Origin of the sequence: Microbacterium sp. (assembly GCF_044340635.1) — a bacterium.
In the GTDB taxonomy this organism is placed as follows: Bacteria; Actinomycetota; Actinomycetes; order Actinomycetales; family Microbacteriaceae; genus Microbacterium.
This window is the reverse complement of the sequence record NZ_JBIITF010000001.1, coordinates 226,786-337,828: the sequence shown is the minus strand read 5'-3', so window position 1 is coordinate 337,828 and position 111,043 is coordinate 226,786. Positions and strand designations below refer to the sequence as shown.

Genomic DNA, 111,043 nt, shown 5'->3' with positions numbered 1-111,043 from the left:
TACGGCGGAGCGCTTCCGGCGTCGCCCGCTGTCGCCGACTACGCGACTCGGCAGAACGTTGCGACAGGGAGCAAGCAGCGCGTCGCCCGTTTTGCCGCGAGCCTGATCGAGCAGGGCAGCACCGTCATCGTCGACGGAGGAACGACGGCGCTCGCCACCGTCCGCGCGTTGAGTCCCACCCTCGAGTGCACCATCATCACGCATAGCCCGACGATCGCCGCCGCCCTGCTCGATCACGCCGCCGACGTCATCATCCTGGGCGGGCGCTTGTTCAAACACTCCGCCGTCGCGAGCGGCGCGGCAGCGGTGGAGGCGGCGCAGTCGATCAGCGCGGACCGGTTCCTGCTCGGCGTGACGGGCATCCACGAGATGGCAGAGCTGACGACGGGCGATGCCGACGAGGCGGCGATGAAGCGCGCGCTCGCCGCGCGGGCCGGTGAGACGTTCGTGCTCGGCAGCTCCGAGAAGATCGGTGCTGTATCGCGTTACCGGGTCCTGCCGCTCGACGAGGTCGCCGGGGTCATCGTCGACGGCGCGGATGCGGCATCCGCGCCGTCGCTGGATGCGCTCTCGGATCGCGGTGTGCGCCTGCTGCCCGCCGTGTGAGAGCGTCCTCTGCGACGCTCCGCGAGCTCAGTCGCGATCGGCGTTCTGACGGCGGCGGAGCTGGAAGAGCTCGCCGGTTCGGACGATCCGCAGGAGCGTGACGAGCAGGAGTCCCCCGGCCAGGTTCAGGCCGAGGACGGGCAGGAACCACAGCAGCCAGTCGAGGTATGTGAGCGGGGCGCCGCTGATGATCGCACCGAAGGCGAACAGCGAGTCGAGGATCGAGTGGAACAGCTGGAACCCCGCGAGCACGAACCCACCCGCGATCGCGGCGGCGATCTTCGCGGGCTCGGATTCCGTCCCGGTCTGCATGCGGGTCATGAGGGTGATCACGGCACCGCCGAGGATCGCGAGCGCGACGAATTGCGGCGTGAAGGGCGCATCGATGAAGTGCAGCGCCGTCTCGGCGAGGATGTCGTGCCAGTCCGGGAACGCCGTCACCACGATCGCCATGATGAGCCAGCCGCCGATGAGGTTCGCGACGAGCGTGCCTCCCCAGAGTTTCGCCAGCTGGAGCGCCGTTCCCTCCCGCGCGACCAGGGCGGCGATCGGCATCAGGAAGTTCTCGGTGAAGAGTTCGCTGTGCGCCAACAGCAGCGCGATGAGTCCGATGCTGAACCCCAGCCCGGCGAGCAGATGGTCGCCCGTCTCGTACAGGATGCCGAGGTAGACGAGCACGCCGATGCCCACCTCGACGCCGCCCAGAAACCCCGTCACGAGCGTCGCGCGGAGGGTTCGATGCAGCCGCTCCGCTCCCTCGCCGACGATCTCTTCGAACTCGACCTCGATCTCTTCCTCGACGGCCTCGTCGTTAGGGCCGTCGCGGCGCCGCTGTTCGGCCCGGGCTTCGCGCGAATCCATCATCGTGCCATCCTCGCAGTCATCCGAGCCCAGCGGCTCGTCGGGCCGAGGCAACTGATACCGTCCCGGCATGGGCGACGTCGTGAGCATCGAGCTCGTCCTCGACGCCGAGACGGAGGCGCAGGTCCGCGCCGACTGGGATCGCTTGGCGCGGGCGGGGCACTCGAGTCTCGCCGCGCACACGGCGCCCAGCAACCGCCCGCACATCACGCTGCTCGTGCGCCCGTCGCTGCCGCCCCACGACTTCGCCGAGGCGCTCTCGCTGCTGCCCTTCTCCGTCACGCTGGGCGCGCCCCTCCTTTTTCCGCACGGAGATCGCACCGTGCTGGCGCGGTCCGTGGTGCTGGATGACGCTTTGCTCGCCGCCTACGACGCGGTTCGGGGGTCGGTCCCCCCGGGCGATGATGCCCCGCACACCGAGCCGGAGTCGTGGACCCCGCACGTCACTCTCGCGCGTCGGCTCCGGCTCGCGTCGCTCGATGACGCCTTGGCCCTGCTGGGTCCGGAGCGTTCCGGATCTGCGGTCGCGTTGCGGCGATGGGATTCGAGTACGCGCACCGTGACGTCCCTGGGGTGAGAGCTACCGCACGCGGCGGATCGTCAGGGCACCCGGCACGGTGACGACGTCGCCGAGGTCCTCGCCCCGCGCGAACCGACCCCACACCGCCCGGACGCGACGACCGGATGCATCGATGTCGGACCACGGGGTGCCCGTCACGAGATCCGCCGTGCGCCAGGCATGCGCGTCTCCGAAGAGCAGGGGCAGATCGACCGTGTGTGCCGAGCCCCACCCGCTGCCCGGCGCCGACCACGTGATCACGTAGTGGTGCGCCGAGCCACCGGCCCGCGCATGGCGGCGAGCGAACCGGCGGCTGTCCCGGCCGTAGACGAGGCGCGTCGCCACGCCGACGATGGCCCGGCCGACGAGCGCGCCGAGCACGGGCATCCGCAGCAGTGGCTGCAGCCGGGGCAGCCGCGGGAGGAAGAGCGCCGCTTCTTCGGCGGTGTGTCCGATCAGGATGTCGACCTCGGGCGCGACCGCGTCCCAGGCCGCATCGAGGTCCTCCTCGGCGGGGAGGGGCGCGTGTCCGTACTGGGTCCCGAACGCCATGCCGCCCTTCACCCCGAACGCCGACGCCGCCTTGTCGACCACCGGCTGCAGCTCGAGGATGTCGGAGGCCGAGGCATCCGGTGCCACCTCCCCGAGCGCCGTGTTCATGGCGTCGTTCATGGCGGCGCGACCACGCGAGAGCCCGAGCGGTGCGCTCTGGATGATGGCCCGACCGATCAGCCCGGCCGCTCCCGGCGTCGCCAGCAGGTGCGCCACGGCATCCCCTCCCGCCGACTGCCCGAACGCGGTGACACGCTGCGGATCTCCACCGAACGCGACGATGTTGCGCTGCACCCACCGGAAGGCCGCGAGCTGGTCGAGCAGACCGAGGTTCGCGGGGCGCCCCGGCACTCCCCCGAGATAGCCGAAGAGTCCCAAGCGGTAGGTGACGGTCACCACGATCACGTGTTGTTCCGCGACGAGCGCGGCGGGGTCCATGATCGGCAGGTCCCCGGCGCCCGAGACGTACGAGCCGCCGTGGATCCACACCATCACCGGCAGGTCGTCGCCCGGGGCGGTGCCGGCGGGCAGGGTGATCGACAGGTGCTGGCAGTCCTCGTCGAGACGCCTCTGGTCGAGCGTGCTGCCGAGGACGCGGTCGAGGAACGGCATCGCCCGCTGCGGACAGGCGGGTGACCACCGGGTCGCCGAAAGCGTCTCGCTCCAGTCCCGTGTCGCGACCGGCTCGGCGAATCGGACGGCCGTCGCGTACGGGATGCCCGTCGCCCGTACCACCGGACCGTCGACCCAGCCCCGTACCGGCCCGCACGGCGGGGTGAAGACCGGACCGGATGTCACAGCCAGCGCTTCTTGCGGAACACGACGTAGAGGGTGATGCTCGTCGCCGCCATGAGGCCGAGCGCCATCGGGTAGCCGTAGGTCCAGTGCAGCTCGGGCATGTCGTCGAAGTTCATGCCGTAGACCGTGCCGACGAGTGTCGGGCCGAAGAGGATCGCCGCCCATCCGGAGATCTTCTTGACCTGTTCGTTCTGTACGAGCGCTGTCTCGGTGTGACGCTCGCTCACCAGCGTGGAATTGACGGTGAGGGCGTTGTCGAGCAGCGAGCGGAAGGTTGCCAGACGATCGTTCGTCGACAGCGCGTGGTCGTGCACGTCGCGGAGCGACCGCTGCAACTCGATGTCGACGTGGTACTTGTCGGCGCCCTTGAGGAGCGCGTCGAGCATTTCGGTCAAGGGTTGCGTTGCACGCTGGAAGCTGATGACCTCGCGCGAGAGTTCGTAGATGCGTTGGGACAGCGAGACACTGCCGCCGCCGAACAGCGTGTCCTCGATCTCGTCGATGTCGTTCTCGACACCGGCGACGACCGGTCGGTATTCATCGACGACCTCATCGAGGATCGCGTAGAGCACCGCCTCGGGTCCGAGGGCCAGCAGGTCGGGCTGAGACTCGAGCCGGTGCCGTACCCGGGCAAGATCCGGGGACTCGGCGTGCCGGATCGTCACGACGAAGTCCGGTCCGACGAAGATGTGCAGCTCGCCGAATTCGACCGTTTCGGTCGCGTCCAGGTAGCGCGCGGGTCGCAGAACGGCGAACAGGATGTCGCCGTAGCGCTCCAACTTGGCGCGCTGATGCCCGGTCAACGCATCTTCGACGGCCAGGGGGTGGAGCGAGAACTCCTCTGCGACCTGACGGATCTCGTCCTGGGTCGGTCGGAAGAGCCCGATCCACGCCATCCCCCCGCAGGCGCGCATGTACTCGAAGGTTTCGCGGAGGCTCGCCGGATTGTCCACCCGGTGACCGGCCACATAGACGGCGTTGTCGACGATCGGCATGGTCAGAGACCCGGCAGTCCGTCGATGCTGACGGCGTTCTTCTCGGCGCGGTACGCGACCATACCGTCCGGACCCTTCTTCTCGGCGTGCAGCCGGATCAGGTCGCGCTCGTCGCGCACCTCCATGACGGGTACTCCCCAGCCGCACGAGTCGCCGATGCGCGTGACGTCGACCGCGATGACGGCCCGGGTGCTCGGATTCTCGGGATGTCGGGAGACGACCTCGTCGAAGCCCGCGTCGCCGGGCAGCAGTACGGTGCCGGTACCGTGCAGTCGGACGATCCGGGGCCGCCCGTCGAACGACGTGAACATGACGCAGATGCGGCCGTTCTCGCGCAGGTGCGCGATGGTTTCGACTCCGCTGCCGGTGTAGTCGACCCATCCGACACGGTTCGGTCCGAGCACCGAGAAGGTGTCGTGGCCTCTGGGCGAGACGTTGACATGTCCGTCCTCGGCAAGGGGTGCTGTCGACACGAACCAGATGGGCTGCGCCTCCATCCACTCCGCGAGTTTCGGATCGATCGCGTCGAAGACTTTGCCCATGGACCTCACGATATAGCCGCCCGGTGAACACTTCGGCCGCCGCTCTGGCCGATCGTCGCCGGGGGTTCTAGGCTCACACGATGACCGGATTGGTGCCGTACCTGAAGTTCGATGGCCGTGCGCGTGAGGCGCTCACGTTCTACCGCGACGTCTTCGGCGGCGAAATCGAGATTCACACGTACGCCGACCTCGGCAATGAGCAGGGATTGCCGGATGGTGTGGCCCACGGCATCTTGACCGGCCCTGTTGCGCTGTTCGCGTCGGACGTCGCGGGTGATGAGGCATCGTTCGACACCGCCGGGTTGATGTTCGCGCTGCTCGGCACGGCCGACCCTGCGACCCTCGAGGCGTGGTTCGCCGCGCTCGCCGAGGGGGGCACGGTGAGCGATCCGTTGCAGGAGCGCCCCTGGGGTGCGCACGACGGGCAGGCCACAGACCGATTCGGGGTGCCCTGGCTGATCGGCTACGAGGACTGACGCACCCGCCATGACGAACACGCCCGTGCGGTTCGCGAACGCCCACGTGCTGATCACCGGCGGTGGGAGCGGCATCGGACGCCTGATGGCGCGTGGGGCCGCCGGTCGGGGCGCTCGCGTCACCATCTGGGACGTGTCGGAGGAGCGCGGTCGGGCCGTCCGTGACGAGATCCGCTCGAGCGGTGGACGTGCCGAGGCGGTCGCCCTCGACATCACCGACCGTGCCGCGGTCGACCGTGCCGCGGTGCAGACCGGTGCCGTCGACATCCTCGTGAACAACGCCGGCGTCGTGACGGGCAAGCGACTCCTGGATGCCGACCCCGAGGCCATCCGGCGGACCTTCGAGGTCAATACCCTCAGTCTCTACTGGATGACGCGGGCCTTTCTCGGGGGCATGATCGCGCGTGACCGCGGCACGGTCGTCACCATCGCGAGCGCGGCGGGCCTCGTCGGTGTCGCGCGGCAGACCGACTACTCCGCCAGCAAGTTCGCGGCGTTCGGGTTCACCGAGTCGCTGCGCGCCGAACTCGCGGCCGACCGGAGTCGCGTCGGAACACTCGTCGTCTGCCCGTACTACATCAACACGGGCATGTTCGCGGGCGTCACAACGAAGTACCCGTGGCTGTTGCCGATCCTCGACGAACAGGACGTCGCTACCCGCATCCTCGACGCGGTCGAGCGCGGAAAGCGCCAGCTCGTCCTGCCCCGGTTGGTCCGGTTGATCCCGGGTGTGCGGATGCTTCCGGTCCCGGCCTTCGACGCCGTGTTGAACACGCTCGGCATCAACAAGACCATGGACCACTTCCGCGGTCGCGCCGGCTCACGCTGAGCGGATCTGCGTTCGTGGGTCGGAGATCCGGGCGGCGTCGGAGCATGCGTGCCCAATTACGCGGCAGTTCCGACGTGCCCTATCAGCGCCCGGAGGCGCTCGTCACCGCTTCGCGGCCGCGAGAAGATCCGGATGGTGGATCTCGGCCACGTCGGGGTGGGCCCGCAGCCGCGACTTCAACTGGTTCTCGCCGTAGGAGCCGTGGATGACGTTCGTCGGATCCTGCTCGATTCCCCGGGCGGCGGCGCCGTACTCGGGCGCCATGTCCAGCCGAGGGACCACCGCGTCGAGACGCGGGTTGAAGAAGAACGGAACGGAGATGCGCTCGGACCCCTCGGCGGGAGCGATGACGCGGTGCACGGTCGCGCGCAGGTAGCCGTCGGTGGCCCACTCGAGCAGTTCGCCGATGTTGACGATCAGTGCTCCGGCCTGGGGTGGCACGTCGTGCCACTCCCCCTGGTACTCGACCTGCAGGCCGCCCGCATCGGGCTCGATCCACAGGAGCGTGAGCACGCCGGCGTCCTTGTGGCGGCCAACACCCTGACGAGAGCTCGCGTTCTCGGGCACTCCGGGGTAGCGGGCGACCTTGATGTGGATCGACGGCTTGTCCGCGAAGATGTCGAGGAGCTGTGCGGGATCGGCGCCCAGCGCCTCTGCCCACGCGGCGAGCAGCCGCCGACCGATCTGTTCGAGGCGCTCACGCCACTCTTCGATCACGGGGCGGAGTTCGGGAAGCGCGCTCGGCCACTGATTCGGGCCGTCGAGGCGCAGGTAGGCGGGGTCGTCGGGTCCGAGTTCCGGAGCCTCGCGGCCGGGACCGATGTCGATCTGTTCGCGCCAGTCGACCTTGCCTTGCGTGAGTTCGCCGCCGACCCGCGCGTAGCCGCGGAAGTACGGCGACTTGAGGTTCTCGATCTCGAGCTTCTGCTCATCGGGCAACGCGAAGAACGCGCGGGACGTCGACAGCAGGCGTGCCTGTAGATCGTCGGGGATGCCGTGGCCGACGAGCGTGAAGAAGCCCACCTCGTGCGTCGCGCGGCGCAGTTCGTCACGGAATTGCTCGGCCGCCGCGGGTCCCTGGTCGAGCAGCGAGAGGTCGAGAACGGGAATCGGCGTGGCACTCATGCATACGACGCTAATTGGCTGCGGACGGGCCGCGGCGAATTGTTTCAGAGAGTGACGTGCGAGCGGCACGTGTAGACGTCCGGTGCGTCGATCCGCGCTGCCCCACCCCGTTTACCGCTCGGCGGCGGTAGCGTCGAGGAATGGCCCTCGCATCCCGTACGTCCAGCCGTTCGCCGCGACCCGCTATCGATCTGACCGTCGTCGCCAGCACCTGGCTCACGCCGCAGCTGGTGCGCCTGACGCTCGGCGGAGCCGGGTTCGCGCACTTCGAGGATCGGCCCGAGACCGATAAGTACGTCAAGCTCATGTTCACCGACGCCGACGCGCTCATCGTCACGCGCACCTACACGGTGCGTCGGGTGAACCACGAGGCGCAGACGCTCGACATCGATTTCGTCGTGCACGGGGACGAAGGCCTGGCCGGACCGTGGGCCGCTGAAGCGGCCCAGGGGGCGTCACTGCGGCTGATGGGCCCGGGCGGCGGATACACGCCGAACGCCGAGGCGTCCTGGTACCTGTATCTGGGCGATCTCTCCGCTGTGCCGGCCATTGGCGCCGCGCTCGAGGCGCTGCCCGCCGACGCCGTCGGGGTCGCCTACATCGAGGTCGATTCGGACGATACCTCTCTCGCTCTCGAAGCGCCCGCGGGTGTGGAGGTGCACTGGGTCGTCAATACGGACCACGCCACGGAGGCACTCGCCGACCGCGTTCGTGCCATGCCGTGGCGCCAGGGGACGGTCGACGTCTTCGCCCATGGGGAGCGGGAATCGATGAAAGCCCTCCGCCGGGCGCTGTTCGAGGATCGCGGGCTCGATCGCGGCCAGGTCTCGCTCTCGGGCTACTGGGCGCGCGGCCGGACTGAAGAACGCTTCCAGGCCGAGAAGCGTCAGCCGATCGGGCAGATCCTCTAGCCGCGCGCCCACCGCACGTTCGGCTGGGGCTCAGACGCCGACGCGGGCGAATGCGTCCTGGCTGATGCCCTCATCGAGCACGACCCTCGCCCACTCGCGGGCGCTGTGCAGCGAGTGATCGCGGAAGTTGCCGCACTCGATCGCCGAGACACCGGGGATGTCGGCCTCGACGGCCTCGTCCGCGATGAAGCTCAAGGCTCCGGTCAGAGCGGCCACGACATCCGGAATCTCGGGTTCGCCCCACATCAGCAGGTGGAAGCCCGTGCGGCAGCCGAACGGCGAGATGTCGATCACGCCGTCGATACGGTCGCGCAGGAGCCCCGCGAGCATGTGCTCGAGCGTGTGCAGGCCCGCCGTGGGGATCTCACCCGCGTTGGGCTGGACGAGACGAACATCGAAGTTGGTGATCGTTCCGCCGCCCGGCCCGTGCTCGACGCCGATCCGGCGGACGTACGGGGCGAGCACGGCGGTGTGGTCCAGGGTGAAGCTCTCGATCTCGGCCATCAGTTCCTCCTAGCGAACGCCGCGAGGCGCTCGATCAATTGACGAAGCGTGTTCTCATCGTGCACGAGTCCGATGCGGATGTGCCCGCGTCCCCGGGCGCCGAAGCCATCACCGGGTGCGACGGCGACTCGTTCCTCTTCCCGCAGACGCCGGGCGAAGTCGACCGCGTCCTGATCTCCGGGCAGGCGGACCCACACGAAGAAGGTGCCCTCGGGAGCCGCGACATCCCATCCGATCGCGCGCAGACCATCCACCACGACGTCGCGTCGGCGCTGATACAGCGTGACGAGGTCCTCAGCGGCGGATTGATCACCGTCGAGCGCGACGGCGGCGGCCTCTTGCGTGGCCCCGAACATGGTGCTGAACGCGTGCGACTGGTACCGCTTCATGGCGGCGATGACCGAGGCGTTGCCGGCGGCGAATCCGACGCGCCATCCGGCCATGCTGTACGTCTTCGACAGGGTCTGCACCTCGACCGTGACGTCGAAGTCACGGTCGACGGAGAGTGCCGATAGTGGGCGGTTGCCGTCGAACCCGAGCGACGAGTACGCGAAGTCGTGGACGAACGCGGCGCCCGTCCTCTTCGCGAACCCGACGGCCGCGTCGAGGGTGGCGCGCGAGGCGAGCGCCCCGGTCGGGTTGTTCGGGTAGTTGAGCACCAGAACGCTGGCCGCCGAGACATGCGCCAGTGCGTCGAAGTCCGGCTGGTAGCGCGGGGGTTCGAGTGGCAGGGGAACGACGGATGCCCCGGCCAGGTCGGCCGCGGAGGTGTAGATCGGATAGCCCGGGTCGGGCAGCACGACGTTCGTGCCCGGATCCGCGATCGCGAGGACCGCCGCCATGAAGCCCTCGTGCGAGCCGTGGAAGATCGCGACCTCGGTCTCGGGGTCGACCTCGACGCCGTGGTCCTCGCGATATCGGAGTGAGATCGCTTCGCGGATGCTCGGTCGCCCGGCGTAAGACGGGTAACGATGGTTGCGGGGATCGGCCACCTCGCGCTGCATTGCGGCGATGATGTGTTCCGGCGTCGGCTGGTCGGGATTGCCCTTCGAGACGTCGATCACCGCGGGTCCGGGCTCGGCCGCGAGGCGTGCGATCTCGCGGTCCATCCCTCCCCAGAAGTTGACCGGGAGGGCTGCGACGCGGGCGGCAGGGGCGAATTCGCGCATGCCTATCGCCTCCTGTATCGCCGCGCGACGCCCGTGCCGAGCATCTGGATACCTTGCACCAGGATGATCAGGGTCACGCACGTGATGACCATCGCGAAACCGTCGTAGCGCTGGTAGCCGTACGACAGGGCGAGGTCGCCGATACCGCCGGCGCCGACGGTTCCGGCCATTGCCGTCGCATCCACGAGCCCGACGCTCGCGATCGTCAGGGCGAGGATGAGCGAGCTGCGCGCCTCGGGCAGCAGGAAGCGCCAGAAGATCTGGAACGGCGACGCACCCATCGCCCGTGCGGCCTCGATGACGCCCTGCGGGACCTCGAGCAGCGAGTTCTCGACGAGCCGGCCGATGTACGGCGCGATCATGACGGTCAGGGGCACGATCGCGGCCCAGACGCCGATGCTCGTGCCGACGAGCAGCCGCGTGAACGGCAGGATCGCGACGAGCAGGATGATGAACGGCAACGAGCGGATCAGGTTGACGACGATCCCGAGGATCAGATTGACGGGACGGTTCGGCAGCACTCCCCCGGGACGCGTCAGGGCCAGCACCGTGCCGATCGCGATGCCGAGCACCGATCCGAGGGCGAGTGCGACGCCCAGCATCTGCAGGGTCTCACCGAGAGCCGTCAGGAAGATCTCGGGGGTGATCAGCGTCCATTTGTCGTCGTTCATCACACGACCTCCTCGACGTGCGCAACGCGGGCCTCGAGGAACGCGTGCGCCGCGGCGACCTGCTCGGGCGTGCCGGTGACCTTCAGGATCATCTGCCCGACGGTGTGGTCGCGGATCTCGGTCATATCGGCGTGCAGCATGTTGATCGAGACGCCGATGCCGGTGATCAGGTCCGAGACGAGGGGTTGGGTGACCTGGTCGTCCACGAGCAGCAGTCGCCAGAGACCGTCGCCGCCCAGGTGTTCGACCACGCGTTGCGGGATCCCCTGTGGGATGACGGTGGTGACGAAGTCTCGCGTGATGTCGGCCTTCGGGTGCAGGAACGTCTCGAGCACGGTGCCCTGCTCGACGACCTCGCCCGCGGCCATGACGGCGACCTCTTCGGCGAGGTCCTTGATGACATCCATCTCGTGCGTGACGACGAGGATCGTCGTGCCGTACTCGCGGTTGATGCTCCGCAGCAGCTCGATGATCTGACCCGTCGTGGTCGGGTCGAGGGCGCTCGTGGCCTCGTCCGACAGCAGGATCTTGGGGTTTCGCACGAGTGCTCGCGCGATTCCTACACGCTGCTTCTGTCCGCCCGACAGCTCGCCCGCGTGATTGTCGGCCTTTTCGCCGAGGCCCACGAACTCGAGAACCTCGTCGGCACGGGCCCGGGCGGCGGTTTTGCCGACGCCGTCGAGACGGAGGGGCAGGGCGACGTTGTCCCGAACTTTGACGGTCTCGAGCAGGTTGAACTGTTGGAAGATCATGCCGGTGCGCTTCTGAGCCGTGCGCAGGCGAGCCCCCTGCAGGGACCCGACATCGATGCCGTCGACGACGACGCGACCGGATGTCGGATGCTCGAGGCCGTTCACCAGGCGGATCAGTGTCGACTTGCCCGCACCGCTGTACCCGATGACGCCGTAGATCGTGCCCGGCGCGACCTCGAGCGAGACGCCGCGAAGGGCCGCGGTGTCCGCGGCCCTTCCGGTGAACGTCTTCGAGACATCCTCGAAGACGATCCTTCCCTCTGCGGGAGTGCTCAACTGAACCAGGCCGGCAGGTTGTACCCGTCGTACTGCGAGTTCGACTCGATGTACTCGATGAACTCGGGCGATTCATAGGCCGCCTTGATGGCGAGTGCCCAGTCCGACTCGAGGTCGTCTGCGCGCACGGTCACGACGTTCGAGAACTCGATGGGCTGGTCCTCGAGCGCGAGCGCGTCGTTGTAGTCCAGGTCACCGGCGACGATGAAGTTGCCCTGGATCGTGGCGTAGTCCACGTCCTGCAGCGCCGGCACCTGCTGTGCGTTCTCGATCGGGGTGATGTCGAGGTTCTTCGGGTTCGACGTGATGATCGACAGGTCCGCCGTGTTCGGGTCGTCGACGTCCTCGAAGTCGATCCAGCCGATGTCGCGCAGGATCAGCAGGCCGCGGTAGAGGTTCGCGGGCGAGTTCGGCACCGTGACGGTCGCGCCGTCCTGCACGTCCTCGATCGACGTCGACTTGCCGCCGAACAGCGCCATGCGGGGCGTCGGAATCTGCACGAGCGCGGCGTTGTCGATGCCCTCCTGAGCGTTCACGAAATCCATGTACACGGGGTGCTGCATGATGTTCGCGTCGATCTCGCCGGTCGAGACGGCGACGTTCACGACGATGCCGTCGGTGAAGTCCACGTACTCGACGCTGTAGCCCTCGTCCTCGAGGATCGGCAGGATGCCGCCCTCGAACATCTCCTGGTACGGGCCGGGGTTGAACCCGATCTTGACTTCGGTCTTGTCGGCCGCCGGCGCGCCGGACTCGGACGTCGTCGCTCCCCCGCTGCACGCGGCCGTCGTCAGGACCAGTGCCGCGGTGGCGGCGCCGAGCAGGGCGGTACGGATGAGCTTCATGGTCGTCCTTTGCTGTGGGTTCGGGACGCCTCGATCCCAGGGTTCCTGGGACACCGGCGCGCTGAAACCGTAACCGGGAGAGCGTCCCGGCGCGGATTCGCGTCGTCACACTTGGCAACACAGCGGACGGAATCCGTTGCGGGCGATCCTCCGGCCCTGGATACCCTCGGGTGATGGACGCCCGATTCCGCTTTTCGACCGACCCGGAAGACATCGATCGCGAACTCGTGCACCGCTGGTTGAGCGAACAGGCGTACTGGGCGCTCGGGCGTGCGCGCTCCGTGCAGGAAGCCGCGATCGACGCGTCCCGGAACTACGCCGTGGTCGACGACGAGTCCGCGGCGCAGGTGGCGTACGCGCGCGTCGTGACAGACGGGGCGACTTTCGCGTGGTTGTGCGATGTGTTCGTCGCCCCGGGCGTGCGTGGGCTCGGCGTCGGTGTCGGTCTGATCGAGGGGGTCGTCGCGGACCTGGAGCCGCTCGGCCTGCGCCGCATGGCACTGTCGACGGCCGACGCTCACGGCCTGTACGAGAAGTTCGGCTTCGGTGCGCTCGAGCGCCCCGAGCAGTGGATGGTGCGATTGCAGGGCTGACGGTCGACCGCGACGGAGAGGCTCAGGCCACGAGTCGAGAGAATGCCGCGGCACGCTCGACCTGGTCACGCGTGGGCGTGATGCCCGTGTACCGCTCGAACTGCCGCGCCGCCTGCAGCGCAACGACCTCGGCACCCGTGATGACCCCGAGGTTTCGTCGCCGCGCCGCGCGGATCAGCGGCGTCTCGGAGGGGAACGCCACGACGTCGAAGACGGCGCTTGCGGCCGCGATGTGCTCGTCGGAGAACGACTGAGCGGAAGCATCCGCGCCGTCCATCCCGAGCGGGGTGACATTGACGAGCATCGCGTGACCTGGCTCGGGATCCGTTGCGACCCAGCGGTACCCGTACTTGTCGGCCAGTGCACGACCGGCGGCCTCGTTGCGTGCGAGCACCGTCAGGTCGTCGAAACCCGCGCCGCGGAACGCCGCGACGACGGCCTTGGCCATGCCACCCGAGCCCCGCACGACGACCGACTGCGCCCGGTCGACTGCATGCTCGGCGAGCAGGGCTTCGACGGCCTCGTAGTCGGTGTTCGACGCGGTGAGCGTGCCCGCGTCGTTCACGATCGTGTTCACCGATTCGATCGCCTCGGCGGAGGCCTCCATAGCGTCGACCAGCGGGATTACGGCCTCCTTGAAGGGCATCGACACGGAACAGCCGCGGATGCCGAGGGCGCGCACTCCCCCGATCGCGCCCGCGATGTCGTCGGTCGTGAAGGCCTTGTAGATGAAGTTCAGGCCGAGCTCGTCGTAGAGGAAGTTGTGGAAGCGGGTCCCCAGGTTGGACGGGCGCGCCGCCAGCGAGATGCACAACGTCATGTCTTTGTTCAGGATCGGCATGGGTTCATTCTGCCGCCGACCCCGCGGAGAGCCGTCGGCTCGGTCGAGATGGGCTCCATCGGTGGATGTGGTCCACCGACACGGCCCGACTCGACCGAGTCGTGCATCCGGGCGCCGCGGCAGGCCCCGGGTAGCGCCGGGGACCCGCTCCCCGCGACGATCTAGACTGGAAGCATCCCCGTTTCGAAACCAGGTTCCACCGTGTCCACCGCCACTCCCGCGCCATCCGCAGCTGCGCCGCGCTTCGCGCTTCGGCACGTGCAGCTCGCGCGCGCCGGAATCGCGGCGATCGCTGCGATCATGGTGACCTTCTCGTCCGACCACTCCGCGGCCGTCGGGCTCTCGGTCTTCAGCGGTTTCGCAATCGTCACGGGCCTGATCGAGCTGGTGTCGGCCTGGCTGACCTACCCGGCCGGTCGCCGCGCCGCGCCCCTCGCGCTCGGCGCGCTGTCGGTCGTCGCGGGGATGCTCGCCGGGATCTTGGTCTGGCGTTCCACGACGTTCTTCTTCGCCCTTGTCATCTCGTGGGCGCTGGTCACGGGCCTGATCGAGGCTATCGGGGCGCTGCGCGAGCGCCGCTCCCCCGCCCTACGGGCCGAGGCGCGGGATTCGCTGGTCACTGGTGCCCTCACGGTGCTCCTCGGTCTCGGGCTGCTGCTGGTGCCCGCACAATACGTTCTGACGTACAGCATCGAGAATCCGACCACTCAGGCGAATGACGAATTCACGCTGACCGGGATCATCATCGCGGTCGGGATCTTCGGCGGCTACGCGGCGATCATCGCGGTCTTCCTCGGAATCGCGGGCTTCTCGCCCCGCCGAGACGTCGTCGACGGAGGATCCCTCGACGCGGATGTCACGGGCACAGCCACGCCGGATGCCCGCACTGCGCCGGCTCGGCGCGAGGAGGAGACGGCATGACCGATCGACCCACCCGCCGCGAGCTCATGCGCCCCGTCCAGCTGCTCGGCATCGCGTTTGTCTGCGCTGTTTTCGCCGGGGTTGTGACCTTCGTTTCGACCGGCGGCTTTCAGCCCAGCGTGGGTGCGCTCGCGCTGCCGCTCACCGCCATCATCGGCGGTGTGACGTTCATCGTCGTGCTTCTCGGGCTCTCGCTGCTGCTGCTCGCGGTCGACCCGGCGCAGGTCGAGAAGCCCATCGACCGCGCCGTGCTCCTCGACGATGAGCCGAACGATCCGCCGCGTTCCTGACGCGTCGTGCCGGCTCAGACCTCGCGGTCGATGAGCTCCATCGCCAAGCCCGTATACGTCGCCGGCGTGAGGGCGAGCAGCCGTGCCCGCGCTTCCTCGCCGATGTCGAGCCCGCGCACGAACTCGGCCAGATCGGCGGCGTTCACGCGACGGCCCCGAGTCAGTTCCTTCAGCAGCGCGTAGGGGTCGGAGATCGTCGAGCGACCCGCGACGACCTCGGCACGCACGACCGTCTGAATGGCCTCGCCGAGCACCTCCCAGTTGGCGTCGAGGTCGGTCGAGAGCAGGTCCTGCGCGAGCGCGATCTCGTCGAGACCACGGCGCAGGTTGTCGAGCGCAAGCAGCGAGTGGCCGAACGCGACGCCGATGTTGCGCTGCGTCGACGAATCCGTGAGGTCGCGTTGCAGGCGGCTCGTCACGAGCGTCTGCGAGAGCGAGGCGAACAGTGCGCCCGCGATCTCGAGGTTCGCCTCGGCGTTCTCGAACCGGATCGGGTTGATCTTGTGCGGCATGGTCGACGAACCCGTGGCACCCGCAATCGGGATCTGCGTGAAGTAGCCGAGCGAGATGTACGTCCAGACATCCGTCGCCAGATTGTGCAGGATGCCGCCGGCGTGGCGCGCGCGGTCGTACAGCTCGACCTGCCAGTCGTGCGACTCGATCTGGGTCGTGAGCGGGTTGAAGCCGATGCCGAGCGACTCGACGAACTCGCGCGCGACGAGCGGCCAGTCGACGTCGGGGCCGGCTGCGAGGTGGGCGGCCCACGTGCCGGTCGCCCCCGAGAACTTACCGAGGTATTCGGATGCCTCGATCGTCCGCTCGACCCGTGCCAGGCGTGAGGCGAACACGGCGATCTCTTTGCCCATCGTCGTGGGCGTAGCGGGCTGTCCGTGCGTGCGCGAGAGCATGGGGGCCGCGCGGTGCTCGACCGCCAGTTCGTCGAGGCGTTCGCGTACCGCGGAAAGGGCCGGCAGCCAGACGCGCTCGACGGCGCGCTGCACCGTGAGGGCGTAGGCGAGCGAGTTGACGTCCTCGCTCGTCGCGGCGAAGTGCGTCAGCTCGGCGATGCGGTCGAGTCCGAGCGTCGCCAGCCGGTCGCGCACGAGGTATTCCACGGCCTTCACGTCGTGACGGGTGATCGCCTCGCGCTCGGCGAGCCAGGCGATCTCGTCCGCGCCGAAGGATCGGTACAGCTCGCGCAGAGCATCGCGCTCGGTGTCGGCCAGCGGAGAGGTGCCGAAGAGTGACCGGTCGGTGAGTGCCAGCAGCCACTCGACCTCGACCTCGACCCGCGCGCGGTTCAGGCCCGCCTCGGACAGATACTCCGCGAGGGGCGCGACGACGCCTCGGTACCGGCCGTCGAGGGGACTCAAGGGCTGGGGGGGAAGGGACGTCACGGGGATGCTCCGAACGGGAAGGCGGCGGCGCGCGATCCCGGGCGAAGGGCGGGTTCGAGCTGGCGGAAGAGCGACCTGGTCGCCTCCTCGATCATACCGAGCACGTCATCGAACATTTCGGTGGCCGCGTAGTACGGGTCCGGAACATCCAGCGTCGTGGGGTTGGGGAGGAACCCGAGCAGCAGGGCGACCTTGTCGGCATCCTCTTCCGTGCGTGCCCATCCGCGCAGGATCCGCTCGTGGCTCCGGTCGAGCGCCACCACGAGGTCGTTGACGTCGAACGTGTCGGCCGTGAACTGGCGGGCTCGATGGCGGCTGCCGTCGTATCCTCGGCGCTGCAGGGCCGCGAGCGTCCGCTCGTCGCCCTGCTCGCCCACATGCCAGTCGCCCGTGCCTGCGCTGCTCGAGGCGACGCGTGCGCCATGACCCGAGGCATCCGCGAGCTGCCGGAAGACGACCTCGGCCATCGGCGAGCGACAGATGTTTCCCGTGCAGACGAACACGACGCGGAAGGGCGCTGAGGCGTCCAGGTTCCGCGTCATCCGCCCATTCTGCCCGTCCACCCCTCTCGGCGCACTCTTCGCCTCTCCTCCCCAGGGGCCGGAGGGCGCCCGGAATCCCCCATTCGAGCGCCACGTACGGGAGTGGGACCCCGGCACGGCCACGCTGAACCGGTGCCCGCTGCCGCTTTCTCCCGCTCGCCGCCGCCCGACCGCGAGTACGACGCCTCGGATGCGTGGCTGGTCGACCTGGTGACGGCGGCGCTCACGCTCGTCCGGGCCGTCGCCGCGGAGTCGGAGTCGGTCGCTGCCGCGCTGCTCGCGCTCGAAGCAAGCGTGTCGTGGGAGGGCCCGGCGGCTCGAGACTTCCGTCGCCGGGCCGGTGGTCTCTCCGCCGACGGGACGGCCAGCTCGGCTGCGCTGGATGCGCTTGTCGCCGACATCCGCGCCCTGCGCAACCGGGTGTGGACGCTGACGGAGGAGGCGCCCCGTGCCTGATGACCTCGACATCCGCTCGAGCGGTGCCGCCGCGATCGACACCTCCAGTTTGCGTAGCGCCGCCGACGCGGGGCGGGCGCTGGCCAACCGGCTGCGCTGCATGGACGCATCACTCGACATCGCCGCGGGATTCATCGCGTCGGTGCCGGGACTGCGTGCGGCCCGCGAGGTGCAGTACGAACTGGCGCGTGAGGCGCGTCGGGTCGACCAACTGGCGGAGGACTGCGAGCGGCTCGCGGCCGCGCTCGACCAGTCGGCCGACCTGTACGAACTGGTCGAGGTCCATGCCGCGTGGCGCCTCTCGCAACACGGCGAAGCCGAGCTCGCGGCCCTCGAATCCCGGGCGGGCGTGCTGGGTGCGCGGCTGTGGGGCGTATCCGGCTCGGCCGCGGCGTTCGACATGCTGGTGCGAACGGGTGCGTTCGGGGACGGCGACAGCGGCGGCGCGCTCCGGATGCAGGCGGCCCTGGGTGCCGGTCTGGTCGGCGGAGCGTGGGCAGCGCCTTTCGGGTTCGCGCTCGTCGCCGGCGTGCAGCTCGCCGCAGCGCGAGCCAGCGACATCCGCGCGAACGCCATGCGGGTGCCCGCCGCATCCGCTCCCCCGTCGCCCGCCATCAGTGCGGGGGTCACCACCACGCCCCTGCGCCGGATGGCGGCCGCTCCTGTCGCGGGATTCGCCGACGCCGGAAAGCGCCTCTCCGGCCCCGAGGGAACGCGCATCCGCGTCGAGCGATACACCATGCCGAGAGGCGGACGCGAGTGGGTCGTCTACGTCACCGGCACCCAGAGCGTCGCGTTCGATGGTCCCGAGCCGTTCGACATGCGATCGAACCTCGCGCTCTACGCAGGCCAGGATGCCGCGGCCAGCGCCGCCGTTCGCGCCGCGCTGGCCGATGCCGGAGTGCGCCCCGGGGAGCCGGTGCACGCCGTCGCCCATTCGCAGGGCGCGATGGCGGCGGGACTCCTCGCGCGGGAGAGTGAATACGACGTCCGCACGCTCGTGACCTTCGGCGCCCCGACCACGGATCCCCTTCCACCGGACGTCACGGCCGTCACGATCCGCCATACCGACGATCCTGTGGCCGCGCTCGCCGGTTCGTCGCCGGCCGCCGACCGCGGCGCGCCGGGCGGTTTCGTGGCCGAACGAATGGCGGACCCGCTCCCGGGCCTGCACGACGTCACGATGCCCGCGCACGCCCTCAGCTCCTACGTCGCAACAGGCGCCCTGCTGGATGCGTCGGCCGACCCGCGCGTCCGGGGAATCGACGCGCTGTGGGACCGGCTGGGCCGAGCGGACGCCGTTCAGGCCACGGATTACGGCGCGCGACGCGTCAGTCGCGCCGACGCTGGCGCTGGCGCTGGGGGCGCAGGATGATGCCGAAGATCCCGTTGATCACGGCGATGATCAGGGCGGCCAGAACGCCCCACCAGAAGTCGCCGACGGTCAGGCCGAACCCGAACCAGGACGTGACCCAGGCCGTCAGCCACAGGAGGAATCCGTTGATGATCAGGGAAATGAGACCGAGGGTCAGGATGTAGAGCGGCAAAGCGATGATCTTGACCACCGTGCCGATCACGGTGTTCACGACCGCGAAGATTGCGGCGACGAGCAACAGCGTCAGCACGAGCTGGAGCGTCTCCCCCGGGGCGAAGGGGGTGACCCTCACCTGCAGATCCGGAATCAGTGTCACGACCCAGATCGCGAACGCATTGATGACGACACGGACGATGAATCGCATGACCCCGAGTCTCCCACGGCGGGCATCCGCGCGTCTCCCCCACCCTCCTCGTAGACTCGACCGGGTGACCGACTCCCCCGCCGCTCCCGTGCGACTCCGCCCCGAAATCGCTGCGCTGCCTGCGTATCGACAGGGCAAGCAGGCGGATGGCTCGGCCCACAAGCTCTCCAGCAACGAGAATCCCTTCGGCCCCCTTCCGGGGGTGCTCGAGGCCATTGCCGCAGCCTCCGGCATCAACCGGTACCCGGACGCGACAGCCGGTCGACTCCGAGCCGCGCTCGCCGCACGTTTCGGGGTGGCGGAGGACCGCGTGCACGCAGCCGCGGGAAGCGTGGCGATCCTCGCGCAGCTGATCGCCGCTGCCGCCGGTCCCGGCGACGAGGTGCTCTATGCCTGGCGGTCGTTCGAGGCCTACCCCTCCCTCGTCACGGTCGCGGGCGCGACGAGCATCACCGTGCCGCTGACGGCCGACGGGCGCCACGACCTCCCGGCGATGGCGGCGGCGGTCACCGAGCGGACCCGGGTCGTGATCGTCTGCACGCCCAACAACCCCACCGGGCCGACCGTGCGCCGCGACGAGTTCGACGCGTTCCTCGCCGCGCTCCCCCGCGACCTGCTGGTGCTGCTCGACGAGGCGTACGCCGAGTTCGTCACCGACCCGGACGCGGTGAACGGTCTGGGCGTCACCGGATACCTGGACCAGCCTCAGGTGGTGGTGCTCCGCACCTTCTCCAAGGCCTACGGTCTGGCGGGACTGCGGATCGGGTACGCGGTGGGCGATGCCTCCATCCTCTCCGCCGCGCGCAGCACGGCCATCCCCCTGTCCGTCACGGCACAGGCGGAGGCGGCCGCCCTGGCCAGCCTCGAGGCCGAGCCGGTTCTGCGCGGTCGTGTCGCAGAGCTCGTGGAGCGGCGCGATCGCCTCGCCGGGGGCTTGCGGGCCCTCGGTTGGCGTGTGCCCGAGGCGCAGGGCAACTTCGTCTGGCTGGCGACCGGGCCGGAGACGGCTCGGACGGCCGAGGTATTCGAGGAGGCCGGCTTGATCGTACGACCGTTCGCGGGCGAAGGCGTGCGCATCTCCGTCGGCGAAGAGGAATCTGTCGAGAAGGTCCTACGCGTCGCGGCATCCGTTGTGCAGAACCTCCCGGAGGACCATCCGGCACGGACGTTAGCGTAGGGCAGGTGGATCCGCTCGAAGCACCCGACGTCGTGCGCGTACTCGCCGCAGACGGAACGTTCGCCCCGACCGCGTCGGCCGAGCCCTACCTGGCCCTGATCGATTCCCTCTCCGAGGATGATCTGCAGGGCTTCTATCGCGACATGGTGGTCATCCGCGCCTTCGACCGCGAGGCGACCAACTTGCAGCGTCAGGGCCAGCTCGCTCTGTGGCCGCCGAGCTTCGGCCAGGAGGCGGCGCAGGTGGGATCCGCTCGCGCGACCCGTCCGCAGGATCACGTCTTCCCGTCGTACCGCGAGCACGCCGTGTGCATGATCCGCGGGGTCGACCTGGTCGACATCATCAGCGTCATGCGTGGACACTCTCATGGCGGATGGAACCCGAGGGATCCCCGCAACGGCAACACGAACATCTACACGCTCGTGCTCGGTTCCCAGACCCTGCATGCCACGGGCGTGGCGATGGGGCTGGGGCTGGACGGCCTGAGCGGCTCGGGCGACCCGGAGCGCGACAAGGCCGTCATCGTGTACTACGGCGACGGCGCATCGAGTCAGGGCGACGTGCACGAGGCGATGGTCTTCGCCGCGAGCTATGCGACACCCGAGGTCTTCTTCCTGCAGAACAACCGCTGGGCCATCTCGGTGCCCGTCGCGACGCAGTCCCGCACGCCGCTGGTCAACCGCGGCCAGGGCTACGGGATGCCGAGCATCCAGATCGACGGGAACGACGTACTCGCGAGCTATGCCGTCACGCGTATCGCGCTCGACGAAGCGCGCTCGGGTCTGGGCCCCCGCGCGATCGAGGCGATGACGTACCGGATGGGCGCGCACACGACCAGCGATGACCCGACGAAGTACCGCACGGGTGACGAAGAATCCACGTGGGCCGGACGCGACCCCATCATGCGCATGCGGGCATATCTCGAGGGGCGCGGGGCATCCGACGCCTTCTTCTCCGACGTCGAGGAGCAGGCCCACGCGCTCGCCGAAGATACGCGCTTGCGGACGCCGACGCTTCCGCTGCCGACGGTGGCGTCGATCTTCGAACACGTATACACCGAGCCGCATCCGCTGATGCAGGAGCAGCTCGCCTGGGTCCAGCAGTACGAAGCCTCGTTCGAGGAGGGTGACGCGTGAACGCGCCCCAGAACATGCCGCTCAGCAAGGCCCTCAACGCCGGGCTGCGCAAAGCGATGGAGCGCAGCGACCGCGTGCTCATGATGGGCGAGGACATCGGGCCGCTGGGCGGCGTCTTCCGCATCACCGAGGGGCTCCACGCAGAATTCGGCGCGAACCGCGTGATCGACACCCCGCTGGCCGAGTCCGGAATCGTCGGCACCGCGATCGGTCTCGCCATGGGCGGATTCCGGCCGGTGTGCGAGATCCAGTTCGACGGATTCGTCTACCCGGCCTTCGATCAGATCACGTCGCAGCTCGCGAAGATCACGAACCGCATGCAGGGCGCGCTGAGCATGCCCGTCGTGATCCGCATCCCCTACGGCGGACACATCGGCGCGATCGAGCACCACCAGGAGAGCCCCGAGGCGTACTTCACGCACACCGCCGGCCTGCGGGTTGTCAGTCCATCGACACCGAACGACGCCTACTGGATGATTCAGGACGCGATCTTCTCCGATGACCCCGTCATCTTCCTTGAGCCGAAGAGCAAGTACTGGCAGAAGGGCGAGGTCGACCTGACTTCTCCCCCCGTGGGCCTGCACGAGAGCCGCCTCGTTCGACGGGGAACGGATGTGACCCTCGTCGGCCACGGCGCGATGGTCACGACGCTCCTTCAGGCCGCTGCTCTCGCCGAGGCCGAGGGGGTCAGCTGCGAGGTCATCGACCTGCGCTCGCTCTCCCCCGTCGACTACGGGCCGATCCTCGATTCCGTTCGCTCAACCGGCCGTATGGTCTACGCGCAGGAGGCGCCGGGCTTCACGAGCCTCGGGAGCGAAATCGCGGCGACGGTCACCGAGCGCGCGTTCTACTCCCTCGAGGCGCCGGTACTGCGCGTGTCGGGCTTCGACGCGCCGTTCCCCCCGGCGAAGCTCGAGGGCACATACCTCCCCGACGCCGACCGCGTCCTCGAGGCCGTCGACCGGGCCCTGGCATACTGAGCCCTGGTTCCCGCGGAAAGGACCCCGCATGAGCACGCAGACGTTTCTCCTCCCCGATGTCGGTGAGGGCTTAACCGAGGCCGAGATCGTGAGCTGGCGGGTCGCGCCGGGTGATGAGGTGAAGGTCAACGACGTCCTGGTCGAGATCGAGACCGCGAAGTCTCTCGTCGAGCTGCCTTCTCCGTTCGCCGGCACCGTGGGTGAGCTGCTCGCGGGGGAGGGCGACACCGTCAACGTCGGAGCGCCGATCATCACGATCGGCGAGGCGGGCGCCGATGCACCACCGCCGAGCACCGCGCCTACCGAGGTCGGAGAGGCCACGGGCGGCGCCGTGCTGGTGGGGTACGGAACGGGCGGAGCGGTGACATCGCGCCGGCGCAAGACGGCGGAGCGTCCGGTGGCGGCATCCGTCGGTGCCGTGGCGAAGCCGCCCATCCGCAAGTTGGCTCGCGACCTCGGGGTCAACCTGAGCGACGTGGCCGCCAGCGGAGACGCGGGCGAGGTGACGCGTGAGGATGTCGTTCGCCACGCGTCGCAGGCGAGCGTCTTCCGCAATATCGAGACTCCCGAGTGGGGAGCGGTGCGGGAAGAGACGATCCCGGTTCCCGAAGCGGCGCCCGCGGTGAGCAGCCCGAAGGCAGCCCCGATGGACTCCCGCGAGGAGTCCATCCCGGTCCGCGGGGTTCGCAAGGCCACCGCCACGGCGATGACGAGCAGCGCATACACCGCGCCGCATGTATCGGTTTGGGTGGACGTGGACGCATCGCGCACGATGGAGCTCGTCAAGCGCCTCAAGACCTCGCCCGATTTCGCGGACGTCAAGGTCTCGCCCCTGTTGATCATGGCTCGCGCGGTCATCTGGGCGGTTCGCCGCACTCCCATGGTGAATGCGGCATGGGTTGACACCGAGGAGGGCGCACAGATCCGTCTGCGCCACTACGTGAATCTGGGTATTGCCGCTGCGACTCCGCGTGGCCTGCTCGTTCCCAACGTCAAGGACGCGCAAGAACTGAATATGCGTGAACTGGCACGTGCGCTCGAGAAGCTGACGTTGACCGCGCGCGAGGGGAAGACGACGCCCGAAGATCAGCGCGGCGGAACCGTCACGATCACGAACATCGGGGTGTTCGGCGTTGATGCCGGTACGCCCATCATCAATCCGGGCGAGGTCGGAATCGTTGCGCTCGGCGCGATCCGCCAGAAGCCGTGGGTCGTCGACGGCGAGGTTCGGCCCCGCTGGGTGACGACGGTGTCGGGGTCGTTCGATCACCGGGTGGTGGACGGCGACGGCGTATCGCGCTTCATCGCCGACATCGCTTCGGTGCTCGAAGAACCCGCGCTGCTGCTCGACTGACCGGCTCCGTCCCGCCCACCCATCTCCCGCGCGCGCCCGGCGCCGCTCGTGTGCGTCGAATGAACGCCATCTCCCGCGTGCGCCCGGCGCCGCTCGTGTGCGTCGAATGAACGACGTGCGCGCGAGTGCACGGCTTCGGTGTGGTGCATAGGGCGTGCACTCGCACCGAAGCCGCGCACTCGGCGGCGACGGGGGGATCACGGAGGTCGCGCTTAAGTTGAGAATGATTATCATGCGGGTTAGGCTCGAGGGGTGAACTCGAACCGTCGCCTGCTGCCCATCGTCGCCCTTTTCGCCGTTTCTGCGCTCGCCCTCGCGGGGTGCGCGGGTACGAGCCCCGGTGGCGGGGCATCCGCGGGCGACGGACGCATCCAGGTCGTCGCGTCGACGAGCGTCTACGGGCAGATCGTCGAAGAAGTCGGGGGAGAGGCGGTGGAGGTGACCTCGATCATCACCTCGACCGGCCAGGACCCGCACTCCTTCGAGGCAACCGCCCAGGACCAACTGGCGGTATCGCGGGCCGACCTGATCATCGAAAACGGTGGGGGGTACGACTCTTTCATCGACTCCCTCATCGAGGCCAGTAACGCGAGCGCGCACGTCATCACGGCCGCCGAGTACTCGCACGACTGGCCGGAGAATGACGGTCACGCGGACGAGGAGCACGCGGACGAAGAGCACTCGGACGAGGCGCACGCCGAAGAAGAGCACGCCGAAGACGAAGATCACGCCGGCCACGATCACATCGAAGGTTTCAACGAGCACGTCTGGTACGACCCGCACACGATCGAGCACGTCGCCGAGGCGATCGCCGAAGAGCTGAGCGAACTCGACCCCGAGGGCGCCGAGACGTTCGAGACCAACGCCGCCGCATTCGTCGAGCAGATCGAGGGTCTCGAGGCGTCGCTCGCCGAGATCGAGGCCTCCGATGCCGGTGCCGAGGTCTTCGTCACCGAGCCCGTGCCCGTGTACCTGATCGCCGCCGCGGGGCTCGTGAACGTCACGCCGGAAGAGTTCAGCGAGTCCGTCGAAGAGGGCCAGGATGTCCCGCCCGCGACGCTCCTCGAATCGCTCGACCTGATCGAGTCGGGCACCGTGCGCGTCGTGATCGCGAACTCGCAGACCGGGGGAGCGGAGACCACGCAGGTGATCGATGCCGCCGAGGGTCGGGACATCCCGGTGCTCGAGTTCTCCGAAACGCTTCCGGAGGGCCAGACTTACATCTCGTGGATGCAGCAGAACATCGGCGCCCTGGCGGGCGCGCTCGCGGGGTGAGCGCCGACCATCCGCTCGTCATCGAGAACGCTGCCCTGCGTCGAGGTGACCGCGAGCTCTGGGCGGGCCTGGATCTGAGCGTCCGCGCGGGCGAGTTCATCGCCGTGCTCGGGCCGAGCGGCTCGGGCAAGACCACCCTCCTGCGGGCCATTCTCGGTCTCGACCGGCTGAGCGAAGGGACGATCACCGCTCTCGGCGAGCGTGTTCGCCGGCCGGGCAATCGGCGCATCGGGTACATCCCCCAGCAGCGCCCGCTCACCCGCGATGCAGCGCTCCGCGGTCGCGATCTCGTGGGCCTCGGGGTCAACGGTCACCGCTTCGGCATCCCGATTCCGCGGCGAGCCGATCGCGACCGCGTGGACCGACTGATCGAAGCCGTGGGGGCATCCTCCTTCGCCGATCGTCCCGTCGGAGATCTCTCCGGTGGCGAGCAGCAGCGGCTGCGCGCAGGCCAGGCGCTCGCCGACGATCCGCGGCTGCTGCTCTGCGATGAGCCGCTGACCAGCCTCGATCTCGCCAATCAGCAGGCCGTCACGTCGCTCATCGACCGGCACCGGCGTGAGACGGGTTCCGCCGTGCTGTTCGTGACCCACGACATCAACCCCGTGCTGAGTCGCGTCGATCGCATCCTCTACCTGGCCGGAGGGCGCTTCACGCTCGGAGCTCCCGAAGAGGTCATGGACTCGCGCGTGCTGTCCGATCTGTACGGAACGGAAGTGTCGGTGATCCGTGCGGGGAACCGCCTGATCGTGCTCGGCGCTCCGGACGCAGCCGAGGCGGACCACCATCACCACGACGAGGACGCGCTATGAACTGGGCTGACGTCTGGGATGCGATGTTCGGTGGCCTGGCCGACTACGGCGACATCCTCGCCCTCGTGTCGAACTCCGTCATCGCGGGCGCGGTACTCGGGCTCGTCGGTGGCTTGATCGGCGTCTTCATCCTGCAGCGGGACATGGCGTTCGCCGTGCACGGCATCAGCGAACTGTCCTTCGCGGCCGCCGCCGCCGCTCTGCTGATCGGCGCGGACGTCGTGATGGGGTCGATCTTCGGTTCTCTCATCGCGGCGGGATTGATCGGATGGCTGGGCGCCCGCGCACGCGATCGCAACTCGATCATCGGGGTGCTGATGCCCTTCGGGCTGGGCCTCGGCATCTTGTTCCTGTCGCTCTACAGCGGTCGCAGCGCCAACCGCTTCAGCCTGCTGACGGGCCAGATCGTCTCCGTGCAGTCGGGGCAGCTGGGCTGGCTCATCGGCATCAGCCTGGTGGTGCTCGCCGGAATCGTGCTCATCTGGCGGCCGCTGCGCTTCGACTCGCTCGACCCGCAGTCGGCGGCGGCGCGCGGGGTGCCGACGACCGCTGTCTCGCTGCTGTTCATGCTTCTGCTCGGCCTGATCGTCGCCGTCAGCGTGCACATCATCGGCGCCCTGCTGGTCATGGCGCTGCTGGTGACCCCCGCGGCGGCGGCCATGCGCATCGCCTCCGGTCCGCTGTCGGTTCCCCTCCTGGCCGCGACGTTCGGGTTCGTCTCCGCGGTCGGAGGCATCCTTCTGGCGATCGCGGGAACGCTTCCCGTGAGCCCGTACATCACGACGATCTCGTTCGCGATCTACGTCGTTTGTCGACTCGTCGGAAGCCGCCGCGAGAGGGTCACTCGGGCCCCGCGTTCGGGAACCTCCAAGCCGGCACACGCCTAGACTTCTCGCATGGCCAAGCGCAACACCTGGCAGCGCGAACGCGTGCGCGACGCCCTGGACGAATCCCCGGGCTTCGTCAGCGCGCAGTCGCTGCACGCACTGCTGCGCGACGAGGGCACGGGCATCGGCCTCGCGACGGTCTACCGTGCGCTCGCCGACCTGGCGGCCGAGGGCGACGCCGACAGCCTGCAGAGCCCCGAGGGCGAGAGCCTCTACCGCGCCTGCCAGTCGCCCGGTCATCACCACCACCTGATCTGTCGTTCGTGCGGCCTCACGGTGGAGATCGAGGGCAGCGACGTCGAAGAGTGGGCGCATCGCACGGCCGCACAGAACGGATTCACCGAGGCGGCTCACATCGTCGACATCTTCGGTCTGTGCGCGGCCTGCACGGCTGCGCGTGCGAGCGAGCGTGACGCGCAGTAGCGAGACGCGCGGTCGCGGGCACACCCACCTCGCTGGGGTCCCGACCGTCGGTCGACCGGCCGGTCGACCGCGCCGCGCCGCGCTGATCGGGGCCGCGATCGGCCTCGCCGCGATCGCCGTGCTGTTCGCGATCGACGCGTGGGCGCCGCAACTCTTCCCGAGTACCCTGCCGAGCCGCGCTCAGGACGGCTTCACGCTCGCCCTGTCGGTGCTGATCGAGTCCCTGCCGTTCATCATCCTCGGCGTCCTGCTGTCGGTCGTCGTGCAGGTGTGGGTGCCCCCGGGTCTGATCGAGCGATGGATGCCTCGCCGCGCGTGGGCTCGTCGTGCCGTCCTGTCCCTGCTCGGCATGCTGCTGCCTGTATGCGAGTGCGGGAATGTACCCCTTGCGCGCGGCTTGATGATCCGCGGGTTCTCCGTGCCGGAGACCCTGACGTTCCTCATCGCGGCCCCGATCGTGAACCCGATCGTGATCCTGACCACACACCAGGCATTCGGCTGGGACGGTGGAATCCTCGTCGCCCGGCTCGTGGGCGGATACCTGATCGCGAACCTGATCGGCTGGATCTACAGCCGCCACCCGGACCCGCAGGCGCTGCTCACCGCACGCTTCCGCGCCGAGTGCGCACACGACGAGCACCTCGACGGCTCGCGTATGCGCCGCAGCCTGGAGCTCTTCGTTCGTGAACTGCGCGCCGTCATGCCGGCCCTCGTTCTGGGTAGCGCCATCGCGGGCGCCGTGCAGGTCCTCGTCCCGCGTGACGTGCTGGTCGCCATCGGGTCGAACCCCGTGTTGTCGATCTTCGCGATGATCGCACTCGGGTTGACGGTTGCGATCTGCTCCAACGTCGACGCCTTCTTCGCGCTGTCGTTCGCGTCGACCTTCACCCCGGGATCGATCGTCGCGTTCCTGCTGGTCGGACCGCTCGTCGACGTCAAGATGCTCGCGCTGATGCGCACGACCTTCACGACCCGGACGCTCGCGGGCATCGTCGCCGTCGTCATCTCGGCAGCCTTCGTGATCGCGGTGGGGGTGAACCTCCTTGCGTAACGGCATGGCGCTCGGAACCCGCTGGCTCGGTGTCGGGCTCGCGACCGCGCTCGCCGTCGTGACGATCGGCCTGTGGGTGACCGGACGCATCGGTCTCTACATCAACCCGGATGCCGCGTGGTGGGCCGTGTCGATGTCGATCGTCTGCGTGGTGGGCGCCGTCTGGTCGTGCACGGTGCCGATCTCGCGTGATCACGAGCACGAGCACGAGCACGAGCACGATGACGATCACGAGGTCCCTGTGGTCCCTTCGACAGGCTCAGGGACCGAGGGTGCCCGTTCGGGGGCCGAGGGTGCCCGTTTCGGGGCCGAGAGTGCCCGTTCCACCGGCGAAGGCACCGGCGCGCGTCCCGTCGCGCTCCTCGCGACCGGTGTCGGTGCCGTGCTGGCATCGGGACTCGTGGTGCTCGCCGTCGTGATGCCCCCGGCATCTCTCTCCGCCGAACTCGCGCTCGCCCGCTCGAGCGGGGCACCCCCCGTGCTGTCCACCTCGGCGACGCTGGCGCTCGCGACATCCGACGACACCTCCGGCTTCGGCATCGGTGAATGGGCATCGCTGCTGTCGACGACGACCGATCCGGCCCGATTCGTCGGAGAGAGGGCGACGCTCACGGGCTTCGTCGGTCCCGACGGCGACAGCGACGGGTTCGCCCTGACCCGCCTCGTCATCGTGCACTGCGTGATCGACGCGCAGGCCGCGAACGTGCCCGTCGCGGAGCTCGCGGGGGGCGAAAACCTGTCGCCGGGCCAATGGGTCGAGGTCGAGGGTGAATTCGTCCGCGACGACGGGGGAGCGCTCGTGTTGCAGCCCGCGAGCGTGACGACGATCGATGAGCCCGGGGATCCGTATGAGTACTGACGCCCCTCGTTCTGTCCGCGCCCCGCGGGATCAGACTCGGGGTGCCGCTCGCCGCCGCCGCGCACGCTCCTCGTTCACACGTTCGCTCGCGCTCGTGATCGGCGCGCTCGTCGTCGTGGGCGCCGCCGGCGCGGCCTACAGCCTGACGCAGGGGCCTCGCGTCAGTACGGTCGCGATCAACGCGCTCTCGGTGGCCGAGGCGGCGGGGCAGCGGATCGTTTTCACCACAAATCAGCGCTTGGCTCCGATCGACCCCTCGCAGGTCACGATCGAACCGGCCGCCCCGTTCACGATCGAGGCATCCGGCCGCAACGTCGCCGTACAGTTCACCTATCCGCTCGATGCCGAGACCGAGTACACGGTGTCGGTCTCGGGCGTCGAAAGCGCCTCGGGCGGCCCGACCGCGACGATCTCGCACGACTTCGAGACGGGTACGCCGCCGATCTACGTGCTGCAGCGGCGCGACGGGGACGACGATGCGGTGTTCCTCACGAATCTCACCGGCGACCAAGCGGTCCCCGTCTTCACCCATCCGCAGATCGAGGACTACCGGGCATCCCGTGACGGCCTGGTCGTCGAGACGACGGATGGCTCGGGCGCCGCATCGCTCACGGGCATGGCGCTCGACGGGTCCGATCCCACGCCGTTCGCCGTACCCGGCGAGGGCACCATCGCGGGCCTGCAGATGGCCGACCACGACGGGCTCGTGGGGTACACATACACCGACCTGGACATCTCGGCGACCTCGGGAATCGAGTCCGCGCTGTTCATCTCGCGGCTCGGTGACCCCGACGCCGAGCCGGAGCGCATCGAGGTCGGCGCGGATCCGCGGGTCGTGGACTTCCTGTTCGTGCCGCAGACCTCGTCGCTCGTGGTGTTGACCTTCGATGGGCAGCTGCGCCTCGTCGACACCTCGCGGCCGGACGCGGAGCCCGTTCTGTTGGGCGGCGCCCTCGGGCTGTCGGGCATCGAGCGGGGGAGTGGGCGCGTCATCGCGGAGCAGTCCGACGGTACGGTGCTGATCGATCTGACGGACCTGAGCGAAACGCCGCTCCCGCAATCGGCGGAGCTCGACGCGCTCGGAATCCCCGGACCCGTGGTGCCCACCGTGCAGGGCAGGACCCTGCGGACTTTCACACAGATGGGCGAGGACGGCTATCCCGAGTCGCAGGCCGTGGGTCTGGTCGATGCCGCCGGAACCTTCGAGCCCGTGTTCGGGCTCGAGGACGGCGGCGACGCGGTCATGCAGACGTGCGGCTCGCCGAGCGGGAGCCATGTCGCGGTGATCGTCTCGCCCGATCTCGCCGACAATCCATACGACACCTACGCCCGCCCGCTCCCGTCGCGCCTCGAGACGCACATCGTCGACGTGCGCACGGGGGAGGAAGTCACGGTCATCGCGGGCACGGATATCTCGTGGTGCGCCGTGACGATCGGATGAGTCACCATCGGATGACCGACTACCGACCCGCGGCGCGCGAGGATCTGCTGGACGTGGCCCTCGTCGTGGCGCCCCGGCTGCTCGGCGCCCGGCTCACCACGCTGGTCGACGGGCAGCGTGTCTGCGTCCGCATCACCGAGGTCGAGGCGTACCACGGACTCGGAACCGGAGGCGTCAGCGACCCCGGTTCGCATGCGCGCATGGGGCAAACCCCGCGGAACGCGACGATGTGGGGCGAACCCGGACACCTCTACGTCTATCTCAGTCATGGAATCCACTCCTGCGTCAACGTCGTCGCGGGACCCGCGGGCGTGGCGGGCGGGTTGCTGCTGCGCGGGGGAGAGGTCATCGAGGGAGCGGATGTCGCTGGTGTGCGCCGGCCGGCTGCCCGACTCCCGCGGGATCTCGCCCGCGGACCAGGACGCCTCGGTCAGGCGCTGGGCCTCAGGCATCCGATCCACGACGGAATCGACGCGATCGCCGGGGCGGCGCCATGGCCGCCCGAGCGGGCCGGAGCCGTCGCCCGCCTCGACCTGGCGCGCGAACCGGTGCGCGACGTGTCGCGCGGCCCCCGTGTCGGCGTAGCGGGCGTCGCGGGCACGAGCGCCTTCCCGTGGCGGTTCTGGATCACCGGCGACCCGACCGTTTCGGTGTTTCGCCCCGGACGCGGCGCCGTCGAGAGCTGACGCCTACCGCGGTCGGCGGGATGGGCGCGCAGACACGCCGTGCTAGGATCATTGTTTGTCTGCGCGCTTTCCCGTGCGCAGTTCGTGCCCAATCGTCCCCTTCGAGCCGGAAACGGTTCCTTCGGGCGTGGGCGCAGACAAGGGATCTTGGGTGAGGCCGTCCGGTCTCACGGTATTGAAGGAGAAATCACTATGGCAGCAGTGTGCCAGGTGACAGGAGCCGTTCCCGGCTTCGGTCACTCGATCAGCCACTCGCACCGCCGGACGAAGCGTCGCTTCGACCCGAACGTGCAGAAGAAGACGTACTTTGTTCCGTCGCTGGGCCGCAACATCAAGCTCAACGTTTCGGCCAAGGGCATCAAGGTCATCGACGCGCGGGGCATTGAGTCCGTCGTCAAGGACCTCATCGCGAAGGGTGTGAAGCTCTAATGGCGAAGAAGGCTCAGGACGTACGTCCGATCATCAAGCTGCGTTCGACCGCCGGCACGGGATACACCTACGTGACGCGCAAGAACCGCCGCAACAACCCCGACCGCATCGTGCTGAAGAAGTACGACCCCGTTGTGCGCAAGCACGTCGAATTCCGCGAGGAGCGCTAAACATGGCGAAGAAGAGCAAGATTGCTCGCAACGAGCAGCGCAAGGTCATCGTCGAGCGCTACGCCTCGCGTCGCGCCGAGCTGAAGAAGGCCCTGGTCGACCCGACCTCGACCGACGAGCAGCGCGAAGAGGCCCGCCTGGGCCTGCAGAAGCTGCCCCGCAACGCGTCGCCCGTGCGCGTGCGTTCGCGCGACGTCATCGACGGCCGCCCCCGTGGTGTGCTGACGAAGTTCGGCATCTCGCGTGTGCGTTTCCGCGACATGGCCCACCGTGGCGAGCTGCCCGGTGTGACCAAGTCGAGCTGGTAACCACAGCATTCGGTCGAAAGGGCGGGGATTCTTCGGAGTCCCCGCCCTTTCGCATGCCCGCGGCGGTCGCAGGAGCGGACCGCAGAAGCGGCGGGAGGGTGCAACACGGGTCACATTCGTCACTCGAGCACCGAAAACACCTCGAAGTTGGCCAAATACCCGCGGAAAGCCGCGGAAATACGCGGCGGACGGCGGTTCGCGGGGTAGATTCGACGCGGTCGATCGACCAGCCGGGCCGAACGGTCCGGTCACGTTTACATGAGGCGGCGCTTCGGCCGCCGCTGGAGGGTAACCCCATGGCTGACAAGTCCATCACCAAGACCGAGCTCGTCGCGAGCATCGCCAGCGCCACCGGCGAGAGCCAGGCCACGGTTTCGCGCGTCGTCGACGGTCTGTTCACGACCGTCGCCGAGGCCGTTGCCAACGGCACGAAGGTTTCGATCCCGGGCTGGCTCGCGTTCGAGCAGGTCGACACGGCCGCTCGCACCGGACGCAACCCGCAGACGGGCGCCGAGATCAAGATCGCCGCTGGCAAGCGCGTCAAGGTCACCGCGGGCTCGAAGCTCAAGGCTGCAGCGAAGTAGTCAGAGGTTCACAGAGGGAGGATGCCGCACTCGCGGCATCCTCCCTCTGTCTTTCCCGGGCGCGGCCGGGCGTGCATACCGCCGCCTAGGCTGGATGGGTGAGCCCCCGAACCCTGCGCGTAGCCGGGCCCGTGATCCTCGCGGTCACCGCCCTCGCCGCCGCCATTGTGGCGCTCGTCTATGGCGGAGGCGCGGACGCTCTCCTCGTGGGGGACCCCGGTCCCGTCGTGCGATGGGGTCTTCCGATCGCCAACCTCGGCGTGAACCTCGGTGCCGCCGCGATGGCCGGGTCGCTCGTTCTCGCCCTGTTCGCGCTGCGCGCCGGTGACACCGAGTTCGATACGGCTCTCGATCTCGCGTCGATCGGCGCGGCGGTGTTCACGATCTCGGCGGGCGCGACGGGCTACCTGACGTTCTTGAACGCCTTCAACGCCACCCCCAGCGCCGATGCCGTGTTCGGCCAGCAGCTGGGCCGCTTCCTGCTCGATCTGGATCTCGGCCGCGCATGGCTCATCACGACGCTGGCCGGTGCCGTCATGACGGTGCTCGCCTTCGCGGTGCGCTCATGGACCTCCACTCTGCTGGTGGGGATCCTGGGCCTCGCGGCCATCGTGCCGATGGCGACGACGAGCCACGACGGTGCCGCCGCCAACCACACCGCGGCCGTCACGACGCTGGCGCTCCACATCGTCGGTGCCGCCGTGTGGCTCGGCGGTCTCGTGCTGCTGGTCGTCTTGCGTGCCTCATCGACGCCCCAGCGAATGGCACACGTGCTTCCGCGCTACTCGAGCATCGCGCTGGTCGCCTTCATCGTCGTCGCCCTCTCCGGCTACGCGCGCGCGGCCCTCGGACTCGGCTCGTGGGAGGCCCTCCTTTCCGCCTATGGCGTGATCATCGTGGTGAAGGTCGCGGCGTTGTTGGCCATCGGCGTGCTCGGCGCGCTGTACCGCCGCCGCCTCATCTCACGGATGGGCGAAGTTACGGCCGCGCGAACCTTCTGGAGCCTGATCGCTCTCGAGCTGGCCTTCATGGGGATCGCGAGCGGGGCCGCGGCGGCGCTCGCACGAACGGCGCCGCCGATCGGAGACATCCCGATCACCGACCCGACCCCCGCAGAGACTCTGACCGGATCGCCTCTTCCGCCCGAACTCGGCCTGACGCAGTGGCTCACGGTGTGGGACATCGATCTTCTGTGGGTTCTGGTGTGCGGCTTCGCGCTCTTCTTCTACCTGGCCGGGACGGTGCGGTTGCACCGGCGCGGCGACGCGTGGCCGATCTACCGCACGATCAGCTGGTGCGCAGGCATCCTGCTGCTGTTCTGGGTCGTCTGCGGGCCCGTCGCCGCGTACGAGAACTACCTCTTCAGCATCCACATGGTGGGGCACATGCTGCTGACCATGGCGATCCCCCTCCTGCTCGTGCCGGGGGCGCCGGTCACGCTCGCGGCGCGGGCGATCCGCAAGAGAGATGACGGAACGCGCGGTGGCCGGGAGTGGATCCTGTGGACGGTGCACACACCCGTGGCGCGGGTGCTCACCAACCCTCTGGTCGCGGCGGCGCTGTTCATCGGCTCGCTCTGGGTGTTCTACTACACCGACATCTTCCGGTGGGCGCTGAACGACCACCTCGGGCACCTCTGGATGATCGCCCATTTCGTCATCACGGGGTACCTGTTCGTGCAGTCGCTCATCGGCATCGATCCGGTGCCTTACCGCCTGCCGTACCCATTCCGGCTGATCCTGTTGATCGGCATCATGGCGATGCACGCGTTCTTCGGCATCTCGATCATGTCGCAGTCCGGTCTGATGCTCGCCGACTGGTTCGGGTCGATGGGCCGGACCTGGGGCGTGCCGCCGCTCGAGGATCAGTACATCGGCGGGGGCGTCGCCTGGTCGGTCGGTGAGATCCCGACACTGATTCTCGCCATCGCCGTGGCGATCCAGTGGAGCCGCAACGACGATCGCGCCCAGCGCCGCCGCGATCGCCACGTCGACCGGGTCGGCGACGATGAACTGGATGCCTACAACGCCCGGTTGGCCGCGCTCGCCGACCAGGATGCCCGCGTGGATGCCGGGACCGGCGGGACCGTCACTCGGCCTCCGGCGACCCCACGAGGATAGAGGCCGAGCCGTCGGGTAGGACGGTGATCTCGGCATCGAGGCCGAAAGTGACGTCCTCTTCCACCGTTCGCACCGAGCCGTCGAACAGCGAGCGGATGTCGACGCTGATATGGGCCACGGCCTCCACCGGCGGCATGGCCCAGCCGGCGTCGTCCGGGACGAGCGTGACGGTGGGGTAGGTGACGATCGACCACGTGGGCAGGTTGGCGATACGGTTCTGCACCACGAAGCCGAAGGGGCACGCGGTGGGCTGCAGCACCTGTTGGGTGGCGCAGTCGTCCAGGAACGAATCGACCCGTTCTTGGACGACGCCCACGAACTCCGCCGTCGGTTCGGCCTGAAGCTCGAGCGGAACGCGTGCGAGCGGCGCATCGGCGAGCACGTCGGTTCCGGTCGTCTCGGCGATCGCGGTGTCGACCGAGACGCGGTAGAGCCCGGGGGAGAACACCAGGAGTGCTACGGGATCGAGCGGGGGTGCGTCCAAGCCGAGAGGGGAGACCTGCCGCTTGTCGATCGTGAACCCGTTGACCTCGAACGCCATCGACCCCCGCACGGTGACGTCGATCACCGCAAGAGGACTTTCGGTGAAACGCCACGAGGGCAGGATGCCCGTCCATCCGTCCTGCTCGACCGTGAATGTCGACGTGCCCGCGTTGCCGCCGGCGCGGAAGCCGATCGTCACCTCGACTCCGCCGTCGCCCACATGCTCGGCGACGGGGTGAATGTCGCTCAACGCGCTGAGGGCGGCCCGGCGCAGCAGAGCGTCGGACGCCGTTTCGGGCAGGCCCGCGTTCGCGAGATGGGTTGCATCGACTGCCACCCCCGGTACTTCGAGAGCATCGGCGGCGCGGCCCGCCGCGATCAAACCGACGTAGCGCTCGACGAAGGCGCTGGGGCCCCAGAACTGTTGGTAAAGCGTCGCCCAGCCCGCGCCGAGGGCTGCGATCAGCAGAACACCGACGACCGCGAGGATCGCGAGTTCGGTGGAGAGGCGCGAGCGCCGGGGCGTTCGCCCTGCGCGCCTCGCACTGCGCCGTGAACGTCGGTCGGTCCCGCCCGGCGCACGGACGTCGGCCGCGTCCTGCGCGCCCCTGTCTCCAGCCCCCTCGTTCACCTGGCCAGTTTAGGCGGCGGTCTTCACGGACCCGGCCGGGCCGGACGAAGGAGTACCGCGGCGCGCATAGCATGTTGCAGTGACCACGCCGCTACTGTCCTCAGAACAGGACGCGTTGTTCCGTCGCATCGAGGACACGAACGACCACATCTTCGTCACCGGCCGAGCCGGAACCGGTAAGTCGACGCTGCTGCAGCATTTCGCCGCGAACACAGCCAAGCAGATCGCGGTCTGTGCCCCGACGGGCGTGGCGGCGCTGAACGTCGAGGGCCAGACGATCCACTCGCTCTTCCGCCTCCCCATCGGGTTGATCGCGGATCAAGAACTCGAACAGCCGGAGGCGACGCGCAAAATCCTGGGCGCGATCGACACCTTGGTCATTGATGAGATCTCGATGGTCAACGCGGATGTCATGGACGGCATCGACCGCTCACTTCGTCAGGCTCGGGCGCGCCGCGGCGAGCCGTTCGGCGGGGTCCAGGTCGTGATGTTCGGGGACCCGTATCAGCTCGCGCCCGTGCCGCCGCGGGGCGATGAGCTCGCCTACATCCGCGACCATTACCGCTCGTTCTGGTTCTTCGACGCGCACGTGTGGGCCGGCGCAGACGCGGGCAGCGGCCAGGGGAGCGCGCTCGCCGGCTTCGGGGACCTCGGTCGCTATGGCTCGGAGCTGAACGTGCACGAACTCGTCGACATCCATCGCCAGTCCGACGTCGCGTTCAAGGCGATGCTGAACGCGGTGCGCTACGGACGCGTCACGGCCGATATCGCGGGCGTGCTGAACGGCATGGGCGCTCGAACGCCCCCCGCGCCAGAGGCATCCGAAGCCCCCACCATCACTCTCGCGACGCGCAACGACCGCGTTTCGGCGATCAACCGCAAGCACCTCGAGGCACTGCCCGGACGATCGCAGACCGCGATGGCCGAGATCACGGGGGATTTCGGTCGTGGAGAGGGCGCCTATCCCGCCGACGTCGAACTGCAGATCAAGGTAGGCGCGCAGGTCATGTTCCTGCGCAACGACATCGCCTCGTTCGGTGAGGCACCCCGCTGGGTGAACGGCACGATCGGCACCGTGACGCGCATCACCGGCGGAACGGTGCGGGTCGAGGTGGATGGTCGCGAACACGACGTCGAGCCGGCGGTGTGGGAGAAGTACCGATACAACTACTCGCCGCTGACCAAACGCATCTCGCGCGAGATCGTGGCCGAGTTCCATCAGTTTCCGTTGCGACTGGCGTGGGCGGTGACGATCCACAAGTCTCAGGGCAAGACGTACGACCGAGCCGTGATCGACCTGGGTCAGGGGGCGTTCGCGCCGGGTCAGACGTACGTCGCGCTCAGTCGGCTGACGTCCCTCGAGGGTCTGTACCTTTCGCGGCCGCTTCGGCCGAGCGACATCCGTGTCGATCCGGATGTCGAACGCTTCATGCGCTCCGTCCGGGCCTGAGCGTCAGGCGACGGACCCCCTCAGGCGACGGATGCCTCGGTGCGCGCGCGTTCGAGGTCCTGGAACAGGTCGGTGTTGAACTGGTACGCCCGCAGCACTTCGTCGACGACGCGCTCACGTTCTTCGTCGTCCCACGGCGCTGCGTCCAGCTGCTCGCGATAGACGTCCTTGAAGGCGCGGGGGTCGGCGATGTCGTCGAAGACGTAGAAGCCGACGCCGTTGGTCTCGAACCCGAACCGTCGCTGCATGATGCGTCCGATGAAGATCCCGCCCGAGAGGTCACCGAGATAGCGCGTGTAGTGGTGTGCGATGAACCCGCCCGGCCAGGTCGATCCCACCTCTTCGATGCGAGCGACGTACCGCTCGGTGGTGGGGAGCGGGTGGATGCTGTCGGCCCAGTCGGGTCCGACGAGGAACTCCAGGTCCGCCTCGAGCGCCGGTAACCGTGTCAGTCGCTCGCTGATGAAGGGTGCCGCGACGGGATCTGCCGACATCCGCCCCGCAGCAGTCTCGAGGGCCCGATAGATGAAGTAGTGCTGCGCGACGAGCGAGATGTAGTCGTCGCGCGTGCCCTCGCCCTTGAGCAGGCCGGACATGAAACCTTCGCCCTCGCTCGCGGAGTGGGCACCGCTGGAGCGCTGACGGAGCAGGGTGGAGAACGGTACGACGTTCGACATGCAGACAGCATAGCGGGCGAATTTAGGATGCCCTAAGTTAATTTCACGCGTGGGGGCGCGGTTCGATTCCGAGCTCTGCGCAGGCCGCGTCGTACAGCGCGACGACCTCGCGGCGTACCTCGGGACGTGCGCTGATCGGGGCGCCCAGCCACGGCACGCGCAACGCCGAAGCGGTACCCGCGGCATCCGTGACACTCCACTCGGCACCATCGCCGTCGAAACCGGTCATGACAGCCCCCACCGCCGCCGGGTGGCCGAAGGCGCGCGCGATCAGAAGGTTGTCGTCGTTGTGATCGCTGTTCATGTGGTGCAGCACCGCCGAAACGGTGGCGTCATCGAAAGCATGCGGCATTCGCACAGCTTAGGACGGCCGGGCGTGATGGAACCGTGACATCGAAGCCATAAACTTCTGAGGACGACGCCGGAGGTGAGCATGGCCGCACGATGGACGCGTCGGCGTGCCCTCGGTGCCACAGCGGCGCTGTTGGCCATGACTCTGGGCCTCGCGGGATGTGCCCCCGACGGTCCCCAGAACGTCGACTTACCGGCGCAGGCAGACGCCGCCCTCGCGGATGACGTCGTCGCTCAGTTGGACGAGGCCGTCCGCAGTGCGATGGCGGCCACCGCGTCCACGGGCGCCATCGCCGGGGTGTGGTCGCCCTGGAGCGGCAGTTGGGTCTCGGCGATCGGGACGGATGCGACGGGATCCGCGCTCACGTCCGATATGTCCTTCCGTGCGGCCGATGTGACCCGCATGATGACGTGCGACGTGCTCTATGCAATGGTCGACGACGAGCTCGTCGCTCTCGACGATTCGGTCGTCGATTACGTCCAGGGCGTCCCCTCGCTCGAGGCCGTGACGCTGCTCGATCTGTGCAACGGCACGGGCGGCATCGGGGCATACGAGCCGGTCGTCGGCGCGTCGTGGGTCACCAACCCGGAGCGGGTGTGGCACCCGCTGGAGATCGCATCGTTCGGCGTCGGCCAGCCGCGGTCCGCGGTCGGTACCGAGTACCGCGGCGCGGACTCCGGCTATGTACTGCTCGGTATGGCTCTCGAACGGGCATCGGGTGAGACGGCGGCCGAGCTCTACGACCGCTACATCTTCACCCCTCTCGCCCTCGACGACACCACGCTGCCGGGCACGCGGGCGGCCCTTCCGGGTACGCTTCCGCTGCACGGCTATCGCATCCTCTCGAACGCGGACGGATCGCTCGCGTGTGATGCGCCATTGGATGTCTCGACCCTGTCCTCGTCCGTCGGCTTCACGGACTCGGGTGTCGTGTCGACCGTGACCGATCTCGGCCGCTACGTGCAGGCCGCGGCGGTCGGAGCGCTCGCGCCGGAATCCGCCGAAGGCCGCTGGTCCGCTCCGCTACCCGTGTACGCCGGAGCGCCGGCGTGGTTCACGGCGACGGGCGGAGCACTCCAGGCGGGGTCGCTCATCGGCCAGTACGGTGGACTGCCCGGCTACCTCACGGCCGCATTTGCCGATCCCGAGACCGGAATGACCGTCGTCGTCGTGCTCAACAACTCGACCGCCCCGGCCCAGGTGATCGGAGATCTCGCCTTCGAGCTGGCCGCGATCGCTTCCAAGGCCCCGGCCGCCTCCGGCGCGACGGCACCCGAGTTCGGGCTGCCCTGGACCGCACAGCAGTACCACGACGCGATCAACCAGACGAACATCTGCCGGTGAGCCGGGCGCCCCTCGGCCGCTCCGGCGCCGTGGCGCTCGTCGTCGGCGGCCTGGCGTGCCAGGAGTTGGGGGCGTCGCTCGCCGTCTTGCTGTTCCCCTCGACCGGACCACTCGGCATGGTCATGTTGCGCCTGGTCTTCTCGGCGATCCTGTTGTTCGCGATCGCGCGTCCGTCGCTGCGGGGACGGAGTCCGGGGGCGTGGCGAGCCGTCGTCGCCTTCGGGCTCGTGCTCGCCCTGATGAACGGCTTCTTCTACCTGGCGCTCGAGCGCTTGCCGCTCGGTGTGACGGTGACGATCGAGGTGCTGGGCCCGCTTGCCCTGTCGGTCATCGTCGCGCGCCGGCTTTCGGCCTGGCTCTGGGCGGTCGTGGCACTCGCGGGCGTCGTGCTTTTAGCGGGCGGTGGCTGGGACGACCTCGACCTGCTCGGTGTGTTGTTCGCGCTTGCCGCGGCGGCATGCTGGGCCGGATACATCCTGTCGTCGGCGCGGGTCGGTCGTGAGTTCTCGCAGCTCGACGGCCTGGCCATCGCGATGGGCATCGGCGCGGTCGTCGCGCTTCCGTTCGGGATCGCGGACGCCGGCGCGGCCCTGCTGAATCCCGTGACGCTGGGACTCGGGGCTGCCGTCGCGGTGCTGTCATCGGCGATTCCGTATGCGCTCGAGTTGACCGCGTTGCGTCGGCTCCCGGCATCCGGGTTCGCCATCCTGATGAGTCTGGCCCCCGCCGCCGCGACGCTTGCCGGGTGGATCCTGCTCGGGCAGATGCTCACGCCGCTGGAGCACGTCGGCATCGCGCTCGTGATCGTCGCGAGCATCGGTGCGGTGCGTGCGAGCGGTCTCGCGGCGGATGCGGCGGCTCAGCCCGTCGGCTGAGGCCCGTGCGAATCGTCGAGCGCACGACGTGCGCCCGAGCGCACCCCTTCGACACCGCGCCGAGGTCGTGCGCTCGAGTCGAGGTCGTGCACTCGCGCAGGGGGACAGTCAGCTCGGAGGGGCCATCCCCGTCAGGACCTCGACCAGGTGCGGCCCGAGGGGGCGGTCGATCTCGCGCACGAAACGCGTGCGGTGCCCGTCGTGGTGCAGGTCGCCCAGACGCTGATTGCGCAGGTCGGCGATCGTCTGTCCACGGCCCGGACCATCGCTCGTGTCGACCGTGATCGGCACGAGGGGAGCACGGGTCGCCGTGACATCGCCGACGGCGAGCGCGGCAGCGAGCGGGTCGTGCAGGGCACACATCCGTCGCCCGTAAGTGGGTTCGTAGAAGTCGAAGTAGTGGTCGAGGATCTGACCGAGCGCGCGGGGGAAGGGCGCCGCCGCCGCGAGGAGGGTGTTGCGGTCTGACTCTTCGAGCGTGTGCTCCATCGTCACGTCGAGCGGCACGAGGGTGACGTCCCAGTCCGCGGCGAACACCTCGGCCGCGGCCTCGGGGTCGTTGCCGATGTTGGCTTCGGCGACCGGGGTGATGTTGCCCGCGGCGACCCCCGCGCCGCCCATGATCGTGACGGAACGGATGCGTTCGGTCAGAGTCGGGTCGGCCTGCAAAGCCAGCGCGAGGTTCGTGAGCGGGCCGATCGCGACGATTTCGAGGTCGCCCGCGTATTCGTGCGAGAGCTCGAGCAGCAGGTCGACGGCGTGGCCGTCGCGCGGGGCGCGGGTGCTGCGCGGCAGGTCGACATCCCCGACCCCGTTCGCGCCGTGCACGTGGGGCGCGCCGCCGCCGAAGCCGTGACTGAGGTGGTCGTGGGCGCCGATCGCGACCGGCACATCCGGTTGTCCCGCCAGCGCCAGCAGGTCGAGGGTATTGCGCGCCGCGGGCGCCGAGGCCAGGTTGCCGCTCACGGTGCCGATGCCGACGAGTCGAACGACGGGCGAAGCGAGCAGGTACCCGAGCGCGACGGCGTCGTCGACGCCCGTGTCGCAGTCGAGGTAGAGGGGGCGGGGCGTGGGGGCGATGATGTTCTCCTTGCGGGGCCGAGGGCTCACTGGGTTATACCCCGGGAAGGGTGGCGTCGGCAAAACGGGGGAGTGACGCCCGGAGGGTGATGGAATGGCCGGTATGGTCCTTCCTTCTCTCGCACCCCTCGCCGTCGTCGGCAGCATCAATGTCGACCTGACCGCGAGCGTGTCGCGACTGCCCGGACCGGGCGAAACGGTTCTCGGCGGAACCCTTGCCCGTGAGCCCGGCGGCAAGGGGGCGAATCAGGCCGCGGCGGCAGCGCGACTCGGCGCGTCGGTGCGGATGATCGGATGCGTCGGCGACGACACCGACGGTCGCTGGATGCTCGAGGGGCTCGCGAACGCGGGGGTCGACGTCAGCGGCGTGTGGCTCGGCGATGAAGCAACCGGAACGGCGCTCATCACGGTCGACGCGGAGGGAGAGAACCAGATCGCCGTCTGCCAGGGCGCGAATGCGGATGTCTCGCTGCTCGGTGTCTCGTTCGAGCCCGCGGAGGCGGTGCTCGTCCAGCTCGAGATCCCGATGGAGATCGTGGTCGACCTTGCCGCGTCCGTGCCCGGCTTCCTCGCCGTGAACGCGGCCCCCGCCTCGCCGTTGCCTACCGCGGTGGTCGAGCGGGCGGATCTGATCATCGTCAACGAGACCGAGTTCGCCCTGCTGCCGGAGGTCGCGCGGGCGCGCACGGTCGCCGTGACATACGGCGCGGACGGTGCGGCGCTCCGGCGCAATGGGGTCGAGGTCGCCCGGGTCCCCTCTCCTCGGGTCGAGGCGGTCAGCTCGGTCGGGGCGGGGGACGCGTTCTGCGCTGCCCTGACCCTGGCGTTGCATTCCGGCTGGGATGACGAGGCAGCGCTCGCGGCTGCTTGTGCCGTCGGAGCCGACGCGGTGCGGCATCCGTCGGCGCAGCCCCCGCTTCTGCCTCTGGCGAAGTACGCGGCGGGCTGAGGCTGTTCTCGATCGAGTCACCGAGCCGGGGTTACGGTAGCCCCATGGATCTGCAGCTTCGCGACCGCGTCATCCTCGTCGTCGGCGGCCACGGCCTCATCGGTAGTGCCGTCGTCCGCCAGCTGAACGAGGAAGGCGCCATAGCCGTTCCCGCATCACGGAGCGCGGCGGAAGGCCTCGTCATGGACGCCGCCGACGACACATCGGTGGCGGCGGGGATCGCGCACGTCATCGAGACCCACGGCCGCCTGGACGGCGTCGTTGTCGCGGCCGCACCGAGTGCACGAACGATGGATCCGTCGAAGAACTCCGAGCCCGGACAGGTGCGGGACGCCGTCGACGGGAAGGCGCTCACGTTCCTCCGGGTGGCCAACGCCGCGCTCGAGCACATGCGCGATCGCGGGTATGGACGCATCGTCGGTATCAGCGGACAGAACGCGTACGTGACCGGGAACATCGCCGGATCGGTCAGGAACGCGGCGCTCATCCTCACCGCGAAACACCTCGCGGATGAGACGGCCGGAACCGGCGTGACCGTGAACGTCGTGAACCCCGGCATCGTGTCGGACGATCCATCACCGGATGTGCCCGTGGGCACGAGTGGCCAGTCGACGCCCGCCGACACGGCACGGCTCGTGACCTTCCTGCTCTCGCCACTTTCCGGGACCGTGAGCGGTGAGTCCATCGCGGTGGGTCATCGCACGAGAGGCTTCACCCACCTCTGACCTTCCGTCGGACTCGTCGCCCCAGAGTCGGATTCAGAGTTGCGTGCCGGCGATGCCGAACGTGTCGCACGCGGTCACGCCGTTGTCGTACCCGACGTCGAACCACCGCTGGCGCTGTTCGCTCGAGCCGTGTGTCCAGCTCTCGGGATTGACGGCGGCGCCCGACTGCTGCTGAATGTGATCGTCGCCGACCGTGGCGGCGGCGTTCAGCGCATCGGCGACCTGGGCCCGAGTGGGCGTCTCGAGGTACGGGGTACCGGTCTCGTCGTCGGCCTCCGTCATGCCTGCGACCCACGCGCCGGCGAAGCAGTCGGCCTGCAGTTCCGTGCGGACCCCGTTGCTGTCGGGCCCGGTGCCATTACTCGGGTACTGCTCGAAAATGCCCGTCAGAGCCTGGACATGATGGCCGTACTCGTGGGCGAGGACGTAGAGCTGGGCGAGCGGACCCGCCGACGCGTCGAACCTGTCCCGCAGCAGGCCGAAGAACGTGGGATCGACATAAACGGTCTCCTCCGGCGGGCAGTAGAACGGGCCTGTCGCGTTCGAGGCCGTGCCGCAGGTGGTCGGAGTGGAGCCGTCGACGATGATCAACGTGGGCGCGCGATAACCCTCCAATTCGCCGGCCCAGAACTCGTCGAGCGCGAGAGAGGCGGAGGCGAGACGGCAGTCGTCGCGGGCATTGGCGTCCTGTCCCGTCTCGCAGCTCTCGATCGCTGTCCCTTCCGAGCCGGCGCCCGGCGCCGTGCCCCCGCCACCCAGCAGTGACGAGAGGTCGGCGCCCGTGAAGAGATTCACCAACAGCACGACGACCGCTCCGAGGCCCACCACGCCGCCCCCGGCGATGGCGGCGCCTCTGCCCCGCCGCCTCGCTCGATTGCCGCCGACACGGGCGTTGTCATTGAAGGTCACTCGCTCAGATTAGGGCGACGCGGGGCTGCAGTCACCGCGCTTGACAAGCCGCCCGCTCGCGAGCCAGGGACGACGTGCGACTCGACGGATTATCGGCACGCCCCGCAGCCGACCTCGTCTTCCGTGCCACCGCATCGGATCAAGAACTCAACGCCTTGAACCGCGCCGTGTACGAGGGACTCTTCTCCTACTCCGGCACCCTGGCGGGCGAGGCGGTGAGCGGATATGCGTGGGGCGAGATCCAGGGCGTGCCTCCGGCGGGCACCCCCGTTCCACCCCACTGCTAGTCCGCGTCGGTTCCTGCGGCACCCACACGAAAGCCCCGCCGCGCGGCCTGTGGCCACACGTCGGGACTTGGAGGGGCTGACGGGAATCGAACCCGCGCTATCTGCTTGGGAAGCAGAAGTTCTGCCATTGAACTACAGCCCCGGAACGCCTCGCGGCGCCCCGCCAGCCTAGCAAACGGTCGCTGCGGCCCTCGCGCTGTTCGTCATTCAGTCTCGACGACTCGAGCCGGTCGCCGGTGAGCCCAAGATCCGCGTGATCTCGGGGAATGCCGCGCGGGCCGGTTCGCGGAGACTGAATTGCGAACGCGGTCCGCTCGGTAGGCTGAGGCCGTGCTGCTCTCGGATCGCGACATCAAGCTCGAACTCGACGCGCGGCGGATCGGCCTCGAGCCCTACGACCCGCAGATGGTCCAGCCATCCAGCGTCGACGTGCGCCTCGACCGGTACTTCCGGCTGTTCGACAACCACAAGTACCCGTTCATCGACCCGGCAGAGGATCAGCCAGAGCTGACCCACCTGATCGAGACGGCGCCGGATGAGCCGTTCATCCTGCACCCGGGCGAGTTCGTGCTGGGCAGCACCTTCGAGCTCATCTCGCTCCCCGACGACGTCGCGGCCCGACTCGAGGGCAAGTCGTCGCTCGGACGCCTCGGGCTCCTCACGCACTCGACCGCGGGGTTCATCGACCCCGGATTCTCGGGCCACGTCACGCTCGAGCTCTCGAACGTCGCGACCCTCCCCATCAAGCTCTGGCCGGGCATGAAGATCGGGCAGCTCTGCTTCTTCCGCCTGTCGTCCCCGACCGAGAACCCCTACGGCTCCGGTCCCTACGGCAACCGGTATCAGGGTCAGCGCGGGCCCACCGCATCCCGGTCGTTCCAGAACTTCCACCGCACCGACGTCGGCGTGACCGACTCGGGCGCCGTCGGAGGCTGACGCCCGAGCGATCTCGACGCGCGAGAGGACGCAACATGCCGTGTCGTCGCGTTGGGCGACGGCATGTTGCGTCCTCTCGGTGAGGGGCTAGGCCGGGTCAGGATGCCTCGGCGCGATCCTTCGCGGCGCGGAACCCCGCGTCGAAGCCGCGTTCGAAGGCGCGTTCCGCGTGGCGCTCGCCGCGGTGACCGCCGCGCCGGTGCTCGCGCGGGCCGCAGTGCTCGTGGGCGCCGTGGTGTTCCCCGCGTGGCCCGAAGCCGAAGCCGAAGCCGGGGCCGGATGCTGGGTCCATGCCTGGGGCGGAGCCCGGACTGCCCGCCGGGCCGAACCCGGCGCCGAAGCCGTGGCGTGCGCCCGGCCCGAAGCCGCGACGTCCGTGACGGCGTCCGAACCGGGGCATCCGCTCGCCTTCGTCCCCACCCAACTCGCGGGCGATGGCTTCGAGCGACGCGGTCATCGTGGCGTAATCCTCGGGGCTCACGGCGCTCGAGACGCGCTCGCGGATGCCGTCGACGATCCCGCCCAGGCGAGCCTTCGCGGCACGTCCCTCGTCGGTGAGCGCCCAGGCATCGTCGGCGCGGGCGACCCAGCCGCGTTCGGCCAGGGCACGCAGGCGCTTGCCTCCGCGTCCCTGGACGCGGGAGGCGAGCCAGCCGGGCACGTCGACGTCGCCGGACACCGCGTTCAGCAGCATCCAGTCGCGCCGGTCGACGTCCTCGGCGGCGAGCGCATTCGCGAACTCGCGCGTGATCATGGCGTCGACGGCGCGCAGCCAGTAGCCGAGGGGGAGGGGCCGGGTCGGGCGGTCGTCGTCGGAGGCGCCGTCCGGTGTGTTCTGTGTGTCGTTCATGGGAAGTCCTTTCGGGTGTCCGGGAACAGCCGGACTCTTTGCATGTCATGTGGCATGTGCATGTACTGTGACATGGAAATGGATGCATGTCAACTCACATGTAAGTTAGGGCCATGGCCCACGACGATTCCCCGCGCGACACCCGACCCGGGCAGGGTGGCGATGATGCCGACGCGATCGCCGCCGCCCTCGCCCGCCTGCGCGGACGACGGATGCCCAAGCCGCCGTGGGGCGAGGAGGGACCGCATCGCGGCCCGGGCATGCGGGGAGGCGCGGGCTGGATGCGGGGCGCACCGCACCGCGGTGAACACCCCCACGCGGGCTCCCCGCCGTGGGTTCCGCCTCGCCTGGGTGGCCCCGCGCGGATGCGCCTGCTCGAGACGCTGGCCCAGGCATCCGGTCCGCTCTCAGTCGGCGAGATCGCCGACGCTATCGGCGTCGATCAGCCCCGGGCGTCCCGCCTGGTGCAGCAGGGCGTCGAGCTCGGCGTTGTGCGTCGCGAGGCGGACCCCGACGACGCCCGGCGCACGCGTGTCGCGCTGACGGATGCCGGTGCGGCCCTCGTCCGCGGCTTCCGCGGCGACCGGCGTGAGGCGGTCGACCGCGCCCTCTCGACGTTCACGGATGCCGAGCGGGCCGACCTCGCCCGGTTGCTGACCAAGCTCGCGGACGGCTGGCCGCAGGGCTGAGGCCGGGACATCCGTTCGGCCAACCATCACGAACGGACGCGACGCGCCGTGTGCGGCCGACGTGTAGCGGCGAGTCGCGACCGTTCGCGCGCCGAACCGGGCCGCGTGTGCCGGTCAGTTCGTGCCGCGCGGCGCCGGCAGGCGCACGAACAACAGCAGCACGAGACCCAGGGTGAGCACCAGGGCGATCCCGAGCACGCCCCACACGGTGGCGCCGAAGACGGCGATTGACAGCGTCCACATTGCCGGCGCGAGGAAGCTCGCAACGCGACCTGTTGTGGCATACAGGCCGAAGATCTCGCCCTGCATGCCCTCGGGCGTCACGCGGGCGAGCAGTGAGCGACTTGCGGCCTGCGCGGGTCCGACGCACGCCGAGAGGATGAGGCCGCATACCCAGAAGATGATCTTCCCGGAGTCTTGCAGCACCAGCAGCACGACCGCCGCGAGGATCAGGAGCGAGAGGGCCGTGATGATGACGTTACGCGCACCGAAGCGGTCATCTACCGTGCCCGCGATGATCGTCGAGATACCGGCCACGACGTTCGCGGCGATCGCGAAGATGAGCACCTCGTTGGATGAGAACCCGAACGCGACCGCGGCAAGGATGCCACCGAACGCGAAGACTCCGCCGAGTCCATCGCGGTAGACGGCGCTCGCGAGCAAGAACCAGAAGGTCGCGCGGTGGGTGCGAAAGAGCGCCCGGACATCCTTGACGAGCACGACGTACGCCGCGAAGAAGTTCACCTTCTGGCCGGGAGCGGATGCCGGTCCCTCGGGAACCGTGAAGAAGAGGGGCAGCGAGAAAGCGATCGTCCACACCCCGCAGCCGACGGCGATGAGTCGGTAGGCGAGACCGTCCGAGGTATCCATTCCGAACCAGTCCAGCTGCGTCACCACGACCACGAGCGTCAGAGCGACGATGCCGCCGATGTAGCCGAGCCCCCAGCCCAGGCCGCTGACCTTGCCGATCGTGCGCGGGGTGGAGACCTGCACGAGCATGGCGTTGTAGTTGACGCCCGCGATCTCGGACACGACCGCGCCGATCGCGAGGATGAATGCGCCATACCAAAAGAACGCCGGGTCGGCCCGCACGAAGAACAGAGCGAACTGCGCGAGCGCGAGCAGCATCGTGAAGATGAACAGCCAGCGCTTCTTGCGGCCGGTCCGGTCGGCGCTCTGACCGAGCACCGGTGCGAGAACGAGGATCAGCAGTCCGGCGAGCGTCGTGACGAGCCCGTAGCCGCTCGACAGATCGGCGAGCGCGCGTTCCTTGAGTGGGTCGCTCGCGGGCAGCGCCGCGATGTCGGCGGGCAGGAAGGCATCCGAGACCAGGTACAGCGACGCGAAAACGAAGGTAAGCACGACCGAGTTGAACGGCTGTGCCGCCCAGTCCCAGAGCGCCCAGGCGACGACCTGGCGGCGCGGAATGTCGCGGTCGTTCGTAGAGTCCTGGAATGCCTCGCCGATCGCGCCGAGCGCCCGGGTGTTCGCCGTAGCGGGAGGCGCTTGCGAGGGAGAGGGCGGTCGCGTTTCGGGCATGTCGGTCACGTTATGACCCCTCCGTGAACATTCGGTGCGGCGCGCTCAGGCTATACCCGGGGTCACTCAGGAGCAGACGCATCCGTCCGGCCTCTTCGCGTAACGATCCGCGAACGGACGCAACACGCCGCTCGGGATGACGGTGGACGGCGTGTTGCGTCCGTTCGGGCAGGTGTGAGAGCCGGCGTTCGCCGGCGATATCGAGTTGGCGAGGCCAAAGTTGAGCCCATTCATATCAAGTTCATTTGACGTTGGATCGCGAGCGGGATACCCTTGAGTCATAACGGCTCAACCCCCCTCCGCACGGAGGCGATCGGGCAGAGCCGAATCAGACTTCAGGCCGCGGCATCCGTCCGGCCTCACACGAAGAAGAGAGAGACACACATGCCACGTGCAGTTGGAATCGACCTCGGCACGACCAACTCGGTCGTCAGCGTCCTCGAGGGCGGCGAGCCCAAGGTCATCGCGAACGCCGAGGGCTTCCGCACGACCCCCTCGGTCGTCGCATTCACGAAGGACGGCGAGGTGCTCGTCGGTGAGACCGCCAAGCGCCAGGCCGTGACCAACGTCGACCGCACCATCTCGTCCGTCAAGCGCCACATGGGCACGGACTGGACGTTCGACGTCGACGGCAAGAAGTACACCGCGCAGGAGATCTCGGCGCGCATCCTCGGCAAGCTCAAGCGCGACGCCGAGGAGTACCTGGGCGACAGCGTCACCGACGCCGTCATCACCGTTCCCGCGTACTTCAACGACGCCGAGCGCCAGGCGACGAAGGAGGCCGGCGAGATCGCGGGCCTCAACGTCCTGCGTATCATCAACGAGCCCACCGCGGCCGCCCTGGCCTATGGCCTCGACCGCGGCAAGGAAGACGAGCTCATCCTGGTCTTCGACCTCGGTGGCGGAACGTTCGACGTCTCGCTGCTCGAAGTGGGCAAGGACGACGGCTTCTCCACGATCCAGGTGCGCTCGACCGCCGGCGACAACCGCCTCGGTGGCGACGACTGGGACCAGCGCGTCGTCGACTACCTGATCAAGCAGTTCAAGGACACCACGGGCGTGGATGTCGCGGGCGACAAGATCGCCCTGCAGCGCCTCAAGGAGGCCGCGGAGCAGGCGAAGAAGGAGCTCTCGAGCTCGAGCTCGACGAGCATCAACCTGCCCTACCTGTCGTTGACCGAGAACGGCCCCGTGTCGCTCTCCGAGACGCTGACGCGCGCCAAGTTCGAGGATCTGACGAAGGACCTGCTCGACCGCACCAAGAAGCCGTTCGAGGACGTCATCCGCGAAGCCGGCATCAAGGTCGCGGACATCGACCACGTCGTGCTCGTCGGTGGCTCGACCCGTATGCCCGCCGTTGCCGAGCTCGTCAAGCGCGAGGCCGGCAAGGAAGCGAACAAGGGCGTCAACCCGGACGAGGTCGTCGCCGTCGGTGCCGCCCTGCAGGCCGGTGTGCTGAAGGGTGAGCGCAAGGACGTTCTGCTCATCGACGTCACCCCCCTGAGCCTCGGTATCGAGACCAAGGGCGGCATCATGACGAAGCTCATCGAGCGCAACACGGCCATCCCGACCAAGCGCAGCGAGACCTTCACGACGGCCGACGACAACCAGCCGTCCGTTGCGATCCAGGTCTTCCAGGGCGAGCGCGAGTTCACGCGCGACAACAAGCCGCTCGGAACGTTCGAGCTCACCGGAATCGCCCCGGCGCCCCGTGGCATCCCGCAGGTCGAGGTCACCTTCGACCTCGACGCGAACGGCATCGTGCACGTGTCCGCGAAGGACAAGGGCACCGGCAAGGAGCAGTCGATGACCATCACGGGCGGCTCGTCGCTGCCCAAGGAGGACATCGAGCGCATGGTGCGCGAGGCCGAGGAGCACGCCGCGGAAGACAAGAAGCGACGCGAGTTCGCCGAGGTCCGCAACCAGGCCGAGACGCTCTCGTACTCGATCGAGAAGCTCATCCAGGACAACGCCGACAAGCTGCCCGAGGACGTCAAGTCGTCGGTGCAGGCCGACGTCGACGCGCTGAAGACGGCCCTCGCGGGCGACGACGACGAGGCTGTGAAGGCCGCGTTCGACACGCTCAACGCGAGCCAGGGCAAGCTCGGCGAAGCGATCTACGCCTCGTCGCAGGCGGCGGGCGATTCGGCGGGCTCAGGGACCGACCCTGACGCGACCGACCCGGGCAACGGCGAGACGCCGAACCCGGAAGAGGACGTCATTGACGCCGAGGTCGTGGACGACGAAGACGAGAAGAAGCAGTAGGACATGGCGAACAAGGACGACGAACGCCCCGAGGGGCAGGGCGCCGGTCCTGATGGCACGCAGGGGCCGGAGGAGCAGTCCTCCGGCCCCGTGTCGCAGGACGGGGTGTCGCAGGAGGGCCAGAGCGGCAACAACGAGGAACTGACTCTCGACGACATCCTGGGTGCGCCTCAGAACCCGGATGCCGCAGCTCAGGAAGCCGTGCTCGCCGATCTCGAGTCGGCGCTGCTGGGTGACCTCAAGCGCCTGCAGGCGGAGTACGCCAACTATCGGCGCCGCACGGAAGAGCAGCGCGAGCGCGAGATCGAGCGCGCGAAGGGCGAGGCCGCAAAGGGCCTTCTGCCCGTGCTCGATGACCTCGACCGCGCCGCGAAGCACGGCGATCTGCAGGAGGGCACGCCGTTCTCGGCGATCGGCGAGAAGATCCGCACGGTCGCCGAGCGACTGGGCGTCACCTCATTCGGCACCGCGGGCGAGGCCTTCGATCCGCAGGTTCACGAGGCGATCTTCCAGCAGCCCATCGCGGGCACGGAGGTGCCGACGGTGCTCGAGGTCGTCGAGGTGGGCTACCGTCTCGGCTCGGTCGAACTGCGACCCGCCAAGGTCGTCGTCGCCGTGCCCGCAGAGTAGGCGGAGGCAGCGATGGCTAGCCAGGACTGGTTCGACAAGGACTTCTACAGCGTGCTGGGCGTTCAGAAGGACGTCACGCCCGCCGACCTCAAGAAGGCGTACCGCAAGCTTGCGCGCACGTATCACCCCGACTCCAACCAGGGTGATGTGAAAGCCGAGGCGAAGTTCAAAGAGATCAGCGAGGCGTACTCGGTGCTCTCGGATGCCGGTCAACGCGAGGAGTACGACCAGATCCGCGCCATGGGCTCCGGGGCGCGCTTCACCGCCGGCGGCGGGGGCAACCAGGGGTTCGAGGACGTCTTCAGCCGCTTCGGCCAGGGCCGCGGCGGACCCCAGCCCGACTTCGACGACATCTTCTCGATGTTCAACCAGCAGGGCGCGGGCGGGACGTTCGGATCCGGCCGGTTCGGTCAAACATCCGGTGGATTCCGCGGCTACGGCGGACCGACGCGCGGCGCGGACATGACGGCGCGAACGACGGTCGACTTCGTCACGGCGACCAAGGGCGAGACCATCACCCTGCAGGGGGAGGACGGCAGCCCGTTCAAGGTCAAGATCCCCGCGGGTGTCGCGGACGGGCAGAAGATCCGTCTGCGCGGACGCGGGCGGCCCTCGCCCGACGGCGGCGAGACTGGGGACATCGTCGTGCAGGTCGCGGTCCGGCCGCACCCCGTCTTCACGCGCGATGGCCTGAACCTGCGGGTGACCGTGCCTGTGACGTTCACCGAGGCGGCACTCGGCGCCACGATAGAGGTTCCGACTCTGGGCGGTGACCCCGTCAAGCTGCGCGTTGCGCCCGGAACGCCCTCGGGTCGTGTGCTGCGCGTCAAGGGACGCGGCGTGCAGACCCAGAAGGGAACGGGCGATCTGCTGGCCGAGGTCCAGGTGGCTGTTCCTGCTCATCTGGACGATGCGGCTCGCGAGGCGCTCGAGCGGTTCCACGAGCTGGAGCCGAAAGAGAACCCGCGCGCCGACCTGATGGCCAGGGCGCGGGGATAAGGCGCTCATGATGAACGGGATGCGCGGCGAAGAGATCGACGAGGATGCCCCGATCTTCGCGATCGCGGTCGCGGCCGAGCTCTCGGCGATGCATCCTCAGACCCTGCGGCAGTACGACCGCCTGGGCCTCGTCGTCCCCGCCCGCACGCAGGGCGGTTCGCGGCGGTATTCGACGCGCCACGTCGAGCAGCTCCGAGAGGTCGCGCGGCTGTCGTCGGAGGGCATGAGTCTTCCGGCGATAGCGCGCATCCTCGAGCTCGAAGAAGACGTACGGACGCTTCGGCGTCAGGTGCGCGAGCTCGAGTCGCGCGTTCGGGCCGAGGTGCAGAATCGGCCCGGCGCGCGCGTGTTCGCGGCGGGCACGGCGGGCGCCGTCATCACGCTCCGCCACGGCAAGCGCGTCCGGCGCGCGACCGACATCGTGCTCTGGCGCCCCGAAGACTGACTGGCGCGAAACTTCAGCTATGTCACGTTTTGCCGTGCTTCTTCGGACATAGCTGAAGTTTCGCGCGCTGTACGGGGGTCAGGACTGGGCGGCGAAGGCGGCGTGGTCCTGGCGGGATAGTTCCGCGTAGGCGTAGGACCAGTCGACGATCGCCTCGGCGACGGCCCGGCCTCCGCCGATGTACCCGGCGACCTCGGGCGCGGCGGGCGACTGGCCGTGTGCCCGGGCGAGCACGATCGCGCAGGCCTGCGCGTAGCGACGGAACGGTCGATCCTCGAGTGTCTCGATGTCGATACCGCCCTTCATGTCGTGGAACTGGCGCACGTAATAGTCGTCGCCGTTCGCCCGCAGATGCCCGAGGAACGGGTCGGACACGGCCTGCAGGATGCGTTGCATGGCTACGACGCGTGCGCCCTCGCCGTTCAGGTCGACGTGCTGCGTCAGGCTCGTCGGCTGGTGGATGCCGCCGTACTGGGCCAGGACGCTCCGCCCCGCCTGCTTCGCCTGCAGGAGCAGCACGTTGCCGTCGCCGTCCTGGAACGCGGTCAGGTAGCACCGCGTGCCGACGCTGCCGACACCCACGACGCGGCGGGCCATGTCGGATGCCACGTACTGCTGCACGACCATCCGCACATCGACGTTCGCGGAGGCGAGGTAGTCGGCGATGAACCGGTGCAGACCCTCTTCGATCTCGTCCGAGACGTGCGTCATCGTCGGGGCCCGCTCGACGAACGTCACCCGCCCGTCGATCACCTCGGTCAGGCGCCGGGCGGCGCGCTCGGAGGTGCGTTTCTGTGCGTCCCGGATGGCGGCGCGCAATGAATTGGCCGACGTCGAGTCCATGGCCTCGAGTCCCGCCTGCGCATCGAAGTGCTCGTAGTAGCGGTGCAGGGGGCTGTGACGGCGCCCGGACGAGAGGGACTTGGCGTACCTTTTCACGGTCGCGAGAGCGGTCGCCCGCACGACCGCTTCATCGCGGCCCGTGTCCTGCCCCGCGATGATGATGCTCGCGACCAGCCGCTTGACGTCCCACTCCCAGGGTGCCCACGCGGCCTCGTCGAAGTCGTTCAGGTCGAAGACGAGAGTGCGGAGGGGGCTCGCGTAGAAGCCGAAGTTCGCCACGTGCGCGTCACCCGAGGAGCCGACCAGGATCCCCGAGTGCGGGTCGCGCGCGAGGTCCGCCGCCATCACCGCTGCCGCGCCCCGGTAGAAGGCGAAGGGGCTCGCCGCCATCCGTTCCCGTCGAATGGGCACGAGTTCGGGAACGCGGGGTTCGTTCTGCTCCGACAGGATGCCGAGCGGGTCGCGATCCGTCGTCGTGAGCGTCGAAAGTGCGGCGCGGGGAGTGCGAGAACGTGCGGATCGACCCGCCTGAGCCCGGCTCTTGCACGAGGGCGGCGGGGGTCCAGCGGGGTCCGTCTGAAGAATCGGCAGCGCTCATGAGCCCATCATGCCGTCAGGGAGCGTGCGGTCGGCGGATCCTCAATCGTCGAGTTCGAGCGGCGACGCGGTCATGCGGATCAGTTCCTCTGCCTCAGCACAGACCTCCTCGATCCGGTCGAACAGCTGGGTCAGCGACGTCGATCCGAGCAGCGCGTACCGGTCGATCGTCTGGATCGGGGCCATCCCCGCAAGCTGCCAGGCCGCGGTCACGGGATCGTCGGCTAGCTCCTCATCGAGGGACCAGGGCACATCGATGTATTCGGAGGCCGTCGCGAGCAGTCTCCGGACGCAGCGCTCGGTCTGCGCGCGTCTCTCGGCGAGGTCCGGCGTCCACTCCAGCGCGGGCAGATCCCGCACCTCCGCCAGCGGGTACGTGTCATGATCCAGCCAGCGGACGACCTCGATTCGGCGGCCGCCGCCGGCGACGGCCATCGTCGAACCCTCCAACGCGTAGTACGCCCGCACGTGCGCGACCGTCCCGATGGGGAAGCGCTGGTCGCCCCCGCCGACCTCGGTTCCGCGCTCGATGAGCACCACGCCGAACTCCGCGTCCCCGGTCATGATGTCGGCGAACATCGCCAGATAGCGTGGCTCGAAGATGCGCAGGGGAAGCGGCATGCCCGGCATGAGCACCGACTCGAGTGGAAACATCGGCATGATCGCCATGTTCTCAGGGTGCCATCGGTTCGAGGGGGTGGGGCCGGCTCCGCCTCGATTCGCCCGAAGAAGAACGCCGGCGCCGGACCGCGCGGGATCAGGCGGGATCGATCCGGAGCGTCTGCGCGCCCTCGCCGACTGTCATGTCGTCGACGAGTCGGATGCTTCGAGCCACCTCGTCGATCGCGGGCAGCACCGTTCCGAACCGCGTGCGGTCGCTGCACACGGCGTTGACTGTCACGAAGTGGGTCCCGGTGTCCCACGTGTACGTCGCGAACGGCGGGGTGCGCTCGTCGGGGGGAAGGTCCATCACCAGGCGCTCGCCGATACCCAGGTAGGTGCCTCGGAACGATTCGGTGTCGTCGTACTCCATCGGCATCATGGCGCGGGCCGTGCGCAATTGCGCCGTCGCCTCCTGCACCTGCGCCAGCATGACGATGAGTTCGGGATCGGACTTCCACACCCAGACGAGCACACGGCCTTCGGCGCGGCGTATCAAGAGGGGAGCGGCCTGGCTCATGGCCCACGCGGCGAAGCCGGAGGACGGGCGCTCCACGGCACCCATGGCCCGGTTCGCCTGCGACAACAGCATTCCGATCGCGGCCTTGCGGTGGCGTCGCCCCCGCCAGCCGAGGGATCCCGTCACCGCCACCCAGCGGTTCGGATCGGCATCGGCCTGCAGTCTCGCCATGCCACCCACAGTAGGGCGGATGCCTGGGCATCCGCACGATCTTCGGCCCGGCGCGTGGCCCGGGCGCTCAGAGGGCGCTCGGGTAGAGTGGGCCGCGCGCAGCACCCGACCGTGCGACCCCGTTCCGCCGCACAGATTGGCACCCAGCATCCCGTGAGCTCCCCCGAGACCCACGGCGTCCCTCGCGAGTCAGCCTCAGCGGCGCCCGCCGGGGATGCGAACGCTACCGCACGCCCGCTGACGATCGTGATGGGCTGCGACACCTTCTTCCCCGACGTCAACGGGGCGGCCCGGTTCAGCGAGCGGCTCGCCGCGGGTCTCGTGCAGCGCGGTCACGACGTGCACGTGGTGGCGCCGAATCAGGCGTATCGCCGCAAGGCTCCCGGAATCGAGATCATCGAGGGTGAGCCGATGACGGTGCATCGTCTGCCCTCGGTGCGTTGGCCCCCGCACGACTGGCTGCGTTTCGTCTGGCCGTGGCGTACCAAGCACTACGCCCGGCAGGTGCTCGACGCCGTGAAGCCGGACGTCGTCCACATCCAGTCCCACATCGTGATCGGGCGGGGACTGACGCGCGAAGCGGTCAAGCGGGGCATCCCGGTCGTCGCGACGAACCACGTCATGCCCGAGAACATCCTCGACCACACGACCCTGCCGGCGTGGATGGATGCTCTGCTGGTGAAGTGGGCCTGGGCGGACGCCAATCGCACGTTCCAGATGACGTCCGCGGTGACGACGCCCACTCGCAACGCGGCCAACTTCCTCGAGGCCGCGATCGACATCACGGGAGTCGTGCCGATCAGTTGCGGCATCGCCGCGTCGAACTATCGGCCCGACCTCACGCCGCGCGACCGCAACCGGGTGCTGTTCGTCGGCAGGTTGACGCGTGAGAAGCAGATCGACCTGTTACTCGAGGCGATCGTCACCCTCGATCCCACGCTCGATGTGCAGGTCGATATCGTCGGCGGCGGCGACCAGCGCAAGCACCTCGAGCAGCTCGCCGAACGGCTCGGACTCGCCGAACGTGTGACGTTCCACGGTCGCGTCGAAGAAGAGGATCTGCGGACGCTGTACTCCCGCGCGAGTGTCTTCGCGATGCCCTCGGTTGCCGAGCTGCAGTCGATCGCCACGATGGAGGCCATGGCCTCGGGTCTGCCCGTCGTCGCGGCTGACGCGATGGCGCTGCCGCACCTCGTGCACGACGGGGAGAATGGGTACCTCTTCGACCCGACCTCGTCCGCCGACCTGGCCGCGAAGCTCACGACGGTGCTGACGGCCGCGCCCGAGGAGCGGCGCCGGATGCAGGAGGCCTCGCTCGAGGGCGTGCGCATCCACGACATCGACCGGACACTGCGCACGTTCGAGGCGCTGTACCGGGGCCAGCCGGTCGAGGACTGAGGCGACCCGGTGAGCGTTGCAGCACGCCGCGTGGCGTTGGTGTGCGACTACTCGCTCGATTACCTCGGCGGTGCGCAGAGCGCGTTCCTGGATGAGGCACGCCTCTTGCGCGACCGCGGTCACGAGGTCGTCGTCGTCGCCCCTGCCTCGCGTCGTGCGCGCGGGGGAGCCCTGCGCCGCTGGCAGGACGAGGGCGGCGACGTGATCGCCGTGCGTGCCCTGGTGACGCTGCCGGGGGTGCAGCTCCCGGTGATCCGCAACACGCAGCGCCTGCGCGACCGGTTGGCGGATGAATTCGCGGAACGCGCCATCGACGTCGTGCACGTCCACTCCGAGTTCGGGCTCTCGGCCGCCGCCGTCTCGGTTGCGCGGGCCCGGAGCATCCGCACTGTTCAGACCGTGCACACGTTCTTCTGGCGCGCGGATATGCCCCAGGGGCTGGGGCGGCCCGTGGGCGTCGCCGTCGGCGTCTTCGGGCGCTGGTTGCGCGGATTTCCCACGACGCGTGTGGAGCTCGCGCCGGCGCCCGTCGATTCCGCGTTGCGCAACCTGACCCTGTCACTCGCCCTGCGGGTGGACGTCGTGGTCTCTCCCTCCGCACATCAGGGCGAGCGGCTTCACGCCGCGGGGGTTCGGACCGTGCGGGTCGTGCCGAACGCCGTTGCGCCCGGACCCGCGGGCGAGCCGCTGACCGAGGCCGGCCCGCCACTGCGCATCCTCTGGGTCGGCCGCCTCGTTCCCGAGAAGCGTCTGATCGAGTGGATCGATGCCGTCGTTCAGACCGCCGCTGTGGTGAATCGCGGCAGCTTCGAGGTCGAGATCGTGGGCGAGGGACCGCTGCGCGCCGTTGCGGAGCAGCGCTCCGGCCGCGCCCCCGTGCGATTCCTCGGGCGTCTGCCGCGGGAGGGGGTGCAGGAGAGGATGCGCGCCGCTCATCTCATCGCCCTCACATCGTTCGGCTTCGACAATCAGCCGGTCACGATCGTGGAGGCGCTCGAGGCCCGTCGCGGGATCTTCTATGTCGACCCCGCGCTCACCGAGGGCACGGAGCTCTCGGGCATCCGGGCATCCGGTCCCGATGTCCGGGCCATGTCGCAGCTCCTGGTATCCCTCGTGCGCGATCCCCGGCCGGTGATCGAGGCATCCGCTCGCGCCGGCGAAGCGGCACGCGAGTTCGATCCCGTCTTGCACGTGGCGCGCATCACCGACGCGTACGCGGCGCAGACAACCTGCTGAGCGCTCCGCCGTCGCGGCCGGGGTCAGGGGACCCGCTCACTGCGAGTCGGTGCGGCGCGGTAGCCGTCGCGGTGGACGGCGCGGATCGTCCCGGCGATGCCGAGGGTGGACAGGGCGGCGAAAAGGAGGAGGATGGTCATGGCAGAAAAGCTACGGATGTCGCCATCCCGCCTCCAGTGGCAGAATGGACGTGTATCGTACGAATCCTGCCACTCGGTTCCGTGAGGGGAGATCCCATGAAGACAGTCGCCGTGATCGTCCAGGACGGATTCGCTCCGTTCGAATTCGGTGTCGCCTGCGAGGCGTTCGGTCTCGACCGCTCGGACGATGGCGTGCCGAACTTCGATTTCCGCGTCGTCACGCCCGATCCGGGCGCCGTCGCGTCCAGCATCGGCTTCTCGATCAACGTCGATGCGGACCTGCCGTTCGCGTACGAGGCCGATCTCGTCGTGGTGTGCCCGATACCCCGCGAGACGTGGGGCGCGGTCGACCCGCGGGTCCTCGACGTCGTCCGTCACGCGGCGGAGCGCGGATCCTGGCTCCTGAGCGTGTGCAGCGGCTCCTTCGTCCTGGCCGCAGCCGGCGTGCTCGACGGCGGGCGCGCGACGACCCACTGGCGCTACGCCGCGACGATGGCATCGATGTACCCGGGGATCGACGTCGATCCCGACGTGCTCTACGTCCAGGATCGCCGCATCATCACGAGCGCCGGCACGGCGGCGGGACTGGATGCCTGCCTGCACCTCCTACGCACGGAGTTGGGCGCCGAGGCGGCCAACATCATCGCCCGACGCATGGTCGTGCCGCCCCAGCGCGACGGGGGACAAGCCCAGTTCATCGCGAGGCCGCTTCCCGAGGCGGCGTCCCTGTCGCTGTCGCCCGTGACCGACTGGATGCTCGAGAACCTGCGGCAGGATCTGTCGGTCGAGGACCTCGCGGCGCGCGCGCACATGTCGCCCCGGACGTTCGCTCGGCGATTCAAGGCCGATCTCGGCACGACACCCGCGGCATGGCTTGCGCGGCAGAGGATCATCCACGCGCAGCGCCTGCTCGAGAAGACCGACCTGGGGCTCGACCGCATCGCCTACGAATGCGGCTTCGGTTCGGCCGCGGTCCTGCGACAGAACTTCGCGCGGGTGCTCGGCACCACCCCCACCGCCTACCGCGCGACGTTCTGCTGCGCGGTCGAGGACGTGCGAGAGCCCGAGCTTGCCGGCTCCGCCGCCTGACCCACTCTCGCGCCCATAACCCACTCTCGCGGGGGAGAACGGGCACCCTTGAGCGGGGGAGAGGGGCATTGTTGTGGGGCGTGGGCTCTGATAAACTTGAGTCCATAAGGCTCAAGTTTCAGAGCCACAGGATTTAGGAGACAACATGAACGCCACACAACAGCCCGGGCAGGAGGAGCAGCAGAGCCCCCTCGAACAGTTCGGGATCAACCTCACCGACCGTGCCCGCCAGGGCAAGCTCGACCCCGTCATCGGGCGAGACGCCGAGATCCGGCGGGTCAGCCAGGTGCTCACGCGCCGCACCAAGAACAACCCCGTCCTGATCGGGGAGCCCGGCGTCGGCAAGACCGCCGTGGTCGAGGGCCTCGCTCAGCGCATCGTTGCGGGCGACGTCGCCGACTCGCTCCGCGACAAAGAGCTCGTCAGTCTCGACATTTCGGCCCTCGTCGCCGGCGCGATGTATCGCGGTCAGTTCGAGGAGCGGCTGAAGAGCGTCCTGAAAGAGATCACCGAGTCGGATGGTCGCATCATCACGTTCATCGACGAACTGCACGTGCTCATGGGCGCGGGCGGGGGAGAGGGCTCGGTCGCCGCATCCAACATGCTCAAGCCGATGCTCGCGCGCGGGGAGCTGCGCATGATCGGCGCGACCACCCTCAACGAGTACCGCGAGTTCATCGAGAAGGATGCCGCCCTCGAGCGTCGCTTCCAGCAGGTCTACGTCGGCGAGCCGACGGTCGAAGACACGATCGCGATCCTGCGCGGACTCAAGGAGCGCTACGAGGCGCACCACAAGGTCGCGATCGCGGATGCGGCGCTCGTCGCCGCCGCGAGCCTGTCGAACCGGTACATCCCGAGCAGGCAGTTGCCGGACAAGGCGATCGACCTGATCGACGAGGCCGCCTCGCGCCTGCGCATGGAGATCGATTCGGCGCCGCTCGAGATCGATGAGCTGCGCCGGCACGTCGATCGACTGAAGCTCGAAGAGATGGCGCTGAAGAAGGAGAAGGACGAGGCATCCAAAGAGCGTCTCGGCAAGCTCCGCACCGATCTGGCCTCGCAGCAGGAGCGCCTCGGCGAGCTGCAGGGGCGGTGGGAGCGCGAGCGCGCGACTCTCAACCGCGTCGGCGACCTGAAGACGCGCCTCGACGCCGCGCGCGTCGAGGCCGAGCGTGCTCAGCGCGAGGGCAACCTCGAGCGCGCGTCGCGGCTGCTGTACGCCGACATCCCCGCGCTCGAGCGCGAGGTCATGGAGGCGGAGCGTGCCGAGTCGACCGAGGAGCGCATGGTGGGCGACCAGGTGACCGACGAAGACATCGCCGCGGTCATCGCCGCATGGACGGGCATCCCGGTCGGGCGCCTGCTGCAGGGCGAGACCGAGAAGCTTCTGCACCTCGAGTCCGAGCTCGGCAAGCGGCTGATCGGGCAGAAGGATGCGGTCAAGGCCGTGTCCGACGCGGTTCGCCGTTCGCGCGCGGGCATCAGTGACCCGAATCGGCCGACGGGATCCTTCCTGTTTCTCGGCCCGACCGGTGTGGGCAAGACCGAGCTCGCGAAGGCGCTCGCCGCGTTCCTCTTCGACGACGAGCACGCCATGGTGCGCATCGACATGTCGGAGTACGGCGAGAAGCACTCCGTTTCCCGCTTGGTCGGTGCCCCTCCGGGCTACATCGGCTACGAGCAGGGCGGCCAGCTGACCGAGGCCGTTCGTCGGCGCCCCTACAGCGTCGTGCTGCTCGATGAGGTCGAGAAGGCGCATCCGGAGGTCTTCGACGTGCTGCTGCAGGTCATGGACGACGGTCGGTTGACGGATGGCCAGGGTCGCACGGTCGACTTTAAGAACGTGATCCTCATCCTGACGTCGAACCTCGGCTCGCCGATTCTGATCGACCCCACGCTGTCGATCGAGCAGAAGCGCGAGGCCGTGCAGGGACTCGTGCGTCAGGCGTTCAAGCCCGAGTTCATCAACCGGCTCGACGACATCGTGATCTTCCAGGCGCTCACCCAGGACGACCTGGCGCAAATCGTCGAGCTCTCGGTCGATGCGCTTCAGCGGCGCCTGCGGGATCGTCGGCTCACGCTCGCGGTCACTCCGGACGCCCGCGCCTGGCTCGCCGAGCGGGGGTACGACCCGGCTTTCGGTGCCCGGCCGCTGCGCCGGCTCATCCAGTCCGAGATCCAGGACAGCCTCGCCATGGCGATCCTCGCGGGTGGCGTGCACGACGGCGACACGGTGCGAGTGGATGTCGCGGCCGACGGTTCGGCGTTGGTGCTGACGAGCGCGGGCCCGACGGCATCCGCGACGCCCGGCGCACCCGATGACGACGTCGTCGAGGCCGAACTCCTCGACGACTAGCCCGTCCCGCTCGCCGCGGACGCCGGCTCCGGACGCCGACTCCGGATGCCGAGACACCCCTGGCGCGACCACACACCCCGCGTCGGGGGTGGTTTCGTCGCGCCAGGGGTGTTTCGCCGCGCTGGGAGAGGTCCGCGCCGCCGGATAGGGTTGCGGGCATGCGCGCCGCCCTCGCCCTCTGGCGCTCGACCCACCCGGGTCCGACGCTCGTCGTCACCGCCCTCTCGCTCGGGTTGGGCATCGCGGCGGGCCTGGATGCCTGGCGGGTCGTCGTTCTCGTGGTCGCGGTGTTCTGCGGCCAGCTCTCGATCGGCCTCTCGAACGACGCGATCGACAGCGACCGCGACCGCCAGGTCGGCCGGACCGACAAGCCGATCGCCCACGGGGATGTCTCGCTCCGCGCGGCTTGGATCGCAGCGCTCGCGACACTGGTCGTTGCGCTCGCACTGACCGGATGGCTGGGGTGGGAGGCGGCCGTGGCGCACGGCATCCTGCTGGCATCGGCGTGGGCCTACAACGCCGGGCTGAAGTCCACCGCGGTCTCAATCGTGCCGTTCCTCGTGAGCTTCGGCCTGTTCCCCTCCGTCGCGACGCTGTCCGCTGCCGAACCCGCGCTCGCCGCGTGGTGGGCGAGTCTGGCCGGCGCGGTGCTCGGTGCGGCGGTGCACCTGACGAACGTGTTGCCCGATCTGGACGATGATCGCGAGACCGGTGTGCGCGGCTTTCCGCATCGCATCGGTGCACGGTGGTCCGCCGTCCTCGCGGCCGGAGGCATCCTCGCCGGCGCCGTCGCGGTCGTGTGGGGGTCGGCCGGGGGCGACCTCGACAAAGTCAGCGTCCTGTCGTGGGTGTTCTCCGCGATGGTGCTCCTCGCCGCGATCGCGACCGTCGTGCTCGCCGTGATCCGCGCTCCGGGACGCGTCCTGTTCCGACTCGTCATGGGTGCGGCCCTGCTCCTGGCGTTGCAGCTCGTGCTGTCGGGCGGCACGCTCGCGGCGTAGGGAGCGACGACCCCGTCAGCGCGCGTCCGTGTCGCGGCCCATCGTGTACAGGTGCGCGAAGAGCGTGCCCGGCCGACCGGCAAGCGCGGTGCGCAGCGTGGCTCGGACGAGGGGTGCGCGACGCGAAGACAGCGGACGCCCGAGGGTGGTGTTCAGTGCGGCGAGGTGCCCGGCGCGCCGAGCCGAGACCAGCCGGCGACGCTCCCACGCGCGCAGCTCATCCTCCGGCGCCCGGCCCGTCTGCACCCAGCGGGCGAGGAGGGGAGCCAGCGTCGCCGCGTCGATCAGGCCGAGATTCATGCCCTGCCCGCCGATCGGACTCACCTCGTGCGCCGCGTCGCCGATCGCGAACACCCGATCGGCGCGCATCGCGGGGATCAGGGCCCGACGCACCCCGAAAGCCGTGGCCGCCGTGATTGCATCCGCGCCGTGATCCGTGCGCATCCGCCGGGCGACGATGCCACGCAATCGATCGGCGGCCGCAACCCCGTCCTCGGCTCCGCCCGGCGGCACCCACGCGACGTAGCGCCGCATCCGGCCCGGCAGCGGAAACGACTCCAGCACCCCGTCGGTCTCGAGTCGCACGACGGCCGCGCTGCCGTCGGTGCTCGTGTCCCGAGCATCCGTCATCAGGTAGCGGTCGGGGTACTCCCGCACCCGCACCGCCGTGGTCAGGGGGCTGATCGCCCGCCCGCGCCATCCGGTGGCGATGACAACGAGGCCCACACGCTCGGCGGCGGGCCCTTCGGGTCCCTCCGACTCGACGGTCACCGCACCATCCGCATTCCCGGGGCGCACCGCCTGGACGGTGACTCCGCGGCGGATGTCGGGCGCGCCCCACCGTGCGGACGTCGCCAAGAGCGCGGCCTCTGTCGCGTGCTGGGGGAGTGTCGCGACGTACGGATGCCTCGACCGCAGTCGATCGAATCGCACCGTGCCGAGCAACCGCCCCGCCGAAAGTGCGACTCCCGACCGCACCAGGTGTGCGTCCGCCAGGAGTCGGTCGGTCGCGCCCGACGCTTCGAGGGCCGACAGCGCGGGCGCGTGCAGCCCGACGGCGCGCGTGCCCGGCGACGCGGCTATGCGCGATTCGACGACGGATGCCTCGGCCCCGAGCCGCGCCAGTTCGGCCGCGAGCAGCATTCCCACGGGGCCCGCGCCGACGATGAGGACGTCCGTCACACCAAGGTCCTCACGCGCCGGCCCGATGCACCGCGAGCAGGCGGAAAGGCGCGGGCTGCTCCACTCGCCACCCGGCGGGAACGAGGGCGGACAACTCGTCCGGTGTCCAGCTGCGGCGAATCGAGCGAAGCCCGTCCGTGCGCAGAAAAGAGCCCGGTGCGAGGGGCGTGATTCCGACGGCGTACGCGGCATAGGCGAGGCTCGACCGCGCGATGTCGGAGTGCACGGCGAGCCGCGTCGCGAGCCGAGCGGAATCGTCGAGCACCGTCCGTAGTTCCGTGTGCGTCAGATGATGCAGCACATGGCTCGACAGCACGACGTCGAAGCGCTCGCCGGTGGCGGCAAGGTCCGTGCTGTCGATCCGCCGGTATTCAATGCCACGTATCGGGCGCGCTGCCCGGGCGACGGCAATGCTGCGCTCGTCCGGATCGATGCCGACCGCCGATACATCGAACCCGTCGGCTCGCGCGCGCCCGACGAGATCGCGGATCACGTCGCCTCCGCCGCACCCGATGTCGAGCAGCCGAACGGGACCGCCGCCCGACATGAGCGCGGGGCGGATCCGGGTGCGATAGACCGTGCCCCACGCGGCGACCAGGCGATTGACGATCGCGAACCGCTCGAGGGTCGCCCGCAGGCGCTCGGGATCGCAGGCGGGGTCGTCCATGAGCTCGCGAAGATCGTCGTCGCGGCGTGCGAGTCCCGCGGGCGTCATCCCGCGGCAACCGGTTCGGGGTGCCGCGCGGCGAGCTCCTCGGGTAGAGCCGCGGCGGGCACCCGGGCGGTGATCAGGGCGGATTCGACGGTGAGGCCGGGGCCGAAGGCGACTCCCACGGCACGCGCGCCGTCGTTCAGCGTCGGGTCTTCGAGCATCCTCGCCAGGATGAACAACACGGTCGCGGACGACATGTTGCCGTAGCGGCGCAGCACATCGCGAGACGAGTCAAGGGCATCGCCCGGCAGCTCGAGGGCGGCTTCGAATCGATCCAGGATGCTGCGGCCACCGGGATGCACCAGCCACCGGTCGATGTGGCCCGCGCGGGCGAGCACCGGCGCCAGGGCCTCGCGCACCTCGCGGCCGACGATCCGGGGTACCTCGGCGGTCAGCGTCATCTCGAAGCCGTGGTCGCCGATGATCCACCGCATGTCGTCTTCGCCGTCTTCGGTCAACGCCGTCGCGAAGCCCCCCAGCTCGAGCGATGGGGCATCCGTCCGCGCCTGGCCTGTCACGACCGCCGCGGCCGCGCCGTCCGCAAACACGGCCGAGGCGACGATCTGCTCGGGGTCCGACGACGCCCGCAGGTGGATGCTGCAGATCTCGCCGCACACGACGAGCACCACGGCGGTCGGCTCGCCGGCGCAGATGCGGGCTGCCTGCCGGAGCGCCGGGAAGGCGGCCGCGCACCCCACAAAACCGAGGTGGTCGCGCTCGACCGTCGTGGGCAGGCCCAGGTCTCGGACCAGGCGATAATCCGGGCCCGGTGCATAGAAGCCCGTGCACGAGGCGGTCACGACGTGGGTGACAGCGGATGCCTCGACCCCGGCGCGGGCGAGGGCGTCGCGCGCCGCCTCGGCGAACAGCGGAGGGGCCTCGCGTCGGTACACGTCGTTTCGGAGCCCCGTTGCTGGCGAGAGAACTTCTTTGCTCTCCGCGACGATGAAGGACGATGCATCCGCCGATCCCTCACCCAACTCGTCGAGCACCGTGTGGCGCGTGTCGATCGCCGACTGGTCGAACGCGGCGCCGATCAAACGAGCGGTCAATCTGTCGACCTGCGGCTGGGCGAGGAACAGATCTCGCACAGCGGATTGCGTGAGGACGGTTGTCGGGACGGCAGTGCCGATGCCGAGGATGTGGGCGGGCATGTCTCAGAGTAACCAGGCCAGCCCACCCGGCGGGCCGGGTTGACAGGCATCGGTCGCTACGCTGAGGTGCACGCCACGACGATGGAGGATCATGCCCACCCTCACCGCCGACCTCTACGACGAGCGGGGCGACTCGCTCGACTCGCTCTGTGTTCAGTTTCAGGATGTCGGGGGTGTCGCGGAATTCGACGGCCCGGTCCGCACCGTCCGCTGTCATCGCGACAACGCGCTGGTGAAGGCCACTCTGCAGACGCCCGGCGCGGGTGCCGTTCTCGTGATCGACGGCGGCGGATCGCTCGAGTCGGCGCTCGTCGGTGATCAGATCGCCGCGTCAGCCGTGCGCAACGGCTGGGCGGGCATCATCGTTTTCGGCGCGATCCGCGACCGTGCGGCCATCGGCGAGATGGCCCTCGGGGTGAAGGCGCTGGGCTCCAACCCGCGCAAAAGCGCGAAAGACGGCGCCGGCGAGGTCGATGTTCCCGTGCAGATCGCGGGCGTGACGTTTACGCCCGGCGCGCACGTGTGGGCCGATTGCGACGGGGTGCTCGTCGAGCGCTGAGCGGCCGTCAACGGCGGGGCTAGACATCCGCTCGTTTCGGGAGCACGCTGGTGCCCGGATAACCGCATCGGCGAGGGGATGTCACATGTTCAGTGGTGAGCGGGCGTTCAGTGGATTCTCGGTCGACGACATCGATTCGGCGCGGGAGTTCTACGGCGAGATCCTCGGCCTCGACGTCGAGGACGATCCGATGGGCTTCCTCAATCTGCGCCTGCCCACGGGCGCTCACATCCTGATCTACGGCAAGCAGGGGCATCAGCCCGCGTCGTTCACGATCCTGAACTTTCCCGTGGATGACGTGGAGGCCGCGGTCGACGACCTCAACGCGCGCGGTGTGGTCACCAAGATCTACACCGACCCGGATTACGGCACCGACGCGAAGGGCATCTCGCGCGGGCAGGGGCCCGATATCGCGTGGTTCCGCGACCCGGCCGGCAACGTGCTGTCGGTGCTGAAGGTCGACTGACGGGGCGGAGCGAGCCGGGCTGCCCGTGCTGACGCTCAGTCCAGGCTGGCCCAGGACTCGGGGCCGGTCGACCCGGCCGCGTATTCGTCCAGGGGCACAGTGCCGTCACGCCAAGCGTCGATCGCGGGCTGCACGATGCGCCAGCACTGCTCGGCGGCATCACCGCGCACCGACAGGGTCGCGTCGCCATCGAGAATGCCCGAGAGCACCTCGCCATAGGCCTTCAGCGCGCCCTCGCCGAGCTCGGCGGTGAGCGTCGTCTTCTCGAGCCGGAACGGATCGTCGGCTCCGTTGACGTTGAGTTCCAGGGACATCCGATCGGGACCCAGCGTGAATCGCAAGACGGATCCGGGCGCCTCCCCGGAGAACCCCGCCGGCAGGTGCCGGACGGGCCGGAACCGCAGGATGATCTCGGCATCGCGCGCCGCGAGCGCTTTGCCCGAGCGGAGGGTGAAGGGCACGCCCTGCCAGCGCGCGTTGCGCACCTCGCACGTCAGCTCGGCGAGAGTCTCGGTGTGCCGCGCGGGGTCCACGCCGTCTTCGTCGACATACGACGGAACGGCCCGGTCACCGATCGTCCCCGCCGTGTAAATGGCGCGGCGAGACGCCTGCCGCGGGTCGTCCGCCCACAGCGACGTCGCGCGCAGGGCGGCGCCCGTCGCGTCGCGCAGGTCGACCTCGTTCAGGGTCGCGGGCGGTTCCATCGCGACGAAGGCGAGCACCTGAAGGAGGTGGCTCTGGATCATGTCGGTGAGGGCTCCGGCGCGATCGTAGTAGCCCGCGCGCCCCTCCAGGGCGAGGGACTCGTCGTACCGGATGACGACCGATTCGACGTTCTCGGCCGACCACACGGGCTCGAGCACCCGGTTTGCGAATCGCGTGCCCAGCAGGTTGAGCACGGTGGACCGGCCGAGGAAGTGGTCGACGCGGAACACCTGGCTCTCGGGAACGAGGTCCGTGAGGACGTCGTTGAGGGCGTGCGCGCTCGCCTCATCGACGCCGAATGGCTTCTCCAGGGCAAGGATCGTCCCCTCCGGGAGCGGGACGTCGCGGAGGGCCTGGCATGCTCGCGCCGCGACCGCCGGAGGAACGGCGAAGTAGAGGGCGAGGCGCCCCGGTGTGCCCGTCACCAGTTTCTGGAGATCGTCGCTGCGGGTGATGTCGGCCTGCTGGTAGCTCGTCGACGTGACGACATCGTTCGCCGCGTCGGACCCACTGGCGGCGAACGATGCGCGTACGACATCACGCCAGTGGTCGTCGCTCCAGTCCTCCATGCCGGCCCCGCGCAGGTGCACGCGCCGCCAGTTCTCGCGGGTCAGCAGCTGGCCGAGAGCGGGGAGCAGCAGGCGCGAGGTGAGGTCGCCCGAGGCGCCCAGGATCAGGAGCGTTGTCTCGACCGTCATGCGCCCCACCCTAGCCGCCGACGACTCTCCCAGATCGGGCTGACACAATCAGGACGATGACGACACCCATCGCCGATTACGCCATGCTCAGTGACACCCGAACCGCTGCGCTCGTATCGCGGGAGGGCAGCATCGACTGGCTGTGCGTGCCCCGCTACGACTCCCCATCGATCTTCGGCGCCCTTCTCGGTGACGACCAGCACGGATGCTGGAGCCTGCGTCCGCTCGACATGAGCGCTACCGCAACCCGGCGCTACGACGGCGATACCTTCGTGCTCATCACCCGCTGGGAGAGCGCGGACGCCGTGGCAGAGGTGTGGGACTTCATGCCCCAGGAGTCCACCGGGATATCCCTCGTGCGCCGGATCGTCGGGGTGAGCGGCTCGATGGAGTTCGCCCAATCGATCACGCTGCGATTCGACTACGCGCGGGCCGTACCCTGGGTGCGGCAGGCGGGCGACGACGACAGCCCCGCCCTGCTGGCCGTCGCGGGCCCCGACGCCGTCATTATTCGCGGTGCACGTGTGCGGCCGACGGGGCGCAGCCACCGCGGAACGGTCTCGGTGCACGAGGGCGAGCACGTCGACCTGACGCTGTCGTGGTTCGCCTCGTACGAGGCGCAGCCGGAAGCACTGGATGTCGACCGCGAACTGGCCGAGACGACGCGGTGGTGGACGCAGTGGGCGTCTCGCATCGAGCACGACGGGCCTCACCACGACGAGGTCGTACGGTCACTCCTGGTGCTGCGTGCGCTCAGCCACCGCGACACGGGCGGCATCGTCGCCGCGGCCACGACATCCCCCCCCCGAGGACTTCGGCGGGTCGCGCAACTGGGACTACCGCTACGTCTGGCTGCGCGATGCCGCGCTGACGCTCGAGGCGCTCATCGGACACGGCTTTCTGGGCGTCGTCGAGCGGTGGCGGGCGTGGCTGGTGCGTGCGATCGCCGGTGACCCCGCAGAGTTGCAGATCATGTACGGCCTGGGTGGCGAACGCGACCTGCACGAACGCGAACTCGACAGCCTGCCGGGCTATGGCGGCGCGGCACCGGTTCGGATCGGGAATGGCGCGGCGCACCAGTTTCAGGCGGATGTCATCGGCGAAGTCATGGTGGCGCTCGACGCCGCTCGACGCCGCTCGACGGGCCGGTCTGCCCGAGTCCGCCGAGTCGTGGCCGCTGCAGCGGACGCTCCTCACCTACGTCGAAGAGAACATCGATCGACTCGACAACGGGATCTGGGAGATTCGAGCGCAACCGCGGATGTTCACCCACTCGCGCGTGATGATGTGGGCGGCGTTCGATCGAGGCGTCCGTGCCGTGCGATCTGCGGGGCTCGATGGACCGGCGGAGCACTGGGAGCATCTGCGGGACCGCATGCGTCAGGAGATCGAGGAGCAGGGGGTCGATCCCGATGGCGGTTTCTTCGTCCAGCACTACGGCACCGCAGAGGTGGATGCCTCGCTCCTGCTGTTGCCGCAGGTGGGATTCTGCGCTGCCGACGACCCCCGGATGCTCGCCACCGTCGCCGAGATGGAACGCACCCTCCTGCAGGATGGGTTCCTGTTGCGGTATCGGACGGAGAGCGGCGTCGACGGGCTCGAGGGCGACGAGCATCCGTTCCTGGCGTGCTCGTTCTGGTTGGTGCAGCAGTACGCCGCCTCCGGTCGCGGCGCGGACGCCGCCGATCTGATGGATCGCCTGTGCGCCCTCGCGAACGATGTCGGGCTGTTGGCGGAGGAGTACGACGTCGGGGGACAGCGCCACGCGGGCAATACCCCGCAGGCGCTGTCGCATCTCGCGTTGGTCGGCGCCGCGGACGCGCTAGCCGGTCACTACGGACGATCCGAAGAGCGCGAGTTATTCTGATCTGACCGGTCGTTCGAACGGAAGGGCTGGCATGGCTTCACCACAGGAGTTGACGCGCCGCGCCGCGATCGCGGGATATGCCGTGATCGGCGAGCCGCCCGAGCCCGACCTCGAAGGCCTCGTTCAGGTCGCCGCGACGCTGTGTGGTGTTCCGACGGCGGTCGTGAACATCATCGACGACCGGTACCAGCATCAGGTCGCGACGGTCGGTGTCGCGGCGGCGATGTGTTCGCGCGACGACTCGATGTGCGCGATCGTCTTCGAGAACCCGGGGCACGTGGTGGTGCACGACGCTCGCGCCGATCCTCGCTTCGTCGCGAACCCGTTCGTCACCGGGCAACTCGCAAACGTGCGCTTTTACGCCTCGAGCCCGCTCGTGACGCCCTCTGGCGTGCCGATCGGCACCCTGTGCGTGTTCGACGACGTGGTCGGCGAGATCTCCCCCGCGGCCAGTAAGGCCCTGGAGTTGCTCGCGCATCAGGTGGTCGAGGTGCTCGAGCTGCGACGCGCCGCGCGCCTGCTCAGCCGGACGAACGCCGAGCTCTCGCACTTCGCCGGGCAGGTCAGTCATGACCTGCGCAACCCGCTCAACGCAGTCTCGGGCTTCATCGAGGTTGCCGCCGACGATCCCGAACTCGCCCATGCGCCGAATGCCGTCCGCGCTCTCGCTCGTGCCGAGTCCGCCGTCGCCCGCATGGACGCGATGATCCGCGAGCTGCTCGACTACGCCAAGACCGGGGGAGCGATCGCGAGCCGCCCCGACGTCGATCTGGAGGGCATCGTCCGGGCGGTGGTCGACGATCTCGATGCGGACCTGCGCTCGGCACGGGCGCGAATCGTCTGCGACGCGCCCGTTCTGGTGCGGGGTGACGAGCTGCTCCTCCGCGCGCTGCTGCAGAACCTCATCGCGAACGCCGTGAAGTTCACGGCAGCGGCGGGCCGCGAACCCTTCATCGAGGTGCAGGCTCTGCGGGTCCAGGCGGGATGGCGCGTCACGGTGGACGACAACGGGCCCGGGGTGGCCGTCGAGGATCGTGAGCGGGTGTTTGTCGCGATGGAACGCGGAGACCGCTCCACGCCGGGCATCGGCCTGGGTCTGGCGACGTGCCGCAGGATCGTCGAGGCCCACGGCGGGTTGATCGGCATCGACGAGTCGCACCTCGGTGGGGCCAGTGTGTGGTTCCTCCTGCCCGACGCGGAGGAATGACCGCCGCCGCCCCGGAGCGCCGCTCGGCCCACCCGGGCTGTGGATCACGCAGAAGCGCCTGTTCGCAGCATCCGCTCCGTTTATCGAAGCAGCGGATGCCGCGAACAGGCGCCGTCGCGCGTGTGGCGGTGCGTCAGCCGGCGAGAGCCTCCCGGAGCTTCACTCGCGCACCCATCCGCAGGAGCGAGTTCTCGTAGATCTTCGCTCCGATGAAGATGGCCGCGATGCAGGTTGCCATCAGGATCGCGAGCGACAGCAGCGGCTCCCACCACTGTGCGTCGCCGAGGAAGAGTCGCAGCGGCATGCCGACGGGGGCGGAGAACGGCACGTACGACATGATGCCGACCACGAGCGGGTTGTCGTTGAAGAAGATGACCAGGAAGTACGGCGCCATGATCAGCATCGTGAGGGGCGTCGTCGTCGATCCGATGTCTTCCTGACGCGAGACCATCGCGGCCGCGGCGGCGAACAGCGACGCGAGCAGGATGAAGCCGAAGAAGAAGAACACCGCGAACCACGCGATGGGACCGCCGAGCCCCTGCAGCAGGGCTGTCTGATCGGTCACCGTCAGACCGATGACCGCTATCGCCGCGAGTCCCAGGATCTGGGCCATGGCGAGGATCGTATTGCCGATCACCTTGCCGGCGAGCAGCGCCCGGGTGGGGACGGCGGAGATCAGGATCTCGACCACGCGGGTCTGCTTCTCTTCGACGACGCTCTGCGCGATCGTTCCCCCGAACAACGACGCCGCGAGGAGGAAGACGGCCCCGAATCCGATCGCGACGAGGTAGCGCAGCGCGCCGCCGGTCTCGTCCGGATCGAGCAGCTCGACGGTGGGGGTCTGCGCCAGCAACAACAACAGAGTGGTCGGCGCCGACGACTCCGCGATCAGCGTGATGCCGACGGGGGACGAGGAGTCGCCGACGATCGCTGCGTCCACCTCTCCGTCGCGGACGAGCGTCTCAGCGGCCGCACGGTCGGGCGCGTCGGTGATGTCGAGCCCCTCGACGCCCTGCACCTGTGACGAGGCGTCGGGGGTGACGGCGACGGGGATCCCCGAGGTGTCGCGTGCGGTGAAGCCGCCCCAGATCACGCCGGCGAGGGCGATCAGGAACAGGATCGCGGTCGAGATGACGAACGCCTTCGAGCGCAGCTTCGATCCGATCTCGCGCTCGGCGACGAGGTAGACGCTCTGCGCCGTCGAGGGCACCGGACGGCTGGCGGGGGATGTCGTGGGAGTGCTCACTGGATGACCTCCTTGAAGATCTGGGCGAGGGTCGGATGCTGGGGCGCGAAGCTCGTCACATCCCCGCGTTCCACGGCGCGGCGCAGAACGACCTGCGCGGTGTCTTCGGTGTCGGTGTCGAACAGGGCGTAGCCCCCGTCGAATTCGAGCACGGTGACTCCGGGGACATCTCGCACCCACCCGGCGTCGGAAGCCGAGACGAGCTCGAAGCGCTGAGCGGAGTGCTGAGCGCGGAGTGAATCGCGGCTTCCCGCGGCCCGGATCGTGCCGTTCGCGATGATGACGAGGTCGTCGCAGAGCCGCTCGACGACATCGAGCTGGTGGGACGAGAACAGCACCGCCGTGCCCTGGGCGGCGCGTGCCTGCAGCACGCCGGCGACGACGTCGACGGCGAGGGGGTCGAGGCCCGAAAACGGCTCGTCCAGGATCAGCACCTCGGGGTCGTGCACCAGCGCCGCGGCGATCTGCGCCCGCTGCTGGTTTCCGAGGGAGAGCGTCTCGACATTGTCGCCGAGGCGTTCGCCGAGTCCCAGCTGTTCGAGCAGGCTCTGCGCGCGAGCCGTGGCGTCCGCCTTCGAATAACCGTGCAGGCGGGCCAGGTAGACGATGTGCTCGAGCACCTTCATCTTCGGGTACAGGCCGCGCTCCTCGGGCATGTAGCCGAACCGGCGTCGGTCGGACGACGACACGGCCGCGCCGTCGATGTCGACCTGTCCGCCGTCCTTGCCGAGGACGCCCAGGATGATGCGCATGGTCGTCGTCTTGCCCGCGCCGTTGCCGCCGACGAATCCCGTCAGGCGGCCCGGGAGGACATCGAACGCGACATCGTCGAGCACCCGACGTCCCCCGTAGCTCTTGGTGATACCGGTCAGTCGTAGCATCCGTCGTCCTTTCCGTGGGTGTGATTCCACGCTACGGAGCACGCGGCCGCGGGACATCCCCCGGGTGGCGGGTCTTCGTCCTCCGGCGTGCGGGGGAGGAGGGATCAGGCGATCTGGATCATGCGAAGCCGTTGCGGTGTGCCCAGACGACCGCCGCGACACGGTCGCGGGCGCCGAGCTTCTGCAGAACGTTGGAAACGTGGGTCTTGACCGTCGCCTCGCCGATCACCAGTCGCGCGGCGATCTCGGAGTTGCTGAGGGCCTGCGCCAGCAAGCGGAGGACGTCGACCTCGCGCTCGGTGAAGGGCGGGGCGTCGGCACCAGATGTGACACCAGCCGGCGCGCGCGTTCGACCGCCGGCGTTCGTGGCGTGCTCGGGTCCGCCGGCGAACCGCGCGATGACACGCCGCGTGACCTCGGGCGCGAGCAGGGCGTCACCGGATGCCACGACCCGGACCGCCGCGACAAGGTCTTCGGGGCCTGCGTTCTTCAGCAGGAATCCGCTCGCTCCCGCGGCGAGGGCCTGGAACAGGTAGTCGTCCCGATCGAACGTGGTGACGATCAGGACGGCCGCCGAGCTGTCGGGATCCGCCACGATGCGTCGCGTCGCCTCCAGGCCGTCGAGAACGGGCATCTGCACATCCATGCAGATGACGTCGGGGCGCTCCGTGCGCGCCTGGGCGACCGCGTTCGCGCCGTTCTCGGCCTCGCCGACGACGCTGATGCCGCCCGCGGCCTCGAGGATCATCCGGAATCCCGTCCGCATGACGGCATGGTCGTCGGCGAGGAGGACGCGGATGGGTCGCTCCGCCGTGCTTTCGGCGTTCACGCGAGTTCCGCCGAGGTTTTGCGGGGCACCCGGACGCGTACGAGGTATCCGCCGCGCGAGCGCGGTCCGGCATCGATCGTGCCGCCCGAGGCGCTCGCGCGCTCGCGCATGCCGACGAGGCCGAGGCCTCCGCCGGTGGGCACGCCGGAGCGGCCGGTGTTCGTGACCTCGATCTCGACCGCGTCGGGGCTGTAGCGCAGGCGTACGTCCGCGTGGGCGTCTGGCCCGCCGTGGCGTCGGGCATTCGTCAGCGCCTCTTGCACGATGCGGTACAGGTTGACCTGCACGACATCGGGCACCGGCCACGGGTCGCCGAGTTCGCTCAGGGTCGTCGGCAGGCCGGCGTCGACGGCGTGCTCGACCAAAGCGGGCAGTCCCGCGAGACGTACGGTCGAAGCGGCGTTGTCGGCGCCCTCGATGCCCGCCTCTTCGGGGGCGCGCAGGGTGCCGAGCAGGTGGCGCAGTTCGTCGAGTGCTTCGCGAGCGGACGCCTCGATGCCTGACAGCGCGCGCCGGGTCGCGGAAGGATCGGCGTCGAGCACGGCGCGGGCAGCGCCCGCCTGAACCCCCATCGCCGAGACATGGTGGGCGACGACGTCGTGCAGTTCGCGCGCGATGCGCAGGCGGTCGAGCGCCACCGCCTGCCGAGCGGTCACCTCGCGCTCCCGTTCCAATTGCGCGGTACGTTCGCTCAACTCGGCGCGCTTGCGGGCCGCCGCGTAAGCGTGATCCCCGAAGTAGTAGGCACCGCCGAAGTAGAGGGCGTTGATCAAGAACTGGATGAGCATGTAGGCGACATAGGGCGAGAACGCGCCCACGCGAGAGAAACCGTCGTCCACCGGTGCCGTCGCGCCCTGGAACGTCGTGACCAGCAGCCAGACGAACATGCCGGCGATCAACACCGCGCGCACCAGGGCGGCTCGGCGACGGTCGTCCACCCAGGCGCCCACCGTGTAGATGGCGATGAACATCGCGATGTTGCCGACATAGATCTCGGGGATGCGCAGACTCACGGCGACGAAGTACGCGGCGCACACCACGATTGCGACGCGACGAGCGACGGGAAGCGTCGCCGGAGGGCGAGCGGTGCCGTCACGATGACCGTGTACACCACGCCCCACGCGAGCGGCGCCTGCTCGTCGCCGTAGAATCCCGCGACCGACGTCAGCCACGTGCTCAACACTCCGCCGACGAGCATCGCGGCGGCGAGGAAGACGTCGGCCCGGAGGTCCGCCGACGTCGGCGTGCGTTCGGCGAACGGACGATCGGACTCGCTCATCCCTCAACGGTACGTCGCGGCGCTCGCCGGGACATCCGTCCCGCGGGGGAGACGGGGGGGGGGGGCTATCCGAAGATCATCGGGACGTCGTCCGAATCCTCCGCCGAGTCCAGCTCGAGGTCGACGACGACCGGAACGTGGTCGCTGGGGATTTCGCCCTTGCGCTCGTTGCGATGGATGGCTGCGCCACGGACGGCGTCGGCCACGGCGTGCGAGCCGAGGATGAAGTCGATGCGCAGGCCCTCGTTGCGGGGAAAGCGCAACTGCTTGTAGTCCCAGTAGGTGAAGCCGGTCGGTACGAGCGGACGAACGACGTCGTTGAGACCCGCCACCTCGAGGTCGCGGAACGCCGCGCGCTCGGGCTCGGACACATGGGTCGTGACGCCCGGCACCACCGTGGGGTCGCCGTTGTCGTCGTCGGTCGGCGCAATGTTGAAGTCGCCGACCAGCGCGAGCGCGGTGTCGGGGTCGTGGTCGAGGGTCTCGCGCGTGTACTGCGCGAGCGCGCTGAGCCAATCGAGCTTGTAGACGTAATGCGGGTCGTCGAGTGATCGACCGTTCGGGACGTAGAGGCTCCACACCTTCACCCCGCCGACGGTTGCGGCTATGGCGCGTGCCTCGAGCGGGGCATCCGTACCTTCATGCCCCTTCGCGAATCCCGGCATGCCGGGAAAGGAATGTTCGACGTCGGTCATGGGCAGGCGGCTGGCGATCGCGACGCCGTTCCACTGGTTGAGGCCGTGCGCCTCGACCGAGTATCCGGCGTCTTCGAACTGGGCGTACGGGAATTGGTCGGGTCGGCACTTGATCTCTTGCATCGCGAGCACGTCGATGTCTTCGCGCACCGCGAAGTCGACGGTGCGCTCGACGCGCGCGCGGATGGAGTTGACGTTCCAGGTGGCGAGCCGCATCACTCCAGCCTAAGAGGTGCCGGGGCCGCTCTCATGCGCGCTGTGCTGCTTGCTCGGATGCAGAGGGACCGGGGTGCGCGCCGGTTGCCCAGAGGAGGCGAGACGCGAGCTCGCGAGCACGACCGCGACCCCCGCTCCGCACAGGATGAAGCCGGCGAACGTGAGCGCGGTGAGGGGTTCGCCGAGCAGCAGGGCGCCCGCGATCGCGGTGGTCGGAGCGATGAGAAAGAGCAGCGCATTCAGGATCGTCACACCGACCCGGCGCAGCAGCCACCAGTACAGGCCGTACGCGGCGAGGGTCGGAGAGAGCGCGGCAAACACCGTCGCGATCCAGAAGGAGACGGATGCCGGGGGCAGAAGTGTCCCCGTAGCGCCCGCGAGCATTGTCATGCCGATCGCGGTCACGCACACGTGGATCGTCAGTGCCACGATCACGGGCGGCTGTTCGCGGGCGCGGCGCTCGACGAACGTGCCGGCGAGGAGGCAGGCCATCGCGAGGGCCGGTAGGGCGTAGGCGATCGGAGCAGCATCCGATCCACCGATCTGCGACTGCACCACGAGCACGACTCCCGCGGCACCGATGCCGAGGCCCGCCCACTGCGCGCCGCGCACCCGCAGTCCCAGCAGCGGGCCGACGAGCGTGGCCACGACGAGGGGTTGGACGGCATCGATGAGCGCGGTCGTACCTGTCGTGATGCCGACGGCGATCGCGCCGTACACGCTCGCGCAGTAACCGAACTGCGCGAACAGGCCGATCACCGCCTGGGTGCCGAGCTGGGCACGCGTGATGCCGCGCATCGAACCCGATGCGGAGGCGATCAGCAGGAGCGCGATCGCGACCGGGATGAATCTCCAGGCCAGCAACGTCGTGGGCGGGACATCGACCGTCGCGATGGCCGCGACCAGGAATCCCGAGCTCCAGGTGAGCACGAACGCCGTGGCAGCCACCGCCGTTAGGGCCACCGAAAGTATACCGATCTGTTTACTCACAGGAGTTGACTATACAGGTTGGTATACTTCTACGCATGACGAGCGACGCCCCCCTTCTGGCACCCCTCACCCCGGCCGCGCGACGCGTGTTGGATGCCGCATCCGTGCTCTTCTACGAACGAGGAATTCATGCGGTGGGTGTCGACACGATCGCCGAGACCGCAGGGGTGACGAAGAAGACCCTGTACGACCGGTTCGGGTCGAAGGAGGCCCTTGTGTTGTCGTACCTGCGTCACCGCGACGAGAGCTGGCGCGCGCATCTCGACGATCTGCTCGAGCGTGTTCCCGAGCCGGGGATCGACCGCATCTTGGGCATCTTCGACGCGGCCATCTCGTGGTCGGACGCGAATAGCCCGAAGGGCTGCAGCGCGATCAACGCGCGCGCCGAGATCGGCGACGGTCACGACGGTAACGCGGTGTTTCCCGAGGTTGCTCGGCAGAAAGCCTGGATGCTCGATCGATTCGCGGCGCTCTGCCGCGAGGCGGGGATCGCGGCGCCCGACGACATGGCGCAGCGACTCATGTTGCTCTACGAGGGGGCCATCGTCACCGTCGGCATGGAGACCTTCGCTCAGCCCTTCGACGTGGCCCGTTCCGTGGCGCGTTCGCTTCTGGAAGGTGCCGAGGCGGGCGCGTCGGCGCCCTAGACTCGAGCCCATGACCGCGTCGACACCCGAAATCGAAGCCGACCGCCAGCGGCTCATCGCCTTGATCTCGGACGAGGCGGTGTTCCACGGGGACTTCACGCTCTCGAGCGGCAAGCAGGCCAACTACTACGTCGATATGCGCAAGCTCACGCTCGATCACCGCGCCGCCCCGGCGATCGGCCGCATCATGCTCGACCTGATCGCCGACATCCCCGACGTCGCGTCGGTCGGGGGTCTGACCCTCGGCGCCGACCCGATCGCGAACGCGATCCTGCACGAGTCTGTGCACGCCGGACGCCCCCTCGACGCGTTCGTCGTCCGCAAGGAGCCCAAGGACCACGGGCGCGGGCGCCAGATCGAGGGAGCAGATGTCTCGGGCAAGCGCGTCGTCGTGGTCGAAGACACCTCGACCACGGGTCAGTCCGCCCTGAAGGCCGTCGAGGCCCTGAGGCGCGAGGGCGCGGAGGTCGTGGCGGTCGCCGTGATCGTCGACCGTGCCACGGGGGCGCAGGCCGCCGTCGAGGCCGCGGGCCTCGAGTGGCGCGCGGCGATCGGGCTGGCAGACCTCGGGCTCGACCCGCAGTAGTCGTTTCCGGGGCGTTGGGCGGGTCGCTTCGACAGGCTCAGCGACCGGGGGCGACGGCCCCTGAGCTTGTCGAAGGGTCCGCCGAGAACGAAAGCAGGTTCAGTCGCGGTCGTCGCGGTCGCCTCGGCGCCGCCACAGGGCGACGAGAAACGTCACCAGGCTGCCTCCAACGATCAGTATCGACACGGCGAAGATCAGGTCTCGTTGCGACATCGGTGCTCCCTCGGGTTGAACTAAGGCCGGCGGCCGGCGGCAGCCTCGGAAACGATCCGCGCGATGCGTGCCGTCCGGGTCTCGGGGCGCTTGGCGCTCGCGATCTGCGTGAGGCCGTAGGTCCGAACGGATGGCGGGAAGCCGTCCCACGCCGCGCGCGCCTGGGGCACGGCGTCGAGCGCCGCGGCGAACTCGGGCGGCTCGATCAGCGCCTCGGGGCCGTCGAGCATCGTCCACGTCCCGTTCGCCTTCGCGATCTCGACGGCGCGGATGCCGGCGGCCTCGAGCTGGCCCGACGCCTCCAGGATCTCGACGCGGGCCTTGTTGGTGCCCGCCCACCCGCTGCCCGCGCGCCGCGGGGCGAACCAGAGCCCGGATGTCTCGTCGTCGAACACGCGGACCGGACCGTCGATCCACCCGAAGCACAGCGCTTGCCGGATCGCCTCTTCGTACGGAATGTGGAGGTGGGCGAAGCCCTTGCGGCCACGCACCAGCCACACGCCCTTCGAGTCCGCATGGTTATCGGCGAGCCACGCACGCCAGGCGGCGGCATCCGCTGCCCGCACCCGCTCGCCGTCGTCCAATACGCCCATGCTCAGAAGATACCGCCGCGACGATACCGCCACACTCGGACATCGCGGGCGGTCATGCGCCCGAGTCCCGTGCGCCCGGGGTCGGTCAGATGACCTCGGGCAGCTCGGTCTCGGCAGGCTCCTCCGCGACCAGATCGGCGACCGAGTCGAGCACCTCGTCGGGTCGGAACGGGTAGCGCTCGATCTCGGCGGTGTCGCTGATGCCGGTCAGCACGAGCACGGTGTGCAGGCCGGCCTCGATCCCGGCGACGATGTCGGTGTCCATCCGGTCGCCGATCATGCCGGTGTTCTCGGAGTGAGCGCCGATCCTGTTCATGGCCGACCGGAACATCATCGGATTGGGTTTGCCGACGACGTACGGTTCCTTGCCCGTGGCCTTCGTGATGAGGGCTGCGAACGATCCGGTGGCCGGAACGAGCCCCGAGGGTGTCGGGCCCGTGGCATCCGGGTTCGTCACGATGAACCGCGCGCCCGCGTTGATGAAGCGGATGGCTTGGGTGATGGCCTCGAACGAGTACTGGCGGGTCTCACCGACCACGACATAGTCGGGCTGGGACTCGGTGATGATGTAGCCGGCCTCGTGCAGCGCGGTCGTCAGACCTGCCTCGCCGATCACGAACGCCGTGCCGCCGGGCAGCTGAGATGCGAGAAAGTCCGCGGTCGCGAGGGCCGAGGTCCATATGCGGTCCTCGGGCACGTCCAGGCCGGAGGCGCGCAGGCGCGCGCTCAGATCTCGCGGCGTGAAGATCGGGTTGTTCGTCAGTACGAGAAACGGGGTGCCCTGGTTGCGCCACTGTTCGAGCAACTCGGCCGCACCCGGAACCGGCCGGTTGTCGTGCACGAGCACGCCGTCCATGTCGGTGAGCCAACACTCGATGTCGGCCCTCGTGCGCGGGAGGATGCGTTCTGCGGCCATGCCGCCCAGCCTAGGCCGAATGGGTCGACTTGCGCCTGCCCTGGACGGGGTGCGGCGCCTCCTCCGGCCACGGCGTGCGGCGCATCGTCGCCGTCTGGCCGTACTGTCGAGACATGAGCGCCCGACGCGATCAGTGGAACCCGACATCTCTGCCCTCGCAGAACGACCGCGTGTTCCTCGTGACCGGGTCCAACGCGGGGCTCGGCTACTTCGCGAGCGAGCAACTCGCCCGCGCGGGGGCGCACGTCATCATGTCGGGACGAAACCCGCACCGCCTCGCCGCCGCCCGCGCGGCGATCGGCCGGCGCGTGCCGGGAGCCTCGGTCGAGACGCTGCTGCTCGACACCAGCAACCTGGGTTCGGTACGTGCCGCCGCGGCATCCGTCGGCGGTCGCGCTCGCCTCGACGGGGTGCTGCTGAACGCGGGCATCGTGCACCCGCCCCGCACGCGCGAGGTGACGGGAGACGGCAACGAGCTCGTGCTGGCGACCAACGTGCTCGGCCACTTCGCGCTCGCGGGGGCGCTGTTGCCCGTGCTCGAGCGCGCAGAGCGGCCCGCGCGGATGGTCTGGCTCGGCAGCCTGTCGACGGCCATGGGTTCGTACGATCCGGTCGACCCGCAGCTGGAGACGGATTACTCGCCGTGGCGGGCCTACGTGCAGTCGAAGGTCATCGCGCAGGCGCTGGGGTTCGAAGCCGATCGCCGGCTCCGTGCCCACGGCCGTGCGGTGCGAAGCCTGGTCGCCCATCCCGGATATTCGGTGAGTGGGCGCACCACCGGTATCCGGGGCGTCAACGAGCCCACGCGTGGCGCGCGCTTCGTGGACAACCTGCAGGCGGCGGTGACGCAGTCCAAAGAGCGTGGGGCCTGGGCACCCGTGCGTGCGCTCATCGATCCGGATGCCGAGGGCGGCACGTTCTGGGGCCCGAAGGGTGGGCTCAAGGGCATGCCGCGGACAGCGCGCCCGGCGGCGCTGACGGCCGATCCCGCGCGCGGCGAAAGGTTGTGGGCCTTCTGCGAAGAAGCCACCGCGGTGCAGTGGCCGTCCGATCGGGGATCGTCCGCTCGGAAGCCCGTGCGCCGTCGGTCAGGCCGATAACCACACGGCCGAGGCCGCGCCCTCGGGGAGCGTGATCGGCCCCGCGTCGCCCTCGAGGATCTCGCGCGAAACCACGCGAACGCTCGCCCCGACCTCGACGCCGCGTTCTTCGAGGTGACGCAGGAGCGGGGCGTCCCGATCGCTGACGCGCAGAACGCGGCCCTCGTGCCCCGGGGCGGCATGAGCGAGCAAGACGAACCTCACACGCTCGACCCGACCCTCGGCATCCGGAATCGCGTCGCCGTGCGGATCGAAGCGGGGGCGACCGAGACGCTCGTCGATTCCCTCGAGTAGCCGGTCGCTGATCGTGTGCTCGAGGACCTCGGCCTCGTCGTGCACCTCGTCCCAGCCGTACCCGAACTCGCGCACGAGCCAGGTCTCGATCAGGCGGTGCCTGCGGATGATGCCACTCGCGCGCTTGTGGCCGGCATCCGTCAGCGTCACGGGGCCGTACGGGCGGTGGGTGACGAGACCCTGCGCGGCGAGCTTCTGCACCATCTCGGTGACACTCGAAGGGGCGAGGCCGAGTTCGCCCGCGAGCTGCGACGGGGTGATCTGGCGATCCTGCCACTCGGTGTGGTGGTAGATCGCCTTGAGGTAGTCGTCGACCACGGCGCTCGGGGGTGCCATTGCCTCAGGGTACCGTCCGAGGATTACGGCGATGTCAGGCGCCGGTGAACACGAGGAACAGCAGCACCGCGTTGAGCGTGACCAGGAAGACGCTCGCGATGATGCCCCCGATCGTCGTGATGGGCCGGTTGCGGTATTCGCCGAGGGTGCTCTCCTGAGCGGTCAGCACCACCAGCGGGATGAGGGCGAACGGGATGCCGAACGAGAGCACCACCTGGCTCAGCACGAGCGCGAAGGTCGGATCGAACCCGGCGCCGAGGATCAGCAGCGCCGGGATGAGGGTGACGAGACGGCGGACGAGCAGGGGCACGCGCACGCGCAGCAGTCCGTGCATGATCTCGGCACCCGCGTACGCGCCGACCGACGTCGACGCGAGCCCCGAGGCGAGCAGGCCCACGGCGAACAGGGTCGCGACGAGCGGTCCGAGTCCGTCGCGGAGCGCCGCGTAGGCGCCCTCGAGGCTGTCGGTGCCGGGCACGCCCGCGAGATTCGCCGCCGCGAGCAGCAGGATGCAGAGGTTCACCGTGCCCGCGATGATCATGGCGATCGAGACATCCCATCGCGTCGCCCGCAGCAGGCGAGCCGTGCCGACGCCGCGAAGAGTTGCGAGCTGATCGCCCGCGTGGCGGGTCGGGGCGGGAGCGGGGGCTCCCTCGGTCGTGGGGCGCGGGGGAGCGAAACGGTCGCGCGAGAGCGCCGAGTGGGCGTAGATCGCGTGCGGCATGATCGTCGCGCCGAGGATGGATGCGGCGAGCAGCACCGAGCCCGCATCCTCGAACCGGGGCACGAGCCCGCCGACGATCCCAGCGGGATCGGGAGGCCCGACGAACACCCCCGCGGTGAAGCCGACGGCGATGATGATCATGAGGGCGATGACCGCGTTCTCGAACGGACGGGCACCGCGCTTGGACTGCACGAGCAGCAGGCCGATCGAGACGACACCGGTGATCACGCCGCCCCACAGCAGGGGGATGCCGAAAAGCAGGTTGAGCGCGACGGCGCCGCCGATCACCTCGGCCACGTCGGTGGCCATCGCGACGAGCTCTGCCTGCAGCCAGTAGGCGCGGCGGGCCCAGCGGTTGCGCAAACGTCGGCCGAGCACCTCGGGCAGGCTCTCGCCCGTGACGATGCCGAGCTTGGCCGAGAGGTACTGGATCAGCCAGGCCATCACGTTGCCGATGACGACCACCCAGACGAGCAGGTACCCGTACTGGGCGCCCGCCGTCATGTTGCTCGCGACGTTGCCGGGATCGAGGTATGCGACCCCCGCCACGAGTGCGGGCCCGATCAGCCACGCGACCTTCGGAGTGCTGACGGCACCGCTCGCCTCATGCGTTGCGCCCTGTTGCGCTGTCGAATTTTTCGGCACACCGAAACCCTAGCCATATTTCGGCACGCCGAAAAGTGCTGGTCGTCGGTGAGTGCACGGGTTGTTTCCGAATGTACGACCTGCGCGCGGTGCAGAACCCATGCGCTCGGCACGAAGTCGTGCACTCGGGCCCGGCTGTTGAGCGAGGAGCGCGGAGACGGGTCGACACGACCTGCCCGGATACGCTGGCCCCGTGACCGACCAACCCGCGCCCGAGATCGAACCCGAGGCGGAGCCCGAGCGCGAGGCGGACACCACGGTGGGCGTCGGCCCCTGGCCGGGCGGACCGGATGCCTGGCCCGACGACCCGCGCTTCGACCCCGTTCTGCTCGCCGAGGGGGATCGGCGAAACGTCGTCGATCAGTACCGCTATTGGTCGATGGACGCGATCATCGCGGATCTGGACGAGCGGAGGCATCCGTTCCATGTCGCGATCGAGAACTGGCAGCACGACATGAACATCGGATCGATCGTCCGCACCGCCAACGCGTTCCTCGCCGAGGCCGTGCACATCATCGGCCGCCGGCGCTGGAACCGCCGCGGGGCGATGGTCACCGACCGCTACCAGCACGTCATCCACCACGAGGACGTCGCGACCTTTGCGGCTTGGGCAGCGGAGCGGCGGCTGCCGATCGTCGCGATCGACAACGTCGAGGGATCCGTCGCGCTGGATCGGTCGGACCTGCCCGAGCGGTGCATCCTGATCTTCGGGCAGGAGGGTCCCGGGCTCTCGCCCGAGGCGCTCGCCGCGGCATCCTCCGTCGTCGAGATCACGCAGTACGGCTCGACCCGCTCGCTCAACGCGAGCGCCGCGGCCGCCGTCGTGATGTACGACTGGGCCCGCCGCTACGCCTCTTCCCCTTCCTGACCCCCACCCCGCGCGCGAAACTTCACCTGTGTCACATTTCTGGGCCCCAAAGGTGACATAGGCGAAGTCTCGCGCTCAGGCGAGGGGATCAGTGCGCGCCGACGCGCTGCCAGGCCGTGCCGCGGACGCGCCAGCCGAGCGTCAGCAAGCGCGCGCACAGGTACACGCCGAAGAAGGATGCCGCGAGCCACGCGAGCCCGCCCGCGCCCGCGACGCCGGTCGCCGAGACGATCACCAGCGCGGGCAGGAAGACGACGAGGTTCACCACGCCCGCGAGGGCGAGATATGCGGCATCGCCCGCCCCGATCAGAACGCCGTCGAGCACGAACACCACGCCGGCGATGGGCTGCGCGATGGCCAGGACGAGCAGGGCCGGCAGGATGAGCGCGGCGAGCGCGGTCGATCCCGTGAACACCAGCCCGATGGCACCCGAGAACACCGCGATCACGGCCCCCACGATGACGCCGAACCACACGCCCCATGCCACCGTCCTGCCGAGCACGCGCCGCACACCCGCCGCGTCGCCCGCGCCCAGCCCTTTGCCGACGAGGGCCTGCGCCGCGATCGCGAGCGCGTCGAGGGCGAAGGCGGCGGCCGAGAAGATCGTGAAAACGACCTGATATCCGGCGAGCTCCTCCGGCCCCATGGCCGTGGCGACGACGACGGTCGACAGCAGGGCGACGCGCAGGCTCACCGTGCGCAGGAACAGCCACCCGCCCGAGCGCGCCGACCCGCCGATGCCCTCACGTTGCGGGCGCAGGCGCGCCGAGTGTCGGGACGCAAGGCGCCCGATGACGACGACGTACGCCGCGACCATCGCCCACTGCGCGATCACCGTGCCGATAGCGGATCCCGCGATCCCCCATCCCAGTCCATAGATGAGCAGGACGTTGAGCCCTGCGTTCGCGGCGAACCCGATGCCGGCGATCCACAGCGGCGTGACGGTGTCCTGCATCCCGCGCAGCAGGCCCGTCGCGGCGAACACGATCAACATGGCCGGCAGCCCGCCCATCGACAGCCCGAGATAGATGCGCGCCTGCTCCGCGACTTCGGGTGTCGGGCCGAAGACGCCGACGAGCGCCGGGGTGGCGAGCCAGCCGCCGAGAGCCAGCACGGCCCCCACTCCGAGCGCGAGCCACATGCCGTCGATTCCCACCGAGACCGCGCGGGACGGGTCGCCGGCGCCGAAGCGGCGCGCGACGGCCGGCGTCGTGGAGTACGCGAGGAAGATCATCAGGCCGACGATCGTCTGCAGGACGGCCGAGGCGATGCCCAGGCCCGCGAGCGGATCCACGCCCAGGTGCCCGACGAGGGCCGCGTCGACGATCAGGAAGGCGGGTTCGGCGACGAGAGCGCCGAGCGCCGGAACCGCCAGGCGCAGGATGTCTCTGTTCAATCCCACGCTGTTCAGTCCAGCTGACGGCGCTCGTTCGGCGGCGCGCTCGGGATCGGTCACTCCCCGAGCCTAGGAGGGTTACCCCTATTCGGCGCGCCCGGTCAAGGGGATACCGCGGGTGTCGTCGCGCCCTATTCTGGAACGTATGGCCGACGCGCTCCGCTCCGGTCTCGCGCTTGATGATTTGAGCTCCGAGATCCGCCCCCAGGACGACCTTTTTCGCCACGTCAACGGCGGGTGGCTCGAGAGAACCGAGATCCCCGACGACAAGGCGCGCTGGGGGTCTTTCCACGCTCTCGCCGAGCAGGCCGAAGAGCATGTGCGCGAGATCATCGAGCAGTCACAGCTCGCCGAAGCAGGCACGGAGACGCGCAAGATCGGTGACCTCTTCACGAGCTTCATGGATACCGAGCGGATCGCCGAGCTGGGCGCGAGCCCGATCGCCCCGCAGCTCGAGCGCATCGCCGCGATCGAAGACCTGAGCGGCCTGCTGACCGTCATCGGCGACCTCGAGCGAGAGGGCGTCGGGGGACTCCTCGGCCTGTACGTCGAGCCAGACCCGGGCTCGCCGGACCGCTACGTCCCGTTCTTCCTGCAGGGCGGCATCACCCTCCCCGACGAGAGCTACTACCGTCTGCCGAACTTCGCCGAACTCCGACTCGCGTACCGCGCACACATCGAACGGATGCTGGAGCTCGCCGGTGTCGCGGATGTCTCCGCCACCGCGGACCGCATATTCGCGCTCGAGACCGAACTCGCCACCCACCACTGGGACAACGTCAAGAGCCGCGACGCGGTCGCGACCTACAACCTGATGACCTGGGACGACTTCGTGGCTCTCGCCGGTGTCGATCTCGCGCCGTGGCTGTCTGCCGTCGCGCCGGGGCACGAAGAGGCCTTCGCCGAGGTCGTCGTGTCGCAGCCGAGCTTCGTCGAAGGACTCGGACCGCTCCTCACCGAAGAGCGGCTCGAGGACTGGCGTGCCTGGCTCGCCTTCAAGGTCGTCCACGCCGCCGCCGCGTTCCTGTCGGACGAGTTCGTCGCCGAGAACTTCGCGTTCTTCGGAACACAGATGACCGGCGTGCCGGTCAACCGCGAGCGCTGGAAGCGCGGCGTGAGCCTGACCCAGGCCGCCCTGGGTGAGGCGATCGGCAAGGTCTACGTCGAGCGTCACTTCCCGCCCACGGCGAAAGAGGCGATGGACGAACTCGTCGCGAACCTCATCGAGGCCTACCGGCAGAGCATCACGGACCTTCCGTGGATGAGCCCCGAGACGCGCGAGCGCGCGCTGGAGAAGCTCGACAAGTTCACACCGAAGATCGGCTACCCCGATGTGTGGCGCGACTACGACGCGCTCGAGATCGACGCCGCCGACCTCGTGGGCAACGTCCGGCGCGCTCACGTCGCCGAGCACGACCGCCAGCTCGCCAAGGTCGGCGGCCCCATCGACCGCGACGAGTGGCACATGACGCCGCAGACGGTCAACGCGTACTACAACCCGTTGATGAACGAGATCGTGTTCCCCGCGGCGATTCTGCAGTACCCGTTCTTCGACGCCGATCGCGACGCCGCCGCGAACTACGGGGGCATCGGCGCAGTCATCGGCCACGAGATCGGGCACGGCTTCGACGATCAGGGCAGCCGGTTCGACGGCGACGGGCGTCTGCACGACTGGTGGACGGATGCCGATCGTGCCGCTTTCGAAGAGCGCACATCGAGTCTGATCGCGCAGTACGACGGCTTGTCGCCTGTGGGTCTTCCCGAGCATCACGTCAACGGTGCGCTGACGATCGGCGAGAACATCGGCGACCTGGGTGGCCTCGGCATCGCGCTGAAAGCGTACGAACTGTCGCTCGGGGGCGAGGAATCACCGGTCATCGAGGGCTGCACCGGCACGCAGCGGCTCCTGTTGTCGTGGGCGCAGGTCTGGCAGCAGAAGGGACGGGATGCCGAAACCATCCGTCTGCTGACGATCGACCCGCACTCGCCCAACGAGTTCCGCTGCAACCAGATCGTCCGGAACATCGACGCGTTCTACGACGCTTTCGACGTGACGGCCGACGATGCCCTCTGGCTCGATCCAGCGGAACGTGTCACGATCTGGTGACACCCCTCTCATAACCTGCATCGGAAGGACGCCCCTCGTGGGTACGCCGCCTGAGCCACTCCGGGACGCATCGTCCCGGCCTGGGTCGCGCCGCGGCGCGCATCGCACGAACCGCCGCGCCGCTGCCGGCCGCCGCTCCTTCGCATCATCGCTGAAGGCGCTCGACGCGCTCGCTGTGTCGGGTGCTCGCGTCTCGGTGCATGTGGCAGATCTCGACACCGACAAGATCGTGCTCGCGGGGGACGACTTCCTGACGAGCCCGATCGGCGGTCTCGGCATCCTGCCGCTCCTCATCGAGGTCGCCGCCCGTTTCGATGACGGATCGCTCGACCCCCTCGAGATCGTCGAGCGCGCCCGCATCGAGCAGGTGGAGGGTGCCGGGGTGTGGCGCCATCTGCGTGCCCCCGCGCTGCCGCTCTGCGATCTCGCGGTGCTCGCCGCCGCGACGGGCGATTCGCTTGCGGTGAATCTGCTGCTCGACCGCGTGGGTCTCGAGAGCGTCCACGCCCGGATCAAAGGGCTCGGGCTCGAACGCGTGGCACTGCTCGACCGCCTGCGCGACCGTCGCGGCCCCGACGATGCACCGCACTTCGCTCTGGGTTCGGCTCGCGAGCTCGCCGGGCTCTTCGCTGCCATGGTCAACACAAGCCTCGTCAACGCGGCCGTCAGCGCGCAGGTTTCGGAGTGGTTGAGCCTGAACGAGGATCTGAGCCTCGTCGCATCCGCCACAGGTCTCGATCCCTTCGCGCACGAGGACGACCACGGGCTGCTGTTCGTGAACAAGACGGGACGGGATGCCGGGGTGCGTGCTGAGGCGGGTGTGCTGGCCGGCCCCCGCGCGGGTGTCGCCTATGCTCTCATCGTCTGCTTCGACGACCTCTCGATCGCGCACCGCTTGCGCGCGCATGACGCGTTCCGCACGCTCGGCGTCGACCTGATGGAGTACGTGTACTGAGCGCCCCGGGCGGCCCTGCTTCGAACCCGCGCGTTCACCACCTCGCCGAAACACCCTTTTCGCGTCGAGACACCCTGTGGCGAGGGGTGTTTCGCCGCAGATGGGGTGTTTCGCCCGAATGGTGCCAGCTGTGCGCAGAGGGCAGGGGTGGCGAGCGCTGTGCGGATGCCTAGGACTCGAGCGCGTCGACCAGGTCGAGGCCGCGGCGCGCCCACTCGATCTCGCCCCGCGCGCGGTCGACGAGGCCCTCGTAGGCGAAGCGCTTGTACGCCACCGTGCGATCCTGCTGCTCGGGAGGAGTGACGGCGAGGCGGCGCATCAGCATGGGGTTGTCGCGCGCGTCGATGCGGCGGAGCTCCCCCTCCCACTGCTCGAGCTCGCTCTCCCATTGCGCGATGTGCGCACGCAAGAATGCGCGAGCTTCGTCGGGTGCCGCGACCTCGAGATACGCGGCGCGCAGGTGCGCGGGATCCCGAACACGCTGATAGTCGAGCGGTGCGGCCATCCAGGCGACGAACGCGGCGTCACCCGCGGGGGTCACATGGTAGACGCGGCGGGTGCCGCGCTCACCGCGCAGCTGATCCTCGCCCTCGACGAGTCCCTCGGACTCCATCTTGCGCAATTCGGGGTAGATCTGGGAGTCGGGGGCATGCCAGACGTGGCCGACCGAAAGCGAGAACTGCTTCTGCAGGTCGTACCCCGACTGCGGGCCCACGCGCAGGAGGGCGAGCAGTGCGTAACGCAGGCTCATCTGTCCTCCTCTTCGACGGTCACCCGAGGTTAGCAATCCCGCAGTGCGGGAATGGTGCGAGGGGGCCCGAGCTGTCGCCCGGACCCCCTCGGGTCAATCAGCTACTCAGTCCGAGTAGCCCGTGCGCCAACCGCCCTGGTACGTCGCGCGGGCGACGGTCGAGTAGGGGATCGGGCTGACCACGGCGCGGACCTCGGTCTGCTCGTGCGGCTCGACGGAGGCCTTCTTGGTGCCGCCGTTCGGCTCGCCCCAGACGACCTTCAGCTCGGTGCCCTCGGGTACCGACGGGTCGATGGTGGCGAGGGACAGGCCGCGGCGCTCGTTGGAGGAGTAGCCGGTGAACATCGAGTAACCGACGACCGTGCCATCGGCGTCCACGACGGAGTCGTAGTTCGCCGAGCCGTAGTTGGCCAGCGGCAGGTCGAAGAACTTGTAGTTCGGGCCGTCGACGTTCAGCAGCGACGTCCAGACCTTGCCCAGGTCCTCGGCGTCCCAGGCCAGCGTGACCTTCTTGCGCTGCGAGCTCTGGTCCATCTTCTCGAGCGCGTCGCGACCGATGAAGTCGTGGTCGAACTTCACGAACGAGCCGTAACCGAGCTCCCACGGCGTCAGGTAGTAGTCCTCGATGTTGTCCGACACGAACGAACCGGCGAGCGTACCGGTCGCCTCGTAGCTGTCGGCGGGCAGCCACTCGCGGTAGGCCTGCTCCTCGGCGCCGGTGTAGATGGCGGGGAGGGGCGAGGGGATCCAGCCCGACTCGAGCGTGTTCGAGGGGTAGGCGCGCGATCCGACGGGCAGCAGACCGAACTCCTGGCCGGCCTCGACGATCAGGTCGCGGATCTGGTGGTGCTCGGCGTACGGGCCCCAGATCTCGAGTCCGGGTGCTCCGGCCATACCGTGGCGGAGTGTGCGGACGTTCATGTTGCCGATCTTCATCTCGGACATGTTGAAGAAGCCGAGCTTCTCGAGCGGTCCGCCGTTGAGCTTCTCGATGACGGCCCACGCGTTCGGGCCCTGGATCTGGAAGCGGTAGTACTTGCGCGAAACGGCATCGCCGTAGGGGCGCGAGGGCGAACGGCGGTCGACGACGACCTCGAGGTTCTGGTATCCGCCGGTCTCGCCGTGGAACATCAGCCAGTTCGATGCGGGCGCGCGGCCGACGTACACGTACTCGTCCTCGGCCTCGCGGAAGAGGATGCCGTCACCGATGACGTGACCCGACGCGGTGGTCGGAACGTACTGCTTGGCCTTGTTGACCGCGAAGTTCGCGACCGAGTTGATCGCGGTGTCCGAGATCAACTTGATGGCATCGGATCCCTTGAGGAACACGTTGTCCATGTGGTGCGACTGGTCGTAGAGCACGGCGGTGTCGCGCCAGGCCTTCTGCTCCTTGATCCAGTTCTGGAAGTCGGCCGGAACGACCGGGTAGATGTACGAGCCGATCTGCGAGTTGCGCAGGAGTTCGACGGGGCTTCCCGCCGCGTCGATGACTTCCTGCAGGTTCTTAGGTGCCACGTTGGACCTCTCTCTTTGGGGATGCGAGCGGGTGCTCGCGGGTTGGGTTAGAAAACGATGGTGTGGTTGCCGTGCCGGATGACGCGATCGTCGGCGTGCCATTCGACGGCGCGCGAGAGAACCGCGCGCTCGACGTAGGCACCGCGTGCCTGCAGGTCCCCGGCGCTATGCGCGTGGGTCACCCGGGCGACGTCCTGCTCGATGATCGGGCCCTCGTCGAGGTCCTTGGTCACGTAGTGGCTGGTCGCACCGATCAGCTTCACTCCGCGCTCCTTGGCCTTCTTATAGGGCCCCGCGCCGATGAAGGCGGGGAGGAACGAGTGGTGGATGTTGATCACCGGGACGCCGACGTCGTTGATGAAGTCGTCCGACAGGATCTGCATGTACCGCGCCAGCACCACGAAATCGACGTTCCCGGCCAACAGGCGCACGATCTCGGCCTCGGCGGCCGACTTGTCCGGCCCCTGTGACGGGACGTGGAAGAACGGGATGCCGAACGAGCGCACGTCATCCGCCGTGTTGGTGTGGTTCGAGATCACCATCGGGATCGTGACGTTCAGCTCGCCGCGGCGGTGACGCCACAGCAGCTCGAGCAGGCAGTGGTCGGATGTCGACGCGAGGATCGCCATCCGCTTCGGCACCGAGCGGTCGGTGAGGTTCCACTCGAGGCCGAGCGGCGTGATCGTCTCGGTCAGATCCGCCGAGATGTCATCGAACGCCGCCGTCAGGTTGGGGCGGTGGAAGACGACGCGCTGGAAGAACGCGCCGCCGTTCGCGTCGTCCGAGTACTGATCCAACGAGACGATGTTGCCCTCGTTACGGGTGATCAGGGCCGAGACGGCCGAGACGATCCCCGGCTGATCCGGCCCGTGGACGATCAGGCAGGCCTGATCCATCCGGGCTGCGATGTGCGTGCTCACAGTGTCCTCAGCTCATTCCGTCGACGTACTGGTGTGCCCAGTCTGCCGTGGCCTTGAGCCCACCGAAGGTGTAGAAGTGCAGTTTCACCTCGCCCGAGGCGGGGTCCGCGGCGAGCAGTGCCGACAGGTCCGTGACGAACTTGTCGGGGCCGGCGGTACCCATGAGGTTCGTGAGCGAGAAGCCGTACTTCTTCACGATCATCGCGTTCGCGCCGACGCCGAAGCGGCGGGCGAAGTTGATCAGGCGCTTGATGCCGGCGGGGCCGGGAGTGCCGATGCGGATCGCCGATTCGATGCCACGGCTGCGAACGCCCTGGACCCACTCGATCACCGGGTCGGTGTCGAAGGCGAACTGGGTGAGGATCGTCGCGTCGAGGCCCTGTTCCTTGAGGGCGGCCGACTTGTCCTCGAGGTGACGCCAGAGCACGTCCTTCGCGATGTCGGGGTGGCCCTCGGGGTAGCCGGCGATCGAAACTTCCTTGACGCCGTACTTCTGCAGGAGGCCGGTCTGGATGACCGACAGCGAGTCGGGGTACGGGCCCTCGGGCTCGGCCGGGTCGCCGCCGACGGCGAAGACGCTGTCGGTCGCGCCGACTTCCTGCAGGCGGCCAAGGAACTCCTCCAGCTGGTCCTGCGACGACAGGCGGCGGGCCGAGATGTGCGGGACCGGGATGAAGCCCATGTCGCGGACGGCCTTCGAGGCGGTGACCCGCATCTCGAGGTCCTCGTTGCCGAGGAACGTGACGTTGATCTTCGTGCCGGCGGGGATGGAATCCTTCGCCTCGATGAGGCCCGGGACATCCTTGCCGGTCATCTCGAGGGAGTAGTTGCTGACCAATTCCAAAGCTGCGGCCTTATTGACCGGCTGAGTAGAACGTGACACTGATCGAGGTCCTTTCCGCTCTCAGTACGGAACGCGTCTTCGCGCTTCCTGTCTGCGACATTACCTATCTACATAGGGAATGTCCAGAGGGAAATCGGATGCGTCGGCTCAGGCGCGTTCGTTCCGTGCGGCCGATGCGACGCCGGCCTCACTCTCGAGGGTCATGAGCGCGCGGGTTTCTTTCAGCATCGCGAGCAAGAGATCGTTGAGTTGCGTGATCTGTGCGGGCTCGAGGTGGGAGAGGACGATCTCCTGCCCGCGCAGCGAGACGGGCATCATGAGATCGTGCATCTCGGCACCGGCACGCGTCAGGAACATCGGCCGCGACCCGCGGGGACCGTCCGAGAGTTCGATCAGTCGGCGGTCGGTGAGCACACCGACGCTCTTCGAGACGACCGCCTTGTTCATCGAGGTGAATTCTGCGACGTCCGTAGCCGCCATCCCGGGTCGCAGCCCGAGTGACGAGATGACGCGCCAGTCGTTCGTGCCGAGCCCGAAGCGTCGACGAAGCTCGTGGGACTCCCGCCAGACGAGCGCGTTGGAGAGCAACGCAAGCAAGCGCGGGGTGAAGTGATCGGGGTCGATGGAGTTCGGCAATGGATCAGTGATCAGTCCGGACTCTCGCCCAGCACCGGTCTGCGGCACGTCCGTCATCGCTGTCCTTTCGTGTCATCGGTGCGGAGAGCAGCACTACTCGGGAGATACGCGTCGGCGCGGCATCCGATGTCCTGAGAATCCGGATGCCGCGCCGAAACGATCGCTCAGTGCGCCATCTGTGCGAGAGCCTCGGGGTCGATGACCCCGATCGACCGGGTGTCCTGGAACGCCCGAATGCCCTCGATACCCTGTTCGCGCCCGATGCCCGACTGCTTCATGCCGCCGAACGGGGCGCGCAGGTCGAGCCGCGTTGCTCCGTGATCGTTGACGAAGACGTATCCGCAAACCAGCTGGTTGCCGATACGCGTCGCGGTGGCCGGGTCGGCCGTCCAGACGCTGCCGCAGAGTCCGCCCCAGGTGTCGTTGGCGACGTGGACGGCCTCCTCTTCGGTGTCGAACGGGATGATCGGGATGACCGGGCCGAACTGCTCCTGCGTCACGACCCGCAGTTCCGGGTCGGGGTCGACCACGATCGCGGGGCGCAGGAAGTTACCGCCGGCGAGGTCGCCGCCGGGCAGCTCCCCGAATTCGAGCACGGTCGCGCCGGAGTCCTTGGCCTCTTCGATGATCTCCTCGACGAACGCCTTCTGCACCGGGGAGTGGAGCGGACCCATCGTGGTGCCCTCGTCGAGCCCGTAGCCGATGACGGCCTTCTCGAGTCGTGCCGACAGACCGTCCACCACCTCCTGCATCCGGGAGCGGTGCACGTAGATGCGCTTGGCATTCATGCAGATCTGGCCCGTGGAGTCGAAGATCGCCGCGTACAGCCGGTCGAGGTGCACGTCGTCGATGATGGCGTCCTCGGCGAAGATCGCCGCGTCGTTGCCACCGAGCTCGAGCGTCACGCGGGTCAGCGACTTCGCCGCCATCTCCATGATCCGCTTGCCACCGTTGACGGACCCTGTGAAGCAGACCTTCGCGATGTCCGGGTTCTGGATGAGAGCACCCATGTTCTCGTCCTTGCCCGTCACGACGTTCAGCACACCCGCGGGAAGCTTCTCAGCCACCCGCTGCACGACCCGGGTCGTCGCCAGCGGCGCCGAGGGCGGTGGCTTGACGATCACGGTGTTTCCCGCGAGGAGAGCGTGCGGGAGGGAGGCCGCGAGGATCGCGATCGGCCAGTTGAACGGCACGATGATGGTCACGACCCCGAGCGACTGGTACGACACCTCGGTCGTGACCGGGATACCGGGAACGACGGGGAGCGTCTTGCCGGCGTCGACCTCGTCGGCGATCATGAGCGCGAGATTCCAGCGGATCTCGAACACCAGGGCGTCGACCCAGGACTCCATACGGATCTTGCCGTTCTCCTGCGACAGGATTGCGGCATCGGTGTCGCGATCGTCCGCGATCCCGGCGATGGCGTCGGCCATCTGGCGCGCGCGCTCGGCGGTCGACAGGGCCGACCAGGCCGGGTACGCCGCCTTCGCGGCCGCAACGGCATCGGCGACATCGGCGGCGGAAGCTGCGGCAGCCTCGCCCACGACGACTCCGGGCTTCGCCGGGTCGGCGACCGAGATCGTCTCCGCTGTCTGCCGTTCCTGGCCACCGATGAACAGTCCTGTACGGACGGGGGCTTCAGTACTCAACGTGTCGGACAAGCCGACCACCCACCTCTCTGTGTGTTTGTCGAACAAAAGCGTGCTGCCTTCACCTGCGCCATGATGGCACGGGTTTCGGGTGTCGGTCTCAGGTTTCATGAAGTCGTCTTCGACCTTCCTGAAGTTTACCTCCATTCTTGTTTACCTGTAAATGAGTTCGTGCTAACGTCTCCCAGGTCAGCCCCCCTCGGGCCCGGCTGACACGGTCGATGGCGACGCAGATGTGCTGCACGCATCGACATCCATGTCATCAAAGAGGAGGCAGAGGATGGTTCGAGAGAGCCTTGTTCCCGTGGGCGAACGCCGCGATGTGGCGCAGCTGGAGGATCTCGCATTCGAGCTTCGCCAGAAGCTGCTGCACCTGTGCGGCACGTACGAGGGTGCGGTGCACATCGGCGGGGACCTGTCGTCAGCGGACATCTTCACCGCGCTGTTCGAGTACGGGTTGACGGTCGATCCGACCGATCTCACCAACCCGTCCCGCGACCGCTTCGTGCTCAGCAAGGGGCACGCGGCCGTGGCGATGTACATCGCGATGGCGATCCGCGGCTTCTTCTCGTACGACGGAATCGTCGACACGTACGGACAGCTCGACAGCGCCTACGGTATGCACCCCTGCAAGGTTCAGCTTCCGGGAGTGGAGGCGTCGACGGGTTCGCTCGGTCACGGCCTGCCGCTCGCGGTCGGGATGGCGCTCAGCGCCCGCGGCCGTGGCGAGAGCCATCGCGTCGTGACCCTGATGGGTGACGGCGAGACCGGCGAAGGCTCCGTCTGGGAGGCGGCGCTCGCCGCCAGCTCGAACAAGCTCGGCAACCTCGTCGCCTTCATCGACCGCAACCGACAGCTCATGACGAGCTTCGACGAGGAGCGCGTCACGCTCGAGCCCTACCCCGAGAAGTGGGCCGCGTTCGGATGGAACGTCATCCACATCGACGGTCACGACATGGGGGCGCTCGTCGGCGCGATCGACAGTCTTCCCGCAACCGATAGCAAGAAGCCCACCGTTGTCATCTGCGAGACGGTCAAGGGCAAGGGCGTCGACTTCATGGAGCGCAACCTCGCGTGGCACGCGGGATCGCTCGGCGCCGCCGACCTCGAGCGCGCCATGGCCGCGCTCTCCGCCAGCCGCGTTAAGGAGTCCGTCTGATGCCCGTTACGTTCACATTCGGCGAGTTCCTCGGTGCTCGCTCCGTCATCGGCACCACGCTCGCCGAACTCGGCGACGAATACCCGAACCTCTGGGTCCTGACCCCCGACATCGGGGCCACCCTCGTGGAGTTCCGCGACAAGTTCCCCGAGCGCTTCCTCGACGTGGGCCTCGCCGAGCAGGCGTGCGTCGGCATCAGCGCGGGCCTCGCTTACGACGGCAACATCCCCGTGGTCTCGGGCATGCTCCCGTTCCTCTCCATGCGCGCGCTCGAGCAGATCCGCACCGACGTCTGCTACCCGAACCTGCCCGTGAAGATCATCGGCACGCACGGCGGTCTCGTTGGCAACGGCGGCTCGACGCACTACGCCGTCGAGGACCTCACCCTCATGGGTGCGCTCACCAACATGACGGTCACCTCGATCGGTGACCCGCTGATGGTGGGCGAGGTGTTGCGTCAGTCCATGACGATGACGGGACCGCTCTACATCCGCCTCGCCGTCGGCAAGAAGGACAAGGTCCTCTACGAACCCGGCACGCAGGACATCCGCATCGGCAAGGGCATCATCGCCCGCGAAGGCACCGACGCGACGATTTTCACGCACGGCACAACCGTCGCCCAGGCCCTGGACGCCGCGGACGAACTGGCCAAGGACGGCCGCTCCATCCGCGTCGTCGACATGTGGACGCTGAAGCCGATCGATGAAGAGCTCATCATCCGGTCGGCCGCCGAGACCGACGGCCGGTTCATCGTGCTCGAGGACCACCTCGCGTACGGTGGGCTCGCCACCCGCATCGCCGACGTCGTCACCGACAACGGTGTTCACCTGACGGCCTTCGAACGCCTGGGCATCCCCCAGGTCTACGCCGGCTTCGGCGAGGACGAGCAGCTGCGCGATAAGCACGGGTATGGCCTCGAGGCGACGATCGCAGCGATCCGACGCGTCATCGCCGCGAAGCGCTGACGGACATCCTCGAATCCACTCAACGGAGAGTCATGAGAACAGTAGCCGTCACCAAGATCGGCAGCCTTCGGGATCCTGACGCGGATGCCCGCGGCCGCATCGGCGTCGTGGATTTTCCCGAGCAGCCGCTCGGACCCGAGGACGTCCGCATCCGCGTCGCGTACGCCGCCATCTGCGGGTCTGACCCGCACCTCGCCGAGGGATTCTTCGGCACCGATGTTCCGATCGGCCTCGGCCATGAGATCTCGGGCGTCATTGAAGAACTGGGCGAGCGCGCGCATCGCAACGGGCTGCGCGTGGGCGACCGGGTCGCGGGAAACTTCCTGCGGTTCTGCGGCACCTGCCGGCCGTGCCAGGAGGGGCGCCAGCAGTTCTGCGAGAACATCCAGGAGTACAACCGACCCGGCATGGCCGAGAGCGTGACGTGGCACGAGTCGCAGGTGTACCGGCTGCCCGACGATGTGTCGCTGCTGCAGGGGTGCATTCTCGAGCCGACCTCGGTCGCCGTGCGGATCGCGGACAAGACGCGGATCCGCGTCGGTGATCGCGTGGCGATCTGCGGCGGCGGACCGATCGGTCAGCTCACGCTCCAGGTCATGAAGATGTACGGTGCCACGTCGCTCACGATGATCGAGCCGATCGAAGGTCGTCGCGACATGGCCCTCCGCCACGGCGCCGAGCACGTCATCGACCCGGTCGGTGAGAACCAGTTCGAGCGCGCCGACGCCATCACCTCCGGCCGAGGATACGACATCGTGATCGATGCTTCGGGGTCGCCGCGCGCTGTGCAGGGTTTGCTCGACATTGCGGCCAAGGGCGGCACGGTGATCTACGGCGCGATGTATCCGGCCGAGTTCGCGATGCCACTCAACCTGTCGGACTACCTGTACCTGAAAGAACTGACGCTCACGGGTATCTTCGTGTCGCCGTACGCGTTCCCACGGGCGCTGCAGGTCCTGCCGCACCTCGATGTCGACGAGCTCACCGCCGCGGTTTTCGACCTCGATGATGCACCCGCCGCGTTCGAGGCGCACATGAGCGGCGCACATCCCAAGGTCGTCATCCGCTGCAACGATCTCGACGCCGCCGGGAGTGCGTCATGACGTCGGTCGGGGACGCGGCGGTCGCGACCGACGTGCTGCCCGCTCTCGAGGCGATCGACATCGCCAAGAGCTTCGACGGCGTGCATGCCCTGAAGGGCGTGAGCTTCTCGGTCCAGCCGGGCGAGATCCACGCGCTCCTCGGTGAGAACGGCGCCGGTAAGTCCACGCTCATCAAGGTGGTCACGGGTCTGTACGCCCCGGACTCCGGTCAGATCAGACGAGAAGGTGAAGATGTCGTCTTCGCCAACGTGCGGGCCGCCCACAAGGCCGGCATCGTCGCGCTCTATCAGGAGCTTTCGATCGTTCCGACGACCTCGGTCGCGGAGAACGTCCTTCTGGGGGAGCAGCTGCCGAGCCGCGCCGGCATCGTCAACGGGCGCGCTCTGCGTCGTCAGGCGCGAGAGCAGCTCGACCGACTGAACCAGAAGATCTCGATGCGTAAGCTCGCCGGTGACCTCTCGCCGGTGCAGCAGACGATGGTCGCCGTGGCTCGTGCGCTCGCGACGGACGCGCGCGTGCTCATCCTCGACGAGCCGACGGCGTCGCTCACCGATACCGAGATCCGCGAGGTATTCACGGTCCTGCGCTCGCTTCGCGACGAGGGCGTCGCGATCGTCTACGTCTCGCACCGCCTCGAAGAGGTCTTCGAGCTGTGCGACCGTCTCACGATCATGCGTAACGGCGAGACGATCACGACGAAGGATGTCGCGGACACCACCATCGGAGAGGTCATCTCGACCATGGTCGGCCGGAACGCCGACTCGCTCTATCCCGAGCGGGGGAAGACCTCGACCGAGGTCACTCTCGTTGTCGAGGGGCTGGACGGCCGGCGCGTCACGGATGTCTCCTTCACCGCGCATAAAGGCGAGGTACTGGGAATCGGAGGGCTGGCAGGCTCCGGACGGAGCGAATTGCTGCGGATCCTCGCGGGCGCGCAGGCCTCGAAGGCGGGCACGATCACCGTGGGTGGACAGGTCATTCCGCGCCGTGCGGGCGTCGGACGAGTCCTCGCCGCCGGCGTCGCGCTCGTGCCGGAGGAACGCCGCAGCCAGGGTGTGCTTTTGGGCTCGTCGATCCAGGACAACATCGCGCTCGCCAACATCTCATCGGTGAGTCGACTCGGCTGGGTGTCGCGGGGGCGAATCGCTGAGATCGCCAAGCGCGGCATGGCAGACCTGCAGATCAAGGCGCGGAGCGCCCGCCAGCCGGTCGGCGAACTGTCCGGCGGGAACCAGCAGAAAGTGGTTCTCGCCAAGATGCTCGCGCGCAAACCGCAGGTTCTGCTCATGGATGAGCCCACCCGCGGTATCGATGTCGGCACCAAGGCCGAGATCTACCGCCTCATCCGCGAACTCGCCGCCACCGGCACGACGGTGATCGCGGTCAGCTCCGAGCTACCAGAACTCATCGGGATGTGCGATCGAATCCTGATCATGCACGAAGGCTCGATCGCGGGCGACGTGCCCGCCGAAGGCGCCGACGACGAACTCCTCCTCTCTTACGCATACGGAAGGTCCACATCATGACAGTTCAGAAGGAGCCGACGCGGACCGGGACGATCATGGCCCAGCAGTCGCGCACGGCCGGCAGGGTCCTCATCCAGAGCGGCACGGTCGTCGCCCTCATCCTGTTGATCATCTTCTTCTTCGCGATGCGGCCCGAGACGTTCCTGTCGTTCGTGAACATCCGAAACATCCTGTACCAGATCTCGATCCTGGCGATCATCGCCGGGGCGCAGACGATCGTCATGGTGCTCGGTGACTTCGACCTGTCGGTCGGCGCGACATCGAGTCTTGCCGGTGCGGTCACCTCGGTGATGCTTCTCGACGAGAACTCCATGCCCGTGGCGATCGGGGCGGGCCTGGCGGTGGGGATCCTCGTCGGGTTGGTCAACGGAGTGCTCATCGCATATCTCAATCTTTCGGCGTTCGTAGCGACGCTTGCCACAATGACCTCGGTGATCGGCCTCGCGTACCTCGTCACCGGGGGAACGACGGTGTTCGGGATGCCGGCAGAGTTCAACGCGCTCGGGCAGGGACGCTTCCTGAACGTGCCCCTTCCCGTCTACTTCGCGGTGGCGATCTCGATCATCATCTGGGCGCTGCTGCGGTTCACGACACTCGGACGCCGCCTGCACGCCATCGGCGGCAACGTCGAGGTCGCGCGGCTCTCGGGTGTCAACGTGCGGTGGGCGCGCCTGCTCGCGTTCACGATGGCCGGCTTCGTGTCGGCGATCGGCGGAATTCTGCTGGCCGCTCGCCTCGGAAGTGCCGCAGCGGAGCAGGGCGGCGACAACACGCTGTTCTCGGTCGCGGCGGTCTTCCTCGGCATGACCGTGATCCGGTCAGGTGCCGCCAACCTCGGCGGCACGATGATCGGCGTCGGCATCATCGGCGTCATGAGCAACGGCCTGAACATCCTCGGCGTGAACGCCTATGTGCAGCAGGTGGTGACCGGACTCATCATCATCCTCGCCGTCGTCCTGTCCGGCCTCAAGACGCGGGAGCGATAGCAACGCTCCCACGGGCCTCGCGACCCGTTTTTCGCGGGGCCATCAATCCCTCACAACCAGCGCAATCACACAAAGGAGTAGATACGTGCGTACACAATTCAAGGTGGTGGCTGCTTTCGCAGCCGCTGCAGTCCTCGCTCTCACCGGCTGCTCGGGCGGAGGCTCCGGCGACAACACCGGCGGCGGTGGCGAGGACGACCCCTTCAAGGTCATCGCGTTCACCTCGGGCAACCAGACGCCGGTCGGCGCCTGGTGGGTCAAGGCCGTCACGGCCAAGGCCGAAGAGCTCGGCTGGGATCTCACGATGATCCAGGGCGACTTCGACTTCCAGAAGATGAACCCGGCTGTCGAGAGCGCCATCGGTCAGGGCGCCGACGTCATCCTCGACGGGTACACCGACGTCTCGTCGATCGGGTCGATCGTGACCGCGGCCCAGGATGCCGGCATCCCCATCTTCTCGATGGACGCCGGAACTGAGCCGACCGACGCCTTCGCCACCAACATCACGACGAACCAGCAGCAGATCGTCGACATCACCGTCGATGCAATCGGCGAGGACATCGGCGGTCTGGAAGGCAAGACGGTGATGGTCATCGGCCACGACCCGCACGCCGGCATCCGCCAGCGCTCGGGCTTCGCGGTCGAGGCGTTCGAAGCCGCGGGTGCCACGGTTGTCGGCGGTGAACCGCAGCAGGTGACGAACCCGGCGACGGGTCGTACCGAGGCGCTCAACTTCGTCACGGACTACCTCTCCGCCAACCCCGACGGCCTGGACGCCGTCTGGGCCGGCTGGGACGACGCGGCGCTCGGTGCTGCTCAGGGCCTGTCCGAGTCGGGATCCGATGCACCCGTCACGGGTGTCGACGCTCTGGCCGAGACGCTCGCGGCAATCGAGGCCGGCGGCAACATGCTCGCCACGATCGATCAGCCCTGGCCCGTCGTGCTCGACATGTTGATGGAGGACGTCCTGGCCTACCAGGAGGATGGCACGATGCCCGCCGAGAACTTCGTCGCCGTCGACGTCACGCTCGTCACGGTCGACAACGCGGCCGACACCACCCCGTCCGACCAGCTCTAACGCTCGACCGCTGTGCCCGCGGGGGCGGGTGCTCCGGCATCCGCCCCCGCACCATTCACTTCCGCCGATCCAACGATGACCGGATCTGCGAATCCATACACTCGAAGAAGAGGAATACCCATGCGTCTCGACGGAAAAGTCGCGCTCATCACCGGTGGCGCCAGCGGCATCGGTCTCGCCACGGTTCGGAAGTTCGTCCGTGAGGGCGCGAATGTCATGATCGCCGACATCAACCAGGCGCAGGCGCAGGCCGCCGCGCAAGAGATCGCGAGTGAGGGTTTCGAGGGCAGTGTCGCCGCCGTCGGAGTCGATGTCTCGGTCTTCGCCGAGGTCGAGGCCGCCGTCGCCCGCGCGGTCGAGGTCTTCGGCAAGCTCGATGTGATCTTCAACAACGCCGGCATCGCGGGCGGCAAGCCTCTTCTCGACCATGACCCCGCCGTCGACTACGCACCCATGATCCGTGTCGACCAGGACGGCGTCTACTACGGCATCCTGGCCGCCGGTCGGCAGTTCCGCGACCAGGGCACGGGTGGCGTGATCATCAGCACCTCGTCGATCTATGGCGAGCAGGCCGCCGAGCTCTCGTTCACCTACAGCGCCGCAAAGGCCGCCGTCATCTCGTTCACGCGCTCGGCCGCGTATGAACTGGCCGAGTTCGGCGTGCGTGCCGTCGCGATCACCCCGGGCCGCGTGGGCACGGCCATCATCAACCAGTTCAGCGACGAGCTGAAGGCGACGTTCGCCGCCGAGCAGCTGCGCAACAAGATGACCGAGCCCGAAGAGATCGCGAACGTCGTGGCATTCCTGGCGTCCGACGAGGCGAATGTCATCAACGGCACCGTCGTGAGCGTGGACGACGGGTACTCGGTCTTCAAGCAGCGGCTCAACCTGCCGACCTTCTGAGGCCCGGACCATGAGCCTCGACGCAGAATCCGCGCCCCCTGACCTCGACGTCGCCTGCCACCTCAACGTGGTGCTCGCGGATGTGGCGTCGGACCTGTTGCCCGCGGCACTCGACGCGCTCGTCGAGGCCGGCTACCGCCGGGTGGTCCTGCCACCCCTCGATCCCGAATCGATCGATGTCGCCGGCCTCGCGCGCGTCTTCGCGGCGCGCGGCATCGCTCCGATCACGATCGCGGGACAGCTGCCCGGAGCGGATGTCTCGTCCGACGACGCCGACGAACGTGCCGCGGGCGCCGCAGCCCTGCGCGCTGCCGTTGAGCTGACCGCCGCGCTCGGCGGCGATCAGATGAACGGTGTCCCATACGGGCTGTTCGGGTCGCCGACGGGCCCCACGCCTGAGTCCGCGCTCTCGCGCTCCGCGGTCGAGGTGGGCCGGGTCGCCGACTACGCGCACGAGCGCGGCATCACGATGACGTTCGAGGTGCTCAATCGCTACGAGACGTCGGCGATCAACACCGCCGCCCAGGCGATGCGGTACGTCGAGGCGAGCGGTTCCGAACACCTCGGCATCCATCTCGACACCTTCCACATGGCGGTCGAAGAGGGGGACCTCGCCGAAGCGATCACGCTGGCGCTTCCGCGGCTCGGCTACCTCGAGCTCGGCCAATCCGGGCGCGGCGGGCTCTCCCGCGGCGCGGTCGATGTACCCGAGCTCGTCCGCCACGCTTTCGATAGCGGATACACAGGCCGCCTGGGTGTTGAAGCGTTCTCACGCGAGGTACTCTCGCCCGGGGCGAGCGACATGCTCGCGATCTGGCGGGCACCGTACCTCGACGGTGTGGGGCTCGCGCAAGACGCCATGCGGGTCATCCGCCGCGGCTTCGCACTCAGTACCGAGGGGCGCCGCGCGGCGCGACTCGCTCGGCTCTCTCACGAATAGATCGACGAAGGCTCGGACGACGCCGGGCGCACCCACGGAGGAGAACGACATGTCCAGCACGATCACCTCGACCGGCACCCTCATCGACGAGACGGTGTTCGGCGGCAAGATCTTCATCGATGGCGAATGGGTGGACGGTGAAGGCGGAACAGCCGCCTCTCTCGAACCCGCCACCGGCGCGACCCTCGCGACGGTCGGTATCGCCGGGCCCGGTGACGTCACCCGCGCCGCCGAAGGCGCTGCGCGGGCGCAGAAGGAATGGGCGGCGACCCCGCACCCCGCACGCGCCGCCGTTCTGCGCCGCGCCGGGCAGCTCTGGGAGCAGTACGCCGAAGAGATCGGCGGGTGGAACACCCGCGAAGTCGGAGCCATCCCCCCGCTCGCTGGGTTCGCGCTGCACGTCACCGCGGCCGAATGCTACGAGGCATCCGCTCTCCCCTCCGCGCCGCTCGGGTCGGTGCTCTCGAGCGAAGAGCCGCGCCTGTCGTTCGCGCAGCAGATGCCCGTCGGTGTCGTGGGCGTCATCTCGCCGTTCAACGTGCCCCTGATCCTCGGCATCCGTGCCGTCGCGCCGGCCCTCGCGCTCGGCAACGCCGTCATCCTCAAGCCCGACCCGCGCACCGTCGTGACCGGCGGGGTCTCGATGGTGCGCATCTTCGAAGAGGCGGGACTGCCGAAGGGACTGCTCCAGCTCGTCCCGGGCGGTGCCGACGTAGGCGAGGCGATGGTCGCCGACCCGCGCGTGCGCGTCATCGCCTTCACGGGATCCACCCGCGCCGGACGGATCGTCGGTGAGCTCGCGGGTCGCCACCTGAAGCGCGCCCACCTCGAGCTCGGCGGCAACTCGGCCTTCATCATCCGGGAGGACGCGGATGTGGCGCAGGCGGTGAACCTCGCCACGTGGGGATCGTTCCTGCACCAGGGCCAGATCTGCATGACGGTCGGCCGGCACATCGTGCACGAATCGCTCTACGAGCAGTACGTCACCGCGCTCGCCGAGAAGGCGGACTCCATGCACGTCGGAGACCCGGCAGCGGGCCCGGTGCACCTCGGGCCCCTCATCGACGAGGTCCAGCGCGATCGTGTGCACACACTCGTGCAGGATGCGGTGGCCCAGGGCGCCGAACTGCGAGCGGGCGGAACGTACGAAGACCTCTTCTACCGTCCGACCGTGCTCGCCAACACGCCGAAGGACGCCGCGGCGTACTGCGACGAGGTCTTCGGGCCCGTGGCATCCGTCGTCTCGTACTCCACCGACGACGAGGCGGTGGCGCTCGCATCCGACACCGAGTACGGCCTGTCGCTCGGCATCGTCACGAAGGACGTGCTCGGGGGACTCGCGATGGCGCAGCGGATCCCGACGGGCATCGTGCACATCAACGACCAGACCGTCAATGACGAGGCGAACGCCCCCTTCGGCGGTACCGGTGCGTCGGGCACGGGCTCACGCCACGGTGGCGCTCAGGCGAGCATCGACGCGTTCACCGAGACGCGCTGGATCACGATGCGCCGGGAGCCCGGGCAGTACCCGCTCTGACCCTCAGAGAAAGCGTTATTCAACAATTACGTGACGGGCGTCACGAAAACCTTGACATTGGCACTGTGGTGACTCACGATGACTGAGTCACCACAGTGTTGTGTCCCCCGTTCGAGCAGTGATGCCTGGGCGAGTCTTCCGAAGCTGCGGCGGCGACCCTTGACCGACGACGAGAGGCTTATCAGTGAAGAAGAGTCTTGCCGCGATCGCCATCGCAGCCACGGCTGCCATCGCGCTCAGCGGATGCACCGATTCGGGCGCCAGCCCGTCCACCGCGCCGAGCGAATCGGGTGATGGCGAACTTCGCCAGATCCGCGTCGCCGCGCTCCCCATCGCCGAGACGGGCGCCCTCTGGGCGGCCATCGACGCCGGCATCTTCGAAGAGCACGGCCTGGACGTCGAGGTCGTGCCCGCGCAGGGTGGCGCCCAGGCGATCCCCGCCCTGCTGAGCGAAGACATCCAGTTCGCGATCGGGCAGCCGTTCGGCCCCATCCGTGCCGACCTGCAAGACCTCGGCATCGCGATCATCGGCGACTACGCCAACAGCCTCGCCGACGGCGAGGACGTGAACGCGGTCGTCGCCCTCGGCGATTCGGGCATCGCGAGCCCGAAGGACCTCTCCGGCAAGAAGGTGTCGGTGAACTCCCTCGGCGCCGCGGGCGACCTCACCATTCGCGCGGCAGTCGACGCGGACGGCGGAGACTCGTCGACCATCGAGTTCGTCGAGGTCGCGTTCCCCGAGGCCAAGGCGCAACTGGACGCCGGCACGATCGACGCCGCGTGGGTTCCCGACCCGTTCCGGGGCATCGTCCTCGGCGCAGGTGGCGTGTCGGTCGTGTCGCCCTATCAGGCCGTGATCCCGGGTCTGACCGTGCTGACCAACATCACCACGCAGAAGATGCTCGACGAGGACCCCGAGCTCGTGGCGTCGTACTCGGAGGCGATGGCCGAGGCCCTCGCCTACGCGGCCGACAACGAGGACGCCGTGCGCGAAGCCATCGCCACGGGGCTCGACATCCCGGCAGAGGCAGCGGCCGGCATCGTGCTGCCGACGTTCACCTGGGAGCTCGACACGGAGAGCATCGAGACGCTCGGCGATCTCGCCGTCGAGTACGAGTACATCGACGCGCTGCCCGACTTCGAGCGACTGCTGCAGCAGCAGTAACGGTTCGAGGGGGATGCGTCGATTCCGGCGGCATCCCCCTCGCCCCGCATCCCCTTCCCCGCAAGCATCAGGAGCGCACGTGACCGTCATCGACGCGCCGGCAGACACCGGCTCGGCGCCGCATCCCGAAACGAGTGCGCGTCTTCGGCGCGGACGTAATCTGCGTTCGGCTCGCAAGGTCGCCCTCGGAGCGCTCGGGGTGGTGGGCTTTCTCACGACCTGGCAGCTGGCGTCGACGCTCGGCTGGGTCAACCCCGAACAGCTGCCCTCGGCGACCGACACGTTCGGCCAACTCGGGCTCGAGATGTCCGATCTCGAGTTCTGGCGCAACGTCGGCCGCACCATGACGGCGTGGGCCATTGGTCTCGCCATCGCGACCGTCGCCGGTACGGCGCTCGGCGCGATCGTCGGCATGGTGCCGTTCCTCCGACGGGCGACGCACACCGTGGTGGAGTTCCTACGACCGATCCCGTCGGTCGCGCTCATCCCGCTTGCGATCCTGACCTACGGGCTGCAGATCCAGGCGGCGCTGATCATCATCGTCTACGCCGCCTTTTGGCAGATCTTCGTCCAGGTGCTCTACGGGGTCGCGGACATCGACACCGTCGCGCGCGACACGGCGCGCAGCTTCGGCCTGCCGCGGGCCTCGCGCATCCGGAATCTCGTGCTGCCGACCGCTCTGCCCTACCTGATGACCGGACTGCGTCTCGCGGCCGCGGTCGCGCTGATCCTGGCGATCACGGCCGAGATGACGATCGGCAACCCGGGGCTCGGCCGTGAGCTCGCGGTCGCCGCCGGAATCGGCAACTACACGACGGTTTACGCGATCGTCGTCGTGACGGGCGTTCTCGGCCTGATCATCAACCTCGTCTTCCGGGCCATCGAGCGACGCACGCTGTCGTGGCATCAGTCCGTACGAGGGGACGATGTCCTGTGACTCTGTACACCAGCACCGTACGCACCCCGCGACAGAAGTCCCGCGTGTGGGCCAAGCTCGGCGAGAGCACGCTCTACGCGGTCGGGCTCCCGATCCTGCTGCTCGTCGTCTGGGGCATCTGGGGCACACTCGCTCCGGCGCAGTTCTTCCCGAGCCCCTTCACGATCTACGAGGCTTTCGTCGACACCTGGGTGGGCCCCGCCTTCTTCACCGACGTCGTACCGAGTGTGGCGCGACTGGCGATTGCGATCGTGCTCGCGGTCGCCATCGGCATCGCCGCAGGCACGATCATCGGCCTCACGCGCTGGCTGCGCGAGCTGCTCGAACCGATGCTCGAGTTCTTCCGCGCCATTCCGCCGCCCGTCCTGATTCCCGTCATCGCGGCGCTGCTGGGTACGAACCCGACGATGCAGGTCGTGGTGATCGTCGCCGGCTCGCTCTGGCCCGTCCTGTTGAACACGATCGAGGGAGTGCGCTCCACCGACGCGGTCATGACCGAGACGGCCCGATCGTTCGCGCTCACACGTTCGGAGCGCCTGTTCAATCTCGTTCTGCCGGCCGCGAGCCCCCGCATCATGGCGGGCGTGCGTCAGACCCTGTCGGTCGCCCTGATCATGATGGTCATCTCGGAGCTGTTCTACGCATCGGCTGGCCTCGGCTACCAGATCAAGTTCTTCCAGACGAACTACCTGATCGCCGAGATGTGGAGCGGCATCGTGCTGCTCGGCCTGATCGGTGTTCTGCTCTCTGTCATCTTCACCATCGTCGAACGCCGCGTCCTGCGCTGGTACCACGGAATCAAGGAGGTGGAGCGTGCCTGAAACGCTCCTCGAGGTCACGAACCTCAAGAAGGTCTACGAATCGTCCACCGGCAACGTCGAGGCGATCGGCGACATCAGTTTCTCGATGAGGCGCGGTGAGCTCGTCGTCATCGTCGGCCCGTCCGGATGCGGCAAGACCACGCTGCTGAAGTGCATCGCGGGCCTGCTGGGGCCGACCGCGGGAACCGTGACACTCGACGGCAAGAAGGTCACGGGGCCACCGCCCAACATGGCTCTGGTCTTCCAGGAGTACGGGCGGAGCCTGTACCCGTGGCTCACCGTCCGCGGCAACGTCGAGCTGCCCCTCAAGCACAAGAAGCTGTCCAAGACAGAGCGCACTCAGCTCGTCGACGACGCTCTCCAGGCGGTCGGGCTCGCTCACGCGTCGAAGAGCTACCCCTGGCAGCTGTCGGGCGGCATGCAGCAGCGCGTCGCGATCGCGCGTGCTGTGGCGTACCAGCCGGAGGTCCTCATCATGGACGAACCGTTCGCGGCCGTCGATGCCCAGACGCGCGCGGACCTCGAAGACCTCGTACGCCAGCTCCACCTCGAGCGGGGCATGTCGATCCTGTTCGTCACGCACGACATCGACGAGTCTGTCTATCTGGGCGAGCGCGTCGTCGTACTCTCGAAGTCGCCCACCTGGGTTCAGGAAGATCTCGCGATCGACCTGGCGCCCGAGCGGGACCAGATCACGACGCGTGCGCTGCCGCGGTTCACGGAACTGCGCACGCATGTCTACGAGCAGATCCAGCGCGCCAAGCGCGGGGAGGCGATCCGTCCGACCGCGTGAGCGGACGGAACGGTCGCGGGGAGGAAAGGGTGCGCGCTCGCCAACCCAAGCAACTGCTGTTGTCGCTTCTCGGCGAGTTCGTGCTCGACCGCGTCGACGAGCCGGTTCGGGCGAGCGTGCTCCTCGATGTGCTCGAGGGGGCGGCCGTTGCGCCACCCGCGACCCGGGCCACGTTGGATCGCATGGCACGCCGCGGTCTGCTCGAGCGCGTCAAGGTCGGCCGCGAGATCGCGTTCTGTCTGCTCGAGGACACGCGTGAGGTGCTGCGGGAAGCGGCGGAGCGCGTGCACGCGACGAGACCGTTCGACCCGCAGGGCACCGGGTGGACGCTCGTGACCTTCTCGTTGCCCGAGGGTCAGCGCTCGGATCGATATCGGCTGCGTGCGACCCTGGCCTGGGAGGGCTTCGCCCCGCTCCGGGACGGCCTCTGGCTCGCACCCGGAGAGGTCGACTTGGTGGCCGCCCTCGAACCGTTGCGCGACGTTTTGCCCGCGAACGCCGTGACGGCATTCCGGGCGGAGGACCTGCCGGCGTACCCGGTTTCGCAGTCCGTCCGAGAGGCCTGGGACATCGCTGCGATTCGTGCCGAGCACGAGCGGTTCCTCGAGACGTGGTCCGAGCCCGGGGCGCGTGATGGTGCGGGTGCGGCGCTCCCCGCTCTCGTCTGTCTTGTGACCGACTGGATCGTGCTGCTGCGCACCGATCCCCGGCTGCCCGCAGAGTTCATGGGTCCCGCGTGGCCCGCCGAGCGCACGGTCCGGGCGTATCGGGCGCGCCGCGCCGAGCTGGCGCCCGCGGCGCAACGCGAGTTCGAGGCCATGATCGGTCGTTCCCTCTCGCCGTCCGAGCTGACCGGCTGAGCGCCGGCAGTCGGGACGGGCGTGCGTTCAGCCGCCGAAGCGCTGCCTGAGGTCGGGCTTTCGCACCTTGCCGGAGGCGGTGCGGGGCAGCTCGTCGACGACGACGACGTTCTTCGGGATCTTGTAGCGCGCGATCTTCCCGTCGAGGCTCTCGCGCACGAATGCGACGTCGAGTTCGGCTTCGTCATGCATCGTTACGACCGCCCACGGCACTTCGCCCCAGCGTTCGTCGGGCACGCCGATCACGGCGACGCCCGACACCCCGGGCAGGTCGCTGATCAGGTTCTCGACCTCGGCCGGATAGATGTTCTCGCCCCCCGAGATGATCATGTCCTTCAGCCGGTCGGCGATGTAGAGGTAACCGTCGGCGTCGAGGTACCCGAGATCGCCTGAGCGGAACCATCCGTCGCTCGTGAACGCCTCGGCGGTCGCCTCGGGATTGCCGTGGTAGCCGAGGAAGACGTTGGGGCCGGAGATTTCGATCTCACCGACCGTGCCACGCGGCACCATCGCGCCGTTCTCGTCCGCGATCCGGACGTCGGTGAAGAAGTGGGGCAGGCCGACGCTGCCCTGCTTCTCGCGCGTCATCGCGGGCGACAGCGAGGTCGCACCGGGCGAGGTCTCGGTCATGCCGTACCCCTGCGAGAACGACAGACCGCGTTCTTCGTACGCGTTGAGGACGCGGGTCGGAACCGCCGAACCGCCGCACGTGAGCTTGGCGAGCGTCGAGAGGTCGGTCGTGGCCCAGTCCGGGTGATCCGCCAGCAGCTGGTAGGTCGTGGGTACACCGCTCAGCATCGAGACACTGTGCTTCTGGATCA

The 111,043-nt window shown here is 68.6% G+C and carries 114 protein-coding genes, 1 tRNA gene and 1 pseudogene (2 of these 116 running past the window's edge); 68 read left to right on the top strand and 48 right to left on the bottom strand.

The features are described 5' to 3' along the window. Positions 1-606: the 3' portion of a DeoR/GlpR family DNA-binding transcription regulator gene (locus ACIQ0W_RS01655; RefSeq protein ID WP_396641139.1), read on the top strand. 156 nt of this gene lie to the left of the window's left edge; 606 of the gene's 762 nt are visible here — the last part of the coding sequence; its start codon lies beyond the left edge, outside the window; the stop codon is at positions 604-606. A 27-nt stretch (positions 607-633) separates the two neighbouring features. On the opposite strand, the gene ACIQ0W_RS01650 is transcribed toward ACIQ0W_RS01655, so the two are convergent. Beyond that, entirely contained in the window at positions 634-1,470 is an 837-nt protein-coding gene (locus ACIQ0W_RS01650) for a formate/nitrite transporter family protein (RefSeq protein ID WP_396641138.1), read from the bottom strand. Between the two features lie 67 nt (positions 1,471-1,537). Here ACIQ0W_RS01650 and ACIQ0W_RS01645 point away from each other — a divergent pair, with 67 nt between their 5' ends. Next, the gene (locus ACIQ0W_RS01645) at positions 1,538-2,044 is read left to right on the top strand and encodes a 2'-5' RNA ligase family protein (protein WP_396641137.1); all 507 of its coding nucleotides are present in this window, start codon (positions 1,538-1,540) and stop codon (positions 2,042-2,044) included. Positions 2,045-2,047: 3 nt separating this feature from the next. Here the strand turns inward: ACIQ0W_RS01645 and ACIQ0W_RS01640 are convergent, their stop codons facing one another. Genes ACIQ0W_RS01640 through ACIQ0W_RS01630 form a run of 3 tightly spaced genes read right to left on the bottom strand, consistent with a single transcriptional unit; the run spans position 2,048 to position 4,913 of the window. After that, a complete protein-coding gene (locus ACIQ0W_RS01640) occupies positions 2,048-3,376 on the bottom strand; it encodes a carboxylesterase family protein (RefSeq protein ID WP_396641136.1) in 1,329 nt (442 codons plus the stop codon). Beyond that, complete coding sequence (gene corA, locus ACIQ0W_RS01635; RefSeq protein WP_396641135.1) at positions 3,373-4,371, bottom strand: magnesium/cobalt transporter CorA; 999 nt, start codon at positions 4,369-4,371, stop codon at positions 3,373-3,375. The genes ACIQ0W_RS01640 and corA overlap by 4 nt, the downstream gene beginning before the upstream one ends. A gap of 2 nt (positions 4,372-4,373) precedes the next feature. Next, complete coding sequence (locus ACIQ0W_RS01630; protein ID WP_396641134.1) at positions 4,374-4,913, bottom strand: pyridoxamine 5'-phosphate oxidase family protein; 540 nt, start codon at positions 4,911-4,913, stop codon at positions 4,374-4,376. Between the two features lie 80 nt (positions 4,914-4,993). On the opposite strand from ACIQ0W_RS01630, the gene ACIQ0W_RS01625 reads away from it, so the two are divergent. Both ACIQ0W_RS01625 and ACIQ0W_RS01620 read left to right on the top strand, forming a co-directional pair. Beyond that, complete coding sequence (locus ACIQ0W_RS01625; protein WP_396641133.1) at positions 4,994-5,389, top strand: VOC family protein; 396 nt, start codon at positions 4,994-4,996, stop codon at positions 5,387-5,389. A 10-nt stretch (positions 5,390-5,399) separates the two neighbouring features. Beyond that, complete coding sequence (locus ACIQ0W_RS01620) at positions 5,400-6,218, top strand: SDR family oxidoreductase (RefSeq protein WP_396641132.1); 819 nt, start codon at positions 5,400-5,402, stop codon at positions 6,216-6,218. Positions 6,219-6,320: 102 nt separating this feature from the next. Here the strand turns inward: ACIQ0W_RS01620 and ACIQ0W_RS01615 are convergent, their stop codons facing one another. Next, a complete protein-coding gene (locus ACIQ0W_RS01615) occupies positions 6,321-7,343 on the bottom strand; it encodes an isopenicillin N synthase family dioxygenase (RefSeq protein ID WP_396641131.1) in 1,023 nt (340 codons plus the stop codon). A 140-nt stretch (positions 7,344-7,483) separates the two neighbouring features. On the opposite strand from ACIQ0W_RS01615, the gene ACIQ0W_RS01610 reads away from it, so the two are divergent. Further along, positions 7,484-8,254 (top strand): siderophore-interacting protein, encoded by a 771-nt coding sequence (locus ACIQ0W_RS01610; RefSeq protein WP_396641130.1) that lies wholly within the window; start codon positions 7,484-7,486, stop codon positions 8,252-8,254. 30 nt (positions 8,255-8,284) lie between these two features. Here ACIQ0W_RS01610 and ACIQ0W_RS01605 read toward each other — a convergent pair whose 3' ends face one another. From ACIQ0W_RS01605 to ACIQ0W_RS01585, 5 genes are read right to left on the bottom strand one after another with little or no spacing between them, the layout of a single operon-like run. Then, entirely contained in the window at positions 8,285-8,758 is a 474-nt protein-coding gene (locus tag ACIQ0W_RS01605) for an S-ribosylhomocysteine lyase (RefSeq protein ID WP_396641129.1), read from the bottom strand. Beyond that, a complete protein-coding gene (locus ACIQ0W_RS01600) occupies positions 8,758-9,927 on the bottom strand; it encodes a pyridoxal phosphate-dependent aminotransferase (protein WP_396641128.1) in 1,170 nt (389 codons plus the stop codon). Before ACIQ0W_RS01600 ends, ACIQ0W_RS01605 begins: the two co-directional genes overlap by 1 nt. A gap of 2 nt (positions 9,928-9,929) precedes the next feature. Further along, positions 9,930-10,598, bottom strand: a complete 669-nt coding sequence (locus tag ACIQ0W_RS01595) for a methionine ABC transporter permease (RefSeq protein ID WP_396641127.1) — start codon at positions 10,596-10,598, stop codon at positions 9,930-9,932. Beyond that, positions 10,598-11,626 (bottom strand): methionine ABC transporter ATP-binding protein, encoded by a 1,029-nt coding sequence (locus ACIQ0W_RS01590; protein ID WP_396641126.1) that lies wholly within the window; start codon positions 11,624-11,626, stop codon positions 10,598-10,600. Before ACIQ0W_RS01590 ends, ACIQ0W_RS01595 begins: the two co-directional genes overlap by 1 nt. After that, positions 11,623-12,471 carry a MetQ/NlpA family ABC transporter substrate-binding protein gene (locus ACIQ0W_RS01585; RefSeq protein WP_396641125.1) on the bottom strand — a complete coding sequence of 283 codons (849 nt, stop codon included), beginning with the start codon at positions 12,469-12,471 and terminating at the stop codon, positions 11,623-11,625. Before ACIQ0W_RS01585 ends, ACIQ0W_RS01590 begins: the two co-directional genes overlap by 4 nt. Positions 12,472-12,644: 173 nt before the next feature. Between ACIQ0W_RS01585 and ACIQ0W_RS01580 the strand changes: the two genes are divergently transcribed. Further along, positions 12,645-13,064 carry a GNAT family N-acetyltransferase gene (locus tag ACIQ0W_RS01580; RefSeq protein ID WP_396641124.1) on the top strand — a complete coding sequence of 140 codons (420 nt, stop codon included), beginning with the start codon at positions 12,645-12,647 and terminating at the stop codon, positions 13,062-13,064. Between the two features lie 22 nt (positions 13,065-13,086). On the opposite strand, the gene ACIQ0W_RS01575 is transcribed toward ACIQ0W_RS01580, so the two are convergent. Continuing rightward, on the bottom strand, positions 13,087-13,905 hold the full coding sequence (locus ACIQ0W_RS01575) for a shikimate 5-dehydrogenase (protein ID WP_396641123.1): 819 nt from the start codon (positions 13,903-13,905) through the stop codon (positions 13,087-13,089). A gap of 201 nt (positions 13,906-14,106) precedes the next feature. Here ACIQ0W_RS01575 and ACIQ0W_RS01570 point away from each other — a divergent pair, with 201 nt between their 5' ends. After that, positions 14,107-14,826, top strand: a complete 720-nt coding sequence (locus ACIQ0W_RS01570; protein WP_396641122.1) for an acyl-CoA synthetase — start codon at positions 14,107-14,109, stop codon at positions 14,824-14,826. Beyond that, the gene (locus ACIQ0W_RS01565) at positions 14,823-15,116 is read left to right on the top strand and encodes an amino acid transporter (RefSeq protein ID WP_396641121.1); all 294 of its coding nucleotides are present in this window, start codon (positions 14,823-14,825) and stop codon (positions 15,114-15,116) included. The genes ACIQ0W_RS01570 and ACIQ0W_RS01565 overlap by 4 nt, the downstream gene beginning before the upstream one ends. Positions 15,117-15,130: 14 nt before the next feature. Here the strand turns inward: ACIQ0W_RS01565 and purB are convergent, their stop codons facing one another. After that, positions 15,131-16,513, bottom strand: coding sequence for an adenylosuccinate lyase (gene purB, locus ACIQ0W_RS01560; RefSeq protein ID WP_396641120.1), 1,383 nt, complete (start codon positions 16,511-16,513; stop codon positions 15,131-15,133). Continuing rightward, the gene (locus ACIQ0W_RS01555; RefSeq protein WP_396641119.1) at positions 16,510-17,055 is read right to left on the bottom strand and encodes a low molecular weight protein-tyrosine-phosphatase; all 546 of its coding nucleotides are present in this window, start codon (positions 17,053-17,055) and stop codon (positions 16,510-16,512) included. The genes purB and ACIQ0W_RS01555 overlap by 4 nt, the downstream gene beginning before the upstream one ends. Before the next feature lie 132 nt (positions 17,056-17,187). Here ACIQ0W_RS01555 and ACIQ0W_RS01550 point away from each other — a divergent pair, with 132 nt between their 5' ends. Together ACIQ0W_RS01550 and ACIQ0W_RS01545 are read left to right on the top strand one after the other, a co-directional pair. Further along, positions 17,188-17,511: a hypothetical protein gene (locus ACIQ0W_RS01550; RefSeq protein WP_396641118.1), complete on the top strand. Its 324-nt coding sequence runs from the start codon at positions 17,188-17,190 to the stop codon at positions 17,509-17,511. Continuing rightward, positions 17,504-18,886 (top strand): hypothetical protein, encoded by a 1,383-nt coding sequence (locus ACIQ0W_RS01545; RefSeq protein WP_396641117.1) that lies wholly within the window; start codon positions 17,504-17,506, stop codon positions 18,884-18,886. The genes ACIQ0W_RS01550 and ACIQ0W_RS01545 overlap by 8 nt, the downstream gene beginning before the upstream one ends. Here ACIQ0W_RS01545 and ACIQ0W_RS01540 read toward each other — a convergent pair. Continuing rightward, on the bottom strand, positions 18,843-19,250 hold the full coding sequence (locus tag ACIQ0W_RS01540; RefSeq protein WP_396641116.1) for a phage holin family protein: 408 nt from the start codon (positions 19,248-19,250) through the stop codon (positions 18,843-18,845). The genes ACIQ0W_RS01545 and ACIQ0W_RS01540 overlap by 44 nt on opposite strands. A gap of 64 nt (positions 19,251-19,314) precedes the next feature. Between ACIQ0W_RS01540 and ACIQ0W_RS01535 the strand changes: the two genes are divergently transcribed. The 17 genes from ACIQ0W_RS01535 (at position 19,315) to ACIQ0W_RS01455 (ending at position 34,942) form a co-directional block, all read left to right on the top strand. Continuing rightward, on the top strand, positions 19,315-20,427 hold the full coding sequence (locus ACIQ0W_RS01535) for a histidinol-phosphate transaminase (protein WP_396641115.1): 1,113 nt from the start codon (positions 19,315-19,317) through the stop codon (positions 20,425-20,427). Between the two features lie 5 nt (positions 20,428-20,432). Further along, entirely contained in the window at positions 20,433-21,563 is a 1,131-nt protein-coding gene (locus ACIQ0W_RS01530) for a thiamine pyrophosphate-dependent dehydrogenase E1 component subunit alpha (protein ID WP_396641114.1), read from the top strand. Between the two features lie 14 nt (positions 21,564-21,577). Further along, a complete protein-coding gene (locus ACIQ0W_RS01525) occupies positions 21,578-22,543 on the top strand; it encodes an alpha-ketoacid dehydrogenase subunit beta (protein WP_396641160.1) in 966 nt (321 codons plus the stop codon). Positions 22,544-22,571: 28 nt separating this feature from the next. After that, a complete protein-coding gene (locus ACIQ0W_RS01520) occupies positions 22,572-23,897 on the top strand; it encodes a dihydrolipoamide acetyltransferase family protein (protein ID WP_396641113.1) in 1,326 nt (441 codons plus the stop codon). Positions 23,898-24,149: 252 nt separating this feature from the next. Beyond that, a complete protein-coding gene (locus tag ACIQ0W_RS01515; RefSeq protein ID WP_396641112.1) occupies positions 24,150-25,172 on the top strand; it encodes a metal ABC transporter solute-binding protein, Zn/Mn family in 1,023 nt (340 codons plus the stop codon). After that, positions 25,169-25,984, top strand: coding sequence for a metal ABC transporter ATP-binding protein (locus ACIQ0W_RS01510; RefSeq protein ID WP_396641111.1), 816 nt, complete (start codon positions 25,169-25,171; stop codon positions 25,982-25,984). Before ACIQ0W_RS01515 ends, ACIQ0W_RS01510 begins: the two co-directional genes overlap by 4 nt. Further along, a complete protein-coding gene (locus tag ACIQ0W_RS01505; RefSeq protein ID WP_396641110.1) occupies positions 25,981-26,871 on the top strand; it encodes a metal ABC transporter permease in 891 nt (296 codons plus the stop codon). The genes ACIQ0W_RS01510 and ACIQ0W_RS01505 overlap by 4 nt, the downstream gene beginning before the upstream one ends. A gap of 9 nt (positions 26,872-26,880) precedes the next feature. Further along, positions 26,881-27,294: a Fur family transcriptional regulator gene (locus ACIQ0W_RS01500; protein ID WP_036301145.1), complete on the top strand. Its 414-nt coding sequence runs from the start codon at positions 26,881-26,883 to the stop codon at positions 27,292-27,294. Then, entirely contained in the window at positions 27,281-28,345 is a 1,065-nt protein-coding gene (locus tag ACIQ0W_RS01495) for a permease (protein WP_396641109.1), read from the top strand. The genes ACIQ0W_RS01500 and ACIQ0W_RS01495 overlap by 14 nt, the downstream gene beginning before the upstream one ends. A 4-nt stretch (positions 28,346-28,349) precedes the next feature. Next, a complete protein-coding gene (locus ACIQ0W_RS01490; RefSeq protein WP_396641108.1) occupies positions 28,350-29,204 on the top strand; it encodes a DUF1980 domain-containing protein in 855 nt (284 codons plus the stop codon). Further along, positions 29,194-30,645, top strand: coding sequence for a hypothetical protein (locus ACIQ0W_RS01485; protein ID WP_396641107.1), 1,452 nt, complete (start codon positions 29,194-29,196; stop codon positions 30,643-30,645). Before ACIQ0W_RS01490 ends, ACIQ0W_RS01485 begins: the two co-directional genes overlap by 11 nt. An 11-nt stretch (positions 30,646-30,656) precedes the next feature. Continuing rightward, a complete protein-coding gene (locus ACIQ0W_RS01480) occupies positions 30,657-31,331 on the top strand; it encodes a DNA-3-methyladenine glycosylase (RefSeq protein ID WP_396641106.1) in 675 nt (224 codons plus the stop codon). A gap of 192 nt (positions 31,332-31,523) precedes the next feature. Continuing rightward, complete coding sequence (gene rpmB, locus ACIQ0W_RS01475; protein WP_036301133.1) at positions 31,524-31,760, top strand: 50S ribosomal protein L28; 237 nt, start codon at positions 31,524-31,526, stop codon at positions 31,758-31,760. Next, entirely contained in the window at positions 31,760-31,930 is a 171-nt protein-coding gene (rpmG, locus tag ACIQ0W_RS01470) for a 50S ribosomal protein L33 (RefSeq protein WP_029145259.1), read from the top strand. The genes rpmB and rpmG overlap by 1 nt, the downstream gene beginning before the upstream one ends. 2 nt (positions 31,931-31,932) lie before the next feature. Beyond that, positions 31,933-32,238 (top strand): 30S ribosomal protein S14, encoded by a 306-nt coding sequence (gene rpsN, locus ACIQ0W_RS01465; protein ID WP_036301128.1) that lies wholly within the window; start codon positions 31,933-31,935, stop codon positions 32,236-32,238. 296 nt (positions 32,239-32,534) lie between these two features. Then, positions 32,535-32,822: an HU family DNA-binding protein gene (locus ACIQ0W_RS01460; RefSeq protein WP_396641105.1), complete on the top strand. Its 288-nt coding sequence runs from the start codon at positions 32,535-32,537 to the stop codon at positions 32,820-32,822. Between the two features lie 98 nt (positions 32,823-32,920). Then, a complete protein-coding gene (locus ACIQ0W_RS01455) occupies positions 32,921-34,942 on the top strand; it encodes a cytochrome c oxidase assembly protein (protein ID WP_396641104.1) in 2,022 nt (673 codons plus the stop codon). On the opposite strand, the gene ACIQ0W_RS01450 is transcribed toward ACIQ0W_RS01455, so the two are convergent. Further along, positions 34,911-36,056: a hypothetical protein gene (locus tag ACIQ0W_RS01450; protein ID WP_396641103.1), complete on the bottom strand. Its 1,146-nt coding sequence runs from the start codon at positions 36,054-36,056 to the stop codon at positions 34,911-34,913. The two genes, ACIQ0W_RS01455 and ACIQ0W_RS01450, sit on opposite strands and share 32 nt — an antisense overlap. Positions 36,057-36,135: 79 nt before the next feature. Here ACIQ0W_RS01450 and ACIQ0W_RS01445 point away from each other — a divergent pair, with 79 nt between their 5' ends. Further along, positions 36,136-37,506, top strand: a complete 1,371-nt coding sequence (locus ACIQ0W_RS01445; protein WP_396641102.1) for an ATP-dependent RecD-like DNA helicase — start codon at positions 36,136-36,138, stop codon at positions 37,504-37,506. Between the two features lie 20 nt (positions 37,507-37,526). Here the strand turns inward: ACIQ0W_RS01445 and ACIQ0W_RS01440 are convergent, their stop codons facing one another. Both ACIQ0W_RS01440 and ACIQ0W_RS01435 read right to left on the bottom strand, forming a co-directional pair. After that, positions 37,527-38,183, bottom strand: coding sequence for a heme oxygenase (biliverdin-producing) (locus tag ACIQ0W_RS01440; protein WP_396641101.1), 657 nt, complete (start codon positions 38,181-38,183; stop codon positions 37,527-37,529). Positions 38,184-38,226: 43 nt separating this feature from the next. Continuing rightward, positions 38,227-38,535 (bottom strand): DUF2470 domain-containing protein, encoded by a 309-nt coding sequence (locus tag ACIQ0W_RS01435; RefSeq protein WP_396641100.1) that lies wholly within the window; start codon positions 38,533-38,535, stop codon positions 38,227-38,229. 81 nt (positions 38,536-38,616) lie between these two features. On the opposite strand from ACIQ0W_RS01435, the gene ACIQ0W_RS01430 reads away from it, so the two are divergent. Together ACIQ0W_RS01430 and ACIQ0W_RS01425 are read left to right on the top strand one after the other, a co-directional pair. Next, complete coding sequence (locus ACIQ0W_RS01430; RefSeq protein WP_396641099.1) at positions 38,617-39,879, top strand: serine hydrolase domain-containing protein; 1,263 nt, start codon at positions 38,617-38,619, stop codon at positions 39,877-39,879. Further along, positions 39,870-40,754, top strand: a complete 885-nt coding sequence (locus ACIQ0W_RS01425) for an EamA family transporter (protein ID WP_396641159.1) — start codon at positions 39,870-39,872, stop codon at positions 40,752-40,754. Before ACIQ0W_RS01430 ends, ACIQ0W_RS01425 begins: the two co-directional genes overlap by 10 nt. A 108-nt stretch (positions 40,755-40,862) precedes the next feature. Here the strand turns inward: ACIQ0W_RS01425 and ACIQ0W_RS01420 are convergent, their stop codons facing one another. Beyond that, positions 40,863-41,864, bottom strand: coding sequence for a nucleoside hydrolase (locus ACIQ0W_RS01420; protein WP_396641098.1), 1,002 nt, complete (start codon positions 41,862-41,864; stop codon positions 40,863-40,865). Between the two features lie 64 nt (positions 41,865-41,928). Between ACIQ0W_RS01420 and ACIQ0W_RS01415 the strand changes: the two genes are divergently transcribed. Next, positions 41,929-42,783, top strand: coding sequence for a ribokinase (locus ACIQ0W_RS01415; RefSeq protein WP_396641097.1), 855 nt, complete (start codon positions 41,929-41,931; stop codon positions 42,781-42,783). 44 nt (positions 42,784-42,827) lie between these two features. Beyond that, positions 42,828-43,508: an SDR family NAD(P)-dependent oxidoreductase gene (locus ACIQ0W_RS01410; protein ID WP_396641096.1), complete on the top strand. Its 681-nt coding sequence runs from the start codon at positions 42,828-42,830 to the stop codon at positions 43,506-43,508. Positions 43,509-43,541: 33 nt separating this feature from the next. On the opposite strand, the gene ACIQ0W_RS01405 is transcribed toward ACIQ0W_RS01410, so the two are convergent. Continuing rightward, a complete protein-coding gene (locus tag ACIQ0W_RS01405; RefSeq protein ID WP_396641095.1) occupies positions 43,542-44,417 on the bottom strand; it encodes a neutral zinc metallopeptidase in 876 nt (291 codons plus the stop codon). Between the two features lie 74 nt (positions 44,418-44,491). On the opposite strand from ACIQ0W_RS01405, the gene ACIQ0W_RS01400 reads away from it, so the two are divergent. Next, a complete protein-coding gene (locus tag ACIQ0W_RS01400; protein WP_396641094.1) occupies positions 44,492-44,704 on the top strand; it encodes a hypothetical protein in 213 nt (70 codons plus the stop codon). Between the two features lie 68 nt (positions 44,705-44,772). On the opposite strand, the gene ACIQ0W_RS01395 is transcribed toward ACIQ0W_RS01400, so the two are convergent. Beyond that, positions 44,773-44,846: transfer RNA gene (locus tag ACIQ0W_RS01395), tRNA-Gly, on the bottom strand. A gap of 188 nt (positions 44,847-45,034) precedes the next feature. Between ACIQ0W_RS01395 and dcd the strand changes: the two genes are divergently transcribed. Further along, on the top strand, positions 45,035-45,640 hold the full coding sequence (gene dcd / locus ACIQ0W_RS01390; RefSeq protein ID WP_396641093.1) for a dCTP deaminase: 606 nt from the start codon (positions 45,035-45,037) through the stop codon (positions 45,638-45,640). Between the two features lie 97 nt (positions 45,641-45,737). Here the strand turns inward: dcd and ACIQ0W_RS01385 are convergent, their stop codons facing one another. Continuing rightward, positions 45,738-46,490 carry a MarR family winged helix-turn-helix transcriptional regulator gene (locus ACIQ0W_RS01385; protein WP_396641092.1) on the bottom strand — a complete coding sequence of 251 codons (753 nt, stop codon included), beginning with the start codon at positions 46,488-46,490 and terminating at the stop codon, positions 45,738-45,740. A gap of 113 nt (positions 46,491-46,603) precedes the next feature. On the opposite strand from ACIQ0W_RS01385, the gene ACIQ0W_RS01380 reads away from it, so the two are divergent. Beyond that, entirely contained in the window at positions 46,604-47,179 is a 576-nt protein-coding gene (locus ACIQ0W_RS01380; RefSeq protein ID WP_396641091.1) for a MarR family winged helix-turn-helix transcriptional regulator, read from the top strand. Positions 47,180-47,293: 114 nt separating this feature from the next. On the opposite strand, the gene ACIQ0W_RS01375 is transcribed toward ACIQ0W_RS01380, so the two are convergent. Next, positions 47,294-48,718, bottom strand: coding sequence for an MFS transporter (locus ACIQ0W_RS01375; protein WP_396641090.1), 1,425 nt, complete (start codon positions 48,716-48,718; stop codon positions 47,294-47,296). A gap of 384 nt (positions 48,719-49,102) precedes the next feature. Here ACIQ0W_RS01375 and dnaK point away from each other — a divergent pair, with 384 nt between their 5' ends. The 4 genes from dnaK to ACIQ0W_RS01355 are packed head-to-tail and all read left to right on the top strand — an operon-like array spanning position 49,103 to position 53,057. Continuing rightward, positions 49,103-50,983, top strand: a complete 1,881-nt coding sequence (gene dnaK / locus ACIQ0W_RS01370; protein WP_396641089.1) for a molecular chaperone DnaK — start codon at positions 49,103-49,105, stop codon at positions 50,981-50,983. Between the two features lie 3 nt (positions 50,984-50,986). Further along, entirely contained in the window at positions 50,987-51,613 is a 627-nt protein-coding gene (locus tag ACIQ0W_RS01365; protein ID WP_396641088.1) for a nucleotide exchange factor GrpE, read from the top strand. Between the two features lie 12 nt (positions 51,614-51,625). Beyond that, positions 51,626-52,612 carry a DnaJ C-terminal domain-containing protein gene (locus ACIQ0W_RS01360; protein ID WP_396641087.1) on the top strand — a complete coding sequence of 329 codons (987 nt, stop codon included), beginning with the start codon at positions 51,626-51,628 and terminating at the stop codon, positions 52,610-52,612. A gap of 19 nt (positions 52,613-52,631) precedes the next feature. Continuing rightward, a complete protein-coding gene (locus tag ACIQ0W_RS01355) occupies positions 52,632-53,057 on the top strand; it encodes a heat shock protein transcriptional repressor HspR (RefSeq protein ID WP_396641158.1) in 426 nt (141 codons plus the stop codon). A 78-nt stretch (positions 53,058-53,135) separates the two neighbouring features. On the opposite strand, the gene ACIQ0W_RS01350 is transcribed toward ACIQ0W_RS01355, so the two are convergent. The 3 genes from ACIQ0W_RS01350 to ACIQ0W_RS01340 form a co-directional block, all read right to left on the bottom strand. Then, positions 53,136-54,347 (bottom strand): DUF2252 domain-containing protein, encoded by a 1,212-nt coding sequence (locus ACIQ0W_RS01350; RefSeq protein ID WP_396641157.1) that lies wholly within the window; start codon positions 54,345-54,347, stop codon positions 53,136-53,138. Between the two features lie 192 nt (positions 54,348-54,539). After that, on the bottom strand, positions 54,540-55,157 hold the full coding sequence (locus ACIQ0W_RS01345) for an LON peptidase substrate-binding domain-containing protein (protein WP_396641086.1): 618 nt from the start codon (positions 55,155-55,157) through the stop codon (positions 54,540-54,542). Between the two features lie 97 nt (positions 55,158-55,254). After that, the gene (locus tag ACIQ0W_RS01340) at positions 55,255-55,848 is read right to left on the bottom strand and encodes a hypothetical protein (RefSeq protein WP_396641085.1); all 594 of its coding nucleotides are present in this window, start codon (positions 55,846-55,848) and stop codon (positions 55,255-55,257) included. Positions 55,849-56,097: 249 nt separating this feature from the next. Here ACIQ0W_RS01340 and ACIQ0W_RS01335 point away from each other — a divergent pair, with 249 nt between their 5' ends. From ACIQ0W_RS01335 to ACIQ0W_RS01315, 5 genes are all read left to right on the top strand, one after another. Beyond that, positions 56,098-57,246, top strand: a complete 1,149-nt coding sequence (locus ACIQ0W_RS01335) for a glycosyltransferase (protein WP_304688798.1) — start codon at positions 56,098-56,100, stop codon at positions 57,244-57,246. A 9-nt stretch (positions 57,247-57,255) separates the two neighbouring features. Beyond that, positions 57,256-58,482 (top strand): glycosyltransferase family 4 protein, encoded by a 1,227-nt coding sequence (locus ACIQ0W_RS01330; RefSeq protein ID WP_304688786.1) that lies wholly within the window; start codon positions 57,256-57,258, stop codon positions 58,480-58,482. A gap of 236 nt (positions 58,483-58,718) precedes the next feature. Then, the gene (locus ACIQ0W_RS01325; RefSeq protein WP_304688784.1) at positions 58,719-59,711 is read left to right on the top strand and encodes a GlxA family transcriptional regulator; all 993 of its coding nucleotides are present in this window, start codon (positions 58,719-58,721) and stop codon (positions 59,709-59,711) included. A 145-nt stretch (positions 59,712-59,856) separates the two neighbouring features. Next, complete coding sequence (locus tag ACIQ0W_RS01320) at positions 59,857-62,067, top strand: ATP-dependent Clp protease ATP-binding subunit (protein WP_304688782.1); 2,211 nt, start codon at positions 59,857-59,859, stop codon at positions 62,065-62,067. Between the two features lie 158 nt (positions 62,068-62,225). Next, entirely contained in the window at positions 62,226-63,068 is an 843-nt protein-coding gene (locus ACIQ0W_RS01315; protein WP_304688780.1) for a UbiA family prenyltransferase, read from the top strand. Between the two features lie 15 nt (positions 63,069-63,083). Here the strand turns inward: ACIQ0W_RS01315 and ACIQ0W_RS01310 are convergent, their stop codons facing one another. The 3 genes from ACIQ0W_RS01310 to ACIQ0W_RS01300 are packed head-to-tail and all read right to left on the bottom strand — an operon-like array spanning position 63,084 to position 66,116. Next, positions 63,084-64,250, bottom strand: coding sequence for an NAD(P)/FAD-dependent oxidoreductase (locus tag ACIQ0W_RS01310; RefSeq protein ID WP_304688778.1), 1,167 nt, complete (start codon positions 64,248-64,250; stop codon positions 63,084-63,086). A gap of 10 nt (positions 64,251-64,260) precedes the next feature. Next, entirely contained in the window at positions 64,261-64,965 is a 705-nt protein-coding gene (locus ACIQ0W_RS01305) for a methyltransferase domain-containing protein (protein WP_304688776.1), read from the bottom strand. Then, positions 64,962-66,116: a type III polyketide synthase gene (locus ACIQ0W_RS01300; protein WP_304688774.1), complete on the bottom strand. Its 1,155-nt coding sequence runs from the start codon at positions 66,114-66,116 to the stop codon at positions 64,962-64,964. The genes ACIQ0W_RS01305 and ACIQ0W_RS01300 overlap by 4 nt, the downstream gene beginning before the upstream one ends. 91 nt (positions 66,117-66,207) lie before the next feature. On the opposite strand from ACIQ0W_RS01300, the gene rraA reads away from it, so the two are divergent. Continuing rightward, the gene (gene rraA / locus ACIQ0W_RS01295; RefSeq protein ID WP_304688772.1) at positions 66,208-66,675 is read left to right on the top strand and encodes a ribonuclease E activity regulator RraA; all 468 of its coding nucleotides are present in this window, start codon (positions 66,208-66,210) and stop codon (positions 66,673-66,675) included. 85 nt (positions 66,676-66,760) lie between these two features. Continuing rightward, positions 66,761-67,141, top strand: coding sequence for a VOC family protein (locus ACIQ0W_RS01290; protein ID WP_304688770.1), 381 nt, complete (start codon positions 66,761-66,763; stop codon positions 67,139-67,141). A gap of 35 nt (positions 67,142-67,176) precedes the next feature. Here ACIQ0W_RS01290 and ACIQ0W_RS01285 read toward each other — a convergent pair whose 3' ends face one another. Further along, positions 67,177-68,544 (bottom strand): glucose-6-phosphate dehydrogenase, encoded by a 1,368-nt coding sequence (locus ACIQ0W_RS01285; protein WP_304688768.1) that lies wholly within the window; start codon positions 68,542-68,544, stop codon positions 67,177-67,179. Positions 68,545-68,600: 56 nt separating this feature from the next. Between ACIQ0W_RS01285 and ACIQ0W_RS01280 the strand changes: the two are divergent. Continuing rightward, positions 68,601-70,411 (top strand): annotated as a pseudogene (locus ACIQ0W_RS01280) (glycoside hydrolase family 15 protein). A gap of 31 nt (positions 70,412-70,442) precedes the next feature. Then, positions 70,443-71,618, top strand: coding sequence for a GAF domain-containing sensor histidine kinase (locus ACIQ0W_RS01275; RefSeq protein WP_304688766.1), 1,176 nt, complete (start codon positions 70,443-70,445; stop codon positions 71,616-71,618). Between the two features lie 133 nt (positions 71,619-71,751). Here the strand turns inward: ACIQ0W_RS01275 and ACIQ0W_RS01270 are convergent, their stop codons facing one another. From ACIQ0W_RS01270 to ACIQ0W_RS01240, 7 genes are all read right to left on the bottom strand, one after another. Continuing rightward, complete coding sequence (locus ACIQ0W_RS01270; protein ID WP_396641084.1) at positions 71,752-72,864, bottom strand: ABC transporter permease; 1,113 nt, start codon at positions 72,862-72,864, stop codon at positions 71,752-71,754. Continuing rightward, the gene (locus ACIQ0W_RS01265; protein ID WP_396641083.1) at positions 72,861-73,745 is read right to left on the bottom strand and encodes an ABC transporter ATP-binding protein; all 885 of its coding nucleotides are present in this window, start codon (positions 73,743-73,745) and stop codon (positions 72,861-72,863) included. The genes ACIQ0W_RS01270 and ACIQ0W_RS01265 overlap by 4 nt, the downstream gene beginning before the upstream one ends. Before the next feature lie 118 nt (positions 73,746-73,863). After that, the gene (locus ACIQ0W_RS01260) at positions 73,864-74,511 is read right to left on the bottom strand and encodes a response regulator (protein ID WP_396641156.1); all 648 of its coding nucleotides are present in this window, start codon (positions 74,509-74,511) and stop codon (positions 73,864-73,866) included. 59 nt (positions 74,512-74,570) lie between these two features. Next, complete coding sequence (locus ACIQ0W_RS01255) at positions 74,571-75,614, bottom strand: sensor histidine kinase (RefSeq protein WP_396641082.1); 1,044 nt, start codon at positions 75,612-75,614, stop codon at positions 74,571-74,573. Continuing rightward, positions 75,584-75,853, bottom strand: coding sequence for a hypothetical protein (locus ACIQ0W_RS01250; protein WP_396641081.1), 270 nt, complete (start codon positions 75,851-75,853; stop codon positions 75,584-75,586). Before ACIQ0W_RS01250 ends, ACIQ0W_RS01255 begins: the two co-directional genes overlap by 31 nt. A gap of 65 nt (positions 75,854-75,918) precedes the next feature. Further along, positions 75,919-76,764, bottom strand: a complete 846-nt coding sequence (locus tag ACIQ0W_RS01245; protein WP_396641080.1) for an exodeoxyribonuclease III — start codon at positions 76,762-76,764, stop codon at positions 75,919-75,921. Positions 76,765-76,773: 9 nt separating this feature from the next. Then, positions 76,774-77,727: a DMT family transporter gene (locus ACIQ0W_RS01240; protein WP_396641079.1), complete on the bottom strand. Its 954-nt coding sequence runs from the start codon at positions 77,725-77,727 to the stop codon at positions 76,774-76,776. A gap of 62 nt (positions 77,728-77,789) precedes the next feature. Between ACIQ0W_RS01240 and ACIQ0W_RS01235 the strand changes: the two genes are divergently transcribed. Both ACIQ0W_RS01235 and pyrE read left to right on the top strand, forming a co-directional pair. Next, on the top strand, positions 77,790-78,401 hold the full coding sequence (locus tag ACIQ0W_RS01235) for a TetR/AcrR family transcriptional regulator (protein ID WP_396641078.1): 612 nt from the start codon (positions 77,790-77,792) through the stop codon (positions 78,399-78,401). A gap of 10 nt (positions 78,402-78,411) precedes the next feature. Continuing rightward, positions 78,412-78,987: an orotate phosphoribosyltransferase gene (gene pyrE / locus ACIQ0W_RS01230; protein WP_396641077.1), complete on the top strand. Its 576-nt coding sequence runs from the start codon at positions 78,412-78,414 to the stop codon at positions 78,985-78,987. Between the two features lie 233 nt (positions 78,988-79,220). Here the strand turns inward: pyrE and ACIQ0W_RS01225 are convergent, their stop codons facing one another. Together ACIQ0W_RS01225 and ACIQ0W_RS01220 are read right to left on the bottom strand one after the other, a co-directional pair. Then, complete coding sequence (locus ACIQ0W_RS01225) at positions 79,221-79,793, bottom strand: YdeI family protein (RefSeq protein WP_396641076.1); 573 nt, start codon at positions 79,791-79,793, stop codon at positions 79,221-79,223. An 85-nt stretch (positions 79,794-79,878) separates the two neighbouring features. Next, positions 79,879-80,709, bottom strand: a complete 831-nt coding sequence (locus tag ACIQ0W_RS01220; RefSeq protein WP_396641075.1) for an HAD-IIA family hydrolase — start codon at positions 80,707-80,709, stop codon at positions 79,879-79,881. Positions 80,710-80,822: 113 nt separating this feature from the next. Between ACIQ0W_RS01220 and ACIQ0W_RS01215 the strand changes: the two genes are divergently transcribed. After that, entirely contained in the window at positions 80,823-81,809 is a 987-nt protein-coding gene (locus ACIQ0W_RS01215; protein ID WP_396641074.1) for an SDR family NAD(P)-dependent oxidoreductase, read from the top strand. On the opposite strand, the gene ACIQ0W_RS01210 is transcribed toward ACIQ0W_RS01215, so the two are convergent. Both ACIQ0W_RS01210 and ACIQ0W_RS01205 read right to left on the bottom strand, forming a co-directional pair. After that, entirely contained in the window at positions 81,798-82,439 is a 642-nt protein-coding gene (locus tag ACIQ0W_RS01210) for a metal-dependent transcriptional regulator (protein WP_396641073.1), read from the bottom strand. The genes ACIQ0W_RS01215 and ACIQ0W_RS01210 overlap by 12 nt on opposite strands. Before the next feature lie 34 nt (positions 82,440-82,473). Further along, positions 82,474-83,808 carry an Nramp family divalent metal transporter gene (locus ACIQ0W_RS01205; RefSeq protein WP_396641072.1) on the bottom strand — a complete coding sequence of 445 codons (1,335 nt, stop codon included), beginning with the start codon at positions 83,806-83,808 and terminating at the stop codon, positions 82,474-82,476. 193 nt (positions 83,809-84,001) lie between these two features. Here ACIQ0W_RS01205 and ACIQ0W_RS01200 point away from each other — a divergent pair, with 193 nt between their 5' ends. Continuing rightward, positions 84,002-84,676 (top strand): TrmH family RNA methyltransferase, encoded by a 675-nt coding sequence (locus ACIQ0W_RS01200; RefSeq protein ID WP_396641071.1) that lies wholly within the window; start codon positions 84,002-84,004, stop codon positions 84,674-84,676. Between the two features lie 88 nt (positions 84,677-84,764). Here ACIQ0W_RS01200 and ACIQ0W_RS01195 read toward each other — a convergent pair whose 3' ends face one another. Continuing rightward, complete coding sequence (locus tag ACIQ0W_RS01195; protein WP_396641070.1) at positions 84,765-86,132, bottom strand: MATE family efflux transporter; 1,368 nt, start codon at positions 86,130-86,132, stop codon at positions 84,765-84,767. 85 nt (positions 86,133-86,217) lie between these two features. Here ACIQ0W_RS01195 and ACIQ0W_RS01190 point away from each other — a divergent pair, with 85 nt between their 5' ends. Together ACIQ0W_RS01190 and ACIQ0W_RS01185 are read left to right on the top strand one after the other, a co-directional pair. Continuing rightward, positions 86,218-88,179 carry a M13 family metallopeptidase gene (locus ACIQ0W_RS01190; RefSeq protein WP_396641069.1) on the top strand — a complete coding sequence of 654 codons (1,962 nt, stop codon included), beginning with the start codon at positions 86,218-86,220 and terminating at the stop codon, positions 88,177-88,179. Positions 88,180-88,216: 37 nt separating this feature from the next. Continuing rightward, entirely contained in the window at positions 88,217-89,134 is a 918-nt protein-coding gene (locus ACIQ0W_RS01185; protein WP_396641068.1) for a serine hydrolase, read from the top strand. A 169-nt stretch (positions 89,135-89,303) separates the two neighbouring features. Here the strand turns inward: ACIQ0W_RS01185 and ACIQ0W_RS01180 are convergent, their stop codons facing one another. The 6 genes from ACIQ0W_RS01180 to ACIQ0W_RS01155 form a co-directional block, all read right to left on the bottom strand. Beyond that, complete coding sequence (locus ACIQ0W_RS01180; RefSeq protein WP_396641067.1) at positions 89,304-89,885, bottom strand: PadR family transcriptional regulator; 582 nt, start codon at positions 89,883-89,885, stop codon at positions 89,304-89,306. A gap of 105 nt (positions 89,886-89,990) precedes the next feature. Beyond that, entirely contained in the window at positions 89,991-91,400 is a 1,410-nt protein-coding gene (locus ACIQ0W_RS01175) for an aminomethyl transferase family protein (protein ID WP_396641066.1), read from the bottom strand. A gap of 47 nt (positions 91,401-91,447) precedes the next feature. Next, positions 91,448-92,296 (bottom strand): formyltetrahydrofolate deformylase, encoded by an 849-nt coding sequence (purU, locus tag ACIQ0W_RS01170; RefSeq protein ID WP_396641155.1) that lies wholly within the window; start codon positions 92,294-92,296, stop codon positions 91,448-91,450. A gap of 31 nt (positions 92,297-92,327) precedes the next feature. Continuing rightward, the gene (locus ACIQ0W_RS01165; protein WP_396641154.1) at positions 92,328-93,134 is read right to left on the bottom strand and encodes a methylenetetrahydrofolate reductase; all 807 of its coding nucleotides are present in this window, start codon (positions 93,132-93,134) and stop codon (positions 92,328-92,330) included. 177 nt (positions 93,135-93,311) lie between these two features. Beyond that, positions 93,312-93,857 carry a MarR family winged helix-turn-helix transcriptional regulator gene (locus ACIQ0W_RS01160; RefSeq protein WP_100814689.1) on the bottom strand — a complete coding sequence of 182 codons (546 nt, stop codon included), beginning with the start codon at positions 93,855-93,857 and terminating at the stop codon, positions 93,312-93,314. 107 nt (positions 93,858-93,964) lie between these two features. After that, complete coding sequence (locus tag ACIQ0W_RS01155; protein ID WP_396641065.1) at positions 93,965-95,449, bottom strand: aldehyde dehydrogenase family protein; 1,485 nt, start codon at positions 95,447-95,449, stop codon at positions 93,965-93,967. A gap of 280 nt (positions 95,450-95,729) precedes the next feature. On the opposite strand from ACIQ0W_RS01155, the gene ACIQ0W_RS01150 reads away from it, so the two are divergent. The 14 genes from ACIQ0W_RS01150 to ACIQ0W_RS01085 all read left to right on the top strand — a co-directional run bounded on the left by ACIQ0W_RS01150 (position 95,730) and on the right by ACIQ0W_RS01085 (position 110,222). Then, complete coding sequence (locus ACIQ0W_RS01150; protein ID WP_100814690.1) at positions 95,730-96,608, top strand: transketolase; 879 nt, start codon at positions 95,730-95,732, stop codon at positions 96,606-96,608. After that, positions 96,608-97,573, top strand: a complete 966-nt coding sequence (locus ACIQ0W_RS01145) for a transketolase family protein (RefSeq protein ID WP_051513503.1) — start codon at positions 96,608-96,610, stop codon at positions 97,571-97,573. Before ACIQ0W_RS01150 ends, ACIQ0W_RS01145 begins: the two co-directional genes overlap by 1 nt. A gap of 32 nt (positions 97,574-97,605) precedes the next feature. Then, positions 97,606-98,676: a zinc-binding dehydrogenase gene (locus ACIQ0W_RS01140; protein ID WP_396641064.1), complete on the top strand. Its 1,071-nt coding sequence runs from the start codon at positions 97,606-97,608 to the stop codon at positions 98,674-98,676. Beyond that, on the top strand, positions 98,673-100,202 hold the full coding sequence (locus tag ACIQ0W_RS01135) for a sugar ABC transporter ATP-binding protein (protein ID WP_396641063.1): 1,530 nt from the start codon (positions 98,673-98,675) through the stop codon (positions 100,200-100,202). The genes ACIQ0W_RS01140 and ACIQ0W_RS01135 overlap by 4 nt, the downstream gene beginning before the upstream one ends. Beyond that, positions 100,199-101,188: an ABC transporter permease gene (locus ACIQ0W_RS01130; protein WP_051513498.1), complete on the top strand. Its 990-nt coding sequence runs from the start codon at positions 100,199-100,201 to the stop codon at positions 101,186-101,188. The genes ACIQ0W_RS01135 and ACIQ0W_RS01130 overlap by 4 nt, the downstream gene beginning before the upstream one ends. A gap of 85 nt (positions 101,189-101,273) precedes the next feature. Next, the gene (locus ACIQ0W_RS01125; RefSeq protein WP_157811359.1) at positions 101,274-102,266 is read left to right on the top strand and encodes a sugar ABC transporter substrate-binding protein; all 993 of its coding nucleotides are present in this window, start codon (positions 101,274-101,276) and stop codon (positions 102,264-102,266) included. Positions 102,267-102,386: 120 nt separating this feature from the next. Next, positions 102,387-103,169, top strand: coding sequence for an SDR family NAD(P)-dependent oxidoreductase (locus tag ACIQ0W_RS01120; RefSeq protein WP_100814692.1), 783 nt, complete (start codon positions 102,387-102,389; stop codon positions 103,167-103,169). 10 nt (positions 103,170-103,179) lie between these two features. After that, positions 103,180-104,109 (top strand): sugar phosphate isomerase/epimerase, encoded by a 930-nt coding sequence (locus ACIQ0W_RS01115; protein ID WP_100814693.1) that lies wholly within the window; start codon positions 103,180-103,182, stop codon positions 104,107-104,109. 49 nt (positions 104,110-104,158) lie between these two features. Then, positions 104,159-105,646 carry a benzaldehyde dehydrogenase gene (locus ACIQ0W_RS01110; protein ID WP_036298635.1) on the top strand — a complete coding sequence of 496 codons (1,488 nt, stop codon included), beginning with the start codon at positions 104,159-104,161 and terminating at the stop codon, positions 105,644-105,646. A 184-nt stretch (positions 105,647-105,830) separates the two neighbouring features. Further along, positions 105,831-106,811: an ABC transporter substrate-binding protein gene (locus tag ACIQ0W_RS01105; RefSeq protein ID WP_036298634.1), complete on the top strand. Its 981-nt coding sequence runs from the start codon at positions 105,831-105,833 to the stop codon at positions 106,809-106,811. Positions 106,812-106,890: 79 nt separating this feature from the next. Beyond that, the gene (locus tag ACIQ0W_RS01100; protein ID WP_396641062.1) at positions 106,891-107,748 is read left to right on the top strand and encodes an ABC transporter permease; all 858 of its coding nucleotides are present in this window, start codon (positions 106,891-106,893) and stop codon (positions 107,746-107,748) included. Next, on the top strand, positions 107,745-108,569 hold the full coding sequence (locus ACIQ0W_RS01095; RefSeq protein WP_396641061.1) for an ABC transporter permease: 825 nt from the start codon (positions 107,745-107,747) through the stop codon (positions 108,567-108,569). Before ACIQ0W_RS01100 ends, ACIQ0W_RS01095 begins: the two co-directional genes overlap by 4 nt. Further along, positions 108,562-109,362 (top strand): ABC transporter ATP-binding protein, encoded by an 801-nt coding sequence (locus ACIQ0W_RS01090; RefSeq protein WP_036298628.1) that lies wholly within the window; start codon positions 108,562-108,564, stop codon positions 109,360-109,362. Before ACIQ0W_RS01095 ends, ACIQ0W_RS01090 begins: the two co-directional genes overlap by 8 nt. 29 nt (positions 109,363-109,391) lie before the next feature. Beyond that, entirely contained in the window at positions 109,392-110,222 is an 831-nt protein-coding gene (locus ACIQ0W_RS01085) for a PaaX family transcriptional regulator C-terminal domain-containing protein (RefSeq protein ID WP_051513496.1), read from the top strand. Positions 110,223-110,249: 27 nt separating this feature from the next. Here ACIQ0W_RS01085 and ACIQ0W_RS01080 read toward each other — a convergent pair whose 3' ends face one another. Continuing rightward, positions 110,250-111,043: the 3' portion of a long-chain fatty acid--CoA ligase gene (locus ACIQ0W_RS01080; RefSeq protein WP_396641060.1), read on the bottom strand. It continues 730 nt past the right edge of the window; only the last 794 of its 1,524 coding nucleotides appear in the window; its start codon lies beyond the right edge, outside the window; the stop codon is at positions 110,250-110,252.

Coding starts and splice junctions, on each gene's coding strand:
- ACIQ0W_RS01135 (WP_396641063.1), top strand. CDS start 98,673: ATGACGTCGGTCGGGGACGCGGCGGTCGCGACCGACGTGCTGCCCGCT.
- ACIQ0W_RS01180 (WP_396641067.1), bottom strand. CDS start 89,885: ATGAGCCTGCGTTACGCACTGCTCGCCCTCCTGCGCGTGGGCCCGCAG.
- ACIQ0W_RS01430 (WP_396641099.1), top strand. CDS start 38,617: ATGGCCGCACGATGGACGCGTCGGCGTGCCCTCGGTGCCACAGCGGCG.
- purU (WP_396641155.1), bottom strand. CDS start 92,296: ATGGATCAGGCCTGCCTGATCGTCCACGGGCCGGATCAGCCGGGGATC.
- rpmG (WP_029145259.1), top strand. CDS start 31,760: ATGGCGAAGAAGGCTCAGGACGTACGTCCGATCATCAAGCTGCGTTCG.
- rraA (WP_304688772.1), top strand. CDS start 66,208: ATGCCCACCCTCACCGCCGACCTCTACGACGAGCGGGGCGACTCGCTC.
- ACIQ0W_RS01565 (WP_396641121.1), top strand. CDS start 14,823: ATGACCGATCGACCCACCCGCCGCGAGCTCATGCGCCCCGTCCAGCTG.
- ACIQ0W_RS01115 (WP_100814693.1), top strand. CDS start 103,180: ATGAGCCTCGACGCAGAATCCGCGCCCCCTGACCTCGACGTCGCCTGC.
- ACIQ0W_RS01305 (WP_304688776.1), bottom strand. CDS start 64,965: ATGACGCCCGCGGGACTCGCACGCCGCGACGACGATCTTCGCGAGCTC.
- ACIQ0W_RS01520 (WP_396641113.1), top strand. CDS start 22,572: ATGAGCACGCAGACGTTTCTCCTCCCCGATGTCGGTGAGGGCTTAACC.
- ACIQ0W_RS01345 (WP_396641086.1), bottom strand. CDS start 55,157: ATGCCGATGTTTCCACTCGAGTCGGTGCTCATGCCGGGCATGCCGCTT.
- ACIQ0W_RS01380 (WP_396641091.1), top strand. CDS start 46,604: ATGGCCCACGACGATTCCCCGCGCGACACCCGACCCGGGCAGGGTGGC.
- ACIQ0W_RS01555 (WP_396641119.1), bottom strand. CDS start 17,055: ATGACGCGGAACCTGGACGCCTCAGCGCCCTTCCGCGTCGTGTTCGTC.
- ACIQ0W_RS01505 (WP_396641110.1), top strand. CDS start 25,981: ATGAACTGGGCTGACGTCTGGGATGCGATGTTCGGTGGCCTGGCCGAC.
- ACIQ0W_RS01460 (WP_396641105.1), top strand. CDS start 32,535: ATGGCTGACAAGTCCATCACCAAGACCGAGCTCGTCGCGAGCATCGCC.
- ACIQ0W_RS01540 (WP_396641116.1), bottom strand. CDS start 19,250: ATGCGATTCATCGTCCGTGTCGTCATCAATGCGTTCGCGATCTGGGTC.
- ACIQ0W_RS01650 (WP_396641138.1), bottom strand. CDS start 1,470: ATGATGGATTCGCGCGAAGCCCGGGCCGAACAGCGGCGCCGCGACGGC.
- ACIQ0W_RS01130 (WP_051513498.1), top strand. CDS start 100,199: ATGACAGTTCAGAAGGAGCCGACGCGGACCGGGACGATCATGGCCCAG.
- ACIQ0W_RS01285 (WP_304688768.1), bottom strand. CDS start 68,544: ATGACGGTCGAGACAACGCTCCTGATCCTGGGCGCCTCGGGCGACCTC.
- ACIQ0W_RS01580 (WP_396641124.1), top strand. CDS start 12,645: ATGGACGCCCGATTCCGCTTTTCGACCGACCCGGAAGACATCGATCGC.
- ACIQ0W_RS01645 (WP_396641137.1), top strand. CDS start 1,538: ATGGGCGACGTCGTGAGCATCGAGCTCGTCCTCGACGCCGAGACGGAG.
- ACIQ0W_RS01490 (WP_396641108.1), top strand. CDS start 28,350: ATGGCGCTCGGAACCCGCTGGCTCGGTGTCGGGCTCGCGACCGCGCTC.
- ACIQ0W_RS01235 (WP_396641078.1), top strand. CDS start 77,790: ATGACGAGCGACGCCCCCCTTCTGGCACCCCTCACCCCGGCCGCGCGA.
- ACIQ0W_RS01615 (WP_396641131.1), bottom strand. CDS start 7,343: ATGAGTGCCACGCCGATTCCCGTTCTCGACCTCTCGCTGCTCGACCAG.
- ACIQ0W_RS01315 (WP_304688780.1), top strand. CDS start 62,226: ATGCGCGCCGCCCTCGCCCTCTGGCGCTCGACCCACCCGGGTCCGACG.
- ACIQ0W_RS01320 (WP_304688782.1), top strand. CDS start 59,857: ATGAACGCCACACAACAGCCCGGGCAGGAGGAGCAGCAGAGCCCCCTC.
- ACIQ0W_RS01480 (WP_396641106.1), top strand. CDS start 30,657: ATGACCGACTACCGACCCGCGGCGCGCGAGGATCTGCTGGACGTGGCC.
- ACIQ0W_RS01605 (WP_396641129.1), bottom strand. CDS start 8,758: ATGGCCGAGATCGAGAGCTTCACCCTGGACCACACCGCCGTGCTCGCC.
- rpsN (WP_036301128.1), top strand. CDS start 31,933: ATGGCGAAGAAGAGCAAGATTGCTCGCAACGAGCAGCGCAAGGTCATC.
- ACIQ0W_RS01165 (WP_396641154.1), bottom strand. CDS start 93,134: ATGACCGGCAAGGATGTCCCGGGCCTCATCGAGGCGAAGGATTCCATC.
- ACIQ0W_RS01500 (WP_036301145.1), top strand. CDS start 26,881: ATGGCCAAGCGCAACACCTGGCAGCGCGAACGCGTGCGCGACGCCCTG.
- ACIQ0W_RS01435 (WP_396641100.1), bottom strand. CDS start 38,535: ATGCCGCATGCTTTCGATGACGCCACCGTTTCGGCGGTGCTGCACCAC.
- ACIQ0W_RS01625 (WP_396641133.1), top strand. CDS start 4,994: ATGACCGGATTGGTGCCGTACCTGAAGTTCGATGGCCGTGCGCGTGAG.
- ACIQ0W_RS01485 (WP_396641107.1), top strand. CDS start 29,194: ATGAGTACTGACGCCCCTCGTTCTGTCCGCGCCCCGCGGGATCAGACT.
- ACIQ0W_RS01160 (WP_100814689.1), bottom strand. CDS start 93,857: ATGACGGACGTGCCGCAGACCGGTGCTGGGCGAGAGTCCGGACTGATC.
- ACIQ0W_RS01410 (WP_396641096.1), top strand. CDS start 42,828: ATGGATCTGCAGCTTCGCGACCGCGTCATCCTCGTCGTCGGCGGCCAC.
- ACIQ0W_RS01525 (WP_396641160.1), top strand. CDS start 21,578: ATGCCGCTCAGCAAGGCCCTCAACGCCGGGCTGCGCAAAGCGATGGAG.
- dnaK (WP_396641089.1), top strand. CDS start 49,103: ATGCCACGTGCAGTTGGAATCGACCTCGGCACGACCAACTCGGTCGTC.
- ACIQ0W_RS01245 (WP_396641080.1), bottom strand. CDS start 76,764: ATGCGGCTCGCCACCTGGAACGTCAACTCCATCCGCGCGCGCGTCGAG.
- ACIQ0W_RS01415 (WP_396641097.1), top strand. CDS start 41,929: ATGGCCGGTATGGTCCTTCCTTCTCTCGCACCCCTCGCCGTCGTCGGC.
- ACIQ0W_RS01375 (WP_396641090.1), bottom strand. CDS start 48,718: ATGCCCGAAACGCGACCGCCCTCTCCCTCGCAAGCGCCTCCCGCTACG.
- pyrE (WP_396641077.1), top strand. CDS start 78,412: ATGACCGCGTCGACACCCGAAATCGAAGCCGACCGCCAGCGGCTCATC.
- ACIQ0W_RS01585 (WP_396641125.1), bottom strand. CDS start 12,471: ATGAAGCTCATCCGTACCGCCCTGCTCGGCGCCGCCACCGCGGCACTG.
- ACIQ0W_RS01210 (WP_396641073.1), bottom strand. CDS start 82,439: ATGGCACCCCCGAGCGCCGTGGTCGACGACTACCTCAAGGCGATCTAC.
- ACIQ0W_RS01215 (WP_396641074.1), top strand. CDS start 80,823: ATGAGCGCCCGACGCGATCAGTGGAACCCGACATCTCTGCCCTCGCAG.
- ACIQ0W_RS01600 (WP_396641128.1), bottom strand. CDS start 9,927: ATGCGCGAATTCGCCCCTGCCGCCCGCGTCGCAGCCCTCCCGGTCAAC.
- ACIQ0W_RS01260 (WP_396641156.1), bottom strand. CDS start 74,511: ATGCGGACGGGATTCCGGATGATCCTCGAGGCCGCGGGCGGCATCAGC.
- ACIQ0W_RS01340 (WP_396641085.1), bottom strand. CDS start 55,848: ATGGCGAGACTGCAGGCCGATGCCGATCCGAACCGCTGGGTGGCGGTG.
- ACIQ0W_RS01250 (WP_396641081.1), bottom strand. CDS start 75,853: ATGAGCGAGTCCGATCGTCCGTTCGCCGAACGCACGCCGACGTCGGCG.
- ACIQ0W_RS01140 (WP_396641064.1), top strand. CDS start 97,606: ATGAGAACAGTAGCCGTCACCAAGATCGGCAGCCTTCGGGATCCTGAC.
- ACIQ0W_RS01220 (WP_396641075.1), bottom strand. CDS start 80,709: ATGGCCGCAGAACGCATCCTCCCGCGCACGAGGGCCGACATCGAGTGT.
- ACIQ0W_RS01325 (WP_304688784.1), top strand. CDS start 58,719: ATGAAGACAGTCGCCGTGATCGTCCAGGACGGATTCGCTCCGTTCGAA.
- ACIQ0W_RS01275 (WP_304688766.1), top strand. CDS start 70,443: ATGGCTTCACCACAGGAGTTGACGCGCCGCGCCGCGATCGCGGGATAT.
- ACIQ0W_RS01120 (WP_100814692.1), top strand. CDS start 102,387: ATGCGTCTCGACGGAAAAGTCGCGCTCATCACCGGTGGCGCCAGCGGC.
- ACIQ0W_RS01300 (WP_304688774.1), bottom strand. CDS start 66,116: ATGCCCGCCCACATCCTCGGCATCGGCACTGCCGTCCCGACAACCGTC.
- ACIQ0W_RS01440 (WP_396641101.1), bottom strand. CDS start 38,183: ATGTCGAACGTCGTACCGTTCTCCACCCTGCTCCGTCAGCGCTCCAGC.
- ACIQ0W_RS01265 (WP_396641083.1), bottom strand. CDS start 73,745: ATGCTACGACTGACCGGTATCACCAAGAGCTACGGGGGACGTCGGGTG.
- ACIQ0W_RS01630 (WP_396641134.1), bottom strand. CDS start 4,913: ATGGGCAAAGTCTTCGACGCGATCGATCCGAAACTCGCGGAGTGGATG.
- ACIQ0W_RS01190 (WP_396641069.1), top strand. CDS start 86,218: ATGGCCGACGCGCTCCGCTCCGGTCTCGCGCTTGATGATTTGAGCTCC.
- ACIQ0W_RS01610 (WP_396641130.1), top strand. CDS start 7,484: ATGGCCCTCGCATCCCGTACGTCCAGCCGTTCGCCGCGACCCGCTATC.
- ACIQ0W_RS01150 (WP_100814690.1), top strand. CDS start 95,730: ATGGTTCGAGAGAGCCTTGTTCCCGTGGGCGAACGCCGCGATGTGGCG.
- rpmB (WP_036301133.1), top strand. CDS start 31,524: ATGGCAGCAGTGTGCCAGGTGACAGGAGCCGTTCCCGGCTTCGGTCAC.
- ACIQ0W_RS01620 (WP_396641132.1), top strand. CDS start 5,400: ATGACGAACACGCCCGTGCGGTTCGCGAACGCCCACGTGCTGATCACC.
- ACIQ0W_RS01575 (WP_396641123.1), bottom strand. CDS start 13,905: ATGCCGATCCTGAACAAAGACATGACGTTGTGCATCTCGCTGGCGGCG.
- ACIQ0W_RS01225 (WP_396641076.1), bottom strand. CDS start 79,793: ATGGGCGTATTGGACGACGGCGAGCGGGTGCGGGCAGCGGATGCCGCC.
- ACIQ0W_RS01595 (WP_396641127.1), bottom strand. CDS start 10,598: ATGAACGACGACAAATGGACGCTGATCACCCCCGAGATCTTCCTGACG.
- ACIQ0W_RS01335 (WP_304688798.1), top strand. CDS start 56,098: ATGGGCTGCGACACCTTCTTCCCCGACGTCAACGGGGCGGCCCGGTTC.
- ACIQ0W_RS01110 (WP_036298635.1), top strand. CDS start 104,159: ATGTCCAGCACGATCACCTCGACCGGCACCCTCATCGACGAGACGGTG.
- ACIQ0W_RS01290 (WP_304688770.1), top strand. CDS start 66,761: ATGTTCAGTGGTGAGCGGGCGTTCAGTGGATTCTCGGTCGACGACATC.
- ACIQ0W_RS01145 (WP_051513503.1), top strand. CDS start 96,608: ATGCCCGTTACGTTCACATTCGGCGAGTTCCTCGGTGCTCGCTCCGTC.
- corA (WP_396641135.1), bottom strand. CDS start 4,371: ATGCCGATCGTCGACAACGCCGTCTATGTGGCCGGTCACCGGGTGGAC.
- ACIQ0W_RS01365 (WP_396641088.1), top strand. CDS start 50,987: ATGGCGAACAAGGACGACGAACGCCCCGAGGGGCAGGGCGCCGGTCCT.
- ACIQ0W_RS01355 (WP_396641158.1), top strand. CDS start 52,632: ATGCGCGGCGAAGAGATCGACGAGGATGCCCCGATCTTCGCGATCGCG.
- ACIQ0W_RS01385 (WP_396641092.1), bottom strand. CDS start 46,490: ATGAACGACACACAGAACACACCGGACGGCGCCTCCGACGACGACCGC.
- ACIQ0W_RS01360 (WP_396641087.1), top strand. CDS start 51,626: ATGGCTAGCCAGGACTGGTTCGACAAGGACTTCTACAGCGTGCTGGGC.